We start from the raw sequence: 113017 nt of genomic DNA on the forward strand, positions 1-113017 counted from the left end.
ATGCGCTCGCGGTACTGGTCGGGGGTGATGTCGCCCTTGACCATGGCCGCGCGGTCCCTGCGAATGGACGGGGTCTGCGGATACGAACCGATGGTGGTGGTCGGCAGCAGCGGGAGATCGAGGCGATCGCGTTGCAGGGCACGGCGTTCCGCGGCATCGGTGCGGCGGGCGGCCTCCGGGCCGAGCGTGGCCAAGCGGGCGCGGACCGTGTCATTGCGCAGGCGGGGATCCCGGCCGCGGGTGGCCAGAGCGTCCCGGGCGGCGGACAGTTCGGCAGCCACGGCGTCGGGGCCCTCGTGCAGGGCGGTCGCCAGCACGCGCACCTCGACCACTTTCTCCGCGCCGAAGGCCAGCCAGGAGCGCAGGGCGGCATCGGCGGCGGATTCGGAATCCAGCGAATACGGCACGTGCAGCAGGGAACTGGAGGTGGAGACCACCAGTGCGCCGGTGCTGCCGAGCAGGGTGCCGAGGGTGGTCAGGGCGCGATCGAGGTCGGTGCGCCACACATTGCGGCCGTGACCACGCCCGCCACCACGAGCTTGCCGGTCAGCGCCGGAACCGCCGCCACGTCCTCGACCGTGGTCGCCGAATCCGGGGTGGTGCCGGAGGTGAAATCCAGTGCGATGCCTTCGATTCCGGTGGCGGCGAGCGCGGGCAGCGCCGCACCGGGATGCCCGAAGTAGGTGGCCACCAGGAGGGCGGGCCGGTCGTCGGTGGCGGACAGGTCCTGATAGACCCGCTCGACCAAGGCCAGTTCATCGCCGGTGAGGTCGGTGACCAGGATCGGTTCGTCGATCTGCACCCAGCGCGCGCCCGCATCGGCCAAGCGGCGCAACAACTCCCGATACAGCGGCAGCAGGGCATCGATGCGGGCCAGCGGATCGCCCTCGGCGTCCTTGGCCAGCTTCAGGAAGGTCAGCGGGCCGATCACCACCGGCCGGGCCGGTACGCCCAGCGCCATGGCCTCGCGCAGCTCGTCCAGCAGCTTGTCCGGGTGCAGCGCGAATTCGGTGTGCGCACCCAGCTCCGGCACCAGGTAGTGGTAGTTGGTGTCGAACCATTTGGTCATTTCCAGGGGCTCGACGGTGTCGGTGCCGCGCGCGGCGGCGAAATACCGGTCCAGCGGATCGGCGATACCGGCCACGCGCGGCGGCAGCGCCCCGAACATGACGGCGGTATCGAGCATCTGGTCGTAGTGGGAGAAGGTGCCCACCGGCACCGAATCCAGTCCCGCCGCGGTCACCGCCAGCAGCTGCTCGGTGCGCAGCGTACGGCCGATCGAACGCAGCTCCTCCGCGCCGATCCGCCCCGCCCAATAGGACTCGATCGCGCGCTTCAACTCCCGGTTCGGGCCGATACGAGGCAGGCCGAGAACCGTCGCGGTGAAAGGCGAAGTGTTGGTCACAGGTGTCGTCTCCAGTGTTCCGAAACCACGGGCCACCGCCATAGGCGTGCACGAACCCGGGTACCCCGAAGACACCGGTTCACACCGGCACGAGGAAACGACCGGTCCGTCCACCCAATCCACGAGGCGGAGACCGCCGGATACGGCGTATCCGGCACATTCGGCAGGTATTCGGACTCGCGGGCACCGGCCTCGAATGGCCGACCTACTGGCCGTCGCTTCCCAGGTGGGCTCACCCAGTGCGTATGACGGCGGTCGTTCCTGCATACCGCTGCGGGACAGTTCCGGATTCACACCGGATTCCCTCTAACCGATCCGAACCGCTTGGCGGGGAACCGGTTTCGACGCCGGGCGCGCCGGGCGGAGGCTTCCGCGGCCGCGCCGGGCGAACCGACTGCGCTCACAAGCATAGAGCCATTCGCAACCCGATCGCGCCACGCACCCGGCTCGTGCGCGGCGCGGCGGGCCTCACTTGCCTTCGATCACCTCGTGAATCTCATCGGCCACCAGGCCGTGCGATTCGCGATGCACCAGGGCGGCCGTCTCGGCGTCGGGGGCCTCGACCAGGCAGAAGATCCGGGTGCCGGCCGGATCCAGCCAGTAGCGCTGATAGTCCACCCCGTGCGCGCCCTGCACGGCCAGATCGGCCGCGTGCGCCTCGGCCGCGGCGGCCGGATCGACCGGCTCGGGGAGGTGGTGAATATCCATGAAGAGGGGCATGGCGGTCCTTTCCGTTTGTGCCACCATCAGTGTTGTGAGCAGCGCAGATTCGAGCCATGATCCGGGCACCGCAATGGTTGACCGGGACGCCACGAACGGCTCGGTGGACGCGGTGCTGGCGCGGCTGCGGCTGGCGGGGGCGATCTTCCTGCGGGCCGAGTACCGGGAGCCGTGGGCCTACGAATCGATGGACTGCGTCAGCACCGCGCGGGCGCTGCGCGCCGGATCGGATCGGGTGATCCTCTTTCACGTGGTGGCGACCGGCGCGTGCTGGATCCAGGTCGGCGACGGCGAGAAGCTGTGGGCGCGAGCGGGAGACGTGATCGTGCTGCCGTACGGGGATCAGCACCGCATGGGCGGGACGGACGAGGCGGACGTGGTGCCGCTGTCGGTATTCCTGATCCCGCCGCCCTGGCAGACCATGCCGGTGCTGCGGCACGGGCGCGACGGGGCGCGCACCGATGTGGTGTGCGGGTACCTCTCCAGCGCCGATCCGCTCTTCGACGCCGGATTGCGGGCGCTGCCACCGGTTTTCGTGGTGCGGCCGGACGCGACCGCGGCCGCATGGGTGCGGGCCAGCATCGAATACTCGCTGAACCAGGTGGCCGGGGTGCACGGCGGCGCGGCCGCGAGCCGGCTGCCCGAGCTGATGCTGGTGGAGGTGCTGCGGCTGTATCTGACCTCGCATCCGCTGCCCGCGCACGGCTGGTTCGCGGCGCTGCACGATCCGATCCTGGGTCCGGCACTCGGTCAGCTACATCGGTGTCCGGAGCGGAAATGGACGGTGGCGGAGCTCGCGGACGCGGTGGCGGTCTCGCGGTCGCTGCTGGACTTGCGGTTTCGCACGGTGCTCGGGCGGCCGCCGATCCGGTATCTCACCGAATGGCGGATGCGGGTGGCGGGCGAACTACTCGGGGATACCGACTTGTCGGTCGCCGCGGTGGCGCGGCGGGTGGGCTATGACGCCGAAGAAGCGTTCAGCCGGGCATTCAAACGTGAAACCGGCACGTCACCCTCGGCGTGGCGGAATGCGCGCCGGGTCTCGTGAATCCCACGGTCGCGCAGCTGTTCCGGGCCGGACCGCTGATCCGCGCGGCTTAGCAGGGTGGCGAATGTGCGGCTGTCAGGAGCACAGTGCTCACCGGCAGGCATGTGTCCGGGTGATTAACACAAATTCGCAAACCACCCCGGTGTGACTGTGAAGATTGCTGCGAACGGGACTTCGATGCCCGAACGAGATGCGGGGGCAGGTACCTTAGGCGAATGTTCTCCAAAGTCCTGGTCGCCAACCGCAGTGAAATCGCCATTCGCGCATTTCGTGCAGCCTACGAACTCGGCATCGGAACGGTGGCGGTCTTCCCGTACGAGGATCGCAACTCCGTGCATCGGCTCAAGGCCGACGAGGCATATCAGATCGGAACGCCCGGGCACCCCGTCCGGGCGTATCTGTCCATCGAGGAGATCATCAACGCGGCCAAGTCGGCCGGCGCCGATGCCGTCTACCCCGGTTACGGTTTTCTTTCCGAGAACCCGGACCTGGCCGCGGCCTGTGCGCGCGAAGGCATCACCTTCATCGGGCCGTCCGCCCAGGTGCTGGAGCTGACCGGTAACAAGGCGCGCGCCATCGCCGCCGCCAAGGCCGCCGGACTGCCGGTGCTGAACTCCAGCGAACCGTCCGCGAATGTGGACGAGCTGATGGCGGCCTCGGAGCAGATGGAGTTCCCGGTCTTCGTGAAGGCCGTCGCGGGCGGCGGCGGGCGCGGTATGCGCCGGGTCGCGGACCGGGCGCAGCTGCGCGAGGCCATCGAAGCCGCGGCGCGCGAAGCCGAATCGGCGTTCGGCGACGCCACCGTGTTCCTGGAGCAGGCGGTGGTCAACCCCCGCCACATCGAGGTGCAGATCCTCGCCGACCAGCAGGGCAATGTCATCCACCTGTACGAGCGCGACTGCTCGCTGCAGCGGCGGCACCAGAAGGTGATCGAGCTCGCGCCCGCGCCGAACCTGGATCCCGCACTGCGCGACCGCATCTGCGCCGACGCGGTGGCCTTCGCCAAGCAGATCGGGTACTCGTGCGCGGGCACCGTGGAGTTCCTGCTCGACGAGCGCGGCAATCACGTGTTCATCGAGATGAACCCGCGCATCCAGGTCGAGCACACGGTGACCGAGGAGATCACCGATGTGGACCTGGTGCAGTCGCAGATGCGCATCGCGGGCGGTGAAACCCTGGAAGACCTGGGCCTGAGCCAGGATTCGATCCACATCCGGGGCGCGGCGCTGCAGTGCCGCATCACCACCGAGGATCCGGCCAACGGCTTCCGGCCCGACACCGGCCGCATCACCGGCTACCGCTCGCCCGGCGGCGCGGGCGTGCGCCTGGACGGCGGCGCGAACGTCGGCGCGGAGGTCGGGGCCTACTTCGACTCCATGCTGGTCAAGCTCACCTGCCGCGGGCGCGACTTCGCCACCGCCATCGCGCGCGCTCGCCGGGCCGTCGCCGAATTCCGTATTCGTGGCGTGACGACCAATATTCCGTTCCTACTGGCGGTGCTGGACGATCCGGACTTCCGGGCCGGGCGGGTCACCACCTCGTTCATCGACGAGCGGCCGCAGCTGCTCACGCTGAAGAGCTCCGCCGACCGCGGCACCAAGATCCTGCAGTATCTGGCCGACGTGACGGTCAACAAGCCGCACGGCACCCGGCCCACCAAGGTGTACCCGCACGACAAGCTGCCTGCGCTCGATATGACCCAGCCGCCGCCGGCCGGATCGCGGCAGACGCTGCTGGAGCTCGGCCCGGAAGGGTTCGCGCGCTGGCTGCGCGACCGCAAGGGCGTGGCCGTCACCGACACCACCTTCCGCGACGCGCACCAGTCGCTGCTCGCCACCCGGGTGCGCACCAACGGCCTGCTGGACGTGGCCGGGCATGTGGCGCGGATGACGCCGGAATTGCTGTCCATCGAATGCTGGGGCGGCGCAACCTATGACGTGGCGCTGCGGTTCCTGTTCGAGGACCCGTGGGAGCGGCTGGCCGCGCTGCGCGAAGCGGTGCCGAACATCAACCTGCAGATGCTGCTGCGCGGACGGAACACCGTCGGTTACACGCCGTACCCCGAAAAGGTCACGCGCGCTTTCGTTTCCGAGGCCACCGCGACCGGTATCGACATCTTCCGGATCTTCGACGCGCTGAACAATGTCGATCAGATGCGGCCCGCCATCGACGCCGTGCGCGAAACCGGCACGGCCGTAGCGGAAGTCGCCATGAGCTACACCGGCGATCTGTCGAATCCGAACGAGAACCTCTACACCCTCGACTACTACCTCAAGCTGGCCGAGCAGATCGTCGAGGCCGGGGCGCACGTCATCGGCATCAAGGACATGGCGGGCCTGCTGCGCGCGCCCGCCGCGCACACGCTGGTCACGGCGCTGCGCAGCGAATTCGATCTGCCGGTGCACGTGCACACCCACGACACTCCCGGCGGGCAGCTGGCCACCTACCTCGCCGCCTGGCAGGCCGGTGCGGATGCGGTGGACGGGGCGTCGGCGCCCATGGCTGGCACCACTTCTCAGCCCGCGCTCTCGGCAATCGTTGCGGCGGCGGCCAATTCGCCGCACGACACCGGACTGAACCTGCAGAACGTGTGCGATCTGGAGCCGTACTGGGAGGCGCTGCGAAAGGTATACGGCCCCTTCGAATCCGGGCTGCCCGGCCCGACCGGGCGCGTCTACCACCACGAGATCCCCGGCGGTCAGCTCTCGAACCTGCGCCAGCAGGCCATCGCACTGGGCCTGGGTGACCAGTTCGAAGAGGTCGAGTCGAAATACGCTGCGGCGGACCGGCTCCTGGGCCGCCTGGTCAAGGTCACCCCGTCCTCCAAGGTCGTCGGCGATCTGGCCCTGGCCCTGGTCGGCACCGGCGTCGACGTCGAGGACTTCGCCTCCGATCCCGGCCGCTACGACATCCCGGATTCGGTGATCGGTTTCCTGCGCGGTGAACTCGGCACCCCCGCCGGCGGCTGGCCCGAGCCCTTCCGCAGCCGCGCCCTCGCCGGTCGCGGTCCCGCCAAGCCGGAAACCCAGCTCACCGCCGAGGACGAGAAGGGCCTGGGCGGCAGCTCGGCCGAGCGCCGCGCCACCCTCAACCGCCTGCTCTTCCCCGGCCCGACCGCGGAATTCCTGGCCCACCGCGAGAAGTACGGCGACACCACCGGCCTGTCCGCCAACCAGTTCTTCTACGGCCTGCGCCACGACGAAGAGCACCGCGTCCAGCTGGAGAAGGGCGTCACCCTGCTCATCGGGCTGGAGGCCATCTCCGAACCGGACGAACGCGGTATGCGCACGGTGATGTGCATTCTCAACGGCCAGCTGCGCCCGATCACGGTGCGCGACCGCTCCATCGCCAGCGAGATCCCCGCCGCCGAGAAGGCCGACAAGACCAATGCCGGCCATATCGCGGCCCCCTTCGCCGGCGTGGTCACCCTCGCCGTCTCCGAGGGCGATGCGGTGTCGGCGGGCGACACCATCGGCACCATCGAGGCCATGAAGATGGAAGCCGCCATCACCGCACCCCGCGCCGGCACCGTCCGCCGCGTCGCCATCGGCAAGGTGCAGCAGGTCGAAGGCGGCGACCTGCTGGTAGAGGTCAGCCTCACCGAGGCCGCCGCCGAATGACCCGCACCGCACGGCATCCCAGCGTGGCCCGGCAGCAGCCGGGCCACGCCCGGGCGGTCATCCGATGACCCGCATCGTCGCGGGCACGGCGGGCGGCCGCCGCCTGCGCGTCCCGCCCGCCGGCACCCGCCCCACCTCCGACCGCGTCCGCGAGGCCCTCTTCAGCCTCATCCACGCCCGCATGGATTTCGACGACCTCCGCGTCCTCGACCTCTACGCCGGCTCCGGCGCCCTGGCCCTGGAAGCCCTCTCCCGCGGCGCCTCCCACGCCCTGATGATCGAATCCGACCGCAAGGCCGCCGCTGTCATCAAAGGCAACATCGCCGACCTGTCCCTCCCCGGCGCCGAACTCCGCATGAGCCCGGTCGCCTCCACCCTGTCCGCCAAACCCGCCGGCGAACCCTACGACCTCGTCTTCTCCGACCCCCCGTACGCCCTCGAACCCGAGGCCGTCCACACCGACCTGCAAGCCCTCGTCGACAACGGCTGGCTGCACGACGAAGCCCTCGTCATCGTCGAACGCTCCACCCGCTCACCCGACACCGACTGGCCCAAGGGCTTCACCCCCCTCAAGTCCCGCGACTACGGCGAGACCCGAATCGACCTGGCCGAGTTCGAGGTTCAGAGCTGACGATCGCGAACCCGCATTCAACTACGCGATGGCCACGATGTCGCCGTCGTCGAAGTAGATCGATTGGTGCAGTCGGCCGCCCAGTGCAACGGCGTACCGTGCGATGACGTCTTGTCCAGCGGCCGAGCCTTGTTCGATCTGGGACACCCGCCCCTTGGTCACGCCCATTCGCTCGGCGACCTGCTGTTGAGTCAGTCCACGGCTGCGCCGGACCTCCGCGAGACGGTGGCCGCGCACCTCGGCGAGAAGCTCCTGCTTTCCCGCCGCTACGGCCTCCTCGCCACCGGCGCGCTCGACGAGTTCAGCGCGGATGTTTTCCCAGCGCACGTGCCCACCCATCACAGGCCCTCCTCTTCTTCCTTGCCCCGCTCGCGCAGATAGATCTCATATCGCTGTTCGGCCAGCGGTATCGCGGTTCGATACCACGCAGTCCACTGGCCTGCCTTGTTTCCTGCTACCAGCAATACCGTGGATCGCCAAGGATCGAACACGAAAAGTATGCGGACGGTTCCGGGGCGGAGTTCCTTGAGGTTCGGAATGTTCGATCCGGCGATGGTGTCGACCAGTGGACGACCGAGGCCCGGTCCGCCCTCTGCGAGAGCGTCGATGGCTTGCACCACACGCTGGAGGTTCGCCTCGTCGAGTTGCTCGATCCATTCACGCACCTCGTTGACAACGTAGATGTCCCACTCCTGGTCGGCCACGGTGGCGAAGTATAGGAATCACTATACCTTGCGGGTTGTTTATCGCGGTAACAGGTCGCGTTTGCCGCGTTTCCGTGCTCGAATCGCACGGTTGGGTGAGCTGATTCCGTGTTGAGGTGGGTGCGGTAGCGTTCGGCCATGGCTGGAGCACTGTGCCCGGGGTCGTTCGACCCGGTGACCAATGGACATCTCGATGTGATTGCGCGGGCGGCCGCGCAGTTCGATGAGGTTGTGGTGACGGTGGTGGTCAATCCGAACAAGCAGGGGATGTTCACGATTGACGAGCGGATGGAGATGATCCGGGAGGTTACGGCTCATCTTCCCAATGTGCGGGTGGAGTCCTGGCGGGGGTTGCTGGTGGACTTCGCCAAGCAGGAGGGGATCACGGCGATCGTGAAGGGGCTGCGGGACGCTACCGACTTCGGGTACGAGCTGCAGATGGCGCAGATGAATCGGAAGCTGACGGGGGTGGACACGTTCTTCATCGCCACGAATCCGCTGTTCGGGTTCGTGTCGAGTTCGTTGGTGAAGGAGGTGGCGGCGTACGGCGGGGATATCGCCGATCTGCTGCCGCCGGCCGTGCACAAGCGACTGGTGGAGCGGATCGCGGAACGGCGTAAATGACGTGAGGTGAGATGACGGTGGGCGTGCCGGAGGGGCGCGCCCACCGTCGTTTTCACAAGGGGCGGACGGGAATTCGGCGGGGTGGCGGCGCGGCCGCGGGGATGATGCGGCCCTCGGGGCGGCGGCGGTGGCCGCGGGCCAGGGCGGCGGACAGGCGGGCGCCGGCGGTATTGGCGAGCAGGTCCTTCCAGGTCCAGCGGACCACGTCGAAACCCAGTGCGCGCAGGTAGGTTTCGCGGACCTGCTCGCGGTGGGCGAGTTCGGCGGGGTCCATGCCGGGGCGCAGCAGCCGGCCGTACTTGGCGGCGCCGTCGAATTCGCAGAGCACGCCGGCGTTTTCGTAGTAGAAGTCGACCTGGGCCACGAAGCGGCCGTCGGGGGTGTGCACATTGCCCTGCGTGCGCGGTGCCGGTAGGCCGAGACGGTGAATCATGAGGCGGCTCAGGGATTCTCCCAGGCTCTGGCTGCGGCCGTCGAGCAGTTCGGTGACCCGCCGGGCCTGGGCGATACCGTGCCGGCAGCGGGCGCGGTCGACCTCCTCGGCAAGGGATTCCGGGGTCAGGCCGAACATGCCCGCCAGGGCGTCACCGGCCACCACGGCGGCCTCGAACGGCAGCGACAGCGCCAGATCCACGACGGTGCGGGCGGGGGTGGTGACCAGCAGCCCGTCCACCTCGGCGGCCGAATCGACCGGGGAGCCATGGACTTTGGTGAAGGGACGCACCCGGCCGCCGCCACGGCGATTGCGGGTCAGGCAGACTCGTTCCAGCGGGGCGCGCCAGAGGGCGGTGCCGTAGACCACGGCCGCCGATTGATGGCTGACGATGGACTGGCCCGGCATTTCCGGTAGCACCGCGTCGATCAGCAGCCGATGGTGCTCGCGCCGGCTGTGCACCGCGGGGGTGTGACAGCCGTCGGTGAGCTTGCGGGCCAGGATCTTCGACGAACAACCGGTCATTCGGCCGCCTTGTCCGGGCGGCCGGGCCGCCTGCCGGTCCGGGCCGCCGTCGCGCACCCGCGGGCCGGGCGTGGTGGTCTGGGACCGGACGTATCCCGCCGTCCCCCAAGGCATCCGCGTCCTCGCAGCATAAGGAAACTCCTCTCCTGGATCGGATCCGTTACGTGCTTGGACGCGGCGCTGCCGCGAACGGTTCCGATGAATCGGGAGAGGAGTTCCGGGGGGTTGTATCAGGAAGGAATCAGAAGACCCACAGCCGCAGGGTCAGGAAGCGCAAGGTGCCGACCGCCGCCGTCACCGCGAGCACCGCCGCGGCCTGCGCCATATCGGTCAGGCCCGGCGCGGTGCTCTCCAGCACGGCCAGCGCCCCCGCGGTGATGGCCAGTCCGGCCAGCGCCAGCCCGCCGCCCTCGAGCTGCGCGGTGAACCACCGCACCCGCCCGGCCGCGTGGAAGGTGAGCCGCCGGTGCAGTTCATTGGCGACCGCGGTGGAGACGATGGACCCGGCCAGGTTGGCCAGCTGCGGCCCGCCGCCGTAGAAAGCGAAGAAGAGCAGCAGGTAGCCGATGTTCGACAGGCCGCCGACCAGGGCGAAACGAATGAGCTGAGCGAACGCGGCCTCGCCGCGCAGCCAGGCGCCGAGCTGTCCGGACCAGCGCGACCCGGCGGTGCGGGCGGCCTCGATGCCGTACACGTAGGTGTGCGCCAGGGTGGGGACCGGCATTACGGCCCGCTGCGGGATGTCCAGGACAGCCATCGTCATTTCCCATCGAACACGTCGGGCGGTAGCCCGGCAGAGCGTTCCACTTCCTTCTGTTTGTTCAGTATTGACTGAACAAATCGAACTGTCAACCGCGGGAGGCTTCGCTGCCTCGGTCCAGCACTTTCTTGCTCATAAGAATTTAACACTAACTGGAGGGGTTTCCTCCAGTTGTTTTTGTGGTCTGTGAAACAGCTCTCCGACACGCCGAATGGGACCGGGCGTCATCGGCCGAAGCGGGGCAGACTGGCAGCCAGGCGAGCGGCTCGCCGCACAGCACTGGCGGAAGAGTCGTAGTACCGGCAGGAGAGTGGGGAAGCAGCATGTACCGGGTATTCGAAGCACTCGACGAACTCGTGGCCATCATCGAAGAGGCGCGGGGCATTCCGCCCACCCGTAATTGCATCGTGCCGCGCGGTGAGGTGCTCGAACTGCTCGACGACGTCCGCGAGGCGCTACCCGGCGAGCTGGACGATGCCCAGGACGTGCTCGACCATCGCGACAAGATCGTCACCGACGCCCGCACCGCCGCCGATTCGACCATCGGCAGCGCCAATGCGCAGGCGCACGACACCGTGACGGGCGCCCGCGACGAGGCCGACCGCATCCTGGCCGACGCCAAGGCCCATGCCGATCGCATGGTCGCCGAGGCCCGCGCGCACGCCGAACACCTGGTCAGCTCTGCCGAGGCCGAGGCCGAACGCGTGGTCGCCGACGGCAACAAGGAATACGAGGACGTCACCGGCCGCGCCCGCATCGAGGCCGATCGCATGGTCGCCTCCGGACAGGCCAGTTACGACCGGTCGGTCGCCGACGGTAAGGCGGAACAGGAACGCCTGGTCTCGCAGACCGAGGTGGTCCGCGCCGCGCACGTCGAATCTGCCCGGCTCATCGACACCGCCCAGGCCGACTCCGATCGCCTGCGCGCCGAATGCGACGACTACGTGGACGGCAAGCTGGCCGACTTCGAGGAGACCCTGCAGAGCACCCTGCGCATCATCGGCCGCGGCCGGCACCAGGTGCGATCCGGTACGAGCGTGCCGGATTACGCCGCCGAGTTCCGCCGCTAGCGCCACCGAACCCATTGCCCCGCAGCCCGGCTCACGCCGGGCTGCGGGCGGTTTGGGGGAGACCGGACCGTTTCGGTATCCTGGATCGGTTGCCCATTCCACCCTTACCCCGAGGTGATTACCTAGATGCCCGCTGATTCCGGTTCCGGTTCGCGTCGTCGTCATGTACCGACCGACGCGGATTTCGTGCTGGATGTGCGCAGTCTGGGACGTGCCCCGGGTTCGATGAAGGATCTGCGCCGCACCGTCACCACCAAGGAGAAGATCGGCCTGGATCTGGTCGCGATTCCCGTTGGTGCGCAGGTCGAGCTGGATCTGACATTGCAGTCGGTATCCGAGGGTGTACTCGTCACCGGCACCGTGACCGCGCCCATCGAGGGCGAGTGCACGCGCTGCCTGGAGCCTTTCACCGACGAGATCGAGCTGCAGCTCACCGAGCTTTTCGCCTACCCGGACAGTGCTACCGAGCAGACCACCGAGGAAGACGAGATCCCACGCCTGATCGAGGACACCATCGATCTGGAACCGGTGATCATCGACTCCGTCGGCATGGAACTGCCCTTGCAGCCGCTGTGCGAAGAGGATTGCGCGGGACTGTGCCCGGAATGCGGCATACGGATGGCGATTGCGGAATCCGGCCACTCCCATGAGATACTTGACCCTCGCTGGGCCGGGCTCGCGAATTTCGCGGTCGAATCCCCTGGCAGTGGTGCCAATGGCACTCTGCCGAAACAGTCAGCCGAAACAGATTCAGAGGAGAACTAGTCGTGGCCGTTCCGAAGCGCCGGATGTCTCGTGCCAACACCCACGCACGGCGTAGCCAGTGGAAGGCCGCCGCGCCGACCCTGATCACCTGCCCGAACCGGGCCTGCGGCCAGCAGACCCTCCCGCACATCGCGTGCCCGTCCTGCGGCACCTACAAGGGCCGTCAGGTCACCGCGGCGGTCTGATCCGCCCGATTCTCACCGACGTGACCGCCAGCAAGGACGCTGCCGACATCCCCGCCGTGGGTGACGCAGCAGACCACGCCAGCCTGCTCGAGGCGCTCGGCGTAGACGTACGACCGGATCTGTTGCGCCTGGCGCTGACACACCGGTCGTACGCCTATGAGAACGGTGGCCTGCCCACCAACGAGCGCCTGGAGTTCCTGGGCGATTCGGTGCTCGGCCTGAGCATCACCGAACGTCTCTACCTGGAGCATCCGGACAAATCCGAGGGTGAGCTGGCGAAGCTGCGCGCGAGCGTGGTGAACATGCACGCGCTCGCCGAAGTCGCGCGCGGGCTGGGCGAGGGCGGTCTCGGCCGTCACCTGCTGCTCGGCAAGGGCGAAGAGCTCACCGGCGGCCGGGACAAGCCGAGCATTCTCGCCGACGGCATGGAATCGCTGCTGGGCGCCGTGCATCTGCAGCACGGCATCGAAGTCGCCCGCAGCGTGGTGCTGCGGCTGTTCGCCGCACTGCTCGAGCGCGGTCCCCGCATGGGCGCCGGGCTCGATTGGAAGACCAGTCTCCAGGAGCTGACCGCCGAGCGTGGCATCGGCGTGTCGGCCTACGAGATCACCTCCACCGGACCCGACCACGACAAGGAGTTCACCGCCACCGCGGTGATCGGCGGGAAGGGTTACGGCCAGGGGGTGGGCCGCTCCAAGAAGGAAGCGGAACAGAAAGCCGCGGGCGCTGCGTATCAGGCGTTGAACGCCGAGAACGCGTCCGAGGGTGCGGATTCGGCCAAGAGCTAGGGCCGGATGCCGGAACTCCCCGAAGTCGAAGTCGTGCGACGCGGGCTCGCCGAACATGTGGTGGGCCGCGTCGTCGATTCGGTCGCCGTCAGGCACGAACGTTCGGTGCGGCGGCACATTCTCGGCGGCGACGACCTCGCCGCCCGCCTGACCGGCCTGCGTGTCGAATCCGCGAACCGGCGGGGCAAATTCCTGTGGCTCACCTTCGATGAGCCCGACACTTCACTCGTCGTGCACCTGGGCATGAGCGGGCAGATGCTGGTGCAGCCGGCCGGCGCTCCGCTGGAGAAGCACGCGCACATCATCGCCCGGCTCGACGACGGCAGCGAACTGCGTTTCGTGGATCAGCGCACCTTCGGCGGCTGGATGCTGTCGGATCTGGTGGAGATCGACGGGACCTGGGTGCCGGAGGCCGCGGCGCATATCGCGCGCGACCCGATCGATCCCCGGTTCGATGCCGATCGCGTGGTGAAGACCTTGCGCGGCAAGCAATCCGAGATCAAGCGGCTGCTGCTGGACCAGACCGTCGTCTCCGGCGTGGGAAATATCTACGCCGACGAGGCGCTGTGGCGGGCCGGGATCCACGGCGAGCGCGTAGCCGCCAAGCTCACCGGCACCGCGCTGCGCAACCTGCTAGCCGAGACGCGGAACGTAATGGCGGAGGCGCTGCTGGCCGGCGGCACCTCGTTCGACGCCCTGTACGTCAATGTCAACGGTCAGTCCGGCTACTTCGAGCGCTCGCTCAACGCCTACGGCCGCGAACACGAACCGTGCCGGCGCTGCGGGGCTCCCATGGTGCGGGAGAAGTTCATGAACCGCTCCTCGTTCTCCTGCCCGAGGTGCCAGCCGCGTCCGCGCGGCTGATCCGGTCACCGGTACGTCCGACCGGAGCCTCCCTACTGAAGGGCTTGACGCGCTACCGTTTTCACAGCGGCATCGGGTGATGCCGGCCGGAGGAACTGATGCGCAAACTGACCTACTACGTCGCGGCGACGATCGACGGGTTCATTGCTACCGACGAAGGTTCGGTGGATTTCTTCCCCGTCGGGGGTGATCACGGTCCGGCGATCATCGCCCAGTATCCCGAGACGCTGCCGACCAAGGTGCGCGAAGCGCTCGGGGTGGACAAGCCCAGCCACAATTTCGACACCGTGATCATGGGCCGCAAGACGCACGATTTCGGGGTGCGGACGGGAACCTCGAGCCCCTATTCGCATCTGCGGCAGTTCGTGGTCTCCACCACGCTGCCCGAGGCCCCCGCGTCGGATGTGGAGCTCATTTCGAGCGATCCGCTGGCGCGGGTGCGAGAGCTCAAGCGGGAGAAGGGGCTCGGCATCTGGCTGTGCGGCGGCGGGGAGCTGGCGCAGGAGCTGCTGCCGGAGATCGACCAGGTCTTCCTGAAGCTCTACCCGATCGTGCTGGGCAAGGGGCGGCCGCTGTTCGGCGAATGCGCCCGCCTGCCCGACGCCGCCCGCTTCCGCGTGCTGACCAGCCGCGTGTTCGAGGACGGCGTGGCGTTCATCAAGTACAGCCGGATCCGCTGAATCCGGCTGGAAAGAAACAGCGGCCCGCTCCCTTTCGGGAGCGGGCCGAGCGCTCGTTTCAGAGAATGGCGACCGCGACGACGAGTCCCAGGGCGAAGTGCGCGGCGGCGACGACCAGAGCCTCGGTGGTGAACTGCGGCTTGTGCAGCACGGCGCCGATATCGATGCCGAAGACGAGTTCGAGCACCCGCACCGAGACCACCTGCGCCACAATGCCGACCAGGCCGTACACGGCGGCGGCGATCAGGCCCTCGCCGAGCTTGCCCGCCGAGGAGTAGATGGCCAGCACCACGATGAACGCCATCGACAGCATGCCCGCCGCGCTCACCACGACCGCGTTGGGCAGTCCCTGCGCGACCAGGCTGCGCAGGCTGCCGGGCGTGGTGAGGTCGACGGCGAAGAAGCCGACGAGCATGAGCACCAGGCCCACCAGCGCGTAGAGGAGGATCGCGCCTACGCCACGGCCGAGCGAACTCCAGTACCCCGCTTCGAGCGCGAGAGTGGTGGTCATTCTTGGTCCTCCAGGGTGGTGGGTCGAACTGGTAGTAGGTGGGGGTCGCGGGGTCAGGACTGCGGGATGCGGTGCGGGACGAAGGCCGCCCCGTCATCGGTGATGAGCCCGGCGGTTTCGCGGATGCCGAGCCCGGCGGAGGTGTCGCCGACGATCCAGGCGCCGAGCACCGGCCGCATGCCGTCGAATTCCGGTAGCGGGTCCAGCAATTGGTAGACGTAGCCCTCGGCGCCGTACACGCCGCCGGTGGCGGTTTCCAGGCCCGCGCCCACAATGGTCATGTTCGCGCCCTCGCGGCCCAGCTTCGGCTTGCGAATGTACTCGGTCAGCTCGTGCGGATCGTCGAGGTAGGTGGGCAGCAGGTTGGGGTGTCCCGGATACATCTCCCACATGACCGCGAGCAGGGCCTTGTTGGAGAGCAGGGTCTTCCACAGCGGTTCCAGCCACATGGACTGCGGCAGCGAGCCGACCACGCGCTTGCCGAAGTCGTCGTCGAGGACCCATTCCCACGGGTAGAGCTTGAAGATGGAGTCGATGGGCGCTTCGGCCAGATCCACGAAACGTTCCAGCTCCGTGTCGAATCCGATCTCCTCGATGGGCAGCGCGACGGTGTCGAACCCGGCTTCGGCGGCGGTCTCCTGCATGTACGCGGTGGTGACATTGTCCTCGCCGCTGGCGTCCGCGCCGGACCAGGTGAAGTGCAGTTCGGCGGTCGGCAGCAGGTCGCGTATCTCGCCCCAGCGTTCGACCAGCTTCTCGTGCAACGAATTCCACTGATCGTCGTCCGGGTGCGTGTCGGTCAGCCAGTGCCACTGCACGATCGCCGCCTCCAGCAGGGAGGTGGGCGTATCGGCGTTGTACTCCAGCAGTTTCGCCGGTCCGCGGCCGTCGTAGCGCAGGTCGAAACGGCCGTACACGTGCGGGTCGGAGCGCTTCCAGGAATTGGCGATGGGTTCCCAACTCCATTGCGGCAGACCGAAATCGGCGAAGCGCTCGGTGACCACGATCTGTTCGACGGCGTGCAGGCACATCGAGTGCAGTACCTCGACCTGGGCTTCCAGGGCCAGGATCTCGGCCATGTCGAACTCGTAGTGCACCGATTCGTCCCAGTACGGGCGCGGCTGCCCGGAGGCGTCGCGGCCGGGCGAACCGTACACCAGCCCTTGGCTTTCGATGATCTGCTGCCAGCCCGGCCGGGGAGTGCTGCGGACGCGTCGCATTACGACCCGCTGCCGCTCGACTTGGAGCCGAGCCCGCCGCGCTGGATGGTGGTGCCGCTCTTGGTGGTGATGCTCGCGCCCTTCGGTTTCACCGTCGTGCCGCCGCTGGGCGCCTTGCCGACGGTGTTGCTGCCGCCGCCGTAGTAGTACCGGTACTGGCCGCCGTTGAAGATGTAGATGCCGCCGCCGTGATACGTGCCGGAAGTGCCCGAGGCCGTGGCCTTCTGGCAGTTGTCGTCCGGCACGATGATCTCCTGATCGTCGTGGTCGGCGGTGATGGTCTGGCCGTTGCCGAGGCTGACCACCTGCCCCTTCTGGGCGATGATGGTGCAGTAGGCGGTGACCTCGGGCGCGGTGAGCGCGCTGTAGGCGAGGTAGCCGCCGCCGACCAGCCCGGCCACGCCGACCACCGCGATGCCGCCGATCAGCAGCTTCTTGCGTTTCTTCTTCTTGGCCTGGGCCGCTTCGGCTTCCGCGCGTTCCTGCTCCTCGGCGCGCTTGCGGGCCTTGTCCCGGGCGCGCGCCTCGGCCACCGTGGGCGGGCGCGGCTGGGTGATCCCGGCTTCCTGACGCGACATGCTGCCGCGCCGGGATGCGGGCGGGGGCACAGGAGTCGGCAGGCCGGGCAGCGGCGCGGTCGGTACTCCGGGCATGCCCGGGATCGGCGCGGTCGGGGTAGCGAAGCCCGGGGCGCCGGGGGTGGCGACGCCCGGAGTGGTGGGTGCGCCGGCCGGCGGCGTGTCGGGCGCGGCCGGTGCCGGAGCGCTCGGCGTCGCCTCTTCGGGCGGCTTGTGCTCGGTTTCGGTGGGCCCGGTGTCCGCGGCGCTGATCCGCGAATCGTCCTCGGCGGGACCGTTTTCGGAGGGGCGGTTCGGATCGTCCGGTTTACCGCCGAAGCGTTCAACGGCCAACGATCGACTCCTTGAACTCTCCGCGCACTAACGCTCCTCGAATCCGCTCATTCCGCCCTGTGGGGTGCCCCAGTCTTCCACAACCAGGTCCACCCGCCCCGGAGTATTCCCGGAACGTAGCAGGGTGAGCAAGGATTCGCAGTCCGCCCGCGCGCCTTCGGCGATCACGTGCACCCGTCCGTCGCGATGGTTGCGCGCGTACCCGGTGAGCCCGAGTTCGAGGGCTCGCGACCGCGTCCACCAGCGGAAACCAACCCCTTGGACGGTTCCGTGCACCCAGGCGCTGAGCCGCACCGGGCCGCCCGTCATTCGTCGATCTTGAAGGTCAGATTGACGGTGGTGCCGGCCTTCAGCGTCCGCCCCACGGTGCACACCCGGTCGATGGACCGCTGCGCCGCGACCATCAGCCGCTCCCGGGTCGCCTCGTCCAGCTCGCTGAGATCCAGCTCCAGGACTTCGTTCAGCTCCGGGTACACCTCGTTCTCGCGATCGGCGTCGCCGGAAACCCGCACGGTGGCATCGAAGCTGTCGCCCAGCTTGCGCGACAGCGTGAAGTCGGCGCTGAGCCCGGTGCACCCCGCGAGCGCGATCTTCAGCAGCTCACCCGGGGTGAACGCGCCCGGCACGCCCTGCGAGGCGATGAGCACCTCGCCACCGCGATTGTTGCGGCCGGTGTAGGCGCGAGTCCCGGTGCGCTCGGCCCACAATTCCACCGGTTCGGCGGATACGGCGGGTGCGGCGGTCTGCGGTGCGGCGGTCTGCTCGGACATAGCCACGATCCTCCCATTTGCTCGATGCGACCGGCACGAGGGTCATCCGTACATAGCGGACAACCCGATCGAGCCGGCCCCGGCGGAGCGTTCGGTCGCGCCGCAGGTGTGCCAACGTTCCTGCGGCCGGTCGAATTCCAGCGCGGTAGGCCAGGTCACAGCGGCCCCACCGCCTCGTCGATCCGGCTCGCGCCCGCCGGAATCTCACTGTCGCGGTGAGATCCAGGCCGAAAGCACGCCCGGATGACGAAGACGCACTCGGGATGACAGGGTGCGGTGGCCGGGATCGCGGGGCGGCCCGCGCCGCGGGCGGCAAGGGCCGCGCGACAGGGTTCAGGGGATCAGGCCGGCGACGAGTTCGGGGGTGAGGGATTTCAGTCCGCCGTCGGCGACCTCCGCGGCGAGCGCGAGGGCGTCGGCAGCGGGTGGGTAGCGCGGATGCGGGACGGCGATGACGGTCATGCCGGCCGCGGCGGCGGAGCGCAGGCCGTTGCTGGAGTCTTCGATCGCTACGCAGGCGGAGGGGTCGATGCCGAGGCCGGCCGCGGCGGCGAGGTAACCGTCCGGAGCGGGCTTGCCGCGTTCGACCTCTTCGGTGGAGACGGTGGTGCGGAACAGGTTTCGCACGCCCATGTGGTCGAGGACGACGTCGATGAGGCGGCGCGGGGAGGAGCTGGCGAGGGCGAGGGGGTAGGTCGCGCCGAGCCGGCGGACGGTGTCGGCGGCATCGGGCATGAGGGGGAGATGGTCGGCGTAGCGCGCGGCCATGCGGGTGATGACGTCGTCGGCCACCTGGTCGGGGGTGCGCTTGCCGTCGAGCAGATCGGCGCTGAGGTACTCGGCCCATTCGGCGGTGCTCATGCCCATCAGGCGGTCCTGGGTGTCGGACAGCCAGCGGCCGCCGAGCTCGTCGATATAGCCGCGCCGCACCTCCTCCCAGATCGGTTCGGTGTCGATGAGTACGCCGTCCATATCGAAGACGATGGCTGCTACGGGCATAGGTCCCATCGTCGCCGATGGCCCGGACGCGGAACCCGGCGACCCGCTGAGGGGCCGAGACCCCCGGTCGTCGGCCGCCGTTGACGCAGCTGCGAGGGTGCCGATCACTCAGCCACTAGGGTGCCGATGACGCCACCCCTCCGGGCGTCATCGGCGCCCGCCCCGAGCCGGATGCCTATGTCGCGCAACTGGCGCTGCGCCCGCGGGGCGAACTGCACCCCGAAACGACTCCGGGAGGCCGCGCGCGGTCTGGTCGCCGAGAATCCGGGACCGGTGTGGGCGTGCGTCGGGCCGCGAAGGCACTGGGCACGTGCGCGATTCAGGGCGGAGGGGTTCCGGAACCGGCCGGGGCGGGTTGCAGGCGGGCGGCCATGATCTCGACGCCGGGTCCGCGCACTTGCGCGAATCCGGCTGGGCGGCAGGTGGTCAGGAGGAGAAGCGACAGCATCGGGCCGCGGATTTCCGCGCCGCTGCCGTGGCTCCACTCGGTGTCGGTGGCGACCAGGTGCAGGCCGTCGAGCCGGTGGCGTTTCCAGAGTGGGAGTCCCACTTCGACGGCACGGTCGGTGCCGGCGGCTGCGGCCTCGGGGGTGACGGGCAGGGTGCGGCCGAGGGGGATGGCGATGTCCTGCCCGTGCACGATGGTGTCCATCACGATATTGCGATAGTTGGTGAGCTTCGGCAGTTTTCGCGATGCCGCGTGCTCGCGCAGCAGCGCCGCCGGGTCGAACCCGGGTTGTTCGGCGAAATGCCGGGTCAGGATGTCGACCAGGCGGTTGTAGTTGCCGCGCGCCCGGAGCATGAACGGCACCAGCGCGATCAGTGGCGGCGCGATGGGCGTTCCGGCGACGTGGGCCGCCACCGTGCGCACCGTCCAGCCCCCGCACAGCGACGGCGTCTCCCACTCCTCGGGCGTGAGGGTGTCGAGCAGGTCGGCGATGGCGAGCCGCTGCTGTTCGATTACCTGCCAGCTGGTTTCGCGGTCCATGACGGTTACCTCCGGGGAAGTCAATGGAAGTCGAGCACCGGACGCCGAGTTCGCTTGAGCTCGAAGAAGTCCGGATAGGCGGACAGGGTGCGCACGGAGTCGAACAGCGCTTGCGCGGCGGCTCCGCGCGGCACCGAGGCGAGCACCGGCCCGAAGCAGGCGTGCCCGTCGATGCACAGCACGGGCGTGCCCACATCGGTCCCGACCGCGGCGATGGCCGCGTCGTGGCTGGCGTGCAGTCCCGGGTCGTAGCGATCGGTGCGGCTCGCGGCGGTGAGGGCGGCGGGCAGACCGGCTTCGAAAAGCCCGGCGGCGATGGCCTTGTCGAGCAGTTCCGACCACGGTCTCGGGTCGGCGCGCCCGCGCAGCACCACATCGGTGTGCTCGGGGGTGAACAGGAATCCCGCGGTGGCGCTGTAGAAGTCGCGCAAAGACTCCGCGCCGTAGAGCTGATCGACCGCGGCGGCGATGCGGGTGACGTCGGTGGCCCGGCGGATCTGCCGGTGCTGGTCACGGGGTAGTTCACGGCCTCGGTTCAAGCGCGCCAGGCTCATCAGCCGCAGCCGGAGTTCGAGGGGCCGCTGCCGGGCGACTTCACCGAGCCAGCGATAGGCGATCCAGGTGTAGGGGCAGGCCGGGTCGACGAAGAGTTCGACGGCGCATTTCGTGGGTGCCGACATCGGGTGCCTCCCGTAGGATTAGTCAGCGTGTCTGACTAATATAGTCAGAGAGTCTGACTATCGTCAAGGAGTGGAATGGCCGCCGAAGAGATGAACGTGGGCCTGCTGATGATGATCGCCCACCGGTCCATGGAGACCAGGATCTTCGATGCCCTGGTCGAATCCGGGCACGGCGACATCACCCTCGCGCAGGGCCGGCTGGCCGCGCAGATCGATCCGGACGGCACCCGGCTGACCGAGCTCGCCGAGCGCGCGCGCATCACCAAGCAGACCGCGGGCTTCCTGGTCGATCAGATGGAACGGGCCGGCTATGTGGAGCGCGTGCCCGACCCCACCGACGGCCGTGCCCGCCTGGTCAAGCTCAGCGCGCGCGGCCAGGCCATGGCCGATTTCTCGAACCGCATCGCCACCTCGATCCAGGACGAATGGGCCGCGCACCTGGGCCCGAAACGCATGGGGCAGTTGCGTGAAGCCCTGACCCGGCTGCGGGAGATCTCCGACCCGTACCTATGACGCTGTCCGCCATGTCTACTCACTGACGCGGTGTCCATTCACTGAGACGGTTCGCCCGAACCCCCGCGCGAACCACGGCCGGTCTCTAGCGTCGGATTCGGCAGACGAACACGCGCAAGTGAATACCGAGGTGGGCCGTGAGCACGGTCAAGGACATCTACGATCCGCAGCTGTATGTCGACGGTCCGATCCACGAGATCTTCACCGAACTGCGGAGCACCCAGCCGGTGTACTGGCAGGACATGCCCGGCGAACCCGGCTACTGGGCGATCCTCAAACACGCCGATGTGGCGCACGTGGCACGCAATCCGGTGCTGTTCTCCGCCGAGCGCGAGGGCGTCATCCTGGAGAACCAGCCCCCGGAACGGCTGGAACAGACCCGCAACATGCTGCTCATGATGGACCCGCCCCGCCACACCGACTATCGCAAGCCGCTGGCCGAGCACTTCAAGGCCCGCGTGGTCGGCGAGATGGCCGACCGCATCCGCGAACTCACCCGGGCGCTGCTCGAAACCGCCGACGGCGACGTCGAATTCGTGCACGATATCGCCGGCGTACTGCCCAGCCAGGTGGTCGGCGGCCTGTTCGGCATTCCGGCCGCGGACTGGCCCAGCCTGCGGCAGTGGGCGGAACAGTCGGTGAGCCAGCAGGATCCGGACCTGGTCGGCGATTTCGACGCCACCGCCGAGGTCACCAAGATGGCCATCTACGCCATCCAGTTCGCCATGCGCCGCCGCACCGAACCGCCCGCCGCCGACCTCACCTCGCTCATCCTGGCCGGCAATTTCGGCGGAAACCCCATGTCGGACTTGGAGTTCGGCAGCTTCTTCACCCAGCTGGTGACGGCCGGCAACGACACCACCAAGACCATGCTCTCCTCCGGCCTGGAACTGCTGCTCCAGCATCCGGACCAGCTGCGGGCGCTGCGCGAGAACCCGGCTCTCATCCCCGGCGCGGTGGAGGAGATCCTGCGCTACGCCAACCCGCTGCACTACTTCCGGCGCACCGCCACCGCCGACACCGAAATCAACGGCGTCCCCATCAAATCCGGCGACAAGGTGGCCATGTGGTACACCTCCGCCAATCGCGACGAGGACGTCTTCGCCGACTCGCAGACCTTCGACATCCGGCGAAATCCCAACCCGCACCTGTCCTTCGGCCTGGCCCAGCACTTCTGCCTGGGCGTGCACCTGGCCCGCCTGGAAGGCCGCATCTTCTTCGAGGAACTGCTGAACCTGTTCCCGGACATCGAGCAGACCGGCGAATCCCGCCGCATCCGCTCGAACCTCAACAACGGCCTGAAGTCCCTGCCGATCCGCCTGTCCCGCTGAGAGTTTCAGGCATGGAAGCGATAACCCATACCCGCCTCGGTGAGCAGGTGCTTCGGGTTCGAGGGATCGTCCTCGAGCTTGCGGCGGAGCTGGGCGAGGTAGACGCGCAGGTAGTGGGTTTCGGTGGCGTAGGCCGGGCCCCATACCTCGCGGAGCAGTTCGCGGCGGCCGACCAGTTTGCCGCGGTTGCGAACCAGCATTTCGAGCATGCCCCATTCGGTGGGGGTGAGGTGGACGGTCTTGCCGTGGCGGGTTACCTGTTTGGCGGCGAGATCCACTGTGAAGGAAGGGGTTTCGACCACCGGCTCGGCGGTTTCGGTGGTGGTGGCGGAGCGGCGGACGGCGGCGCGCAGGCGGGCCAGCAACTCGTCCATGCCGAAGGGTTTGGTGACGTAATCGTCGGCGCCCGCGTCCAGGGCCTCGACCTTGTCGGAGGAGTCGGTGCGGGCGGACAGCACGATCACGGGGGTGGTGGTCCAGCCGCGCAGGCCCGCCAGCACCTCGATGCCGTCCATATCGGGCAGGCCGAGATCGAGCACCACCACGTCCGGGTGTTTCTCCGCGGCGGCGCGCAGGGCGGCCGCGCCATTGGCGGCGGTGGTCACCTCGTAGCCGCGGACCGACAGATTGATCCGCAGGGCGCGCAGGATCTGTGGTTCGTCATCGACGACCAGGACTTTGATCGGCGCTGCCGCCGGATTGCTCACTCGGACTCCTGTTCGTTGCCGGCCGGTAGGTCGATGACCATTGTCAGGCCACCGCCGGGGGTGGGTTCGGCGTGCACGGTGCCGCCCATGGCATCGACGAAACCGCGGACCACCGACAGCCCGAGACCGACGCCGGTGGAATTGTCGCGATCGCCGAGCCGCTGGAACGGTTCGAAGAGCTGGTCCTCCAGGCCGGTCGGCACGCCCGGACCGGTGTCGACCACGGTGACGGCGACGCGCTCGCCGGTGTTCTCGGCCGCCACCCGGACGGTGGATTCGCTGGGGGAGTAGCGAATCGCATTGTCGATGAGGTTGGCCAGCACCCGCTCCAGCAGGCCCGGATCGGCGGTCACCGAGACCGCGTCCACATCGACCTTCACCCGGTCCATGGCGCTGCGCCGCAATCCGCGAGTGCCCATGCTCATCAGCGCGTGATGCACCACCTCGTCCAGGTAGACCCGCCGCATCTGCGGCTGGATGACGCCCACCGCCAACCGGGAGGAATCGAGCAGGTTGCCGACCAGCGCGGTCAGCTGATCCACCGATTCCTCGATGGTCTCCAGCAGTTCGGCGGTGTCCTCGGGGGAGAACTCGACATCGTCGCTGCGCAGGCTGGACACGGCGGCCTTGGCGGCGGCCAGGGGCGTGCGCAGGTCGTGGCTGACCGCCGACAGCAGGGCGCGGCGCAGCTTGTCGGCCTCCAGGACCGCCTGTGCCGCACTGGCTTCCGCGCGCAGGCGCTGCTGATGCACCATGCCCGCGGCCTGATTCGCCACCGCGCCGAGCACCAGCCGGTCGGCGGCGGTGAGGGGATGGCCGCACAGCAGCAGCCAGTGCATGTCGTCACCGGCTTCCAGCGCGGTCTCGGCATCGCACACCTGGGTCGCCGGCCGATCGCCGACGGAGGCGATCACCTCGTCGTCGGTGATCAGGCTGACCGAGGTCTGGTTGTAGGTCTCGCGCGCCCGCTCCAGCAGCGCGGGCAGGTCCGCGCCGTGCAGGACCGCGCCCGCGAACAGGGTGAGCAGTTCGGCCTGCCGGGATGCCTTGCGCGCCTCGCGGGTTCGCTTGGCGGCCACGTCCACCAGCGCCGCCACCGCGACGGCCACCACCAGCAGCACCACGATGGTCATGAAGTTGTCGAGTTCGGCGATGGTGAGGCTGTGCCGCGGCGCGGTGAAGAACCAGTTCAGCAGGATGCCGGAGAGCAGCGCGGACAGTGCGGCCGGCGCCACGCCGCCGAGCAGCGAGACGCAGATGACGCCGATGAAGAACACCGCGCTCTCGCCGCCCAGGTCCAGCCAGCGATCCAGCCACAGCAGCACCCCGCAGATCGCGGACGGCACCACCAGGGCGGCGAGCCAGGAGCCGAGCAGGCGTTCGCGCGGGGCGAGGGAGGACCAGCGGAAGCCGGGATTGGACTCCTCGTGGGTGACCATGTGCACGTCGATCTTCCCCGACTCCTGCACCACCGCCGCGCCGATGCCCTCGTCGAGCACGCGCGCCCAGCGGGAGCGCCGCGAGGTGCCGAGCACCAGCTGGGTGGCGTTCACCTGGCGCGCGAAATCCAGTAGCGCCGTGGGCACGTCGTCACCGGTGACGGTGTGCAGGCTGGCGTCCAGGCCGGTGGCCAGATCGCGCAGCCGGGCCAGCCGCTGCGCCGACACCCCGGCCAGCCCGTCCCCGCGCACCACGTGCACCACGATGAGTTCCGCGCTGGACTTGGCCGCGATCCGGCTGGCCCGCCGCACGATGGTCTCCGATTCCGGCCCGCCGGTCACGGCCACCACGACCCGTTCCCGGGCCTCCCAGGTATCGGTGATCTTGTGGTCGGCACGGTATTTGGCGAGCGCGGCATCGACCTGATCGGCCAGCCACAACAGCGCCAGCTCGCGCAGCGCGGTCAGATTCCCGGGCCGGAAGTAATTGCGCAGCGCCGCGTCCGCCCGGTCGGCGGCATACACGTTCCCGTGGGAAAGCCGGCGCCGCAACGCTTCCGGCGTGATGTCCACCAGCTCGACCTGATCGGCTTCGCGAACCACCCAGTCCGGCACGGTTTCCCGCTGCACCACACCCGTGATCTGCTGCACCACATCGTTCAAGCTCTCCAGATGCTGCACGTTGACCGTGGAGATCACGTCGATCCCCGCGTCCAGGATGTCGTGCACGTCCTGCCAGCGCTTCTCGTGCTCGCCCCCGGGCGCATTGGTGTGCGCCAGCTCATCCACCAGCACCACCGCCGGCCGCCGCCGCAGCACCGCGTCCACATCCAGTTCGGGCATGGTGGTCCCGCGATACTCCACCAGCTTCGGCGGAATCCGCTCGATCCCGCCCAGCATTTCCGCGGTCTTGGCCCGCCCGTGCGTCTCGACCACGGCCGCGACCACATCGCGTCCGCGTTCGAGCCGCCGGTGTGCCTCCGAGAGCATCGAGAACGTCTTGCCCACACCGGGGGCAGCGCCCAGATAGATGCGTAGTTGCCCGCGTTTCACTCGTCCATCATCGCGGGTAGCGCGCGGAAGCCGGGCTCGGCCGCGCGGGCACGGTCACGATTCGCCTCGGCGGCCGACAGCGCGCGCAGCAACAGCGCAGCAGCCACGAAGCCGACAATCACCATCAATGTGACCGCTAAGTCGGGCACGGTCTTCTCCTTGTTCGCACCGGTAGTGGGGGCCCGGGCGGCGAGTCGGTGCGCGCGTCCGGGCCTGTTCTGTCTACCGCCGTAAAGACGGGAGCGCCTGGTCCTGACGGTTTCTTTACGGATAGCCGGGCGTCCTTGACGAGATCGCAGCGACGCTCCGGGAAATCTCGTAAGCGGAGTGTCAAGGCGGTCGTGCGCAACGCTAAGAAGCCGTAAAGAACCTCGGAATCGGCCCGATCGGGCGCTTGACTCGCTCCGGCGCATCTTGCGATGCGGCACCGAAGTAGAGAGGTTTCGAAATGTCCGTCGTGGTGTTCACGGTGCTGACGGTGGCGCTCTTCGCCCTGCTCGGCTTGATCCAGCGCGGGGTGGAGCGGTTGTGACGCAGAACGTTATCGGTCTGGTGCTGGCCGTTGGCGTCGCCGTCTATCTGATTGTGGCGCTGTTGTTCCCGGAGAGGTTCTGAGTGAGCACGACTACAGCGGGGATCGTCTTCGCGGCGGCCCTGATCATCGCGCTGGCCGTGGTGCATGTGCCGCTCGGCGATTACATGTACCGCGTCTACAGCAGCGAGAAGCATTCGCGCGCCGAGCGCGTCATCTATCGCGTGATCGGCGTGAAGCCGGGCGTGGAGATGACCTGGGCGGTGTACGCCCGCAGCGTGCTGGCCTTCTCGGCGGTCAGCATCCTGTTCCTTTTCTTCTTCCAGCTGATTCAGGGCAAACTGCCGCTGCATCTGAACGATCCGGCGACCGAGATGACCCCGGCGCTGGCCTGGAACACCGCGGTCAGCTTCGTGACGAACACGAACTGGCAGAACTACTCCGGTGAATCGACCCAGGGCCACCTGGTGCAGATGGCCGGGCTCGCGGTGCAGAACTTCGTGTCCGCGGCGGTGGGCATCGCGGTGGCGGTGGCCCTGGTGCGCGGGTTCGCGCGCCGGCACACCGGTGATCTGGGCAATTTCTGGGTGGATCTGGTGAGGGGATCCATCCGCATCCTGCTGCCGATCGCCTTCGTCTCGGCCATCGTGCTGGTCGCCGGCGGCGCCATCCAGAACTTCCAGTTGCACAGCCAGGTCGCCGAGACGGCCGCCGGTGCGCAACAGACCATTCCGGGCGGGCCGGTGGCCAGCCAGGAGGTCATCAAGGAACTCGGCACCAATGGCGGCGGCTTCTACAACGCCAACTCCGCGCACCCGTTCGAGAACCCGACCACCTGGACCAACTGGATCGAGATCTTCCTGCTACTGGTGATCTCGTTCTCGCTGCCGCGCACCTTCGGCCGCATGGTCGGCTCGAAGAAGCAGGGCTACGCCATCGTGTCGGTCATGGGCGTGCTGGCGATTCTGAGCCTGATGCTGACCAACCTGTTCCAGTTGCAGCACCACGGCACCGTGCCGACCGCCATCGGCGCGTCCATGGAGGGCGTGGAAACCCGCTTCGGCGTATCGAATTCGGCGACCTTCGCGACCGCGACCACGCTGACCTCGACCGGTGCGGTGGACTCCTTCCACGACTCGTACACCAGCCTCGGCGGCATGATGACCATGTTCAATATGCAGCTGGGCGAGGTCGCGCCGGGCGGCACCGGTTCCGGGCTCTACGGCATGCTGATCCTCGCGGTCATCACCGTCTTCGTGGCGGGCCTGATGGTCGGCCGCACGCCGGAGTACCTGGGCAAGAAGATCACTCCGCGCGAGATCAAGCTCGCGGCGTCCTACTTCCTGATCTCGCCGCTGGTGGTGCTGATCGGCACCGCGACCGCCATGGCCATGCCGGGGCAGCGCGCGGGCATGCTGAACAGCGGGCCCCACGGTTTGTCGGAAGTGTTGTACGCCTTCACTTCCGCCGCCAACAACAACGGTTCGGCCTTCGCCGGCCTGACCGGCAATACCGAGTGGTACAACACCGCGCTCGGCCTGGCCATGCTGTTCGGCCGCTTCCTGCCGATCATCTTCGTTCTCGCACTGGCCGGTTCGTTCGCCCAGCAGGGCAGCACGCCGGAATCGATCGGCACGCTCCCGACCCATCGCCCGCAGTTCGTCGGCATGGTCGTCGGCGTGACCGTCATCCTGGTCGCCCTGACCTTCCTGCCCGCGCTGGCGCTCGGGCCGCTCGCCGAAGGAATCCACTGAAATGTCTGCTCCCACCATGGAAAACGCGGCGCCGGAAGCGCCGGCGCAGGGGCGGGTATCGAGCGGCCTGTTCGACCCGCAGCTGCTGCTGAAATCGCTGCCGGACGCCTTCGAGAAGCTGGACCCGCGCTCGCTGTGGCGCAACCCGGTCATGCTGATCGTGGAACTCGGCGCGGTCTGGTCGACCATCCTGGCCGTCGCCGACCCGAGCTTCTTCGGCTGGGCGATCGTCGTATGGCTGTGGGCCACCGTGCTTTTCGCCAATCTCGCCGAAGCCGTGGCCGAGGGCCGGGGCAAGGCGCAGGCCGACACCCTGCGCAAGGCCAAGACCGATACCGTGGCCCGCAAACTGGTGGACTGGTCGCCGGGCGCACGGGTGGTCGAGCAGAGCGTGGCCGCGCCGGATCTGCAGCGCGGCGACTACGTCGTGGTCGAGGCCGGGCAGGTCATTCCCGGTGACGGCGATGTCGTGGAAGGCATCGCGTCCGTGGACGAATCGGCCATCACCGGTGAATCCGCGCCGGTGATCCGCGAATCCGGCGGCGACCGTTCCGCGGTCACCGGCGGCACCACCGTGCTGTCGGACCGGATCGTGGTGCGGATCACCCAGGAACCGGGCGGCTCGTTCATCGACAAGATGATCGCGCTCGTCGAGGGTGCCTCGCGGCAGAAGACGCCGAACGAGATCGCGCTCAACATCCTGCTGGCCGCGCTGACCATCATCTTCGTGTTCGCGGTGGTCACCCTGCAGCCGCTCGCCATCTACTCCAAGGTGAGCCTGCCCGGTGTGCCGGACAGCATTTCGCTCACCGACGACGGCATCAGCGGCATCGTGATGGTGTCCCTGCTGGTCTGCCTGATCCCGACCACCATCGGCGCGCTGCTGTCGGCCATCGGCATCGCCGGGATGGATCGCCTGGTGCAGCGCAACGTACTCGCCATGTCGGGTCGTGCGGTCGAGGCCGCCGGTGACGTCAATACGTTGCTGCTGGACAAGACCGGCACCATCACCCTGGGCAATCGCCAGGCCGCGGATTTCGTGCCGATGCCGGGCGTGAGCGCCGACGAATTGGCCGACGCCGCACAGCTTTCCAGCCTCGCGGACGAGACCCCCGAGGGCCGCTCCATCGTGGTGTACGCCAAGCAGGCGTACGGCAAGCGCGAGCGCACCCCCGGCGAGCTGACCGGCGCGACCTGGGTGGAATTCACCGCCCAGACCCGCATGTCGGGCGTGGACCTGGCCGGCAAGCATCAGCTGCGCAAGGGTGCGGCCAGCGCCGTCACCGAATGGGTGCGCTCGCAGGGCGGTTCGGTGCCGGTCGAGGTCGGCGCGGCCGTGGACGGCATCTCCGCGTCCGGCGGCACCCCGCTGGTGGTCGCGGAGGTCAAGGACGGCACTGCCCGGCTGCTCGGGGTCATCCATCTCAAGGATGTGGTGAAGCAGGGCATGCGGGAGCGCTTCGACGAGATGCGCCGCATGGGCATCCGCACCGTCATGATCACCGGCGACAATCCCTTGACCGCCAAGGCGATCGCCGACGAGGCCGGTGTGGACGACTTCCTCGCGGAGGCGACGCCCGAGGACAAGCTGGCGCTGATCAAGAAGGAACAGGCCGGCGGCCGCCTGGTCGCCATGACCGGCGACGGCACCAATGACGCGCCCGCGCTGGCGCAGGCCGATGTCGGCGTGGCCATGAACACCGGCACGTCCGCCGCCAAGGAGGCGGGCAATATGGTCGATCTGGATTCGGATCCGACCAAGCTCATCGAGATCGTCGAGATCGGCAAGCAGTTGCTGATCACCCGCGGCGCGTTGACCACGTTCTCCATCGCCAACGACATCGCCAAGTACTTCGCCATCATTCCGGCGCTGTTCGTGGCCCTGTACCCCGGCCTGGATCTGCTCAACATCATGCGGCTGCACAGCCCGCAGTCGGCGATCCTGTCCGCGGTCATCTTCAACGCGCTGGTCATCGTGGCTTTGATTCCGCTGGCGCTGCGCGGTGTGGCCTACAAGCCGGCGGCGGCGTCGAAGCTGTTGAGCCGCAACCTGTCCGTGTACGGCGTGGGCGGCATCATCGCCCCGTTCATCGGCATCAAGCTGATCGACCTCGTCGTCCAATTCCTCCCCGGGATGTCCTGAAATGCGCATGTCAACTTGGATCAGGCAACACGTGGCCGCCCTGCGCGCGCTGCTGGTGCTCACGGTGATCACCGGAATCGTCTATCCGCTGGCGGTTTTCGCGGTGGCGCAGCTGCCGGGACTGAAGGACAAGGCGGACGGTTCGCTCATCGAGCGGGACGGCAAGGTCGTCGGGTCCAGCCTGATCGGGCAGTCGTTCACCGACGCCGACGGCCAGGCACTGACGCGGTACTTCCAGAGCCGGCCGTCGGCGGCGGGCAGCAGCGGCTACGACCCGACGGCTTCCGGCGCGAGCAATCTCGGCCCGGAGTCCTTGGTGGACAGCGCACCCGGCAAGACCGCGCTGCTGACCACCGTGTGCGCCCGCAGCAAGGCCATCGGCGAACTCGAGGGCGTGGACGGCAGCCGGCCGTTCTGCACCCCCGGCGGAGTGGGCGCGGTGCTGTCGGTCATCGGGCCGCGCGAGGCCAATGGCGAGGTCGAGCATCCGACCAAGGTGGTGAGCGTCAACGAGTTCTGCTCGGTGACCACGACTCCGTTCATTCCCGAGTACAAGGGCGTGAAGGTGGAGTGCGCGGCGGAGGGTGAGGACTACTCGCTGGGCCGTATCGTGCCGATCCGCGGTGACGCGCCGGCCGTCTCGGCCGTGCCCGCCGACGCGGTGACCGCCAGCGGCAGCGGCCTGGATCCCAACATCTCCCCGGAGTACGCGGACATCCAGATCGCCCGCGTCGCCAAGGCGCGCCATATCTCCGTCGACCAGGTGCGCGCGCTGGTCGACGCGCATAGCTACGGCCGCGATCTCGGCTTCTTCGGACAGCCCCGGGTCAATGTGGTGGAACTGAACCTCGATTTGGACGGCAAGTTCCCGGTCCAGGGCTGAGCTACCTGCCGGGCGTACACGAGGTCGGGTCGGACAGCTCGCCGCACGGGGTGTTCCCGTACGAGCGCAGCACGTCCTTCCCGGCCTTGTCCGTGAGGTAGCGCAGGAAGGCCGCCGCCAGCGAATCGGCGGGGAGTTCGCCGTAGCTGTAGGCGTATTCGACGCTCCAGAACGGGTAGGCGCGGGCCAGCACTTCTTCCCGGGTCGCGCCATGCCCACCGAGGGTGATCGTCTTGACGCCGGAAGCCTTTGCCGCATCCGAATATTCGCTGTACCCGATGGCTCCCGGCAGCTCCGCGACCGCCTTGAGCATGTCCTTCGTGACGGCCGCCTCGCAGAAGGCCGGGCCGGGCGGATTCTGCTGCGCGATATGGCGGCACAGGTCGGTGGGCAGCGCAGGGGGCTGCTCATCGCCGAAGATGCGCGCGCGGAAGGCATCCCGGCTGCCGGAGCCGAGCGATCGATGCACCACGCGCACCGCCTGATCCGGTCCGCCGAGCTGGGACCAGTTCGCCACCCGGCCCGCGTACAGGTCACGCAGCTGCTGGACGCTCAGGTCGGGCAGGGTGATGCCGGGGTGCACGATCATGGTGAAGGCGGACAGGGCCAGGGTGCGGGGTTTCAGGTTCGGGAAGCCCGACCCTTTGGAGCCGTCGGTGACGGCCAGCAGACCCGGATCGCCCTTGCCGTCGGCGTCCACCCGGGCGAGACCGCGTTCGCTGCCGTCGAATTCGAAGGTGAAGTTCGCCTGCTCGCAGTGCTTGCGATAGGAGTTCGCGGCCTCGCGGACGGCGGGCTCGAAGGCGGTGGAGCCGACCAGGGTGAGAGTGCCTGCCACGCAATCGGTCTCGGCCCGGGTGGTATCGGTGTTCAGGGCCATGACGAACTGCACCGTCACCACCGCGGCGAGGAAGCAGATCAGCGCCAGCACCCGGCGCGAAAGCCCGGTATTGCTGGTGGTTTCGGCGACCCGCCCGCCCTTGATCTTGACCCGGACCGCCGGTGCGGGCGCGTCCCCGGTACCGCCGGTGCGCTGCAGAATGGCCAGGATCTTGTAGTGGTCCTTGCGATTCAACGGCACCTTGGGCAGATCGATGATGCCGACCCGGTGCGGCCCGTCCTCCCGCGCCCCGATGCCGCTGCCCGGCCGCAGGCTGTCGCCGAGCGCGTCGTCGCTGAGCTCGTTGACCGCCATGCCGATGACCCGCCGGTCCGGGAAATGAATGTGCAGCCCGACCGGATCATGGTCGGGCGCGGCGTAATCCGAGGCGTCGATATTCGACCGGCCGCTGTTCTCGATGCGCACCAGCACCACCGACAGGTCGTGCAGATCCGGTGCGGCCGCCCCGCCGTCGGGCCGCAATTGCGGCAGTACGCCCGGGAACACCGATTCGATCTCACCGGTCACGGGCGTGTCCATCTGCACCCGATAGCCGAGCCGCTTGCGCCCCACCAGCAGGAATTCCCAGAAGAACGCCATCAGCGACACCGCGATAGCCGTGATCCCCAGCACGTTATCGAGTGGAAAGTCTTCCACCGAACCCCCGAATTCTATTGTGTCGGTTCCCTATCGGATGCCTACCACCAGCCCAGGATCGGCTGTAGCCGCCGTCCCAGTTCCGGGGCGAGCGACCGCGAATAGCTCGCGGTCAGGTGGTGTTCATCGTGATACACGAGAATATTGCCCTCGACCACCGCGCAGACGTCCGGCTCGCAAACGGCATCGTTCAAATCGATGACGTGCACGTGCGGGAACGAAGACGCCGGGGCCAGTGCGGGATTCACCGCGGACAGCGCTTCGGGGCGCTTCAGGCCGCAGCTGACGCGATCGCCGCCCGAAGCCAGGCAGTCGATGGCGCGGTAGCGAATGCCGTTGCGGCGCAACCACGGCGTGTCCCGGATGGCGATCACGTTCAGGCCCTCGCTCGAAAGCTCCTGCCAGACATCGAGATAGTCCTGCGGGGTCTCGTCGCCGCCGCTGTCGGCGGGACGGGTGCCGGTGGTGAAGACCCAGTCGGGGCGCTCGGTGCCGAGCCGGTCGATGACCTCGCGCGACCAGTCCTTGCAGTCCGGATTCTGCTGTCCCTTGTACATGGGGTCCTCGGCCACGGTCAGCGGGCAGCCCATCTTGAGATAGACGACGATCTTGAACCGGTACTGCTCGCCGAGGATCTGCAGCGCCGGAATCCAGTGCTCGGCATGGGAATTGCCGACCACCGCCAGGGTGCGGTGCGCGTTCTTGTCACCGTATTCGCAGGTGATCACCGAGCGGGTGTCGAAATCGGCGATACAGCCGTCCCGGGTCGGGTAGGCGATATCGGCGGGCGCCTCCTCGATGGTGGGGCGCATGACCGCGCGCGGCACCAGCGCGCCCTCGGTGAGCGCCTCCGCACCAGGGTATTTGGCCGGATCCAGTTCGCCGACGGCATGCGCCTTGGCGCTGTTGCTCCACTGCCAGGCGATGGCCGAACCGAGCACCAGCACGCCCACCGTCGATACCGCCACACCGGTCAGCAGCCGGGCGCGGGCGGGCGCGGCAGGCCGCGAGCGCAGCCGCAGCGGCTCTTCCACGAAGCGATAGGTGAGGTAGGCCAGCGCCAGCGACACCACGATGATGAGCAGCCCGCCCAGCGCCCCGGCCTCGCGTTCGTGCCGTTCGCCCAGATAGAAGATGAGAATCGGCCAGTGCCACAGGTAGAGCGCGTAGGCGAAGCCGCCCAGCGACACCACCGGGGCGGCGGCCAGCAGCCGGTTCACGGCGGGCTGGGCGGTGGTGGTCAGGCCGGCGCCGGACGCGATCAGCGCCGCGGTCGCGCCGACCGGGAGGAGCGCGGCCGGGCCGGGGAAGACCATCGCGCCGTGCACCAGCCAGCCGCAGGCCACGATGGCGGCGATGCCGATCGAGGCCAGCGCTTCGCGGGCGAGCTTCGGCAGCCGCAGATGCGGGACCGCCAGCGCCAGCAGCGCACCGGTGAGCGGCTCCCAGGCGCGGGCGAAGGTGTCGTAGTAGTTCCAGCCCTGCTGGGTCGAAACTCCTTCGGCCGCATACCAGAACGAGGTGAGCGCGAGCACGCCGAACAGCACGGTCAGGCACCAGCGGATCATGCCGAGGGTGCCGGTGTGCCGCCAGACCCGGTACACCGGGGCGATGCGCCAGGCGCCGGCGCGTCCGGCGCGGCGGCCCAGCCAGGTGACGCCCGCGATGATCAGCAGCAGGGCCAGGTACATCTGGCCCTGCACCGACATCGACCAGAGGTGTTGCAGCGGGCTGACGGACGGGTCGGCGGCCAGGTAGTCCGACCAGGACAGGGCCAGATACCAGTTCTGGTAGTAGAACAGCGAGGCCACGGTCTGGCCGGCGATATCGGACCAGCGGGTGTGGGGGAGCAGTACGACGGTGGCGACGACCACGGCGGCCAGCACCACCACCATCGCGGGCAGCAGGCGGCGCAGGGTGCGGCGCACGGTCGCCGACACACCGACCGGGCCGTGCTCGGCGCGGCGCAGCAACATTCCGGTGAAGAAGAAACCGGACAGCACCAGGAACACGTCGACGCCGCCGGAGACCCGGCCGAACCAGATGTGGAACGCCACCACCAGCGCGATGGCGACCCCGCGCAAACCGTCCAGATCCAGCCGATAGGTGGCCGAGCGGCCCGATTCGGACGCCGGGGCGTCGGCGGGGACGCGCTCCGGAGTCGGCGGCGAGGGCTGCGCGGTGCTGGATATGAACATGGCGGCGACCATTCTCGTATCGGTTGCTCGAAATTACCCAATCCGCGCGGAGATCTTGACCGTAATGTGGCCTATGTCGCGGTCAGCGCGGGTTTTCGGACTGGTCAGGCCAGTACGAAATAGCGTAGCCAGAGGTATGGCGCGGCCACCGCGACGGTCACCGCGGTCACGATCGCGCCCTTGCGGGTGAACTCCCAGAACGAGATGGGATGGTCCGACCGCCGGGCGATCCCCAGCATCACCACATTCGCGCTGGCGCCGACGGCGGTCAGATTGCCGCCGAAGTCCGCGCCGATCGCCAGCGCCCACCACAGCGCGTCGCCCTGCGCCGGATCGTCGATGGTGGTGACCAGATCGGCAACCAGCGGGCTCATGGTCGCCACGTACGGAATATTGTCGATCACCCCGGACAGGACGGCCGACACCACCAGGATCAGCATGGTGGCGATCAGGGCGTCGCCGCCGGTGAGTTCGGTGGCCGCGCGCGCGAGCCGTTCGATCACACCGGTTTTCACCAGCGCGCCGATCATGACGAACAGGCCCGCGAAGAACAGCAGCGTCTCCCATTCCACCGACGACAGGTAATCCCGTTGCGGCAGACCGGAGATCAGCACCAGTACGCCCGCGCCCAGCAGGGCCACCACCGCCGGTTCCAACCCGAACACGCCGTGGCCGAAGAATCCGGCGAAGACGGCGGCCAGCACCACCCCGCATTTGATGAGCAGACGCGGATCGCGGATGGCCTCGCGCTCGTCGAGCAGCATGATGTCGGCCGCGCGCGCCGGGTCCACGTCGAACGCGCCCCGGAACAGGCGCGGCAGCAGCAGCGTGAACACCAGCAGCGCGATCAGCACGATCGGCGACATGTTCAGCACGAAATCGTTGAACGACAGGCCGGCCCGGCTGCCGATGATGATGTTGGGCGGATCGCCGATCAGGGTGGACGCGCCGCCGATATTGGAGGCCAGCACCTCGGCGATGAGGAACGGCGCGGGCGGCACCTCCAGCCGTTCGCACACCAGCATGGTGACCGGCGCGATGAGCAGCACGGTGGTGACATTGTCGAGGAAGCCCGACGCGGTGGCGGTGATCAGCACCAGCAGGATCATCACGCGCAGCGCGGAACCCTTGGCGCGCTTGGCCGCCCAGATAGCCACGTATTCGAAGACGCCGGTCTGGCGCAGCACGCCGACGATGATCATCATGCCGAGCAGCAGGAAGATGACGTCCCAGTCGACGCCGGTGTCCTGCGAATAGAAGGCGTCGTCGGCGCTCTCGATGCCGAGCAGCAGGATGATGCCGGCGCCGCACAGCGCGGCGGTGGTCTTGTGGACGCGTTCGGTGGCGATCAGCACGTAGGACGCGGCGAAGACGAGCACCGCGATCGCGGTGGCGGTCATGCCGGGCGCCCCGGCGGGGTCAGTTGTTCAGCGCCACTTCCAGCAGGCGCGAGGAGGTGATCACGCCGAGCAGCCGTTTGCCGTCCTGCACCGCGACCAGCGGCGACTTGTACTTGGCCATGAGCGCGGCCACCTCGACGATATTGTCGTCGGCCTGCGCGGCCGGGATCTCGCTCAGCCGCTCCGGAATGACATCGCGGACCTTCTTGCCCTGCAAGCGTTTCGCCACCTGGCCGCACATGGTCTCGTTCAGCACCCCGGCCAAGGAGGGATCGTCCTGCACGTACTTCGGCACGATGAACAGCACCACCTGCGAGGCGGGCAGCACGGCCTGCGGGGAACCGTCCGCCGCGGTGACCAGAATGCCCGGTAGCCGATGCTCGGCCAGCAGTCGCGCGGCGTCCATCGCATCGCAATCCATATCGATCACCGGGTATTCCTCGGCCATCTGTGCTGCACGCATACGTGCAGGATACGGCGGCGCGCCGGGGTATCACGCGAAGAGAATACGTCAAGATCGAATAGCGGCGCGGCATCGGAACTCCCAGGTCGGACCCTACGATTCGAGGTTTCGAATCGGCCGACCAGACTTCCCGGCACACCGCAAGACAGAATTGCGTCAAAAATGATAGTCCGGGCCGCGCGGGCGGGTCAGCGGGGCAGTTCGTACACCCGGTAGGGCGCGCCGATCACGGTGTGCGAAACATTGCGCACCGCAACGCCTCCGGGGGTGCGGCCGAACTCGGCGCCATTGTGCGCGTGACCGTGCACGGCCAGTTCCGCCCCGCCCGCGTCGATGGCCGTGGCGAGTTCCTGGCAACCCAGCCCCGCGTAGATCTTGGGCGGTTCGCCCCGCAGCGTGTCCACCACGGGCGCGAAATGCGTTAGCGCGATCCGCATGTCGCAGTCGAGGGTGTCCAGCGCGGCGTGCAGGCGGAGCGCGTCCACGGGGCCGCGGCGGTGACGTTCCCGATGCTCGGGGCTGCCTTCGCCGGGAGTGCCGGGGTAGCAGGGGAATCCGCCGCCGCCGCCCATCACCCCGGCGATGCCCAGGCGGAATCCCTTGTGCTCCAGGGTGGTCGCGTCGCCGTCGAGCATGGTCACGCCGATCTCGCTCAGCAGCACCGCGATTCGGTACCCGAGCCGCCGGTCATGGTCGTGATTGCCCAGCACGCCCACCACCGGCACCGGCAGCCCGCGCACCTCGTCGCACAGCAGTTGCGCCTCCCGGAGTGTGCCGCTGTTGGTGAGATCGCCCGCCAGCAGCAGCACCTCCGCATGCTCGGCCAGCTCCAGGAACGCGTCCCGGAACCGTCCGCGCACGGCATCCCGCATGTGCAGATCCCCGACCGCCGCCACCCGCATACCCGTCAGCCAGCCACAGCGCGGCCGGGCTGTCAACGCCATTGCCGGGGCGGCGGCGCGGAAATCAGTGCGGCAGCGGTTCCATCCGCAGCGGCACACCCAGCCGGTTCCACATATTGATCTGCGCGGTGATCGCCACCAGCCCGCCCCGCTGCCCCTCGTCGAAATGCTTCTCCACCGCGGCCCACGCCTCGTCGCTCACCCCGTGCGCCCCCAACTCCGTGGCCTGCTCGGCATATTCGAGCGCCGCCCGCTCCGCCTCGCTGAACAGCGCCGACTCCCGCCAGGCATTGAGGTGGTAGATCCGCTGCTCGGTCTCGCCTTCCTTCCGCGCCTCGGTCGTATGCATATCGATGCAGAACAAGCACCCGTTGACCTGCGAAACCCGGATCTTCACCAGCTCCCGCACCGTGGCATCCAGCGGCCCCCGCCGAATAGCCACCTCCGCGGCCAGCCAACCCTTGTACACCTCGGGCGCGACCTCGGCCAGATTCATGCGTGCCATGAGCTTCGTCCTTCCGCTCTCGTTGTGCTGATACCCCTTGGACGAGACAGCCCATCCTCCCGTAACGGCCCCGGCGCTGTGCGCTCGGTCACAGCCCCGGCGTCGCGGCGTTTCATGTCGTCCTACGATCGAAAGATGTCCACCGCCCAATTGGGTGCCCGGCTGCTCCGCACCCGCTGGTTCGTGCGCGCCCCCATCGGACTCTTCCGCGCTCGCCTCGGGTTCCTCTTCGCCGGCCGTCTGCTCCTACTGGAACACCTGGGCCGCAAATCCGGGCGGCCGCGCTACGTGGTCCTCGAAACCGTCGCTCGCCCGGCCCCCGAAACCGTCATCATCGCTTCCGGTTTCGGCCCGGCCGCCCAGTGGTACCGCAACCTGCGCGCCCATCCGGCCTGCCGCGTGAGCATCGGCTTCCGCAATCATGTCCCCGCCACCGCGCGGACCCTCACGGCCGAGGAATCGAAATCCGTGCTGGCCGAATACCGCCGTGCCCACCCCGCCGCCTATCGCGAACTCAGTGGTGTGATCGAACAGGCGACCGGCGTCGGCATCGACGAAGTGCCTTTGATCGAACTCACCCTCGCCCGCTGACGTGTCTTGGCCGGGTCTGTCTGAGCTCGCCCGCGTGCGCGTGCGCCGGGTGATTGCCGCAATTGTGCGAAAGCGGGCGTAGGGGACGATAATCCGGGCGTGGGAGCTGTGGTTTTGATTGCGCTGGGTGTGCTGTTCTTCGTGATGGGGCCGGCGTTGGTGCTGGTTCTGGTGTTGGCGGTGCGGCAGGCGGCGCGGGCGAGTGAGGTCGGGCGGGTAGTTGCACGGGGGAGTGCTGGGCGGGTGCCGGTGGCCAGTGGGGGACGGCATCATCGGCGGTGACGCGAACGGCCGTGTGCCGCTGGATCGGTGAGATCCCGCGGCACACGGCCGGTTTACCGCCCCTGGTCCGATACGGGGGCTACGGGCGGGTGAGGGCCGCGTAGCGGGTGAGGTGCTGGTCGGTGGTGCCGAACTCGTATTGGACGGCGGTCAGGCGTTTGAAGAAGTGGCCGATGGCGAGTTCTTCGGTCATGCCCATGGCGCCGTGCAGCTGGACCGATTCCTGGCCGATCTTGCGCGCCGCGCGGCCGATGGTGGCCTTGGCGGCGGAAGCGGCGCGGGCGCGGTCGGCGGGGGCGGCATCCAGTTTGAGGGTGATCAGATAGGTTGCGGCGACGGCCTGTTCGAGTTCCAGGAGCATGTCGACCATGCGGTGCTGCAGGGCCTGGAAGCTGGCGATGGGGACGCCGAACTGCTGGCGCTGCTTGGTGTATTCGACGGTGTCGGCCAGGACCTTGCGCATGCCGCCGACGGCTTCGGCGCACACCGCGGCGATGGCCTCGTCCAGGGTGGCGGCGATGGCCTCGTCGGCCTGTTCCAGCAGCAGCGCGTCGGCGGGGACGCGGACCCCGGCGAAGGTGAGGTCGGCGGCCGGGCGTTCGTCGATGGTGCGGAACGGGTTCGCGGTCAGGCCGGCCGGCGGGGCGGCGGCATCGAGGTCGACGACGAAAAGGGCGGTGCCGCCGGAGTTCTCGATACGGGCGGTGACCAGCAGCTGGGTGGCGATCGGGGCCGAGGTGACCACCGTCTTGACGCCGTCCAGGATCCAGTCGTCGCCGTCGCGGCGGGCGGTGGTCTCGACATTGCGGAAGTCGTAGCCGGACTGGGCTTCCAGGGCGGCGAAGGCGGTGACGACCTCACCGGCGGCGATACCGGACAGCAGGTCCTCGGCGCGTTTGCCGCTCGCGCGGCGCAGCAGTCCGCCACCGACCACGACGGTGTCCACGTACGGTTCGACCACGAGCGCGCCGCCCAGCGCCTCGGCGATGATCATCGTCTCGACCGGTCCGCCCCCGATGCCGCCCGCCGATTCCGGCAGGGCCGCACCGAGAATGCCGACCTCGTCGGCCAGGGCGCGCCAGAATTCCGGCTGCCAGCCCGCGCCCACCCGGGCCGCGCGGCGGCTGGCTTCCAGGTCGTAGCGGGCGGCCAGGAACTCGGTGACGGTATCGCGGAGGAGTTCTTGTTCGGCGGTGAAAGTGAAGTCCATGGCTACAGTCCCAGGGTGGCTTTGGCGATGATGTTGCGCTGAATTTCATTGCTGCCGGCGTAGATCGAACCGGCGCGGTCGTTGAAGTACCGCAGCGGCGCGACCGCCTGCCATTCCGCGCCGGAGACGAAACCGTCTGCGGGGACCGTGAAGTCGGCGATCGGGCCGCCGGGCATGGTGGCGTGCGGCTGGTAGGCGCGGCCGCGCGGACCGGCGGCTTCCAGGGCCAGTTCGGTGAGCGCCTGGCTCAGTTCGGTACCCAGGATCTTGATGGTGGAGGCCGCGGGGCCCGGGTCCTTGCCGCTGGAAACCAGTGCGAGGGTGCGGTATTCGAGAATTTCCAGCACATCCGCGCGCACCCGGGCATCGGCCAGTTTGGCGGCGAAGGCCGGATCGTCGATCAGCGCGCCGCTGTTCGGCCCCGGCTGGGTCCGCGCGACCTGCGCCAGCTCCTCGGCCATCACCTGCAGCGCCGGGGCCGCCGCGCCGCCGCCGCGCTCGAAGTTGAGCAGGTACTTGGCGACCGTCCAGCCGTCGTCGATCTGCCCCAGCACATTGGCCTTGGGCACCCGTACCTGGTCGAAGAACACCTGGTTCTGCACCTGCTCGCCGGAGGTCATGACCAGCGGCCGGATCTCGATGCCCGGGGTGCGCATATCGATGAGCAGGAAGGTGATGCCCTGCTGCTTCTTGGCCTGCTTGGAGGTGCGCACCAGCGCGAAGATCCAATTGGCTTCGGCGGCATGGGTGGTCCAGATCTTGGAGCCGGTGACGATGAGATCCTCACCGTCGGAGACCGCGGCCATGGCCAGCGACGCCAGATCCGAGCCCGCCTCGGGCTCCGAATAGCCCTGGCAGAAGAACACTTCGCCGGTCAGGATGCCCGGCAGGAAGAAGTTCTTCTGCTCTTCCGTGCCGAACGCCATGATGGCGTGCGAGACCATCCGGATGCCCATGGGCGACAGATTCGGCGCGCCGGCCAGGGTGCACTCGCGGCTGAAGATGTAGTGCTGGGTCAGGCTCCACTTGCACCCGCCGTACTTCACCGGCCAGGCCGGTGCGGCCCAGCCGCGCTCGTGCAGGATGTGCTGCCATTCCATGCTGGCTTCGTGGTCCGGGTAGACGCTCGTCGCCAGCTGCCCGGCCCGGCGTAGACCCGGGGTTAACTTTTCGTCGAGAAAAGCGCGTACCTCATCCCGAAACGCCAGATCGTCGGGCGACCAGTCCAGATCCACGAAGACTCCTTGTACGAGAACCGACCCTAACCATCTCACCGTATCGCCCCTGCTGGCAAATGTGCTGGCACCCGCCTTCACTTGCTCGACCCGGTCCCGCCCTTGACATTCCACAGTGGAAGTAAGACACTGAATTCACACGTTCCACAATGGAATATCTCCGAGGAGGAGATCGACATGGACATCGCCACCGGCACCCGCGCCTCCGACGCCGAACGCGCCCAGGTCGCCGACCTGCTCGGCCGCCACCTGACCGACGGCCGCCTGGACCTCACCGAATACAACGAACGGGTCGCCCAGGTCTACAACACCCCCACCCGCGAAGACCTGACCCTGGTCCTGAAAGACCTGCCCAAACTCTCGAAATCCCCCGCCACCCAAGGCAAACCGCCCCGATTCCCCATCTGGCAGCAAATCGAAGGCTCCGCCTGGTTCGGCGTCGGCCTCCTCACCCTCTTCATCTGGGCCGCCATCTCCATCGCCGCAGGCGAATTCACCTACCCCTGGCCCCTCTGGGTAATCGGACCCTGGGGTGCCGTCCTGGTCTTCCGCGTCGTCATGGGCTGGGAATCAAGCGCCTGCAAGCGATACCGCACCCGCTGACCTGCCGCGCGCGCTCGAATTCCGTTATCGGGAATTAATTTTCGTGTGATATGGTGAAGGCAAGCGCGAATTCTTTTGTCTAACATCGATTTTCCTGACCGTTTTTCGGAGGAGAATTCGATGGATCAGCAGCCCAGCCGGACCGCGATGATGGCGGCCGCCGGACGCGCCGCGCACCTGATCGTGGACCGTGAGCCATACCTGTTCGAGGACACCGTGGCGGCGCGGCTGCTGGGGGACCGGGCCGAGGAACTCATCGGATATCACCGGCAATACGGCGAACACCTCATCCTGCGCGGCACCCGTGCGCAGGTCAATGCGCGCAGCCGCTATACCGAAGGCCGCTTGCGGGAAGGCTTTTCGCAATACGTGATCCTCGGCGCGGGCCTGGACACCTTCGGCTACCGGTCATCCGGACTCGGCCGGCCGGTCGTGTACGAGGTCGACCATCCCGCGACCCAGGAATGGAAACGGGAATTGCTGGCATCCGCGGGAATTCCCACGGACCACGTCGAATTCGTGGGCGTGGATTTCGAAACCGGCGACCTCGCACAGGAATTGGTGGCGCACGGCCTCGATCCCGAGCAACCGGCTCTGATCAGCTGGCTCGGCGTGAGCATGTACCTGACCGAAGCCGCCGTCGGCCGCACCCTGGCCGGCCTCTTCCATCTCCCCGCCGGCAGCGAACTCGTCATGGAATACGCCCTGCCGCCCGCCCTGCGTGACGCATCCGGGACCGCCTACGCCGACGTCGCACTGGCCGCCACCGCCGAACAGGGCGAACCATGGCTGAGCTTCTTCACCCCCGACACCCTCACCGCGCTGCTGCACCGGCACGGATTCGACGTGGTCGAACACGTCTCCCAGCGCGATGCCGTCGACCCGGCGCTCTGGCGGCGCACCGACGGACTGGCGCCCGTCGACCTGTGCCGGCTGATCCGGGCCGTCGCCGTGCGGTGAGCGGCGAATCGCCGTGGAGTGCTGGCCTTTTCCCGATGTGATTGAACTTGCGTCCAGGGCTGCCGAGACTGAATTCTCGACGTTTGCTGGAGGCGGTGGCGATGGGCTGGCGGGGAGTGCTCGGACTGGTCGGTGCGGCGGTGCTGGGTGTGGGGACCACGGTCGGTGCGTCGGATGCGGGGGCGTACGAGGCGCATAGCGAGGAGTTCGCCAATCCGGTGCTGGCGGCGGGGGCTGATCCGAGCATCGCCTATTACCAGGGGCGGTTTCATCTGGTGCAGGGGGATTTCTACAACGACGACAATATTGTGGTCCGGAGTTCGGCGACCTTGGGCGGGCTGGGGGAGAGCGAACCGAAGGTGGTGTGGGAGCACGCCGCCTGCCCGGCTCCGGCCTGCACCAAGATCTGGGCTCCGGAATTGCAGCGCATCGGGGAACGGTGGTGGATCTACTTCGCGGGGCAGGAGGACGATCGCAACGAGAGCCATCGGATGTACGCGTTGCGGTCCACCGGGGACGATCCCGCGGGGCCGTACGAATATCTCGGGCGGATGGAATTGCCGGGCGGGTGGGCCATCGACGGGGTGCATATGCAATACGCGGGGGAGGAGTACTACCTCTGGTCCTGCTTGAAAGATCCGAACGACACACGGGTGCAGGACATTTGCGTGGTGAAGATGTCGGATCCGATGACGCCGGTGGGCGAGGCGGTGCATATCGCGACACCGACCGCGGCTTGGGAGACGGTGCCCAATGACGCCGATCTGCTGATCAATGAAGGACCCGAACCGCTGATCGCGCCGGACGGGCGCCTGTTCGTCAGCTTCTCGGCCAATGCGAGCTTCGACGACACCTATCGGCTGGGCATGCTGGAACTGGCGCGAGGCGGGGATCCGCTGGATCCGGGGGCGTGGACCAAATCGGGCGGGCCGGTACTGCCGGGCGGGCCGGGCGCGATCGCACCGGGACACAACGGGTTCCTGACAGTGGACGGTCAGCCCTGGATCACCTATCACGCCCGGCTCGAACCGAATACCGGGTGGGCGGGCCGCAGCGTACGGGCGCAACCCATGTATTTCGGCGCCGACGGACGCCCGCAGCTGGGCCTGGCGTTCGGTCCGGACGCCCCGATCGTCATCGGCGACGCCAACGGCGGGGGACGCGAACCCCGGCATACCTTCGGCAATCCGGGCTGACCGGGTAACCTGGCCGACTGTGCACCTGAAGAGTCTGACGCTGAAGGGGTTCAAGTCCTTCGCGTCCGCGACGACCCTGCGGCTCGAGCCGGGCATCACCTGTGTGGTCGGTCCCAATGGGTCGGGCAAGTCGAACGTCGTCGACGCGCTCACCTGGGTGATGGGCGAGCAGGGCGCGAAAGCGTTGCGGGGCGGCAAGATGGAGGACGTCATCTTCGCCGGCACCGCCGGTCGTGCCGCGCTGGGCCGCGCCGAGGTGACGCTGACCATCGACAACTCCGACGGGGCGCTGCCCATCGACTACGCCGAGGTGTCCATCACCCGGCGCATGTTCCGCGACGGCGCGGGCGAATACGAGATCAACGGCAACTCCTGCCGCCTGATGGACGTGCAGGAGCTGCTGAGCGACTCCGGCATCGGCCGTGAGATGCACGTCATCGTCGGCCAGGGCCGGCTCTCGGCCATTCTCGAATCGCGGCCCGAGGACCGGCGCGCGTTCATCGAAGAGGCTGCGGGCGTGCTCAAACATCGGCGGCGCAAGGAGAAGGCCGTCCGCAAGCTGGACGCCATGCAGTCCAATCTGGCCCGCCTCACCGACCTCACCACCGAATTGCGCAGGCAGCTCAAACCGCTCGGCCGCCAAGCCGAAGTGGCGCGGCGCGCGGCCACCGTGCAATCGGAATTGCGGGACGCGCGGCTGCGGCTGGCCGCCGACGATCTGGTGTCGCGGCGCAACGATCTGCAGAGCCAGCAGAGCAAAGAGGCGTACGCGCGCGAACAGCAGGTCAATGTGCAGGCCGAACTCGACGCCGCGAATGCCGCGCTGGCCCAGCAGGAATTCGAACTGGCGCGGTTGACGCCCAGCGCGGAAGCGGCGGCCCAGACCTGGTTCCAGCTGTCCGCGCTCACCGAACGCGTCAATGCCACCATCCGGATCGCGCGCGACCGCGCCCGGAACTTGACCATCGAGCAGCCCGCGGGCATGGGCCGCGATCCGGAACAGCTGGAACGCGAAGCCGACCGGGTCGAGGCCGAGGAGGAAGAACTCCTGGCCGCGGTGGAGATCGCCGCCGAGACCCTGGAATCGGCACGCGAGGCGCTGCACGAACGCGAACAGGCCGCCAAGGCCGCCGAGCAGGCGCATCTGGCCGCCGTGCGCGCCATCGCCGATCGCCGGGAAGGGCTGGCCCGGCTCTCCGGCCAGGTCGACAGCCTGCGCATTCGCGCGCAGTCCGTGGACGGCGAGATCGCCCGCATCACCGCCTCCATCGCCGAATCGCGGGCGCGCGGTGCGGCCGCCGACGAGGAATTCGAGTCCGTCCAGGGCGAATTGGGCGAATTGGACGCGGGCGAGGAAGGGCTCGACCATCAGTACGAGCACGCCGCTCAAGCCCTCGAACTCGCCGACCAGCGCGTCACCGAACTCCGCGAGAAGGACCGCGAGGCCGGCAAGCGCGTCGCCTCGCTGACCGCCCGCATCGAAGCTCTCTCCATGAACCTGGCCCGCAAGGACGGCGCGGCCTGGCTCCTCGAACACCGCACCGACGGCCTGCTCGGCCCGCTCTCCGGATTGATCCGCGTACACGGCGGTTTCGAAGCCGCCGTCGCCGCGGCCCTGGGCCCCCTCGCCGACGCCGTCGCCGCCGACACCGGCCCCTCCGCCCACGCCGCCGTGCGCGCGCTGAAGGAAGCCGACGGCGGCCGCGTCGCGCTGGTCTACGGCGGCGCACGCCACCCGCATGGCGGCGCGGCGGGTTCGTCCGGCTTCGCGGCCGGATCCTCGAATGGCTCGCCGGATTCGCTGGGCGCGAACGGTTTCGACGCGCAGGCCAAGCCGCTCGGAAACCCGGGCGCTGATTCGTCCGGGGCCGCGGGTGGAACGCCGGATTCGGTGAGCGCGAACGGTTTCGGCGGGCAGGCGGATCAGCTTCGCGCGGGCGGGCCGTTGCCGGGCGGCGCGCGGTGGCTGGCGGATGTCGTCGACAGTCCGGAACATCTGCGCGGCGCGATCGCGGCCCTCACCGCGGGCATCGCCGTCGCCGACGACCTAGCCGCGGCCGCCGCGGTCATCGCCGCGCGCCCCGAGCTACGCGTGGTCACCCGCGAAGGCGACGTCACCGGCAGCGGCTGGGTGCTCGGCGGTTCCGATCTCGCGCCCAGCCAGCTCGAGGTGCAGGCCGAGATCGATGCCGCCAAGGACGAATTGACATCCTGGCAGCGCACCGCCGACGAGGTCGAAGCGGCGCTGGCGGGTGCGCTGGCCGAGCAGACCGATCGCAAGGAAGCGGTCGATCACGCGCTGCTGGCGCTGCACGAATCCGATCAGGCGCTGGTCGCCATCTACGACCGGCTGGGCCGGCTCGGGCAGGCGGCGCGCAATGCGCAGCGCGAATGCGATCGGTTGATCGCGCAGCGCGACCAGACCGAGGCGGGCCGCGAGGAGACACTCGGGAAACTCCGCGAGCTCGAGGAGCGGCTGCGGAACGCGGAACTCGAACAGGCCGGCGGGGATTCGGAATCCGCCGGCACCGAAGCCGCCGCCCTCATGCGCGAGGACGCCGCCGCCGCGCTGGCCGAAGCGCGCACCATGGAGGTCGAGGCCCGGCTCGCGGTGCGCACCGCCGAGGAACGCGCGGAATCGGTACGCGGCAAAGCCGATTCGCTGCGCCGCGCCGCCCGCGCCGAACGCGAGACCCGGGCCCGCGCCGAACGCGCCCTGGTCGCCCGCAAGCAGGCTTCCGAAGTCGCCGCGGTGGTCGCGAAATCCGCCGAGAAGGTCGCCGATCAGCTGGAGCAGGTGGTCGCCCAGGCCGCCGCCCGGCGCGACGAATTGGTGCGCCGCCGTACCGAATTCGCGGCCCAGGTGGATCAGACCAAGGAACGCGCCCGGCTGCTCACCGCCCAGCTCACCCAGTTCACCGAGGCCGTGCACCGCGACGAGGTGGCTCGCGCCCAGGCGGCGCTGCGCATCGAGCAGTTGGAGACCACCATCGCCGAAACCTTCGGCGTCGCACTGGAAGACCTCATCGCCGAATACGGCCCCGACGTCCCCATGCCGCCCACCGCGCTGGAGATGATGGAGTACGAGCAGGCCCGCGAACGCGGCGAGGACGTCCGCGAACCGCAGCCCATGCCCTACGACCGCACCACCCAGGAGCGCCGCGCCAAACGCGCCGAGAAGGACCTCACCACGCTCGGCAAGGTGAATCCGCTCGCGCTGGAAGAGTTCGCGGCCCTGGAGGAGCGCTACAACTTCCTGGCCACCCAGCTCGAGGACGTCAAGAAGGCCCGCCAGGACCTGCTGGACGTGGTCGCCGAGGTCGACGCCCGCATCCTGCAGGTGTTCACCGAAGCCTACGAGGACGTGGAACGCGAATTCGTCGGCGTCTTCGGCAAGCTCTTCCCCGGCGGCGAAGGCCGGCTGCTGCTCACCAATCCGGCCGATATGCTCACCACCGGTGTGGAGGTCGAGGCGCGCCCGCCGGGCAAGAAGGTCAAGCGGCTCTCGCTGCTGTCCGGCGGCGAGAAGTCGCTGACCGCGGTCGCCCTGCTGGTCAGCATCTTCCGCGCCCGGCCTTCGCCGTTCTATGTGATGGACGAGGTCGAGGCGGCGCTGGACGACACCAATCTGCGCCGGCTCATCGGCCTGTTCGAGCAGCTGCGCGAGAAGAGCCAGCTGATCGTCATCACCCACCAGAAGCCGACCATGGAGATCGCCGACGCGCTGTACGGCGTGAGCATGCGCGGCGACGGCATCACCCAGGTCATCTCACAACGCCTGCGCGGCGAGAATCTGGTGGGGGCGTCCGCCTAGGGCAAACCGGTTCCCGCTCAACGGGAATAATTTGAAACATGATCACGTAAGAGGTAAGCGGCGGCTAGCGTCCCGGAGTCATGAGACGCTCTATCGCAGGTGTTGCCCTCGGAATCACCGTCGCCCTGGCCGCGCCGGCCACCGCCCTCGCCGACACCGGGTCCTCCTCGCTGTCCGGCGGCACCGGATCCGCTTCCGGCTCGGGCGGTTCCGGCTCCTCGTCGCTGTCCGGCGGCGGCAGCAAGCCGTCCTACAGCCAGTGGATCGCCGACGTCACCACCGTGATCAACGAGGCCAAGACCTACCTGGCCACCCGCCTGCCCGCCAGCGGCAAGCCGGCCATCGTGCTGGATATCGACAACACCTCGCTCGAGACCAGCTACAACCCGGCCCCCATCACGCCCGCCATCGCGCCGGTGCTGGCGCTCACCCAGTGGGCCAAGAGCCAGGGCGCGGCAATCATTTTCGTCACCGGGCGGCCGTCGCTCATGAACGTCTACACCCAGATCAATCTGACCTCGGTCGGGTACAGCGTCGACAAGCTGTACGGCGGCGGGCTCACCACCGGGTCGGCGGGCGCGACCGCGCTGGAGACGTACAAGACCGGTGCGCGCACCGAGATCGAAAGCTTGGGCTACACCATCGTCGCCAATATCGGCAACAGTGCATCGGATCTCGCGGGCGGGCATGCCGAGCGCACCTTCAAGCTGCCGGACTACGACGGCGCACTGAACTGACGCGACCCCATCGTTGTCTCGAAAATCGAGCTTTCGAGACAACGGTTCGCCGTCTCATTCGTTCGGTTCGGTGAGATGGCGATACAGCGTGGCGCGGGAGACGCCCAGTTCGGCGGCGATCTCGGCCATGGTGTACTCGCCCGAATCCCGCATGCGGCGGGCGGATTCGGCCATGGTGGCGGTGACGGCGGCGGGGCGGCCGCGAACGGGCGGGGTGATCTGGGGGTTCGTCGCGGGGGAGCGATGGTGTGACCGCTCCGGTGCGGCGCTGCCCAATATGCGCTGCACACCGTCCAGCACCGCCGCGCGCAGCTGTGCGGGCGGGTGGTCGGCGAAGATGGTGATCGGGTCGCTGAGCGCGGCATAGACCTGGGCGGCGCGGACACGGGCGGTGAAATCGGCTCCGGGACCGGCGATCAGGTCCTGCGCGGCCAGAGCGAAATCGCGTAGTCGCAGATAGGTGGCGCTGTCCTCGGACAGCGCCTGATCGTGCATGTGCATACGAAGCAATTTCCCGTGAGCGAGCCAGACGTCGAGCAGGCCGGTCGCCAGTCCCCAGCGGCGGGAATCCGCATCGGGTAGATCGCGCACTGTCTCGAGCAGCGCTTCCGAATCGGCGAGCAGCGGCTCCACCAGCGCCGCGACGATATCGGTCTTGCTCGGAAAGTGGTATAGCACCGCCGTTTTCGTCAATCCCACCTGCGTCGCGATCTCGCGCACGGAGACGGCGTGGAAGCCGCGCTCGGCGAACAGGGCCAGAGCGGTCGCCAGGATGCGGGCGCGCGAATCGTCGGTCACGTGTCCGATCCTAGCCTCTTGACTGACCGGTGGTCAGTGACCTACGTTTTCACTGCTGACCAATGGTCAGAAATTATGAGACACGGGGAGTGGTCATGAAGAACGAACGGATTCTCGTCGCCGGAGCCGGTATCGCCGGACTGACCCTGGCCTACTGGCTGGCCCGCCACGGATTCCGGCCCACCGTCGTCGAACGCGCGGCGAGCCTGCGCGTCGGCGGGCAAGGCGTGGATATCCGGGACGAAGCCGTCGACATCGTGGAGCGGATGGGGTTGCTGAGCGAGATCCGCACGGCCGCAACCGATGTCACGGGCATGCGATTCGTCGACGCCACGGACGCCGAACTCGCCCGCATCGAGATGCAAGCCGTGCGCGACAAGAACGGCAGCGCCGAAGTCGAGATCATGCGCGGTGATCTGGTGCGGCTTCTTCATGAAGCCGCTTCCGCCGCAGTCGAATTCCGTTTCGGTGACTCGATCACCGCCCTCGGGCAGGATGCCGACGGTGTCACCGTGACGTTCGAGAACAGCCCGCCCGAGCGGTTCGACCTCGTCGTCGGAGCCGAAGGACTGCACTCGTCGGTCCGGCGGCTCGCCTTCGGCCCGGAGAACGAATTCGTCCACTTCCTGGGGCACTACTTCGCCTTCGGCAATGCGGACGCGGCACTCGGACCCGACCGCTGGGTGACCATGCACAATCCCCAGCCGGGCAGTATGGCGGGGATCTACCGCTCCGGCGCGCACCCGCAAGCCAAGGCGTACTTCATGTTCCGCAGTCCCGAGCGCGAGTACGACCACCGTGATCGCGAATCGGCGCGCCAGCTGCTGCAAGAGCATTTCGGAGCGGAAAGCGGTTGGCAGGTACAGGAATTGCTCGCCGGTGCACTCGACGACCGCGAACTGTACTTCGACGCTCTCGCCCAGGTGCGTATGCACGCCTGGTCGAAGAGTCGCATCGCCCTGGTCGGCGACGCCGCCTACTGCGCCTCGCCCGTCTCCGGCGCCGGCGCTGAGCTGGCGATCGTCGGCGCCTACCGCCTGGCTGCCGAATTGGCGGCAGCCGCAGGCGATTTCGCCACTGCCTTCCCCCGCTACGAGCAGTCGCACCGCCCTCTGGTCGCTCGCAAACATCAGATCGGCCCCAATTTGCGCCTCATGGTGCCGAGGACCCGCCTGGGAATGTCGGTGCGCAACATCATCGCCCGCCTCCCGATATTGGAGCGCCTGGCGGCCGGGTGATCAGAGTTTTGCTCCACTTTCGACCCCCTTTCGTCGGAAAACCGATTGAAGGAGCCGAAAGTGGAGCAAAACTCCACTGCTCGCTACGCCTCGAGGATCGCCTTGATTCGCGCGGCCCCCGTCTCCGCCAGCCAATCGTCGAGCGTGCGCAAACTCGGGAGAATTTCGCGCACTTCCGCGATATTCGCGTGCCACCCCTCCCCGGCGCGAGTCAGCCGCCAAATGGTGCCGATCTGCCCACCCAATGCTTCCGCCTCCGCTTCGGTCGCTTCCCGGTAGCGGATGTCGTGGCCGGTGACCGCGCTGATCGCCGCCGCGGCGTCGGCAGGAGTCCGGTCGTCGCCGGCCAATTCCAAAGTGCGGCCGTGGAATCGAGCCGGATCGTCGAACGCCAGCACCGCGATGGCGGCGATATCTTCGATGGCGATCACCTGCAACGGGCGGTCCGCCGGGAAGATGTGGAAGTGCACGCCGCCCGCGCGGATACCGTCCACCGGTGAACCGTCCAGCAGATAGTTCTCCATGAACCGGACCGGTCGCAGAATCGTCCACTGCAATCCGCTGGCCCGGACCGCTTCCTCGATGCGGCGCTTGCCCTGCGAACCCCATTCGCCCTGTTGCTCGAACGAGGCAACGCCGGTGAAGACGATCTGCCGCACACCCGCCGCCCGCGCGACGGCGACCGTGCGTTCGCCGCGCTCGGCTTCGGTATCGGTATTCCAGCCGGCGGCGCGGTATTCGACGGGCGGCACCAGGAACAGCGCGCCCACACCGGTGAGCGCGGCCTCCAGCGACGCCGCGTCGTCGAAGTCCCCGACGGCCAATTCCGCACCGGCCGCGCGGAGCTCCTGCGCGGCAGCGGATTCCGGATCGCGCACCAGCGCCCGCACCGGCCGCCCCACAGCCAGCAACTGCCGGGCAGTCGCGCCACCCTGCTTGCCGGTAGCTCCGGTCACCAGTACCAGATCACTCTGAGCAGACATGCTCGCTCCGTCTCTTCGGTAGTATTCGGGTCGGTCGACCCGTATCCGGACGCTATGCCGCCCACCATCCGGGTCGCCACCACCGGAAACGAACGCCGTAACGAAACGAGCTCGCGCGCAATGCGATCCACCCCACCCACCCCGGGCGATGCCGCGGCCGCGCTGCCCTCGAGCCGCGCACTCGGAACCGGCCGCCCGTCACGTCGTGCACCCGAGCCCGTCACGGACGCCTCGCCCGAGCAGTCCGAGACCGACCTGCCGACGGCGCCGGTGCCGCCTCCCACCACCGGACTACCAGCTGCGATGCCGGCGCCAGCCGCCACCGAACGCCGGGTGTCGACCGCGTCGCGGGCTGCCGTTGAAGGCCGGGCGTCGGCTGGCGTTGAAGGCCGGGCGTCGGCTGGCGTTGAAGGCCGGGCGTCGGCTGGCGTTGAAGGCCGGGCGTCGGCTGGCGTTGAAGGCCGGGCGTCGGCTGGCGTTGAAGGCCGGATGCCGGCTGGCGTTGAAGGCCGAGTGCCGGTTGCCGCTGAACGCCGGGCGTCGGCTGGCGTTGAAGGCCGAGTGCCGGTTGCCGCTGAACGCCGGGCGTCGGTTGCCGCTGAAGGCCGAGTGTCGGCTGCCGCTGAACGCCGGGTGCCAGCTGGCGTTGAACGCCGGGTGTCGGCTGCGTCGCGTGCTGTAAGCAGAATGCCGGAGAACGCATCCGCCGAGGTTCGAAAGTCCAAGGCCACGTACGATTCTGGTGCTGGTGCTGGTGCTGGTGCTGGTGCTGGTGCTGGTGCTGGTGCTGGTGCGGCGGGGCGGGCCGGTTCGGCGGAGCGGGTGGATGCGCGGCGGAATCGGGCGCTGGTGCTGGCGGCGGCGCAGCGGGCGCTGGCGGAGGAGGGGACGGGGGTTTCGCTGGCGGAGATCGCGCGGCGAGCTGGCGTCGGTGCGGGGACGGTGCATCGGCATTTCCCGAGTAAGACGGCGCTTTTGGAAGCGGTGATGCAGCAGCGGCTGGATCGGCTGACCGCGCTGGCGGTCGGGTTCGCGGGTGCGCCGGACGCGGGAGTGGCGTTCTTCGCGTTCTGCACGGAGGTGGTGATGTCGACGCCGCGTAATCAAGGGCTGTGCGACATCCTCGAAAAAGACGGCTGGCCACGGGAATTGATGCGCGAAGCGGGGGAGCGGTTCCACCGGGCCTTGACGGCGTTGCTGGTGGCGGCGCAGGACCAGGGGGCCGTGCGCGCGGATATCGACGTCGCCGATGTGCTGGAGCTGTTCACCGGATGCGTTGTGATTCAACGGCTGCAGCCGAACGCCGCGGGGCTGGCGCGCGGGGCGCAGTTGGTGCTGGACGCACTGCGCGCCGAGCCGGCCGGGACGCGCGTGACGAAAGACGGAAGTTCCGTCGCGACGCGTAACGAAAGTGCGGGCGGTTCCGTTACGTCCAATGCCCATTGCCCGGTGTGCGCGACGCCGCTCCGCCCCGGCGGCACCGGGCGTCCGGCCCGCTATTGTTCGCCCGCCTGCCGTCAGAAAGCCCACCGCCGCCGCCACTCTCCCCTGGCCGTGATCGAAAACTGCTGATAGGGAAATGAATTCGTGACCTGCGATGGGTGACGGAATTCCAGGGGTGCGGCGTTAGGCTCCCACCGTGGTGTGGGTTTCTGCGGTGGCTTTCGGTGTTGCTTGGTGGCTCGGGTTGTATCTGCTGGCGCGAGATACGCGGAAACCGGTGCTGTGCAGGGCCGGAGCCGGTTTGCTCGCTTATGCGGTGGCGGTGATCGCCGATGCGCTGGCCGCGGATGCGGAATGGTTCGACGGATTGCGGATCGTGCTGGTCTGTGTGCCCGCACTGGCCTGGAGCGGCGTGCTCTTGCGATTGCTGCCCGAGCGCTGGTCCGACCGGCTGGATCGACTGTGGCGGCTGGTGCTCGTCCCGGTGTTCGTGGCGCTGGCCATGCCGGCCGCGGCGGGGCTCATGCCGGTCGCGTATCTGCTGGGCACGCTGATGATTCTGGTGCTGCTCGGCTCGCTGCTCGCCATTCTCGGCCAGCATTCAGAATGGGCCGACGACGCCCGGCGCTCGGTAGCCGGACTGCTCACCGTCGGCGCGCTCATGTTCGGGCTGAGCGCGGCGCTCATCCTGGTCGGCTTCAATGTGCTGCCGCGCACCGCCATGCTGTCCGGCGTCGCGGTCGACCTGGTGCTGCTCGGCATCGGCATCGCGGTGCTGGACGCGTTCGACGAAGGCGAAGCGCTGCAAGCCGATATGACGCGCTCGCTGCTGGTGTCGGCGGCCACCGCGGCGGTGTTCGGCGGGCAGGCGGCGGTCGCCATCGTGCTGACGGGGGAGCGGACCGCACTGGTGGCCTTGCTGTTCGGGGCCATCGGGGCGGCGATCGCATTACAAGTGCTGAACGCGCCGCTCCAGGCCGGCGCGGACCGGCTGGCCTTCGCCTCGGCGCCGGAACTGCGCGACGCCCGCACCGAACTGCGGGAGGCGGCGGACGCGCTGCCGCGCAAGGACATCGACAGCGGGCTGGCGGCGCTCGGCGAGGACGAATTCGCCCGGCTCACCCGGCGCGCGCTCAGCCATTACGCGGACTTGGGGAAGCTGGTGTCCAGTCCGCTGGTCGATCTGCCCGCCATCGACAGCCGGTTGCGGAACCGCGCCCCGGTCGGCCCGCTGGACCGCGCCACCGAACTCAAGGCGCTGCTGAGCGAGAGCATCGCCGCCCTGAAACCGCGCACCGGAGCGGATTTCGGCACCAGCGAGGAATGGCGGCACTACAACTCGGTCTACTTCTACTACGTGGCCGGTATCCGCCCCTACAGCGTTCGCACCAAACGCACCGACCTGGATCCGGTGGCGCGCAAGGCGCTGTCCTGGTTCGTCGATCAGGTGCCCGAACGGACCCTGCACAATTGGCAGAACGCGGCAGCGAAGCTCATTGCCGCGCAACTGCGTTCGAGCCTCGACAGCGTGCGTTCCTGACCCGGGAAAACGCTGTGACCAGCGGTTGGCAGTAATCGGCAGGACTTGGCGTGGTGTCGGCAGCGCCGCCCGGGCCACCTTCGGAGCAGCACGAATCACCGAAGGAAGGAACCGATTCCGATGACCGCCACCACCGCTTCCACCGCCCGCACCATCGCCGGTATGACCCCGCTGCGCCTGGCCTACGAGGCCGACGGCATCGCGACCCTGCTGTCCGGCGTGGCCATCACCGCCCTGGCCGCGGTGCTGGACGAACCGCTCGGACTGTCCTTCGAGGTGCTGCTCGCCACCGGCGTGTTCTTCATCGCCTACGCAGTCGGCGTGCTGGTGGTCGCCACCCGCCGGGTGATTCCGCGCCGCCCGGCCGCGATCATCGTGGGGCTCAATATCTTCTGGACCGTCGACAGCCTGGTGACCCTCGCCGCGGGCTGGCTGCACCCGACCGCGCTCGGCACCGCGGGCATCCTGTTCATCGCCGCCTTCACCGCCGCGATGGCCGCCGCGCAGATCTGGACCCTGCGCACCGAGCGCTGATCAGCTCGGCAAACGCCGCCCGGCGAAGCTGCTGGGCGGCGTTTTCGTGTCGAATGGAGTACGAACTACTCGCGCCCGGTGGCGGCCGAGCCTTGTGGCCGCAGGCCGTCCAGTACGAGGCTCACCACCCGATCCACGGCCTGTTCGTAGGTCTCCGCCTTGCGGACGAAGATCTGCAGGGTCATCAGCGCCTCCACATCCGGGACGCCGAAGTCGGTGCGCAGATCGCCGTCGGCTTGCGCCTGCGCGATCATCCGGCCGACCAGTTCCAGCAGCTGCCCGCGCTGCTCGATCACCACGGGATCGGCTTGCACCATCAGATGGGTGGCGGGTTCCAGGGCCGTCGCCTGCGCGCCGAGCCGGAGCCGCGCGCCTTCCCGCAGGATGCGGCCGAGCGCGGCCCACGCGGTGGGTTCGGTTCGCCAGGCGGCGGCGACCAGTTCGGCCACCATCTCCAGATGCGCGAGCGAGGTCGCGATGATCAGCGATTCGCGGTCGGGGAAGCGGCGATACAGCGTGCCGACCCCCACCCCCGCGCGATCGGCGATGTCCTTCATGGGCACCTGGGTGCCGCGTTCGCAGAACACCTCCAGGGCGGCGCGCAGGATCTGATCCCGATTGCCGCGGGCGTCGGCGCGGAGCTGCTCGGCCGTGTTCCTCACCTCCGGAACCTCCGAAAAGAATAAGTGGACGAAATTCTTCCGCTTAGCGTAGCATCGGCCTAAGCGGACGAAATTCGTCCACTTAGACCACGAGGTGATGGACATGAACGCATCGATACTGATTTCGGGAGCCGGTATCGGGGGCTCGACACTGGCGTACTGGCTGGGGCGCAACGGTTTCGACGTGACCGTGGTGGAACGCGCCGCCGGGCAGCGCTCCAGCGGGAACCCGATCGACGTGCGCGGCGCGGCGCTGCCGGTCGTCGAGGTGATGGGCATCATGCCCGAATTGCGCGCGGCGGCAACCCATGTGGACCGGCTGACCTTCGTCGATGCGGCCGGACGGCGCAAAGCCTCGATGCGCACCACGGGCGGGCGCGCCGGGGAGAGCGGCGAAGTCGAGCTGGCGCGCGCCGAACTGGCGGCCATCCTGCTCGAGTCCGCCAAGGGGCGGGCCCGGATGTACTGGGGCGACAGCATTTCCGGCATCGCCCAGGATGAAGCCGGCGTGGACGTCACCTTCGAGCATGCCCCGCCGGAGCGCTTCGACTACGTGATCGGCGCGGACGGCCTGCATTCGGCGGTGCGCCGCCTGGTCTTCGGCGACGAGCGGGACTTCGTGCGGCACATGGGTATGTACGTGGCCACGCTGCCGGTGGACCGGACTTTCGGCGGCGACCGCGAGGTGGTCATGTACAACGAGCCCGGCCGGTCGGTCTCGGTCCATCCGGCGGGCGGAAAACCCCTCGCCGCCTTCATGTTCCGCTCACCCGCCGTACCGGACTACAACTATCGCGACACCGCCCAGCACAAGTCCCTGGTCCTCGACGCTTTCGACGGCCGCACCGGAATATTCGGCGAACTACTGGACCAGGTCCGCGCCGCCGAAGACCTCTACTTCGACGCCGTCAGCCGAGTCTCGTTGCCGCGCTGGACGAAAGGTCGCGTCACCCTGCTCGGCGACGCCGGCTCCAGCCTGTCCCTGTTCGGCGACGGCTCCAGCCTCGCGATAACGGGCGCACACACCCTCGCCGAGGAACTCACGCGCACACCCGGCGACTCGACCGGCGCGCTCAGCCGCTACGAACAGCGGCAACGGGCGCTGGCGAAGCCCGCCCTGCGCGGTTTCCGCACCGCCAGCATGCTCATCGTCCCCGGCTCCCGCCTCGCGATCACCCTGCGCGACACCGCGATCCGCGTCGTATCGCGGTGGTGACAGCGTCTGGTGGGCGGCGGCTCCAGCTTCGCGGTCGTGGGCGCACACTCCCTGGCTGGGGAACTCACGCGCTCAACTGCGGACCGCGACGAAGTACTCAGCGGCGACGAGTAGCGGTCGCGCGTATGCGCCGAACCACCTCTGCGTGGTTTCCGTGCCGCGGGCGTGCTCATCGTCGCCGGCTTCCGCCTCGCGATCACCCTGCGCGACACCGCGATCCGCGTCCTGGCGCGCCCGTGGCCGGCTTGGGGGAGTTCGCGACGGTGCCGGCCTCGTCGGAACGCCCTCGTCGAGCGATCCACCCGGTCGGCGCACCTTCCGCAGCCCGGCGACGCGCCTCCGCCGACCGGCTCGGGCGGAAACCGCTGGCTCGCATCGCGGTCCGCGTGCACGGCGTTTCCGCGCACGCTGACGCCCGATTCGTGAGCACTACCGGTGCTTCGCATCCCCTGCGATCGCGTGCGATGCCCCACCGCATCGGTTGCCCGCGATCCGTGTTCGCCGGGTGGCGGGTGCCTACAGCAGGTCGCTGACGTCGTCCGGGACGTCGACCGCGTACTTGCGCAGGGTTTCCATGGGCACCACTTCGAGGGCGTTCTCGTGGGTGGCGGCCAGGACGACGGGTGCGGCCACGCCGTCCTCGTGAGCGTGCAGCCAGCGCACGGCCACCACGCACCAGCGGTCGCCGGGTTGTAAGCCGGGGAAGTTGTTCTCCGGGCGCGGGGTGATCAGGTCATTGCCGATCGACTTCTGATGCTCCAGGAATTCCGCCGTGACGACGGTGCACACGGTGTGGCTGCCAAGATCTTCGGGGCCGGTGCTGCAGCATCCGTCCCGGTAGAAGCCGGTGAGAGGATCGGTGCCACACTCCTCCAGCGGTCCCCCAAGCACATTTCGATCGGTCACGTCGCCGATCCTATTGTCTCGGTGTCGCATTCGCCGCTCCTTCCGCACTGTGGTGCGATGTTGAGCAAACCGGTCGGTCGTTGTCCCGAATGAGTCGGCTTGCTCCGGCGTGTCCATAGCCGATGCGTACCCGATGTGTGTTAGACGACACTGCTCCGAAACCCGTCGGTAGGTGTGTGAATCCGGCAACTCGGAGGGTTCTGAAAGGATGGGGCACGTGACTGCACAAGCTTGGATCCTCATCGCCGCGATCGCCGCGGTGCTGCTCGTGGCGTTCGTATCCGGATTCGTCCTGTACAAGCGCCGCCGAATCTCGCTCACCCCGGCCGCTCCCGAGCAGCCGGAACTCACCGACCGGTCGGGCGGATATACGGCGGGTGGGGGATTCAGCTTCAGCGAGGGCGGCCGCGCCGCCACGCTGCCCAAACCCGAGCCGAAGCCCGAGCCGGTGCCCATCGAGCGCACCGACGACGAGGGCCAGCCGCACGTCGGCGACGACGCGGCCATCCCGCGCGACTCCGGCAAGCGCAGCATTCACGACGTCCGTCTGCCCGAACCGGAACTCGGGCCCGAGCGCCCGCCGGTCGAGGAGGACGCGGCCGCAGTCACAGGCGAAGCCGCGCCGGCCCCCGTGGTCGAGGAAGTCACGGTCGAGGAAGTCGTCGTCGAGACCCCGGCCGGGGAGGTCGTGGCCGAAGCGGTCGTGATCGAGGAAGTCGTCGCGCCGGAAGCCCCGGTCGCGCCCGTCGAATCCGCGCCCGCCGAAACCGCGCCCTCCGCGGAGGAATCCGCCGCCGCGGCCACCATCGCGCCCGCCGAGGCCGCTCCGGCTCCGGCCGAGACCGCGGCGCCGGCCGAGGTCGCCCCCGCCCCGGTGGTCCCCGAGATCGACCCCACCACCGGCCGTCTGACCCGCCTGCGCGGCCGCCTGTCCCGTTCCCAGAACGCCGTCGGCAAGTCCCTGCTGGGCCTGCTCGGCGGTGGCGATCTGGACGAGGACTCGTGGGAGGAGATCGAGGACACCCTCGTCATGGCCGATCTCGGCACCGCCTCCACCGCCGCCGTGGTCGAGCGCCTGCGCGAGGAGATGGCCGCCCGCAGCGTCCGTACCTCCGCGGAGGCGCGAGAAGTGCTGCGCGATGTGCTGATCGAGGCTCTGCGCCCCGAACTGGACCGCTCCATTCGCGTGCTCCCGCATCAGGACCGCCCGTCGGTGACCCTGGTGGTCGGCGTGAACGGCACCGGAAAGACCACCACCACCGGCAAATTGGCGCGCGTGCTGGTCGCCGACGGCCGCCGCGTGCTGCTCGGCGCCGCCGACACCTTCCGTGCCGCCGCCGCCGATCAGCTGCAGACCTGGGGCGAGCGGGTCGGCGCGGAGACCGTGCGCGGCAAGGAAGGCGCGGATCCGGCCGCCGTCGCGTTCGACGCGGTGAGCGCCGGCATCGATCGCGGCGTGGACGTGGTGCTGGTGGACACCGCCGGCCGCCTGCACACCAAGACCGGCCTGATGGACGAGCTCGGCAAGGTGAAGCGCGTGGTGGAGAAGAAGGCTCCGGTCGACGAGGTCATCCTGGTGCTGGACGCCACGGTTGGACAGAACGGCCTGATGCAGGCCAAGGTATTCGCGGACGTCGTCGATATCACCGGTGTTGCTCTGACGAAGCTGGACGGTACTGCCAAGGGCGGCATCGTGTTTCAGGTCCAGGAGCAGCTCGGCGTTCCCGTAAAACTGGTCGGTTTGGGCGAGGGCGCGGATGATCTAGCTCCGTTCGAGCCCGGCGCGTTTGTCGACGCCCTCCTCGGATAATCGCCTCTCACCTGCTTGAATACGGGTGAACAAGATCTGCCTCACAACATGGACGAAACATCGGTGCGGGTTCGGAAACGTGACTGCAACAGTGCAATCTCATCCGTTCACCTAGGTGAAACGCCGCAGGCTCACGGATGAAACACCGACTGAGGAACCTCATTGCAGGCTCGTTATCGCCGGTAAGGCGGAGCCCGAGATGAGGAGGAAATTGAGGTGGCGTTCCCCGTAATCGGCGCACCCGACGCCGGAGACACCGCATGGATGCTGGCCAGTTCAGCACTCGTGCTTCTGATGACACCGGGTTTGGCATTCTTCTACGGCGGCATGGTCCGCTCGAAGAACGTGCTGAACATGATCATGATGAGCATTGCCTCCATGGGCGTGGTCACGGTCATCTGGGTGCTGTACGGCTTCTCCATGGCGTTCGGCGACGACAAGTCGAACCTGTTCGGTGATCCCGCGCAGTACTTCGGACTGAAGGACCTGTTCGGCGGTACCTACCTGACCAGCGCAGCCGACGCTTCGGTCAAGGTCGGAATCCCGCTGGCCGGAACCATTCCCGCCACGGTCTTCGTGGCCTTCCAGCTCATGTTCGCGATCATCACGGTCGCCCTCATCTCGGGTGCGGTCGCCGACCGCCTGAAGTTCGGCTCCTGGCTGCTCTTCGCGGCCGTGTGGGTCACCGTGGTCTACTTCCCGGTCGCGCACTGGGTCTTCGCCTTCGACGGCGTCACCGGCGAGCACGGCGGCTGGATCGCCAACAAGCTCAAGGCCATCGACTTCGCGGGTGGTACCGCGGTCCACATCAACGCCGGTATCGCCGGCCTGGTCCTGGCCATCGTGCTCGGCAAGCGCAAGGGCTGGCCGACCACCCCCATGCGCCCGCACAACCTGCCGTTCGTGATGCTCGGCGCCGGTCTGCTGTGGTTCGGCTGGTACGGCTTCAACGCCGGTTCCGCGGTCGGCTCCAACGGCATCGCGGGCGCCACCTTCATCACCACCACCATCGCCACCGGCGCCGCCATGCTGGCCTGGCTGCTGGTCGAGAAGATCCGCGACGGACACGCCACCTCCCTCGGCGCGGCCTCGGGCATCGTGGCCGGTCTGGTCGCCATCACCCCGTCCTGCTCCTCGGTGAACGTGGTCGGCGCGCTGGCCATCGGCGTGGTCGCGGGTGTGCTGTGCGCCCTGGCGGTCGGCCTCAAGTTCAAGTTCGGCTTCGACGACTCGCTCGACGTGGTCGGCGTGCACCTCGTCGGCGGTATCGCGGGCACCCTGATGGTCGGCCTGGTCGCCGCGCCGGAGGCCCCGGCGGCGGTCAAGGGCCTGTTCTACGGCGGCGGTTTCGATCAGCTGGTCAAGCAGGCGGTGGGAGCCGGTGCGGTACTTGCCTTCTCGGGCATCGCGACCCTGATCATCGCCCTCGCCATCAAGTTCACCATCGGGCTGCGCGCGGACGAAGAAGCCGAGTTCGTGGGGATGGACGAGTCCGAGCACGCGGAATCGGCATACGATTTCGCTGCTGTGGGTGGTGCGGCGCGCACCGCCGCCGTCAAGGAGGCATGACGCATGAAACTGGTTACTGCAATCGTCAAACCGTTCACGCTCGAGGACGTCAAGTCCGGGCTGGAGCAGGCGGGCGTGCTCGGCATGACCGTCAGCGAGGTCCAGGGTTACGGACGCCAGAAGGGCCACACCGAGGTCTACCGCGGCGCCGAGTACTCGGTCGACTTCGTCCCGAAGGTCCGGGTCGAGGTGGTCGTGGACGACGCCTCCGTCGAGAAGGTCGTCGAGGTGATCGTCGAGGCCGCGCGCACCGGCAAGATCGGCGACGGCAAGGTCTGGGTCACCCCGGTCGAAGCCGTCATCCGGGTTCGCACCGGTGAACGTGGGTCCGACGCCCTCTAAAGAGGATCGATCGAGCGGCGGCCCCGCTCCCGCCGGACACGCAAAACCGGATGGGGCGGGGCCGTTCTCGCGCTCAGCACGGCTCCGGATTCCGACCGCAGCGGAATCCGGAGCGGCCCGGGGCTTCCCGGCCCGGGGCCGAACGAACTGAATGAAGAGGTGGGTTGTGGGTTTCCAGCAAGAACGCGACGACAAAGTCGCCAACGGCGCGAAAGTCTCCAACGGAGCTTCGGATCTGATCCGGGCCCGCAACCAGCTGCTCGAGGAAGCGGGCGGGATCGGCGGCAACGGCCGCGGCGCCCGGCTCGACACCGAGGCGCTACGCCAGGCCATGGTGGATCTCTACGAATTGTGGCTCACCACCAAGGGACACGAGGTCGGCATCACCGCCGACAGCGGCCTGGCCATCGTGGCGGTCGGCGGTCTGGGCCGCCGGGAGATGCTGCCCTACTCCGATCTGGATCTGGTGCTGCTCTACGACGACGTCGATCCGAAACGGGTCGCCGAGGTCGCCGATCAGCTCTGGTATCCGCTGTGGGACGCCCACATCAAGCTCGACCACAGCGTGCGCACGGTGCCCCAGGCGCTGCGCGTCGCCGCGGACGATCTGACCGCCGCGCTGGGCATGCTCGAGGCCCGGCACATCGTCGGCGACGAGGGATTGAGCAATCTCCTCGTCTCCGGGGTGCGGCGGGACTGGCGGACCGGGATCCGCTCCCGGTTCGACGCGCTCATCGCGCAGACCGAAACCCGGTGGCGGCGTAGCGGAGACGTCGCCCACCGCGCCGAGCCCGATCTCAAGAACGGGCGCGGCGGACTGCGCGACATCCAGTTGCTGGATGCCCTTGCCATCGCACAACTGACCGACGCCATGCCGGGGCTCGGTCCGGATGTGCCCGGCGGCGGGCTGAAGCTGGCGCATCGCCGCCTGCTGGACGTGCGCACCGAATTGCATCGGGTCGCGGGCCGGGCTCGTGACCAGTTGCGTGCGCAGGACGCCGACGAGATCGGGGCGGCCCTGCGCCTGGGAGATCGGTTCGACCTGGCCCGCACGCTCAGCGATGCGGCGCGCACGGTCAGCTACTCCACCGACGTCGGTCTGCGGACCGCCGCCAACGCGCTGCCGCGGCGCGGGCTCGCGCGCTTGCGCCGCATGCCGGTACGGCGACCACTCGATGAGGGGGTGGTCGAACATGCCGGTGAGGTGGTGCTCGCGAGGGATGCCCGCCCGCAGCGCGACCCGGGGCTGATCCTGCGGGTGGCCGCGGCCTCGGCGCAGACCGGATTGCCCATGTCGGCAACGACTTTGAACCGGCTCTCGGAGGACGCGCCGGAACTACGCGAGCCGTGGCCCAAGGACGCCCTCAACGACCTGCTGGTCCTGCTGGGCGCGGGCCGCGGCACCATCGACGCCATCGAAGCCCTGGATCGCACCGGGCTGTGGGGGCGGCTGTTCCCGGAATGGGGTGTGGTGCGCGATCTTCCGCCGCGCGACGCCATGCACACCTGGACCGTGGACCGCCATCTCATGGAGACCGTGGCGCAGGCCAGCGCGCTGTCCACCCGGGTCGCCCGCCCGGATCTGCTGCTGCTGGGCGCGCTGCTGCACGATATCGGCAAGGGGCGCACCGAGGATCACAGCGTGGTGGGCGCGGAACTCGCGGTGTCCATCGGGCGCCGGCTCGGGCTGTGGCCCTCGGACGTGCAGACCCTGTCCACGATGGTGCGGCAGCATCTGCTGCTGCCCGATACCGCCACTCGCCGCGACATCACCGATAACGACACTGTGAAAATGGTGGTCGAGGCCCTCGACGGCGACGCGCAATTACTGGATCTGCTGCACGCGCTCGCCGAAGCCGATTCCCTGGCCACCGGGCCCGGCGTCTGGAACGACTGGAAAGCCTCGCTCATCGGAGATCTGGTGCGGCGCTGCCGGATCACCATGGCCGGTGACGAATTGCCCGAACCCGAACCGATTCCGGACGAATTACGCGCGCGGGCGGAAAACGGCGGCGTGCACGTGGAGCTGAAACCGGGGGAGGGGCGCTACAACCACGTGGTCACCATTGTCGCGCCGGACAATCCGGGCCTGCTTTCCGATGCGGCCGGTGTGCTCGCGCTGCATTCGCTGCGCGTGCTTTCCGCGGATCTGGCGAGTGTGGGCGACTCGGCCATCGATACCTTCGTGGTCGCGCCGCGCTTCGGAAATCCGCCCGATCCGGGGTTGCTGCGGCAGGAATTGATCCGGGCCATCAATGGCGATCTGGATCTGGTCTCGGTGCTGGCGCGCAAGGAACGCGAACAGGGCGGCGCCCAGCCCAGCCCGTACGCGCGGGCGCAGCCGCGGGTGCTCTGGTCCGAGACCAGCGAACCCGGCCGGGTGCTGCTGGAATTGCGCGCCGAGGACCGGATCGGATTGCTGTCCCGGCTGGCCGCGGCGCTCGCCGAATCCGGCGCGAATGTGTGCTGGGCGAAAGTCGTCACCTTGGGAACGGCCGTCATGGACACTTTCTGCCTCGATCTCGGGGCCGCCGACACGCCGGAAAGGCGAGCCGAAATCGCGGCGGCGGTGCTCGCGGTGGTGCCTCCGCAACAACCGAAGAAAACGCCCGAATCGGACACTGAAATCGGTTAGACCACGGTTTTCTGACCGGTCGCCATGAAGCTGGATTAACTGGCAAACCACGTGTTTGCCAGTTAATCCGATCGTTGCGAGCAATTTGCTGAAATACCGGTCAAGTGATTGGCATCACACCCTAGTATTCGCGATTGGGCCTGCACGGCCCGAAAAATAAGAGTGGTCGCGAGCATGAGGGGAGCAGTCGGTGGCAATCGAAGTCGTATCCGCGTCCATGATGACGAGCGATCTGACTCAGCACATCGCCCGCTGCGTCGGCGGCGACCGGTGGGTGGTGTCCTGGCTACCGGGCCGCACCCTGTCGGGTCAGCAGGCGGTGACCGCCATGACCATCGCCTCGACCGTCGCGGGCGCACCGCCGACCGATGTCGAATGGGCCGTATTGGACGGTCTCGCCCTCGAACTCGGGCTCACCGCACGCGAAGCCGTCTGGATGGTGCAGACCGAGCAGCACGATCTGCGCCGGCCCGCCGCCCGGCCCGGTCCCCGCCTGGAATGAACCGCTCGGCCGCAGGTGACGGTGGTCGGCGTGCCATCGACTCGCGCGGCCCACTACCCTGGTATCTCGAGTGACGTCCCTCGAGATGTAGGAGCATCGGTGTTCGAATCCCTTTCCGACCGGTTGGCCGGTGCCCTCAAGGATCTGCGCGGGAAGGGACGCCTGTCACCGGCGGATATCGATGCCACCGCCCGTGAGATCCGGCTCGCCCTGCTCGAAGCCGACGTGGCGCTGCCCGTGGTGCGCAGCTTCATCGCCCGCGTCAAGGACCGCGCCAAGGGTGCGGAGGTCTCCCAGGCGCTGAATCCGGCGCAGCAGGTCGTCAAGATCGTCAACGACGAGCTGGTCACGATTCTCGGTGGCGAGACGCGGCGGCTGCAGTACGCCAAGAACCCGCCGACCGTCATCATGCTGGCCGGTCTGCAGGGCGCCGGTAAGACCACGCTCGCGGGCAAGCTCGCGAAATGGCTGAAGGGGCAAGGGCATACGCCGCTGCTCGTCGCGTGTGACCTGCAGCGTCCCGGCGCGGTCACCCAGCTGCAGGTGGTCGGTGAGCGTGCGGGCGTGCCCGTTTTCGCCCCGCACCCCGGCACTTCCATCGGCGGCGGCGACAATCCGCTCGGCATCTCCGCGTCCGATCCGGTCGATGTGGCGCGCGCCGGTATCGAAGAGGCCAAGCAGAAGCAGTACGACGTGGTCATCGTCGATACCGCCGGCCGCTTGGGCATCGACGCCGAACTGATGGCGCAGGCCGCGGGCATCCGCGATGCCGTCAACCCCGACGAGACCCTGTTCGTCCTCGACGCCATGATCGGCCAGGATGCGGTCTCCACCGCCGAGGCGTTCCGCGACGGCGTCGGCTTCACCGGCGTCGTGCTCACCAAGCTCGACGGCGACGCCCGCGGTGGTGCGGCGCTGTCGGTGCGTGAGATCACCGGCCAGCCCATCCTTTTCGCGTCCACCGGCGAGAAGCTGGAAGACTTCGACGTCTTCCACCCCGACCGCATGGCCTCGCGCATTCTCGGCATGGGCGATCTGCTCACCCTGATCGAGCAGGCCGAGCAGGTCTACGACGCCAAGCAGGCCGAGGAAGCCGCCCGCAAGATCGGCTCCGGCGAGCTCACCCTCGAGGACTTCCTCGAGCAGATGCTGGCCATTCGCAAGATGGGTCCCATCGGCAACCTGCTCGGCATGCTGCCGGGCGCGGGCCAGATGAAGGACGTGCTGGCCCAGGTCGACGACAAGCAGCTGGACCGGGTGCAGGCCATCATTCGCGGTATGACGCCCGCCGAGCGCGATAACCCCAAGATCATCAACGCTTCCCGCCGCCTGCGCATCGCCAATGGCTCCGGCGTCAGCGTCACCGACGTCAATCAGCTCGTCGACCGCTTCTTCGAAGCCAAGAAGATGATGGGCATGATGAGCCGCCAGTTCGGCATGCCCGGCGCGCGCGCCAACAAGGGCAAGGGCAAAGGCAAGAAGGGCAAGAAGGGCGGACGCGGGCCGACCCCGCCGAAGATGCGCGGCGGTTTCCCGGGGATGCCCGGGCTCCCCGGCGGTATGCCGGCCGGTATGCCCGATATCTCGAATCTGCCCGCGGGCCTCAACGAACTCCCGCCGGGGCTGGAAGGTTTCGACCTGTCGAAACTGAAGTTCCCCAAGCAGTAGGCGATTCGAACCGGGGCGGTCCGTACGACGGGCCGCCCCGTTAGCTTCGGCAGCGCTCTGCCCGGCTTCGGCGGTGAACGTGGCTCAGCACCGGCGCGGAGTGCAATCATGAACTATGGATGCCGAGCGGTCGGAAGATCACGACGGGGGACCCCGAGGCCGGTTCGCGCGCCGGATCGACGACCTGGGGCGGCGTGAGACGGCGCTGGCGCTGCGCGAGGCCGCGGCCGACGAACGGGAAGTACGGTTCGAGCTGCGGGCGACCGATGCCGCCGCCCGCGAGGAACTGGCCGATCTGCGCGAGGTCGAGGCCGACACGCGTGAGCAGATCGCCGACAGCCGCGATATCGCCGCCAGCACCCGGGAACGGGCGGCCGATCGCCGCGAGGCCGACGCCGACGACCGCGAGCTGCATCTGAACGACCGCGAACAGCGACTGGATCGCCGTGCCCGGGTGGCCGGCGTCGCCGTTCCGACGACCGAGCAGCGCTCACAGGAAGCGATCGCCCGCGCGCGCGAGGCCCTGGTCGCCAGCGCCGCCCGCCTCGATCGCAGCGAGGCCGCGCTGGTGCGGACCGAAGCGCGGAAGCGGCGGCAGCAGAACGAGATCGACCGGGCCGGCGCGGCCACCCTGCGCCTCGTCCGCCGCACCGAGCCGCCCGCCGCACCGGAATCCCATCCGGGCGCCTGAGCGCCGCTTCACCCGCGCGGTTTCCGCGTCGTCGCCGAGAGGTCGCCGGCGTCGTCCTGGAACAGGTTCGGGGTCAATCGGATTCGGTGGATCAGCGGTTCGGAGCGGATCACCCACCGCCGGGTGGTGACGGCCGCGTGCGCCGACGCCGGATTCACGCCGCGCCTAACCGGCCGGTCGGTGGATTTCATCGGTGTGGCCGCCGTGGTCGCGCACGGGTTCGGGGGCAGCTTGATCTCCCGGCTGGCTTATCTCCCAGCGGATTTCGCGGTGGTGCGGGTGCCGTTGCACGGGGACCACGTGCCGGTGCGCCGCCATCTGACCGTGGTGCGGCGCGGGTCGGGCGGCCATCCGGTGATCGCCGCGGGGCTGCGCGCCATTCGCGAAGTGTGCCGCGAACGCGCCGATATCACCGTGCTGGGTGAGTGATCCGGCCTATTCGGTGACCGGATGGGCTGTCGGGGAAGGGGTTTCGGGGCGTCGGCGCCGTCTGCCTTTGGCGATGGCCTCCGGATCGAGATCGCCGGTGGACCAGGTTTCGGCGAGGGCGATGCTCATTTCGCGTCCGGCGACGACGTGATCCAGGGCGCTGGCCGCGGCGTCCTCGGATCGGCCGGAGGCGATGAGGTCGTACATGGCCTCGTGCTCGGAGCGCTGTTCGTCGGCGTCACGGGCGGCGGTCAGGTGGAAGAGCCATTCGGTGAGGGCGTCCAGGGGACGCATCTGCGCGGTGAGCAACGGATTGTCGGCGAGCTCGACGATGGCGGTGTGGAACGCGGCATTGGCGACGGCGATGCGCTGCCGGTCGCCGGAAGCGGTGGCGGCCCGGGCGGTTTCCAGGCTGGTGCGCAACAGAGGGAGGGTCTCGGCGCTGGCCTTGGCGGCGGCCAGGCGGGCGGCGAGCGGTTCCAGGGCCTCGCGGACGTCGAAGAGATCGCGGACGTCGGCGGGGGTGAACGGGGCGACCAGTGCGCCCTTGCCCGGCACCAGCAGCACCAGCCGCTCGGCGGCCAGCATCCGCAGCGCCTCGCGCAGCGGAATACGGGAAACCTCCAGCTCGGCGGCCAGATCCCGCTCCACCAGACGCTGGCCGGGACGTAGCTCGACACCGACGATGCGCTGCTTGATGGTCTCGTAGGCGCGGTTGCGCAGGGATCCGGGGGCGGTCACGGGAATCCACAGTATCGGGCCGCGCCAGGGGTTTTCCGGACCGAAACATAGCCGGAACCTGTCCGCCACGGACCCGGCCGACAGTTAGCGGTATACCACTAACTGGAGGTTGGTTGTGGAGACAGCTCTCGAGCTGACCGGAGTCGGCAAGAGTTTCGGTGCGGTACGGGCACTTTCGGAGATCGAACTGACCGTGCGGCGCGGCGAAGTGCATTGCGTGCTCGGCGAGAACGGCGCCGGGAAATCCACGCTGTGCAATATCGTCTACGGCGGCGTGGGTTTCGACACCGGCGCGATGCGCCTGTTCGGTGCGTCATACCGCCCGCGCCGTCCCGCCGACGCCCTGCGCCGCGGAATCGCCATGGTGCACCAGCACTTCAGCCTGGTGCCGACCCTGACGGTCGCCGACAACCTGCTCCTCGCCGAGGGCGTACGCCTGCGCCCGGCCCGCAGCGCACTCACCACCCGGGTAGCCGCCATCGCCGACGAATTCGGCCTCCGCATCCACCTCGACGCCCTGGCCGGAAACCTCTCGGTAGGCGAGCGCCAAACGGTCGAGATCGTGAAATGCCTTCTCCGCCAACCGAAGCTGATGCTCCTGGACGAACCCACCGCCGTCCTCGGCCCCGCCGAGATCGACGCCCTCCTGCGTACCTGCCGCCGCATCGCCGACTCCGGCTGCGCCGTCGTACTCGTCACCCACAAACTCGGCGAAATCGAACGCGCCGGTGACACCGCGACCGTCCTGCGCGGCGGCCGCGTAGCCGGCTCAGGTGCCCTGCGCGGTTCCACCGGAGCGGGCCGCCCGGGTGCCGGGTCCGCCGAAGAGGGCGGCCGGGGTGCGAGGGTCATCGAAGAGAGTGGCTGGGGCACCGAGGTCGCCGAAAAGTGCGACCCGGATGCCGGGGCTGCCGAAGACGGCGGTCGGGGTGCGGGGGTTGCCGAGGAGAGTGGCTGGGGCACCGAGGTCGCCGAAAAGTGCGACCCGGATGCCGGGGCTGCCGAAGACGGCGGTCGGGGTGCGGGGGTTGCCGAGGAGAGCTGCCGGGGTGCCGGGGCTGCCGAAGAGGGCGGCCGGGGTGTGGGGGGCGCCGACGAGATTGGCTGGGGTACCAGCGGCGTCGGAGAGGGTGACCCGGATGCCGAGGTCGCCGAAGAACGGTGCCGGAGTGCAGGGGCCGCTGAACAGAGCGGCCGGGGTTCCGGTGTCGCCGAAGTGAGTGGCCGGGGCGCTGGGATCGCCGGAGAAGCTGACGCGGGTGCGGGGAGCTCTTCCGGTTCGCGCGTGCTGAGTCGTGACGAATTGGTCGAGCTCATGGTGGGCCGCGGACTCGCGGAGCTGGATTCGGCTCTGGTGACCGGGGATTCGGTGGCGCGGACCGCACGCGACTTCACGGCTGTTGCACCGATCGCGCGGGTTTCCGGTTTGCGGTTTGTCCGTGGCGACGGCGTCCCCGCACTCGACGGCATCGATCTGACGCTGCGGCCAGGGGAGATCACCGGCATCGCGGGTGTGGAAGGCAATGGGCAGAGCGAACTAATCGCCGCTCTCAGTGGTGCGTTGCGTCCTGCCTCTGGGACCTTCCAGCTCGGCGACGCCGACCTGACGCACGCCACTCCGGCCGTCCGGACCGCACACGGGCTCGGCGTCATCCCGGAGGACCGCCATCACGAAGGCTGCATTCCGGCCATGAGCGTCGCCGACAACCTCTGCTTGGCCCGTCTCCCGGACTTCCGCCGGCGCGGCCTCCTCGACCGTCGTGCCGTCACCTCGACCGCTGCCGCCATGATCGCCCAGCACGGCATCAAGACCTCGTCGCCGCACGCTCTCATGAGCACCTTGTCCGGTGGCAATCAGCAAAAGGTCGTCATTGCCCGTGAATTGGCGCTCGACCCCCTGCGCTGCCTGCTCGCTGCGCAGCCCACCCGTGGCCTGGACTTGGGTGCGGTGGATGTCGTTCTCACCCGCCTGCGCGAGGCCGCGGCATCCGGCGCCGCGGTCCTGGTCGTCTCCCACGAACTCCCCGAACTCCTCACCCTCTGCGACCGGATCCTCGTCGCCTACCGCGGCCGCCTGCTCGGCCCCGTCGATCCCACCGATCCTCGCGCCCGCGAGCGCATCGCCCACCTCATGCTCGGAACCAGCTCATGAACCTCCTCGAAAACCATTCCCGCACAACAAGTTCGCGAGCCGAGTGCTTGCCTGTCGGTCCGCGTCGTAACGCGCTGCCGTGTCATGTGCAATCGCCTGTCGTGACCCGCCGTGGCGGAAATTGTTGTCGCGCAGCCGTGCCGGAACTCCGCACCGGGTCTGTCGACACGATGCGTCGTTCCCGGGGCCTGTCGCATACCGCTGGAGTAATTCGCGCGCGAGGGGTGACCCCGTGAAGACGCGGCTCGTGGTGGGGCTCGGTGACCGCACGGGCGCGGCGGGACCAGCCGAGTGTGTTACTGCCGGACAGGAGCGTGCCGAGGCTGCTGCTGGACAGGAGCGTGCCGAGGCTGCTGCTGGACGGGAGCGTGCCGAGGCTGCTGCTGGACGGGAGCGTGCCGAGGTCGGTTCAGGAGGGAAACGTGCTGGGGCTGGCGGGCTGCTGCGCGGCGCGCTCGGTGGAGTGACGGTTCGGTTCGCGACCGGGGGCGTGCGGGAGGTCGCGGTGTACGGCGGTGCGATCGGGGCTGCTGCGGTGATCGGGCTGCTGTTGGTGCTCGGCGGCGGGGCGTCACCGGCCGCGGCGGCGAAAGCGTTGTGGGACGGCATGTTCGGCACGCCGTACGCCTTCGGGACCGCGTTGAACGCGACGGCCGTGCTGGCGCTCATCGCGACCGGGTTCACCATCGCGCATCGGGCCGGGCTCGTGAATGTGGGGGCGGAGGGGCAGCTCGCGTTAGGGGGGATCGCGGCTACGGCGGTGGGGGTGAGTCTGCCCGCCGGAATGCCTGTGGGGCTGGGGGTTTCGCTGATTCTGGTGGCGGGGCTCGCGGCCGGGGCGGTGTGGGCGGGTATCGCCGCTTGGCTGCGGGTGCGGCGCGGCACCAGCGAGGTCATCACCACGTTGCTGCTGAACTTCGTCGGGTTGGGATTGGTGACGCTGGTGGTTCATGAGGCCGGGTTGCTGCGGCAGCCGGTGACCTCGATCGAGACGCTGCCGCAGTCCGAACCGCTGGCGGCGAGTGCGCGGCTGCCGCTGCTGGGCCTGACCGGATCGCCCGCCACCATCGCGATCGGGGTGGCGCTGGTCGCCGTGGTAGTCACCGCGATCGTCCTGCGGCGCACCGTGATCGGCGTCCGGCTGCGTGCGGTCGGGCTGTCCGAAGCGGCCGCGGCGCGGCTCGGCGTGCGCGTGGATCGCCTGCGCTTCGGCGCGCTCGCCGTGGCGGGCGGGCTGGCCGGGGTCGCGGGCGCGGCCCTGGTCGCCACCGCCCCTTACATCCTGACCGAGGGCTTCACCTCCGGCTACGGATTCGCCGGGCTGGTGGTCGGCCTGCTGGCGCGCGGCTCGCTCACGGCGGTCGCCGGTATCGCCCTGGCTTTCGGCCTGCTGGCCTCGGCGGGCATCAATCTGCAACTGGCGGCGGCGGTTCCGGCGTCGTCGGTGCAGGTGGTGCAGAGCGTGCTGATCATTCTCGTCGCCGGCGCGGCGATCCTGCGGAAGGGAGCCCGGCGATGAGCGCGGCGAGCGAATTGGTCGACGGCGGTGTGCGGCTGGCGATTCCGCTGCTGCTGGCCTCGGCGGGCGAGCTGGTGAGCGAACGCGCCGGGGTGCTGAATCTCAGCGTCGAAGCCATGATGCTGACCGGCGCTTTCGCCGGCGCGGTGGGGGCGCGGGAGAGCGGTTCCCCGCTCGCGGGCGTGGTGTGCGCGTTGGTGGCGGGCCTGCTGGTCGCGCTGCTGCAAGCCGTCCTGAGCGTGACCCTGCGCGCCGATCAGATCGTGACCGGCATCGCCGCCAACGCCCTCGCGCTCGGCGCGACGACCTATGCGGCGCGCCTGTACTTCACCGACGGCCGCACCGTCCCCGGCTTCGACCGCATCGAAATCCCACTGCTGCACCGGATCCCGATCATCGGCCGCGCGTTCTTCGATCTCACCGCACTCGGCTACCTGGGCATCGCGGCGGCCGCCCTGCTCGCCTTCCTCTTCTCCCACCGCAGCGGTCTCGGCATCGCCGTCACCGCGATCGGCGAGGACGCCGCGACCGCCGACCGATCCGGCTTGCCGGTCAACGCTTTCCGCTACACCGCCATCCTGATCACCGGCGTCACCAGCGGCCTGGCCGGCGCCCACCTGGCCCTCGCCGACGTGCACGCCTACACCGACAACCTCACCGCCGGAGCCGGATACCTCGCCGTGGTCGCCGTCATCGCCGGTCGCTGGCGCGCCTGGCCCACCATGCTGGCCTGCCTGTTCTTCGGCCTGGCCCAAGCCCTGCAATTCGCCGCCCCCGCCCTGGGCCTGCACCTGCCCACCGCCGTGCTCGTCATGTCGCCCTACCTGCTGGCGGTGCTCGCGGTCAGCGGCCTGGTCGGCGCGAGCCGCGCCCCCACCGCCCTCACCCGGCCATTCCAGCGCGAAGCCAGAACCTGATGCGGCCGAACGTCTTCCACCTCGCTGATTCTTCCGGCGCATCGAGCGTCATCCCTCCCGATCCCGATCCGAAAGGCCGGTGTCCGTTGACCCTCATCCTGACCCGCTCCGATGTGCTGAGCATGATCACGCTGCCGGAGGTGACCGCGGCGGTGCGGACCGCGCACGCCGACCTGGCGCGGGGCGCCGCGGTAGCACCGACACCGCCGGTCATGCGGCTGCCGGGATCGGATTCGGCGTTCCTGGCGATGGCGGCGGCATCGGGCCCGGCCGGGCTGGCGGCGGTGAAGCTGCTGGCGGATGTGCCGGGGAACCGGGAGCGCGGTCTGCCGGTGCAGCGTTCGGCGATCCTCACCGTCGCGACCGCGGACGGATCGTGCGAAGCGCTCCTGGACGGCGGCGCGGTGACCCGGTTCCGGACGGCCGCCGCGACGGCGGTGGCGACGGCGGCACTGGCGCGGCCGGAGAGCCGGGTCCTGGGGTTGATCGGCGCGGGCGCACTCGCGCGGGCGCACGTGGCGGCGCTGCGGCCGGTGCTGCCGTTCGAACGGATCGTGGTCTGGAGCCGTACCGACGCCACCGCCAAGGCATTCGCCGCCGACATCGACGCCGAGATCGCTTCCACCCCTGAGGAAGTCGTGCGCATCGCGGACGTACTGTGCACCCTCACCCCGTCCCGCGACCCGGTGGTGCGCGGCGAGTGGTTCCGTCCGGGCCTGCACGTGAACGCCGTCGGCGCCCCGCCCCGCCCCGACCATCGCGAGATCGACAGCGAGGGTATGCGCCGCGCCCGCGTGATCGTGGACAGCCGCCTGTCCACCCTGCACGAATCCGGCGATGCGCTGATTCCCTTGCGCGAGGGCGTCTTCGGCCTCGAACACGTCAGCGACGAACTCGGTGAGGTGCTGATCGGCGCGAAATCCGGTCGCACGGAACCCGATCAGATCACCCTCTACAACTCCCTCGGCATCGGCCTGCAGGATCTGGCCGCCGCCCGCCTGCTGATCGACACCGCGCGCCGCCGTGGCATCGGCACCGAAATCGACCTCACCGCTTGACCTTTCGCCCCACCCCGTTGAAGGAAAGAAAATGAAGAAGATCGCCCTCGCCCTGCTGACCCTGGCGGTCGGCGCCACCGCCGCCTGTAGCGCCGGAAACGACGACGCCGGAACGAAATTGAAGGTCGGCGTGCTCTTCCCGGGCTCGCTGTCGGACGACGGATTCATGCAATCCGGGTACGAGGGCTACCAGCGCATCGAGAAATCGCTCGCCGACAAGGTGGCGCTGACCAAGGTCGAACAGGTGGCGGCCGCCGACTACCAGCAGGTACTGACCCGCCTGGCCTCCACTTCGACCCTGGTGGTGTCCTTCGGTGGCCAGACCGATTCCGCCGTCAAACAGGTCGCGCAAGCCTTCCCGAACGTGAAGTTCGTGGAGGTCGGCGGCCCGGCCGACGCGGTCCCGCCCGCCAATCTCGCCTACTACGACCCGGTCCAGGCCGACGGCGGTTTCCTGGCGGGTGCGTACGCGGCGCTCACCTCCAAGTCCGGCAAGATCGGCTTCGTCGGCGGTATGGAACTGCCCGCCATCGTCAAGACCGCGCGGGCGTTCGAGCAGGGCGCCAAGCACATTCGCGCCGACATCTCCGTGCTCGCGCCCGTCTACGTCGGCGATTTCAACGATGTCGCCAAGGCCAAGCAGGCCGCGCAGGCCGATGTCGGCGCGGGCGCGGACGTCTTCGGCCAGCAGCTCAACCTGGGCCGGCAGGGACTCGCGCAGGCCGCGAAGGAGGGCGGGGCGGCGCTGGTCGGCGGCCCGCTGGTGAAGGCGTGCGGCTCCGAGGCCGGATTCACCGGATACGTCAAGAGCGATACCGGCGCGGAACTCGAGTACGCCGTGAACGCGGTGCTGGACAACACCTTCAAGGCCGAGCAGGTGCGTTTCGGCATCGCCTCCAGCACAGGTGCTACCGATATCGTGCTCTGCGGCGCGGACGCGCAGGTCACCGCCGCCATGGCCAAGGTGAAGCAGGATCTGGCCGCCGGAACTATCAAGATCAGCTGATCACGTGGGTATCGGTGCGGGCGTCCGGCTCGCACCGATTCCGCATCCACATGACCGATCTTGTGGCGGGCGGCGCAGTAGCTTTGTAGGGAACGAGGCGACGGCGTACGTGGCGAGGAGGCCGGTCATGCGTCTGCATTTCCGCGGGGTGGTGCTGCCCGGGGACGAGGTGCGGGATCTGTGGGTGCGCGACGGGGTGATCTCCTTCGAACCCGTCGCGAATGCGGAGACCGTGCACGCCTCGGGATGGATCGTGCCGGGATTGGTGGACGCGCACTGCCACGTCGGCATCAAATACGGTGGGGGACACGAGGATCTGGACGGCGCGATCGCCCAGGCCGAGACGGAGCGGGACGCGGGCGCACTGCTGCTGCGTGACGCCGGATCGCCCATCGACACGCGGTTCATCGACGAGCGCGACGATCTGCCGGAGATCATTCGCGCGGGCCGGCACATCGCGCGGCCGCGCCGCTACATCCGGGAACTCGGCATCGAACTCGACGATGAGCGCGACCTGCCGGAGATCGTGGCGGAGCAGGCGCGACGCGGCGACGGCTGGGTCAAGATCGTCGGCGATTGGATCGACCGGTCGGCCGGCGACCTGGCCCCGCTGTGGTCCGACGCGGTGCTGAAGGAGGCCATCGACGCGGCGCATCGCGAAGGCGCCCGGGTGACCGCCCACGTCTTCGGCGAGGACGCCCTCTACGGCCTGCTCGGCGCGGGCATCGACTGCATCGAGCACGGGACCGGGCTCACCGACGACACCATCGAACTGATGGCCCGCACCGGCGCCGCCCTGGTGCCGACCCTGATCAATATCGACACCTTCCCCGGAATCGCCGACGGCGCAGGCAAATTCCCCGTCTACGCCGCCCATATGCGCGACCTGCACCGCCGCTCCCGCGAGACCGTCGCGAAGGCGCACGCCGCCGGAATTCCCGTCTACACCGGCACCGACGCCGGCGGCTCCATCCCGCACGGCCGCATCGCCGACGAGATCGCCGCCCTGGCCGGAGCCGGCCTGTCGGCCCACGACGCTCTCGGCGCCTCGGCCTGGAATGCCCGCTCCTGGCTCGGCCGTCCCGGCATCGAACCCGGCGCCCGCGCGGATTTCGTGGTCTACCGGCAGGATCCGCGCCTGGACCTGGCCACCCTCGCCGCCCCCGCCTGGGTGGTGCTGCGCGGCCGCGTCTACGACCGCCGGGACCCGGTGACCGGCCACCGATGAATCGTGAGCCCGCGGGCAGTCCCTTCAGGAGAGGCCGAAATCTCTTCTGAAAGGGGCGACCATGCGAGATCTCGTAGTCACCCAGAACATCACCCTCGACGGCGTGATCGACGCGAGCGCGGGCTGGTTCGTCGTCGGCGACGACGCCGACTATTCGGATGTGCTCGCGGAATTGCTCGAGCACACCGAACGCTGTGACGCCGTGCTGTACGGCCGCGTCACCTTCGAGCAGATGCGCGGCTACTGGCCCGTGCAGACCGACGACCGGACCGGCATCACCGCGGAATTGAATCGGATGAAGAAGTACGCGGTGTCGCGCACCATGGACGATCCGGCGTGGGAGAACTCGCAGGTGCTGCGGAACCTGGACGAGGTGGCCGCGCTGAAGGAACTGCCGGGGCGGGACATCGTGACCACGGGCAGCATCCAATTGGTCCACGAGCTCATCGCTGCCGGTCTGGTCGACGAATATCGCCTGTTCGTCTACCCGGTCGTGCTCGGCTCCGGCGCGCGCCTGTTCGAGGAGGGCAGCAAGGTCCCGCCGCTGCGTCAGGTCGAGGCCAAGGCGTTCCGTTCGGGCGTGGTGCTGCTGCGCTATCGCACCGACTAGACCGGTCTGGCGATTTCACCGCGCGAGTCGAGTGAATCGGTCATGCTTCACATGTTTGTTTTTCGTTGACCTGATGAGGAGACCGTTGTGGGTTCCGTCGAGACGTTGCTCGTGTCCGTGCTGGCCGGGCTGATCGTGAAGTTCCTGACTTCCGGCAGCGGGCACTGAGCCACGGCTGACCCGGCCCACCGGATATGGTCTGCACATCCGGTGGGCCGTTCCATGTCATGGGCCGATTTCCGGCCCCGGGCACCCGTCTGGCAAAATGAACGACCGTCCTCGTCGAGGACAGTGTCAGCCCGTCTCCGGTTACGTACCGCGCGGCGGTCACAGCACTTGACGCAAAACCGGGCCCACCTGGTGTGGGTCGCTGAATTGCGACGTGACCAACCTTCGAAAGGAAGCAGTCTCATGGCTGTTCGTATCAAGCTGACCCGCATGGGCAAGATCCGCAACCCGCAGTACCGCGTCGTCGTCGCCGACGCCCGTACCCGTCGTGACGGCCGCGCGATCGAGTCCATCGGCAAGTACCACCCGAAGGAAGAGCCCTCCCTCATCGAGATCGACTCGGAGCGCGCCCAGTACTGGCTGTCCGTCGGCGCCCAGCCGACCGAGCCGGTGCAGCGTCTGCTGGAGATCACCGGTGACTGGCAGAAGTTCAAGGGTCTGCCGGGCGCCGAGGGCACCCTGAAGGTCAAGGCTCCGAAGCCGTCCAAGCTGGACCTCTTCAACGCCGCGCTGGCCGCCGCCGACAACGAGCCCGTTGCCGAGGCCGTCACCCCGAAGAAGAAGGCCGCCAAGAAGGACGAGGCCGCCGAGGCCGAGGCCACCACCGAAGCCGCCGAGTAATGACCGCCGTGGTTGCCGATGCCGTCGAGCACCTGGTGCGCGGCATCGTCGCCAATCCCGACGACGTCCACGTCGAGCTGATCACCAGCCGTCGTGGCCGGACCGTCGAGGTGCACGTGCACCCGGACGATCTGGGCAAGGTGATCGGGCGCGGCGGTCGTACCGCGACCGCACTGCGCACCCTGGTCGCCGGGATCGGCGGTAAGGGCATTCGCGTCGACGTGGTCGACACGGATCAGTAGATGGAACTGGTCGTCGGGCGGGTCGCCAAATCGCACGGGGTGCGTGGCGAACTCGTCGTAGAAGTCCGCACCGACGAGCCGGAACTGCGTTTCGCGCCCGGCAGCAGCCTCACGGGGCGGCTGCCGAAGGCGAAGCAGACGCAGCAGTACGTAGTGGAGTCGGCCCGGGAGCACTCGGGCCGGCTCCTGCTGCGTCTGGACGGCATCGGGGACCGGACCGCCGCGGATGCGTTGCGCGGCTTGCTCTTTCTCGTCGACACGAAGGATCTGCCGCCTTCGGAGGATCCGGACGAGTACTACGATCACGAGCTCGAGGGCCTGACCGTCCAGCTCGGTGACGGCACGGTCGTCGGCACGGTGCGGGAAGTCCTGCATTCCGCTGCGGGAGAACTGCTCTCGATCAAGGCGTCCGAGGCGTTCCCGCCCGCCGGCCGGGAGATCCTGGTGCCCTTCGTGAATGCGATCGTGCCCACGGTGTCGGTCGCCGACGGCCTGATCGTCATCGATCCGCCCGAAGGTCTGCTGGACCCGGAGTGAGCGCGATGCGTATCGACGTCGTCACCATTTTCCCCGAATACCTGGAGCCGATGCGAACGGCCTTGCTGGGCAAGGCCATCGACAAGGGGATTCTCGAGGTCGGGGTGCACGATCTGCGCCGCTGGACGCACGACGTGCACAAGGCCGTGGACGATTCGCCCTACGGCGGCGGTCCGGGCATGGTCATGAAACCCGTCGTCTGGGGCGATGCCCTGGACGAGGTGCTGCCCGATGACGCGCTCCTGGTCGTGCCCACTCCGGCGGGCGTGCCCTTCACCCAGCGCACCGCCGAAAGATGGTCCGCCGAAAAGCATCTCGTCTTCGCGTGCGGCCGCTACGAGGGCATCGATCAGCGCGTGTTCGACGATGCCGCCCGTCGCGTGCGCGTCGAAGAGGTCAGCATCGGCGACTATGTGCTGATCGGCGGCGAGGCGGCGGTGCTCGTCATGACCGAGGCCGTGGTGCGCTTGATTCCCGGAGTCCTGGGCAATCAGCAATCGCACGAACAGGATTCGTTCTCCGACGGTCTCCTGGAGGGCCCCTCCTACACCCGCCCGGTGTCCTGGCGCGGCCTGGAAGTCCCCGAAGTGCTGCTTTCGGGCAATCACGCCAAGATCGACGCTTGGCGCCGTGAGCAGTCGATTCAGCGCACGAGAGAACGCCGCCCCGAACTACTTCCCCCCGAGTAATCCTCCCGCTATCGTTCTCGCTCAGCCGCACCCGCGGTCTGCTCGAGTTCGATTCGGACGAGGAAAGGCAGGCGTGGAAGTGTTTCGGAAGTTCTTTGTCGCATTCGCCGTAAGTGTCGTGATCGCCGGTTCCGGTGAGGCTGTCGCGCAAGCGTTCACACCGCAGGATGAACTCCGTTTCCTGCTCATGGACGACTTGCATCAGAGCGACCAGTTCAAGTCCTACTCGGTCTCCCTCGGTCATAAGACCTGCGCCGATATCGACCGTAATGGCCCGGCGCGCAAGGCATCCCTGATCGCGTTCGATCGCCGTAATCCGGGCACGAATGTGGGCGTGAACGGCATGACCGCCACCGAGATCGACATCCTCGCCTACTGCCCGCAACACCTCGCCTCGTAATGCGCGGTGCGCCTATGTGTCGAGCCGTCGGGGCACGCCGGTAGTGTCTGCGGGCGTGACGACAGCCTCCGAAACCGTCAGCGCAGAAACCACCGGTGCCGAAAGCACCGTCCGCCTCGCCAGCGTCGGCCGGCGTATCGCCGACGAACTGGGGGTGGGGGAGAACCAGGTGCGTGCCGCCGTCGAACTCCTGGACGCCGGTTCGACCGTGCCGTTCATCGCCCGCTACCGCAAGGAAGTGACCGGCGGCCTCGACGACGCTCAGCTACGCACCCTCGACGAGCGCCTGCACTACCTGCGGGAGATGGACGAGCGGCGGGCATCGATCATCGAATCGATTCGCGGCCAGGGCAAGCTGGATCCCGAACTGCACGCGCAGATCATGCTCGCCGACACGAAAGCCCGCCTGGAAGACATCTACCTGCCGTACAAGCCGAAGCGGCGCACGAAGGCGCAGATCGCGCGCGAGGCCGGGCACGAGCCGGTGGCCGACGCACTGCTCGGCGACCCGAACACCGATCCGGCGCAGTACGACGCCGAACAGCTGGACGGCGCCCGGGCGATCCTGGTCGAGCGCTTCGCCGAGGACGCCGATCTCGTCGGTGAACTCCGCGAGCTGATGTGGAACCGCGGGCAGATCACCTCCACGGTGCGCGCGGGCAAGGAAGAGGTAGGCGCGAAGTTCGCCGACTACTTCGAGTTCTCCGAGCCGTTCACGAAGCTGCCGTCCCATCGGATTCTCGCGCTGCTGCGCGGCGAGAAGGAAGAGGTGCTGTCCCTGCACCTCGAAGCCGACACCGAGGAGCCGGAGGAGGGCGAGCGGACCGTCTACGAGGGCCGTATCGCGCACAAGTTCGGCATCGCCGCCCAGGGCCGCCCCGCCGACACCTGGCTGCTCGACACCGTCCGCTGGGCCTGGCGCACGAAGCTCCAGGTCAGCCTCGGCATCGACACCCGCATGCGGCTGCGCCAGTCCGCCGAACGCGACGCCGTGGACGTGTTCGCCGCGAACCTGCGCGACCTGCTCCTCGCCGCACCCGCCGGCACCCGCACGACGATGGGCCTGGACCCCGGCTACCGCACCGGCGTGAAGGTCGCGGTCGTCGATTCGACCGGTAAGGCCGTCGCGACCGAGGTGATCTACCCGCACAAGCCGCAGGGGCAGACCGAGAAGTCCCTGGCCGTGCTCGGTGCGCTCGTGGCGCGGTTCAATGTCGAGCTCATCGCCATCGGTAACGGCACCGCTTCTCGCGAGACCGACGCCCTTGCCGCCGAACTGATCTCCCGCATTCCGGACAAGAAGCCGACGAAGATCGTGGTCTCGGAAGCGGGCGCGTCGGTGTATTCCGCCTCGGCCTACGCCTCCGCCGAACTCCCCGACATGGACGTCTCCCTCCGCGGCGCGGTCTCCATCGCCCGCCGTCTCCAGGACCCTCTCGCGGAACTGGTGAAGATCGACCCGAAGTCCATCGGCGTCGGCCAGTACCAGCACGACATCTCCGAAACCCTGCTCGCCCGCTCCCTCGGCGCGGTCGTCGAGGACGCCGTGAACGCGGTCGGCGTGGACGTGAACACCGCCTCGGTGCCGCTTCTGTCCCGGGTCTCCGGCGTCTCGAACTCGATCGCGGAGAGCATCGTCGCGCACCGCGACGCGAACGGCCCCTTCCGCAGCCGCACCGGTCTGAAGGACGTCCCCCGCCTGGGCCCGAAGGCTTTCGAGCAGTGCGCCGGCTTCCTCCGTATCCGCGAGGGCGACGATCCCCTGGACAGTTCCGCCGTGCACCCCGAGGCCTACCCGGTCGTCCGCCGGATCCTCGACGCCTCCGGTCGCGGCGTCGCCGAGCTGATCGGAAATACGACCGCCCTCCGCGCCCTGAAGCCGGCCGATTTCACCGACGAGAAGTTCGGTGTCCCGACGGTCACGGATATCATCGCCGAGCTCGAGAAGCCCGGCCGTGACCCCCGCCCCGAATTCAAGACCGCCGAATTCGCCGCCGGCATCGAGAAGGTCGCTGATCTGCAGCCCGGCATGGTCCTCGAAGGCGTCGTCACGAATGTCGCCGCCTTCGGCGCCTTCGTCGACATCGGCGTCCATCAGGACGGCCTCGTCCACGTCTCGGCGATGTCGCATAACTTCGTGAAGGATCCGCGCGAAGTCGTGAAATCCGGTGACGTGGTGAAGGTGAAGGTCCTCGAGGTGGACGTCCAGCGCCAGCGGATCGGCCTGTCCCTCCGCCTCGACGACGAGCCCGGTAATGCGAAACCCGAACGCGGCCAGGGCGGTTCACGCGGCGGCCAGCAGCGCGGCGGCGGCGCCCCGCGCCAGGGCCAGGGCGGCGGCGGCCAGCAGCGCGGCCAGGGCGGCGGACGCCAGGGCGGCCAGGGCGGCCAGGGCAATCGCCAGCAGGACCGCCGAAACCAGTCGGCCCCCAGCGGTTCCATGGCGGACGCCCTCCGCCGCGCCGGCTTCGGCAAGTAACCCCCACCGCGATTCGCCAACGGGCGGGCTCCAGTCACCCTGAAGCCCGCCCGTCACGCTATCCACCCACCCCCAACTTGACCTTGGTACCTCACCGGGCATTTCGTCCCATTTCCCCACGCCCAAGTACCAAGGTCATCATCCCTCCAAGATCGACGGCACATGACCGTGGCGACTCGCCGAGGAACCCCCGCACTGATGTGCCACTGACCCCCGGGTCTGTTTCAACCCAGGGCATCTCGCCATCGAAAGCCCGAATCGAAGTTCGAAAGGCGACAACGGCCGGAACAACGCCGGAAGGTGACGTGACGGCTTCCATCAGGGGGACCACAGCCGGGGACGGCAGGCGAAGCGACCCCACTATCTAGTTGCCGCTCTACGGCCCCCGGCTACGAGGCTCTCGAAAGCCTCCACAGCGAAGTGATCTCAGCACTACGAGCGGCGAACAACGGATCGTCCACGTCCTGAGCCCGAGCATGCCGCGGCCGGGTATCGAGCCGATCGACAACCCGAAGCCCCGAGGTATCGAAGGCCGACAACAATTCTCGGCGAGTCCGCAGGCCGAGACGTTCGGCCAGATCGGAGAGGATCAGCCAGCCCTCACCATCAACGGTGAGATGCCTGCCGAGCCGATCGAGGAAGGCGCGCAGCATCCGACTGCCCGGATCGTAGATCGCGAAATCCAATGGCGTGCGCGGCTTTCCCGGTATCCAGGGTGGATTGCAGACCACGAGCGGTGCGCGCCCCGGCGGGTATAGGTCGGTACGCATCAGCTCGACCTGTTCGCCGTATCCGAGCCGATCCAGATTGTCACGAGCACAACCCAGCGCCCGCGTACTCGTATCGGTCGCCACGATCGACCGGACGCCCCGCCGCGCCAGCACCGCCGCGAGAACCCCGGTGCCGGTTCCGATATCGAACGCCAGCTCCCGCGATGGCAGCGGGGCGCGCGCGACCAGATCCACGTATTCGCCCCGTCCGGGAGCGAAGACTCCGTAGTGCGGATGAATCCGCGCATCCAGCGCCGGGACGTACACGCCCCGCCGCCGCCATTCGGAAGCACTTGCCACACCCCGCAGTTCGGAAAGCGATACCAGCGTCGATTCCGTACCCGGGCCGTATGCCTCGTGGCACGCCGCCGAGAAATCGGGCGCGCGTCGCAGGGCAAGCCGATGGCCGGGATCGAGTTCCACCAGCAACATCCCGAGGACGAGCGCCCGCCGGGTCCGTGCGTTCCGATACTTCCGATAGGCGAGCGCCATCGCCGCGCTGGAACTGGACGCCGGTGTCCCGGAGCTGGGTGTCGCTGTGCTGGAACTGGCCGCCGCTGTGCTCGAACTGGGCGTTGCTGTGCTGGAACTGGGCGTTGCTGTGCTCGAACTTGCCGCCGCTGTGCTGGAACTGGGCGTTGCTGTGCTCGAACTTGCCGCCGCTGCGCTGGAATCGGCCGTCGCTGTGCTGGAACTGGGCGTCGCTGTGCTGGAACTGGCCGCCGCTGAGCCGACATCGTCCGCCGCTGCGGGCGTTGCCGTTCGCGCCTCGGAGTCGGCGGCGAAAGTCACTCCGCCGAGCAGATGCATCGGCGGCTGGGGGCCGGAATCACGGGTGTCGTTCGGTTGAATGTGCTGTGCGGCACGACGATCTGTCGCGTCGGTGGGGAGGATCGGACCGCGCGCGTGACGCCGATCGTCGGCATTCCGGTCCAGTCTGGCGCGTAAGGCGTTCAGTAATTGGATCGCCTGGTGGAAGTCGCCGCGCCACAGCATCGCGGTGCCGTTTTGCGCGAGGCGCAGCGCCGCGTCCGCGCTGAGCCGATCGTCCACCACCGCGATACGGGCGGGCGGCGGCGAACCGTTCTCCGAACGCCAGCGCGCGTGACGCTGCCGCCCGTTCTCGATCCACCGGATCATGTCTGGGTTGTTCAAGTGAAGCTCGTTCCTCGAAGGTCCGGGAACGTGCGGATCGGCCATGGGCGCGTGGTGACAGCGCGCGAAATTCCGCCGGGAATCACGGCATTACCGGCCGATGCCGGGCACGACAGGACTGCGGTTCGGATACGGCCGCGGGGGAGCGGCCGGAACTACGTCAGTCCTGTTGTCAGAGAACGACTGCTGCGTGCGCCGGTGTTGTCACGTGACCGACGGTAGCGGCCGTCCGGTCCGTACCGCAATGTCACGGCTCCGACACCGGGGCGCACAATGGCGCTGGGTGCGGGTTCAACCGGTGTTGGCCGCACGCCGGTAGCGTGGCGGGGACGGTTGATCGCGGAGCTGATCGGGAGATGGCAAGCGCATGGAACTTCGCCGGTGGTGGCACGACGCGATCATCGAGAACGGTCGCTTGCCGCTGGCGTGCCTGCTCCTGGGGTTCATCGTCGGGTTCCTGCTGATCCGAATCAGCGTGCGGCTCATTCGCAAACAGGTGCGCTGGTGGCCCGGCAATCTTCGCGCCGGAGACGTGCACATTCACCACATGGTGTTCGGCGTGATCCTGGTGCTCAGTTCCGGCGTCGGCTTGATCACCCTGTACCAGAGCAGTGTCGGTGTGATCAGCGCGCTGGCCGCGTCGTTCGGTCTGGGCGCCGCTCTCGTGCTCGACGAATTCGCGCTCATCTACTACCTGCGCGATGTGTATTGGGAGGAGCAGGGCCGGACTTCGGTGGACGCGGTATTCGTCGCCATCGCCGTAACCGGGCTTTTGCTGCTCGGTTTCCACCCGCTCTGGCTGTTGGATATCAACGACTTCCGCAGTGACCCGAACGCGTACGAACGCGCGGTCGTGGTGATCTTCGCCTTCGTGAACCTGGTGCTGGCGGCCATCGTCATCGCCAAGGGAAAGATCTGGACCGGCCTGTTCGGCATGTTCTTCCTGCCGCTGCTGGTGGTCGGCGCGCTGCGCCTGTCCCGCCCCGGCGCACCCTGGGCACGCTGGCGCTACGGCACCCGGCGCGGGCTCATGCGCCGGGCGATCGTGCGCGAACGCCGCTACCGCCGCCCGGTGATCCGGGCCAAGATCTTCGTCCAGGACCTGCTCGCCGGAAAACCGGACGTGGTGCATGTCCGCCGCGCCGCCGAAGAGGAATTGGTGCGCACCGTGGTGCCCGCCCCGCCCGCGCCACTCCCGACACCCGGATCTGTAGCTGATCGGTTGCTGACTCATGGCCGGGGTGACAAGGTAGGTCCATGAGCTATGTCGTCGGCGATTATCTGCTCGATCGGCTCCACGAACTCGGCGTCACCGAAATATTCGGGGTGCCAGGCGATTTCAATCTGCAATTCCTCGACCATATCGTCGCGCACCCGAATATCGAATGGGTCGGCAGCGCGAACGAATTGAACGCCGGCTACGCGGCCGACGGCTACGCGCGCTTACGTGGCATCGGCGCGGTCGTCACCACCTACGGCGTCGGCGAACTCAGTGCGGTGAACGCCATCGCCGGGAGTTACGCCGAGCATGTGCCGGTGGTGCACATCGTCGGCGTCCCGGCGAAAGACATCCAGGCCAATCACCGCGTCATTCATCACACGCTCGGCGACGGCGATTTCCATCACTTCCGCCGGATCGCCGCCGAGGTCACCTGCGCGCAGGCCGATCTCGGCGCGGCGGATGCCTGCCAGGAGATCGACCGCGTGCTGAATTCGGTTCGGGTGCACCGGCGTCCGGGGTACCTCATGCTCGCCACCGACACCGCGCGCCTGGAAGTCGAGCCACCCGCCGCCCCGCTCGCCCCGCCCGCCGACTTCAGCAGCGCCGGGGCTCGCGTGGCCTTCGCGCAGGCGGCGCGGGAATTCCTGGCCGGGCGGCAGGTGGCGGTGCTCGCCGACGTCTTCGTGAACCGGGTCGGCGCGACCGACGAACTGCGCGCCCTCATCGCCGCCCGCGCCCTCCCGCACGCCACGCTGGCCTGGGGCAAGACGGTCGTGGACGAATCGGCCCCGAACTTCGTCGGCGTCTACACCGGCGCGGCCTCACCGGAGAGCGTGCGCGCTGCCGTCGAGGATTCCGAGCGGCTGGTGACGGTCGGTGTGCAGTACACGGACAGCATCACCGCCGGCTTCAGCCATCGCATCGATGCGCGGCGGACCATCGACATCGGCCCCGAACGCACGGTCATCGGCGGCGTCGACGCCTTCGCGCCGCTCTCGCTCACCGCCGCGCTGGAAATCCTCACCGCCCTCGCGGGCGAGTTCGCCGACCCCGTGCAGGCCCCGCACGAGGATGTCGAAGCGCGCCCGCTGACCACGCCGCCGGACACCCCGCTCAGCCAAGCCGCGCTCTGGCCCGCGGTTGCCGCCGCCCTCGGCAACAACAATCTCGTTGTCGCCGACCAGGGTTCGGCCTTCTTCGGCCTGGCCACCCTGCGCATGCCCGCCGGCATCACCTTTCTCGGCCAGCCGCTGTGGGGTTCCATCGGCTACGCCCTGCCCGCCGCGCTCGGTGCGGGCCTGGCCTGCCCGGACCGCCGCACGGTGCTGGTCATCGGCGATGGCGCGGCGCAGCTCACCATTCAAGAACTCGGCACCTGGATTCAGCGGCGGCTGACCGGCGTCATCATCCTGGTCGACAACGCCGGCTACGCCATCGAGCGGGCGATCCACGGACCGGAAGCCCAGTACAACGACATCGCCCCCTGGCGCTGGATCTTCCTCCCGCACGCTTTCGGCGGCGACGACAAAACCGTCCTGACCCTGCGGGCGACGACCGTGGGCGAACTGCAAGACTGCCTGAAGGCCGCCACCGCCGAGCAGAACCGACTGGTCTTCCTCCAAGTGGTGACCGGCAAAACCGACTACCCGCCCTTAGTCTCCGATATAGCCGCCGCCCTGACCCGCGCCAACACCAGGTCGTAGCCCCCGATTACCAGCGGCGTTCGGTGCTCTGGCACAATATCTGGGTTGCCCTGGGTGAACCATGCCCGGGCACCGCCCAATTATCCGGAGCACGAACCGGTCGAGCGCCTCACGGCCAGCCGCCAGGTTCCTCTGTTCGCGCGAAAACACATAAGGACGGAAATGAACACCCTCGACTTCGTCGATGAAAAGTCGCTGCGCAGCGACGTCCCGGACTTCCGCCCGGGTGACACCGTGAACGTTCACGTGAAGGTTATCGAAGGCAACAAGGAGCGCGTCCAGGTCTTCAAGGGCGTCGTCATCCGTCGCCAGAACGGCGGCATCCGCGAGACCTTCACCGTGCGCAAGGTGTCGTTCGGTGTCGGCGTGGAGCGCACCTTCCCGGTGCACAGCCCCAACCTCGACAAGATCGAGGTCGTGACCCGCGGTGACGTGCGTCGCGCCAAGCTGTACTACCTGCGCGATCTGCGCGGCAAGGCCGCCAAGATCAAGGAAAAGCGCTGAGCTAGCCCAGCATCCAGGATCGCCGAGTAGCCCGGCACCGCATGATTGTTCGCGGTGCCGGGCTACTCTGTTCCGGTGGCAGACGAGAGCGAGGCGGTGGCGGTGTCGGGATCCGACGACGACGGACGTGCACCGGCCCCCAAGCCGAAGAAGAAGCAGCGTCCGTTCTGGCAGGAGCTGCCCATGCTGGTCGGTTTCGCGGCGATCATCGTGGCGCTGCTGGTGACATTCATCGGCCGGCCGTACGTGATTCCCTCGCAATCGATGGAACCCACCCTGCACGGCTGCGCGGGCTGCACCGGCGACCGCATCTACGTGCAGAAGCTGAGCTACTACTTCGGTGATCCGAAGCCCGGCGACGTGGTGGTGTTCGTCGGCCCGACCGACGACTGGAACAAGCACTACAAGTCGATCCGCTCCTCGAACACCCTGGTGCGCGGCCTGCAGAACGGCCTGTCCTTCTTCGGCCTGGTGCCGCCGGACGAGAACGACCTCGTCAAGCGCGTCATCGCCACCGGCGGGCAGAAGGTCGAATGCTGTGACGCCCAGGGCCGAATCCTGGTGGACGGCAAGCCACTCGACGAGCCGTACGTGGTGCACAACAATCCGTTCGATCCCGCGCGGCCGGATGTGCCGTTCAATGCGGGCGGGCGCGCGTTCGGTCCGGTCACGGTGCCGGACGGCAATCTGTGGGTGATGGGTGACAATCGCGCCGAATCGGCCGACTCCCGCTACCACATGAAAGACGAACTGCAGGGCACGGTTCCGGTGGACGATGTCCGCGGCAAGGCCGTCTTCAAGATCTGGCCGCCGGGGCGGATCGGTCCGGTGCGGTCTCAGGACCCGCAGACGAACTGAGTTCCTACGGGATAATCGACCGGTGGGGAAGATGGCGAAGAGCACCCCGAAACAGCGGGGCGGCAAGAAGATCGAGCCGATTCAGCGCGGTGACTGGCCCCCGCGCGTCGTCATGCGGCGCGCGAGCGGGCTACGGACGCTCGAGGCCGCGCTGATCCGCAGCGGCCTGGGGCCGGTGGCGGGCGTGGACGAGGCCGGTCGCGGTCCGTCGGCCGGGCCGCTGGTGGTCGCCGCCTGTTTGCTGGCGCCCAAGGCGTACACCTCGCTGGCCGGTCTCGACGATTCCAAGAAGCTCACCGAATCGACCCGCGAAGAGCTGTTCCCGGTCATCAAACGGCTGGCCCTGGCCTGGTCGGTGATCGTCGTCCCGGCCTGGGAGATCGACGCCATCGGCATCCACGTGGCCAATATCGAAGGCATGCGGCGGGCCGTCGCGAGCCTGGATCCGGTACCCGGTTACGTCCTCACCGACGGCTTCCGGGTGCCGGGGGTTCCGGTGCCATCACTGCCGGTCATCGGGGGTGACGCGGCCGCCGCGTGCATCGCCGCGGCGAGCGTGCTGGCGAAAGTCACCCGCGACCGGATGATGGTGGATCTGGACCGGCAGTACCCCGGGTACGGATTCGCCGCCCACAAGGGCTACAACACCCCAGAGCACACCGAGGCCATACAGCGACTGGGCATCACCCCCGAGCACCGTCGGTCCTGGCGAAACGTCCGGGAGACCGGCCGAGTGGCTACCGCGTCGGTGCATGCGGGATGATGTCTCTACTACACCCAGTGTGGCGATAAGGAGGACGTTCCACCCGATGAGCGCCGAGGACCTCGAGAAATACGAAACCGAGATGGAGCTATCCCTGTACCGCGAGTACAAGGACATCGTCGGCCAGTTCTCGTACGTGGTGGAGACCGAGCGCCGCTTCTACCTCGCCAATTCCGTCGAACTGCGACCGCAGAACGCCGATGGCGAGGTGTATTTCGAGGTGCGTATGTCCGATGCATGGGTTTGGGACATGTACCGGCCGGCGCGCTTCGTGAAGCACGTTCGCGTCATCACCTTCAAGGACGTGAATATCGAAGAACTGGAGAAGCCTGACCTGCGGCTTCCGGAGTAATCCACAGCTTTCCGGTATCCACAGGTTTTCTGTTTTCCCAGGTCGGCATGGCCGGGTCCGTTCGCGGGCCCGGCCATGCTGGCTTTCATGGCACACAATCTCGCGCTCGGAGCGCACGGGGAGGACCTGGCGGCCGCGTATCTGCGCGACGCCGGGATGGAGATCGTGGCCCGCAACTGGCGCTGCCGGTACGGGGAACTCGACCTGATCGCACGGGCGCCGGACGGGCTGACCGTGTTCGTGGAGGTGAAGACGCGCAGCGGCCTGGGCTTCGGCCAGCCCGCCGAAGCGGTCACCTTCCTCAAACAGCAGCGCATCCGCCGGCTGGCCGTGGTGTGGCTGAACGAACAGCACGGGCCGTGGCTGCGGGTCCGGTTCGACGTGGTGTCGGTGCTGCTGCGGCCGGTCGGCGAACCCGAGATCAAACACCTCGAGGGGGTGTTCTGAGCATGCCGCTGGGCAGGGCGTTCTCGGTGGCGGTCAATGGTGTGGACGGGCAGCTGGTGGAGATCGAAGCCGATATCGGCCAGGGCTTGCCGTCGGTGCATCTGGTCGGGCGGCCGGACACCACCTTGCAGGAGTCGCGAGACCGGGTGCGGGCGGCGGTGACGAACACCGGTGAGAAGTGGCCGGACGGCCGGGTCATCCTGGCATTGTCCCCGGCCACGCTGCCCAAGGTCGGCAGCGTCTACGACCTGGCTTTGGCCGCGGCGGTATTGGACGCGGCGGGTGTGATTCCGGGTAAGCGACTGGCCGATACGGTCCTGCTCGGTGAGCTCGCCCTGGACGGCCGGGTGCGCCGCGTGCGCGGCATCCTGCCCGCCGTTCTCGCCGCCCGCACCGCTGGTCGCGGCACCGTCGTGGTCCCTACCGCCGCTTTGACCGAAGCCGGTCTGGTCGACGGTGTTCGTGTTCTCGGCGCATCCACCCTCGGCGAGTTGGTCGACTGGCTGCGCGGCGGTGCCGAGTTGCAGCCACCCGAACCCATGGAGGTCCCCGCTCTCCCGTCCATCGGCGATCTGAGTGAAGTGGTCGGCCAGGACCAGGCTCGCTGGGCCCTCGAAGTAGCGGCGGCCGGTGGTCACCACCTGCTCCTCACCGGCCCGCCCGGCATCGGTAAAACCATGCTGGCCCAGCGTCTCCCGAGCCTCCTCCCACCTTTGCGGGAACGAGAATCCCTGGAGGTCACCGCGATCCATTCGGTAGCCGGCACCCTCTCCGACGATCATCCCCTCATCACCGCGCCGCCTTTCGTTGCTCCGCACCACTCGTCCTCGGTGGCCGCCATGATCGGCGGCGGCTCGGGTTCGGCCCGCCCCGGCGCCGCCAGCTGTGCTCACCGCGGTGTCCTGTTCCTCGATGAATGCGCGGAGATATCGACCAAAGTCCTTGAAGCCCTGCGAACTCCACTCGAGGAAGGCGAGGTACGCATAGCCCGCCGCGATGGAGTGGCGCGCTATCCGGCCAGGTTCCAGCTCGTTCTCGCCGCGAATCCTTGCCCGTGTGCGCCCGCACGCGACATCGACTGTATCTGCGCGCCTTTGGCCAGGCGTCGCTATCTCGGAAAGTTGTCCGGTCCGCTGATGGACCGCATCGACCTCGCGGTCCAGATGCATGCCCAAGCGGCCGGGGCGTTCAGCGGCGACGAAGTCGAATCCAGCGAAGCGGTCCGCACCCGGGTCACGGCAGCCCGCGAAGCCGCCGCGAAACGCTGGGCCGCACTACAACTCGTCACCAATGCCGAAGTCCCCGGCCACGTCCTCCGCCAGCGCTTCCGCCTCCCCCGGGAAGCCTTGGCCCCCGTCGAACACGCCCTCCGCCACGGCCGCATGTCCGCCCGCGGCGCGGACCGCGCAATCCGAGTCGCCTGGACGGTCTGCGACCTCCGCGGCGGCGACCTCCCCACAGCCCAAGACGTCCTGCAAGCCATCAACTTCCGTCAGCGAGGAGTGTCATGACCCGCCAGCAGCCCAATGCCCTCGACCGCAGCACCGCCTCCAACCCCGCCGACGTTTTGCGCACGTCACCAGAAACCTGCCGCGAACCCTACGGCTGCGGTGGCTACGACGAAGACGGAAAGCCGTGCCCTTGCGGCGACGACGGCGGATGCGCGGACAGCGGCGAATGCTGCGCCTGCCTCGCACCCGGCAGCAATCCGACCACCAACGACATCCCACCCCACCTGCTGCCACTCGTCCCGCGCCCCGAGGACACTCCGGAACCGCCGAACGCTATGAAATGCGGCTGGATTCGCAACGGCCGCTATCGAAATCACTGCATGGGCAGGCGAGCCCTCTCGAACGGCGGCCGACATGAATAAAGAGCCGAACGAGTTCGAGTCGAGTAACCCCACCTCGAAACACACCGAGCCAGAGGAACTTCCAGGCGTTCCAGCCCCCATCGGTGCCCGGAACGAAGTCCCGGGCACCGATGCGCCTGTAGCCGTGCGAGGAGAACGTGCCGGCGATGAGTCTCGTATCGGCGCGAGGGGGGAATTCGCGGGCGGTCAGGCGTCTGTCGAGGCGGGAAAGGAGTTCGCGGGTGGTCAGATGTCGGTCGGGGTTGCGGGCGAATTCGGGTCCGATGAAAGGCGTTTGGCGTGGGTGTATTTGTCGCGGGTGGTGCAGGGGCCGTGTGCGGCGTTGTCGTCGTTGATCGAGTCGGTGGGGGTGGTGGAGGCGGCGCGGGCGGTTCGGGAGTGTGCGCTGCCGGAGGCGTTGCGGGGGCCTACCGAGTTGCGGCGTGGAATCGATGTGGCGGAGCGGGATTTGGCCACTATCGAACGGTTCGGGGGGCGGGTGGTGACGCCGGAGGATGCGGAGTGGCCTGCTTGGCGGATGCTCGGGTTGCGGCAGCTCGATCCGGAGCGGGACGAGGCCGGGGCCGCGCCGTTGGTGTTGTGGGTGCGGGGGTCTCGGTCGCTGGCGGAGTGCACCGAGCAGGCGGTTGCGGTGGTGGGGTCGCGATGCAGCACCGGGTACGGGAATCACGCGACGGGCGAGATCGCGGGCGAGTTGGCGGCGCGCGGATGGACGGTGGTTTCCGGGGCGGCGTTCGGGATCGACGGTATGGCGCACCGGGCTGCACTTGCCGTCGGCGGGACGACTGTCGCGGTGCTCGCCTGCGGTGCGGATCGGCCCTATCCGGTGCAGCATGATCGGTTGCTGGCAGAGATCGCGGACACCGGGCTGGTGGTGAGCGAGTATCCGCCGGGAACGACGGCGCGGAAGCATCATTTCCTGGCCCGGAATCGGCTGATAGCCGCTCTGGCAGACGGGGTCGTGGTGGTCGAGGCCGGATTGCGGAGCGGGGCCCGCAACACCGTCAAATGGTCGCGGCGGCTGGGCCGTCCGGCCATGGCGGTGCCCGGGCCGATCACCTCGGCGGCGTCGGCGGGATGCCATCGGATGATCCGAGACGGGGAGGCATTCATCGTGACCAGTGCCGAACAAGTGCTGGACGAAGCGGGACCCTTGCGCCTGTCGCTCCCGGGCGCGGTCCCCGCGAATCCCGAGGACAACCTCGCCGACGACGAAGCACTGCTGTACGCGGCCCTGCCCACGGCGGGTTCATGCTCGCCCCGCGCTCTCGTCACCACCACCGGCCTTTCGCTCCCCGCAGTCCGAGCCACCCTGTCCGCACTCGAGCTGGCCGGCCTCATCGGTTGCGACGGCGACGGGTGGTACCGCCTCGCCCCGTCGAATCGCTCAGCCACGGAGGAGGTTTCAGCCACCCACGACCGCCACCGTTGACCGCCGCCCACCCCCACCGCCGCCAGCCGCTGGCCAACTGTGGCCGCTGGTCGCGCGTGGCCGCTGGTCGAGCGTGGCCGGCTGACCATGGTCGGTGGTTGAGCACGGTCGCTGGTCGAGCTCACGCGGCCGTCTCAGGGTGAAGCTGGGTGAGTGGCACACCAGCGTGGAGTTTTGCCCGTGTTGGCGACGTTGGTGTGCCACTCGGCGGGCTGGTTTTCGGCGAGGGTGCTTGCGGTGGGGGCGGATCGGGGTCAGCGTGGGGGGATGGGTGGATTGCCGGAGGATTTGGAAGCGTTGCTGGTGGAGTACGGGCGGCATTTGCGGTTGGGGCGGAATCGGTCGGCGCATACGGAGCGGGCGTATGTGGGGGATGCGCGGTCGTTGCTGGAGCATTTGCTGGCGCGGTCGGCGGATTCGGGGGTGGGGGAGCTGGATTTGGCGTTGCTGCGGTCGTGGCTGGCGGAGCAGGCGGCCGGTGGGGCGGCGCGGACGACCATGGCGCGGCGGTCGTCGTCGGCGCGGACTTTCACCGGGTGGCTGGCGCATACGGGGCGGTTGAAGGTGGATCCGGGGCCGCGGCTGGGGTCGCCGCGTGCGCATCGGGTGTTGCCCGCGGTACTCGGGAAGGAGCAGGCGAAGGCGGCCATGGCGGCGGCGGAATCGGGTGCGGCGCAGCATGATCCGATGGCCTTGCGGGATCGGCTGATCGTGGAGATGCTGTACGCCACCGGGATTCGCGTGAGTGAGCTGTGTGGTTTGGATATCGAGGACGTGGATCGGGAGCGCCGGTTGGTGCGGGTGCTGGGTAAGGGGAACAAGGAGCGTTCGGTGCCGTTCGGGGCGCCGGCCGATCGGGCACTGGAGCTGTGGTTGCAGTACGGGCGATCATCGTTCGCCACCCCGGAATCGGGGCGGGCACTGCTGCTCGGGCGACGCGGCAAGCGCATCGATCAGCGGCAGGCCAGAACGGTGGTGCACGAGGTGGTTTCCGCGATTCCGGGCGCACCCGATATGGGCCCGCACGGTTTCCGCCACACCGCCGCCACCCATCTACTCGAAGGTGGCGCCGACCTGCGCGTGGTCCAGGAGATCCTCGGCCACACCAGCCTGGCCACCACCCAGCTCTACACCCACGTCTCCATCGAACGCCTGAAGAAGGTCCACGACCAGGCGCACCCCCGTGCCTGATTCCTTCGAACGCATTGCGGGCCACCCCGATTCACCGGTCATCCTGCACGTACCCCACTCGTCACGCGTCATCCCGTCGGAGGTCCGCACCGGCATCCTGCTCGATGACGCCGCCCTGGAACTCGAACTCGATCACATCACCGACGCGCACACTGAACACCTGGCGGCCGCGGCCGCCGACCACATGCGAATCCGCCCCTGGCAGTTCGTGAACCGCCGCTCCCGCCTGGTCGTGGATCCGGAACGTTTCCCCGACGATCGCGAGGAAATGCTCACCGTCGGCATGGCCGCCGTCTACACCCGAACCACCCACCGCACTCCGCTCCGTCCTGGCGAGTTCGACCCGAACCCCTTGCTCGACACCTACTTCCACCCGTACGCCCGAGCCATGACCGACCTGGTCGCCGACCGCTTGGCCGCCACTGGCAGCGCCGTCATCCTCGACGTGCACTCCTATCCCTCCCGGCCGCTCCCGTACGAACTGCACGCGGACGGCCCCCGCCCGCCGATCTGCCTGGGCACCGACGACTTCCACACCCCACCCGCCCTGCTGGACCGGGCTCGCACCTGTCTCGGAGCGATCGGCGCGACCGCCACCGACACGCCGTTCGCGGGAACCTATGTGCCCCTGGACTATTACGTCACCGACCCCCGTGTCACCGCCCTCATGATCGAGATCCGCCGCGATGTCTATATGACGGAGCCCGGCGGCCCGCCCACCTCCGGATTTGCCGACCTCAGCAGGGCGCTCGCCGCCTTCGCGGACGAACTCGCCTGATCGCCGCCCGCCGCCCGCCGCCGCGCCGTACGGAGTTCGATCCAGCTGACAGCCTCGCGATCAATCAGCTGACCGGTCTCGAATTGTCACTACTGCCGACTGTCCTTGTCACTACTGCCGACTGTCCTTGTCAGTGGTGCCGACTGTCCTTGTAAGTGGTGCAAGCTCATGTTCGGCAAGACCCTCGCAGGTAACGGCCAGCGCTGCTCCGCACTGGTGAGAGCGCGGAATCATTCCGGGCGCGACGCCGTTGACCTGACAGGTCGAACATCTCCGTCCGACGCGGCGCACACGCCGGCACTCACGATGGGTTCCCGTACCTCGACCGCAGCACAGCGCTCGGACGAGTTGCACGGTGCCAACCGAGTCCGTTCGGACCCGGTATACCTCCGCCATATCGCGAACGTATCGACGAGCTATCGGAGATCGTGCTACGGTTACTTAGGTAATCCTAATTCATGGAGGTACTGGTTGTGGCTCGCCCACGTACGACCCTCGTAGTGCAGAACACCGTCCGGCTCACCGATCACCTGATCCGCGTGCGCCTGGGCGGCCCCGGGTTCGCGGCCTTCCAGCCGAACGCCTTCACCGACGCCTACGTCAAGCTCGTCTTCCCGGGCGCCGACGGCGAAACCGTCCGGACCTACACCGTGCGCGAGGTGGACGCCGCCGCGCAGGAGATCGTCATCGACTTCGTCTACCACGGTGACGAGGGCGTGGCCGGACCGTGGGCGGCCACCGCGGAACCCGGCGACAGCATCGAATTGATGGGCCCCGGTGGCGCTTACGCCCCGCGCGCGGACGCCGACTGGCATCTGCTCGCCGGTGACGAGAGCGCCCTGCCCGCCATCGCCGCCGCCTGCGCCGCCCTGCCCGCCGATGCCGTCGGCTCGGTATTCCTGGAGGTCGGCGGTCCCGCCGACGAATTGTTCTTCCCCTATCCCGAAGGCGTGGAGCGCATCTGGGTTCACCGTGGCGACGCCGAACCCGGCGAACGCCTCGCCGCGGCGGTCAAGGCCGCACCGTGGCGCGACGGCCAGGTCCAGGTGTTCATCCACGGTGAGGCGCAGGCGGTCATGCACGAGCTGCGCCCCTACATCCGCAAGGAGCGCGGGATCACCGCCGAATGGGCGTCCTCGATCTCCGGGTACTGGCGGCGCGGCCGCACCGAAGAGGGTTTCCGCCGCTGGAAGTCCGAACTGGCGGAGCAGGAGAAGGCCGCCACCGCGGGCGTCTGAAGCCTTGCGTCCCAGTCGATGTGGTGGTTTCGCGGCCACCGCATCGGCTGGTAGCCCGGAATATGCTCGACGCGCGTGGATTCGGTCCGTAGCGTCCATTTCATGACCGCCGACCGATCCACCGAGACCCCGTCCCTGCGTGACCGCCTGCGCGCGGCCGTGCCCGTGGCCATGAAGGCCCGCGATCGCACGGCGACAGCCGCACTCCGCTCGGCCCTGGCCGCGATCGACAATGCGGAAGCGGTCGACGGATCGGATGTACAGGCGGGCGCGATCGAATCCAGTGCCGTCGGCCTCGGCGCAGCGGAACGCGAGCGCCGCATTCTCACCGAAGCCGATATCGAAGCCATCGTCCGGGCCGAAATCGCCGACCGCCGCACCGCCGCAAGCGAATACGACGGGCTGAGCGGAGGGGCCGAGCGCGCCGCATCCCTGCGCGCCGAGGCGGCTGCCCTCACTGCGCAACTCGACTCCTGATACCGCCGGTTCAGTGCTGGGGTACGAGGGCGGCGATGTAGCGCCCGGCGAACCAACGCTGAATAAGTCGCACCACCGGTGCGCCCAGCCGCACGTACCAGGTTCCCGGTCGCGAAAATGCCGCCACCACGCCGTAAACCGATTCATCGGCCGGATCGAACTCGACGGCGAACAACTCCTCACCGATCTCGGGATGCCGGGGCAAGGTGCCATAGGCGAATCCGCGTCGATCGGGCTCGTTCACCACGTAAACGACCCGGCAGCGCGCGGTGATGCCGATGGGCCCCGGCCCCAGCCGGATCGTCATCTCGGTGCCCGGCTCCGCGGTCGGCGTGCTCGCGTCGTGAAAGACGTTCGTACCCCGCTGCATTCGATACGCCAGGATCTGCTCGCCCGCGCTCTCGAACAACGCCCGCCCCGAACCGATCCGCCGCCGCAACCGGAAATGGTCGTATCCGGCCGGGAACTCACCCGCCGTGGCACCGACCTCCGGATAGCTGAACGGCACCGCCGCTGACTCCTGCGTCATGACCCCATCCTGAACCCGCGTCCGGAGTCTCGACAGGGCAATCAGCCGTGAGTCGCGTCTCGCCGGTCGCCACGAGCGGTTTCAATCGAATCGGGATCGCGCGCAGCAGACCGAGCGGATCCAGATAGTCGCCGTCGCGGCGCAAGCCCCAATGCAGGCAGGCCGCGACCGGGCATCCTTCGTGCCCGCCCGCCAGCACCCCGATCGCCTCACCGTGAATCACCCTGCGCCCCACCGTGACCGAGGCGGTGACCGGCTCGTATGTGGTGCGCAGCCCACCGGCGTGATCGACGGAGACCACCGGTTTGCCCGCCACGGTCCCCGCGAACACCACGATCCCGTCACCCGCCGCGAGCACCGGATCTCCCGTAATCCCGGCCAGATCCACTCCCCGATGCCCGGGCAGCCAGTTCTGCGCGGGTTTGTCGAACGCCCGCACCACCGTCGGCCGCGGTCGTAGCGGCCACTCGAACCGCTCACCGGGCGCCGCCACGCACACCGGCGCGGCGACCAGCACGATCGGCAACCACCCGAACACGATCCACATCAGGCGCATGCCCTCAGCCTCCGCGCACGCCCACCCGCCCGGAACCCCGTGATCGGCGAGTGTGGATAACACGCACGCCTGTGAAAATTGGCAGGGCGCGCTTCCTCCGCCCCCGATACACCCCGCCGCAACCTCGCTACCAGCACTCGAGCCCGCCGAATCAGCCTGCTCGAGGGGGCGATTTCTCCTCCCGGTAACCCCTGCGTAGACTGGTCCAGCGGTTTGCGTTGCGTGCAGACCGACTTCGCGCGCCTACATCGAAGGCCGTCGGCTGGTCCCCTGAAATCTTTCGGAGGGTTCCGGTGGCTGTGGGCGCCAGGGCAGGGATCGCCGATTCCTGTGTCAACCAGCAACAAAGGAGTAACGAGAGCCATGGCTGTCGTAACTATGAAGCAGCTGCTCGACAGCGGCGCGCACTTCGGTCACCAGACCCGTCGGTGGAACCCGAAGATGAAGCGGTTCATCTTCACCGACCGCAACGGCATCTACATCATCGACCTGCAGCAGACGCTGACCTACATCGACAAGGCCTACGAGTTCGTCAAGGAGACCGTTGCCCACGGCGGCACCGTCCTCTTCGTCGGCACCAAGAAGCAGGCCCAGGAGTCGATCGCGGCCGAGGCGACTCGCGTCGGGATGCCCTACGTGAACCAGCGCTGGCTGGGCGGCATGCTCACCAACTTCTCGACCGTCCACAAGCGCCTGCAGCGCCTGAAGGAGCTCGAGGCCATGGAGCAGACCGGTGGCTTCGAAGGTCGCACCAAGAAGGAAATCCTCATGCTGACGCGTGAGAAGACCAAGCTGGAGCGCACCCTCGGCGGCATCCGGGACATGGCCAAGGTGCCTTCGGCCATCTGGGTGGTCGACACCAACAAGGAGCACATCGCCGTCGGTGAGGCTCGCAAGCTGAACATCCCGGTCATCGCGATCCTGGACACCAACTGCGATCCCGACCTGGTCGACTACCCGATCCCGGGTAACGACGACGCGATCCGTTCCGCCGCGCTGCTGACCAAGGTCGTGGCTTCCGCGGTCGCCGAGGGTGTGCAGGCCCGTGCCTCGCGCGCCGGTGGCGATTCGAAGCCTGAGGCCGGCGCCGGCGAGCCGCTCGCCGAGTGGGAGCAGGAGCTGCTGGCTCAGGCCGCCCCCGCCGCCGAGACCGTCGAGACCGCTGCCGAGGCGGAGCTGAAGGAAGAGCCGGCGGGCAAGACCCCGGCCGACTTCTGATCCACGCCCACCAGGCATCTGTTCACCTTGCCGACCGTTCTAGTTCGCTAGCGGTCGGCAAGGTGTGACCCCCACAGACTTTCACTCACAAAGGGAGGCTCGCCCGAGATGGCGAACTACACCGCCGCCGATGTGAAGCGGCTCCGCGAGCTCACCGGCTCCGGCATGATGGACTGCAAGAAGGCGCTCGAGGAGAACGGCGGCGACTTCGACAAGGCCGTCGAGTTCCTGCGCATCAAGGGCGCCAAGGACGTTGGCAAGCGTGCCGAGCGCGCCACCGCCGAGGGCCTGGTCGCCGCGCAGGACGGCGTCCTGGTGGAGATCAACTCCGAGACCGACTTCGTGGCCAAGAACGCGGAGTTCCAGGAGCTGGCCAACGCCATCGTCGCGGCTGCCGCCAAGGCTCGCCCGGCCGATCTGGACGCCCTGAAGGCCGTCGAGCTGGACAACGGCAAGACCGCCGACGCCGCCCTGCAGGAGCTGGCCGCCAAGATCGGCGAGAAGCTCGAGCTGCGCCGCGTCGCCGCCTTCGACGGCAACACCACCGTCTACCTGCACAAGCGCGCCACCGACCTGCCGCCCGCCGTCGGCGTCCTGGTCGAGTACACCGGTGAAGGCGATGCCGCCGCCGAGGTCGCCCGCGCCGCCGCCATGCAGGTCGCCGCGCTCAAGGCCAAGTACGTCACCCGCGATGAGGTTCCGGCCGACCTGGTCGAGAAGGAGCGCTCCATCGCCGAGGCGACCGCCCGCGAAGAGGGCAAGCCCGAAGCCGCCCTGGCGAAGATCACCGAGGGTCGCGTCAACGGCTTCTACAAGGACGTCGTCCTGCTGGAGCAGGCGTCCGTCACCGATTCCAAGAAGACCGTCAAGGCGCTTCTGGACGAGGCCGGCGTGACCATCACCCGCTTCGCTCGCTTCGAGGTCGGCCAGGCGTAATCGCCTGACAAAGCCCGAAAAGGCCCTCCGCGCATCGTCTTCCGATGCCCGGAGGGCCTTTTCGTCGTTCGGCCTAGCCGGGGGACGGGGTGCCGACGCAGGCGTTCGATCCGACCGCGCAGCCGATGTCGAAGATCTTCGCGAGAATCTGCATGAAGGGGTAGGCCGCGTTCCATGCGATCTGGGCGCTCAGCGAGCTGCTGCCGGTCGAGGGAGGGGTGCTGTCCGCTGCCGCCGGACCGGCGGTGGCGACCAGCGCGGCGCTGACCGCGACAGCGGCGACGCCGAGCCTGAGGGCGCGAGATGGGGGGTTCATGCCGCTCAAGATATCTGAAGTGATTGTATTTCATAGTGTTTCGGCGCCCCCGGAAATCGGGACGCCGAACCCGCGTCGCTCGTTCAGCCGACCGGACGATTCTGCAAGGCCGTCAACTGGTGGATGTCGTGCTTCAAACGCAGCTCCCCGATCAACTCGGGTGTGGCCTCGCCCGAGATCAGCAGTTCGCTCAGCTCGGCCAGGTACTTCTCGTGGCCGGACGGCGTCACCATGAACAACATCTTGGCCATGCTGGTGCCGGGGTTGTAGAAGGCGTGCGGGCAACCGGCCGGCACGTACATGAAAGCGCCTGGGCCGCCGCGGAATACGGTGGTGCCGTCCTCGGCTTCCCAGGTGGTCCAGTCGCCGACCGCTTCGGCGGCGGGGTGGAAGGCCAGTAGTTCGAGTTCGCCCTCGACCACGTAGAAGATCTCTTCGGCGTGGCCGTGCCAGTGCGCGCCGACGTCGAAACCCGGTGGGACCTCGGCCTCGAAAGCGGACCAGGCATCGGAGCTTTCCGCGCCGACCTTGAGGGTCATGGTGGGCTGAACCTTGTCGCCCGCGCCGGGCGGCAGCAAGAGGCCGTTACTGGCCAGCAATCCATCGGTCACGGTGGGCTCCTCAGAGTTTCCAGTCGGTGGCGGCGATCCACGCTTCGAGGGTCCGCAGTTCGGGGAGGGCTGCGCGCAAAGGCGCCACGTCGATCGATTCGGGATGTTCGTTGAAGTAGGCGAACATCTTTCCCACCTGCGGGTCGAAGGCGCTGATCGCGGCGATCGGCACCTGCACCACCCGGGCGGGCAATCCGGCCGCGCGCCCGAAGGTCTCGGCGATCTGCCGGGGCGTCAGCACATCACCGGCAAGCCCGACGGCCCGGCCGATGTACTCCTCCGGCCACTCGAACGCCAGCGCCGCGTACCGCCCGATATCGTCGATGGCGATGAGCGGCATGGGCGTATCGGGTGCGACCGCCAGCGACAGCACCAGTTCGTCCCCGTCCCGCACGGGCTTGCTGAAGGTCGCGAAATTGTCCATGAACGACACCGGCCGCAGCATGGTCGCGGGCAGTCCGAGCGCCCGGATGTGCTCCTCGATGTGCTGCTTCGCGTCGTAATACTCGATCCCCGAACCGGAATCGACGCCATTGAGCGAGCTGTACACGAAATGCGTGACCCCGGCCTTTGCCGCCAGCTCCGCGACCACCTTCCCGTGCCGCTCCTCGTCCGCGACCGCCTCCAGGCTGATGTTGTGCCCGCGCATCATGGTCAGCATCAGGAAGATGCCGTAGGCCCCGTCGATGGCCGCCCGCAGCGAATCCTCGTCGTCGAGATCGCCCCGGAACAGCTCCGCGCCCGCCGCCGCCAGCGCTCGCGCCGCATCCGAATCCGGATTCCGCACGAATGCCCGTACCGCCCAGCCTTTTTCGAGCAGCGCCCGCGCCGCCGCTCCGCCTTGCCGTCCGGTCGCCCCGATGACCAGTACCGGTCCCTTGTCGTTCGTCATGCCCTGCTCCCGCCGTTTCCGATCTGCTGATCACGGTAGGAACCCGCGCGCGAACCTGTCCTGGTGGCGATACTGCTACCCAAGCGATCTGTACAGGGGAAAGTCGAAATGATAAGCGGCAACGGCAATCCCGCCGGCGGTGAACGGCACGGCGAGCTCGGCCGGTTCCTGCGCGCCCAGCGCGAGCGCCTGCAACCCGCCGACGTCGGCATCAATCCATACGGCGATCCGGCCCGCCGTCGCACGCCCGGCCTGCGGCGTGAGGAGGTCGCCGAACTCTCCGGCGTCGGCCTGACCTGGTACACCTGGCTGGAACAGGGCCGCGAGGTGGACGCCAGCCGCCAGGTCATCGATGCCCTGGCCCGCACCCTGCGCCTGGACCCGGATCAGCATCGCCATCTGCGCCTGCTGGCCGGGCTGGCCGCCCCGTACGAGGAGTATTCGGCCGCCGATCGCGCCCGCCTGCAGTGGCTGGTGGATTCGATGCTGCCCAGCATCAGCGCCGTCTACGATCCGGCCTTCGATTTCCTGGTCTGGAATCGCGCCTACGCGCTGGCCCGCCGCGACCCGATGCACATGCCCGCCGAGCGCCGCAATCTGCTCTGGATGATGTTCACCGACACCGTGAATCGCGCCATGATGCCGCATTGGGAGAACGCCGCCCGCGCCGTCATCGCCCAGTTGCGCGAGGCGCTCGGCCGCCGCCCGGAGGATCCGCGTCTGGCCGCCCTGGTCGCCGGTCTGAGCGAGGCCAGCCCCGAGTTCCGGGAATGGTGGTCGGACTATCGCGTCCGGGGATTCCGCCCGGCCGGTATCCGAATCGAGCACCCCGTCGCCGGGGCAATCGAACTGGAGGTATTTCAACTACGCCCGGTGGAAGACCCGAACCTGCTGCTGGTGACCCAGATCCCCGCCACGCCCGAGGCCCAGCGTCGCATCGCCGCCCTCCTCGACGGCTCCGAAACCGGACAATGAACCCGCGAATTCCCGCCGGGAACGAGGGTCGCCTCACCAACGCGACCACTCGTGAGGCAGGATAGACAAAGCTTGTTGCCGTCCCGTGCGATTCGCTTGCGCCGGGATGGTCTTTTCATGTGCGTGCACCACGCGCGTCTGCCGAGGATAAGGAGACCGATGACGGACCCGGATACGGCGCCCGACCGCAAGGGCTATCGCCGAGTGCTCCTCAAACTGGGTGGCGAGATGTTCGGCGGTGGCGGGGTCGGCCTCGATCCCGATGTGGTTCAGACGGTCGCCGAACAGATCGCGGAAGTAGTCGAGGACGGCGTGCAGGTCGCGGTCGTGATCGGCGGCGGCAATTTCTTCCGCGGCGCCGAACTCGAGGAGCGCGGCATGGAACGCGCCCGCTCGGACTACATGGGCATGCTCGGTACGGTCATGAATTCCCTTGCGCTGCAGGACTTCCTGCAGAAGCAGGGCATCGACACCCGAGTGCAGACCGCCATCACCATGGGCCAGGTCGCCGAACCGTACCTGCCGTTGCGCGCCAAGCGGCACCTGGAGAAGGGCCGCGTGGTCATCTTCGGCGCCGGGATGGGCATGCCGTACTTCTCGACCGACACCACCGCCGCCCAGCGCGCGCTGGAAATCGGCGCGGAAGTCGTCTTGATGGCCAAGGCCGTCGACGGCGTCTTCACCGCGGACCCCCGCGAGGACCCGGACGCCACCATGTTCACCGAGGTCACGCACAAGGAAGTCCTGGAACGGGGCCTGAAGGTGGCCGACGCCACCGCGTTCAGCCTGTGCATGGACAACCAGATGCCGATGCTGGTGTTCAATCTTCTGACCAAGGGAAATATCGCCCGTGCGGTCGCCGGTGAGAAAATCGGCACGCTGGTCCGTTCGTGACCGCCAAAGACACGATGACGCTGTGGAGGAATCGCCGTGATTGAAGAAGCGCTCTTCGACGCCGAGGAAAAGATGGAAAAGGCCGTCTCGGTGGCGAAGGACGATCTGGGTTCCATTCGGACCGGCCGGGCGAATCCGGGCATGTTCGCCCGCGTCGTCGTCGACTACTACGGGACGCCGACCCCGATCACCCAGATGTCGTCCATCTCCTCGCCCGAGCCGCGCATGCTCGTCATCAAGCCCTACGAGGCCGGACAGCTGCGTGATATCGAGACCGCCATCCGCAATTCGGATCTGGGCGTCAACCCGACCAACGACGGCCACATCATTCGCGTGCTGGTGCCGCAGCTGACCGAGGAACGCCGCCGGGAGATGGTCAAGCAGGCCAAGTCCAAGGGCGAGGACGCCAAGATCGCGATCCGCAATGTGCGCCGCAAGACCATGGACGAGCTCGGCCGCATCCAGAAGGACGGCGAAGCGGGCGAGGACGAGGTCGGCCGCGCCGAGAAGGATCTCGACAAGACCACGCAGAAGTACGTCGCGAGCATCGACGAACTGGTGAAGCACAAGGAAGCCGAACTGCTCGAGGTCTAGACGGCCGGATCATCCGGCCGGGGGTAGGGACGAACGGACGACAAGTGAGCGACGGGACAATCGTGGCCGAAGATACTGCCGCCACCGACGCGGCGACCCCGCCGGACGAGGGGGGTGCGGGGGCGACCCCGGCGCCCGCGCCCAAGTCCAAGGCCGGACGTAATCTGCCGGCGGCGCTGGCGGTCGGGTTCGGGCTGGGGTTGTCCCTCATCGCGATCCTGCTGTGGGCGCCCAAGGTGCTCGTCGGCGTGATCGCGGTGGCGATGGCGGTGGCGACCTGGGAGGTCGCCAAACGGCTGCGCGAAGCCGATGTGCTGGTGCCGCGGGTGCCGCTGCTGGTGGGCGGGCAGGCCATCATCTGGCTGGCCTGGCCGGCCGGGCCGCAGGGGGTGGTGGGCGCGTTCGGCGCCACCGCATTGACGGTGATGGTGTGGCGGCTGTTCGACCACGGGCTGACCGCGACCCCGCGAAACTATCTGCGCGACACCGCGATCAGTATTTTCGTGCTGGCCTGGGTGCCTTTGCTGGCGTCCTTCGCGGTGCTGCTGCTCGATCAGGAGGGCGGCAACCTGCGGGTGCTGACCTTCATGATCCTGGTGGTGTGCTCGGACGTCGGCGGGTACGTGGCGGGCGTGCTGTTCGGCAAGCATCCGATGGTGCCGCACATCAGCCCCAAGAAGTCCTGGGAGGGTTTCGCCGGGTCGCTGGTGTTCAGCGTGATCGGCGGCCTGCTGACGGTAACCCTGCTGCTGCAGGCCAATTCGATGATCGGCGTGCTGCTGGGCGTGGGCCTGGTACTGGTGGCGACCAGTGGCGACCTGATCGAATCGCAGGTCAAGCGGGAGCTGGGGATCAAGGACATGGGCACGCTGCTGCCCGGGCACGGCGGGATCATGGATCGCCTGGATTCGATGCTGCCGTCGGCGTTCGTGTCGTGGCTGGTGCTGACCGCGCTGCTCTGAAGTGAACTTCCGAAAGGGGTCCGGCGGGTTGAATCCGCCGGACCCCTTTGTCGATCCGCTGCTATTTGGTGGCCTTCTTCGCCGCGCGGCGCAGCTGCAGAATGCGGTAGCCGCCGACCAGCGCGGTGCCGAGCGCGCCGACGATGACGGCCAGCAGCACCAGGATGCCGATCGGCAGATTCCAGGTCCAGACGAAGAACTCGACCTTGGACTGCTCCAGGTTCTGCAGGATGAAAACCAGCACCAGGATGCCCAGAACCGCGGCGAACACCAGCCCGACCCAGGCATAACCCGCCCGGGTCTTCAGTACACCCTGTCCCTTTTGCTTGGAAGATCCCTGGCTCGGCGTCGGGTCGGCCCCCGAGGCGGGAATATCGGCGGTGGTCATGCGTCGATCATTGCCGATCGCTATGACCGGTGCACGCATATCGCCCCTTATCTCCGGTATGTCGCCTCAGCTGGGTGTTTGCCGCGAATGTGACGAGCGGCTCGCACCCCGCCGCCCCGGAATCGGATTCCGGATGGAACACTGGAAGGGTTATGACTGCCACCCCCTTGCCCCTCGTTTTCGATGCCCCGCGCCGTGGTCTCCCGCCCCGGCATCTAGCCGACCTCGATTCGGCCGAACGACGCAAGGTGGTCGAGGAGCTGGGCCTGCCCAAGTTCCGCGCCGACCAGATCGCCCGGCAGTACTACGGCCGCCTGGTCGCCGACCCCGAGCAGATGACCGACCTCCCCGAAGCCATGCGCTCGAAGGTCGCCGACGCTTTGTTCCCGAAGCTGCTCACCGAAGTCCGGCACGTGGTCTGTGACGACGGCACCACCCGCAAGACCCTGTGGCGCGCGGGCGACGGCACGTTGCTGGAAAGCGTTCTCATGCGCTACACCGACCGCAACACCCTCTGCATCTCCAGCCAGGCCGGCTGCGGCATGGCCTGCCCCTTCTGCGCCACCGGCCAAGCGGGCCTGAACCGCAACCTGTCCACCGCCGAAATCGTCGACCAGGTCCGCGCGGCAGCCGCGTCCCTGCGCGACGGCGAAGTCTCCGGCGGCCCCGGGCGCCTGTCCAACATCGTCTTCATGGGCATGGGCGAGCCCCTCGCCAACTACAAGCGCGTGGTGAACGCGGTCCGCCGCATCACCTCCCCGGCCCCCGACGGCCTGGGCATCTCCCAGCGCAACGTGGTGGTGTCGACGGTCGGCCTGGCCCCCGCCATCCGCAAACTCGCCGACGAAGACCTCTCGGTAACCCTCGCCGTCTCCCTCCACACCCCCGACGACGAACTCCGAGACACCTTGGTGCCGGTCAACAATCGCTGGCCCGTCGCCGAAGTCCTCGACGCCGCCCGCTATTACGCCGACAAATCCGGCCGCCGCGTCTCCATCGAATACGCGTTGATCCGCGACATCAACGACCAGCCCTGGCGTGCCGACATGCTCGGCAAGAAACTCCACAAGGCCCTCGGTTCCCGAGTCCACGTGAATCTCATCCCGCTGAACCCCACCCCGGGCAGCAAGTGGGACGCCTCCCCGAAACCCGTGGAACGCGAATTCGTTCGCCGCGTGGAGGCCCAGGGCGTGCCCTGCACCGTCCGCGACACCCGCGGCCAGGAAATCGCCGCCGCCTGCGGTCAGCTGGCCGCCGAGGGGTGAGTTTCGCGCTGGGCCCCGGGCTATTCGGGTCCACCGAGAACTGGCCGGCCAATCGGGTATCGAACGATGAGCTGGCGTGTCGGCTCGCGTTAGTTCCGGTGGACGAAATAGTCGACTACGTTGTCCACCCGAACAATCCCTGGCACCACCGCTTCTCGTGCGCTCGTGCTCTTCATGCTCGAACCCCTTTCGATCGAGCGGACTCGCTGCTGAGTGTGGTCCGGAACGACGCTGACGAGGAAATGGTCCGTCTCCAGGTGATCCGTTTGCTCTGCTCGTTCCAGGGACCGCACAGTCGCGCCTTGCTGGACTGGTTGCGGGAGCCTTCGGGGTTCGAGAATTCGGTTCGCGCACAGACCGAATTCCTCACTGCCCGCGCCGCATTGGGTGATGTCGATGCCGCTCGCCCGCTCCTCGCCGCGGTCGGCGATTCGTATATCGGCATGGACGAGGAGAAGGCAATAATCGCACTGATCGTCCGCTATGGACTGCCTGGGGTCCTCGATGTCGACTCGCCTCGAACGCTCATGCTCACGGGAGGCACCAGCGCCGCACGCAGGCTAGGCGTGCGGCTGTGCGAGCAGACCGGAATCGATATCACGCCGGCATTGGCGGATCCTTCCGTGATCGTGGCGCGCGATGCCTACGACCTCGCGGTCGCGCACGGACCACATCGAGATTTCGATCGACTGCCGGAGGTTATCGCGCTGGCCGCGCAACCAGGCCCCGGCCGGTTCTGGGCATTGGCGGTGGCGGCCGCGCGCGGACGCATAGAGCTGGTCCGCGCGGTTTGGGAGGAACTGGGTTCTCCCCGCGTCGAACTGCCGCGGGTTCCGGCGGATGTGCGCGCCGCAATCCTGCGTCACTACGTGCCGGCTGGCTCGCGCACCGACCCGCGCTGGTTGATCGAAGCAGCTCTGCTCGCACCCGTCGCGGCACCGGACGAAGGCGACCTGGTGAACCGTGCCGTCGCCGCGCTGGCTGCCGCCGGATTGCGCCCAGGACAACCGATTTCGGCGGCCGAAGAGTGGCGGCAAGGAGCCGGAACCTACTACGGCATCGAGACCTCGGCCGGGCGTGTCACGGTCAGCACCCTCGGGCCGTTCGTCCGGGTGTTCGGCGATGTCGGCGAGGTACAGGCTGCGCTGCCGGAATTCCGCCATATCGACGAAGAGCTGGCCCGTACCGTATTTACCGGCCTGGCGGCTTCCGACTTCGGTGGTCCCGGACCGCAACCGATCGGACAACTGCTTTTCAACTGGCACGATTGATCCGCATCTCCACTCGGCCACAAGAACAAATCAGGTAGTCGACTACTCATCTGGTGTGCGGCCGTGACTGCCACAATTCGGATGTGGAGCAGCTGGTTATCCTCCACCCGCCGGAATTGGCGGGCAAGGTACTGCGACTGAATTCGGGGCGGCAGGTCATAGGTCGCGGAGCGCGTGCCGATCTGCGAATCGACGATCAACATGTCAGTTCGGCGCATGCTGTCGTTTGCGGTCAAGGCGGCCGGTTCACGGTGGAGGATCTCGGTTCCTCGAACGGGACCTGGATCGGCGGCGAATCATTCGGGGGCCCAGCGAACTTCACGACGGGGACGTCGTTTCGTTCGGCAGCATCGAAGCGCGCTTCGAGCAATCGTCGGGTCCGTCGACCATCCGCCTGGATCAGGAAGCGCTGCGCCGGCGATCGACCAATCGGGTGCGCTATGACATCGGCCAGCAATCCGGCCATCAGATCAACAATGTCGGGCGCGACCAATACAACAGCTATATCCAGCAACGCGAAAGTTTTCTGCGTGAAGCGGCGGCCTCCCGCACCAAAGCCCGCTTCGTCTTCTGGATCGGCCTGTTCCTCACGATCGGCGGCATCGGCGGCTACGCCTATTTCCTCCTGAAGGCCATCGGCCAAGCCGGCACCGACTTCCAAAACGCCACCGAATCAACGTCTTTCCCCATCTTCGGCCCCGACACCAGCCTCGGCGTCCCCGCCGGCATCCTCTGCTTCGGCGTAGCCCTGATCGGCAACATCCTCTTCTTCGTCGGCCTGATCATGTGGATAGTCGCCGTCGCCCGCGCCCGCAAAGTCGACACCGACCCCCGCCACGCCTGGAACACACCCCGCTACTAAGGAACCCCAGTGACCTTCAACATCGGCTCCCAGCAAGGGAACATCAACAACGTCGGCCGCGACCAAACCATCTACGGCGGTCAGCACGGCACCTTCACCCAAATCCAGGACTCCGCAACCGAACTCGCGGAAACCCTCCGCCGCCTGGGCCTGGCCCAACCCGCCGCCGAGGCGGAAGCGGTCCGCCGAGAACTGGCCCAACCCCAACCCAACCGCGAAAGCATCGCCAACCGTCTCACCCGAATCGCCCAGTCGATGACCGCAATGGCAGGCGCGGCCGCCGCCGTCCAAGCCCCACTGGTGGCCCTCGCACATTGGCTAGGCGGCCTCGGTGGCCCGATCCTGCTGGCCCTAGGCCTTTAGCCGGATCGACTGCCCCGCCTGGATTTTCGTGTCGGACCGGCTTCTTATGCGCTGCCTGTGTCACATATCTTGCATCGGGTACAACGGCCTACCCGATGAGATCGCAGAGTTGGCCGACGGTATGAACGGGGAGACCGACCTCCCGTACGCCGAATGGAACGGGTGGGGTCAGCTCGACAAGGAGTACTGCGCGAGAAAGCTGGCCGAGTGGGAGGCCATTGTCGCAGGGCCGATGATCGCGGGGGTTATGCCGGACCTATTGCCGACCGGTTCCGGGCATCGAAGGAAGCCGGTAAGGATCTCATCAGGTTCTGGGCGGGATAGTCGGTTCAGCCGGCGGTGCGGGGCGATTGCGTGCGGCGGGCTCGCGCCAGCACCTCCTCCTCCGTGAGGGCGTCGGCATGGCGGCTCAGACAGAGCGGGGTGGCGATTCTGCTGAAGCCGACACCGTCGGTGGCCGCGTAGAACTGCCCGGCTGGCATTCGCGAAATATCGTCGAGCTGGCTGCCTTTCGCACGCGCCACCTCCTGCGCAGCGTGCATGTGAGCGGGGGCGTTCAGGCGGCCGATAAATTGGGTGGCGGCATTGCCGGTGACCATGGGGTGCAATGCTTTCGGCGCCTGGGTGGCGAAGACCAATCCCAGGCCGTATTTGCGGGCTTGGGTGGCAAGGGTGAGGGTGCTGGCCGTGGAGGGCGTGACTCCGCGTGAAGGAGCGAAGGTTTGCGCTTCGTCGAGCACCAGCAACCCGCCGAGTGGGCGGTCGCCCGCCGGATTGCGTTTGACCCAGGCGAAGAGTGCCAGTTCCAGTTGGCTGACGAAGGTTTGACGCTGCGGTTCCGTGGCCAATCCGATGCAGCTGATCACCGAGACCCGGGCACGCTTGCCGCTGCTCGGAGTCAGCAGGGCGCCCGGGTCCAAGCGTGCGCCCGCACCACCGAAAACCGGATCGGTGATCATGGCGGCACGCAGTTGATCGGCCATCTCCGCGGCCAGTTTGGCCGCACTCCGCACGATGCTGATCCCTTCCGGCAGGTTCTCCAGCATGGTGACGAATTCGGCGAGATCGTTGCCGCCGCCACGGACGAAATCGGTGAGTGCTTCGGTGAGAACGGCCGTACCGGTGGAGACTTTGCGTCCGGTCAGTCCACTGCGAGGGAACAGACTCGCGACCGATGCGTCGATGGCGATCCGGAATTCGTCGGGATCATCGAGTACGCCGCTGAAGTCGGGAAGCGGATTCAATGCCAGCGGCCGGCCGGTCTCGCGACGAGGGGTCCAGATGACCACCTCGGTATCGGCGAAGAAGCGCTCGCTGCGTGTGTCATCCGCCGAATTCCAGCCCGGTGGTGGTGACTGCCATCGGTCACCCAGCTGGGCGAGATCATTGTTGGTATCGACGACGATCGACGAAACGCCTTGGAGGGCAACGGTTTCTATCAGACGCTTGAGAAACACGGTCTTTCCCGACCCGCTGCTGGCATAGAGGGCGGTGTGCTTGCGTAACTGTGCCAGCGAGATTCGGAAGGGCGAGCCGCCGCTTACTCCGCTGCCCAGTGAAATCGACTGCTCGGAATCTTCGGCCGGGGGATCGGACACCATGCTGTCGATCTGTGCGGAGCTGTCCGGTCCCGAACCGTCGGAGCGGCTGCCGAATTCTGCGTCGTAATCGCTTGGCTTCGCCGAGTTTTCGGGAGTGGCGCCGATCAGTTTGCCGAGCAGCTCGGATCGCCCGGCAGGCCGCCGGACTTCGAGCCAGTTGCCGAACTTGGGTGCCGTGTGCGCGTCGCTCAACATCGCCGCCAGCGCCGTGAAGGTGCGTAAGTCGTTCGCGGACAGTGGTATCGCTATGCCTTGTGCCGCCTCGAGTTCTGCCAGCGTGGTCTTGGTGACCGGGCCGTTCGAGAACGCGACATTGCGAAGTATGACCAAGCGCCGCTTGGTGCTTCCCGGCTCGATCTCGGCCTCCAGCCACGCCGAGCGAATCCGGGTGAGCACCGCGCGCGCGTTGCTGTGATTGATGGCGCGGAAGCTCCAGTGCTCCTCGTCCTCGGTGTCCTCGTCGAGGGTCCGGCGTAGCCGTCCATGTAGCGCCGTCGGCAGCTTGCTCGGCTGATCCACGGTGAGCACGGGCCCGCTGCCACTCTGTTCGAGGGCGAAGCATTGGAGCGCGGCGCCCAGCAAAACCGGCATGCGCTCGTCTTCCTGACCCGCGTCGAGCGGGCCGACCACATCGGCATCCGCGCGCAGCCGCTCGAATTCGGCGTCCCACGCGGCCAATTCCGCCGCGGACACGGTGGCGGTCGCCGGGCTCCGGTCCCGGAGCCGGTGCTCGAAGTGCTCGAGTTCGGTGGCGGTGTTCCGGGCCAGGCAGTCCCGGATGTGGCCCTCCACGAGCTGGAGCAGACGGCGCGGGGTGAAGTGCCCGACGTCCGGATCGTCGAAGGCGGTGGTCCGCACCGGCCAGGTCGGATACGGCGGTTCGAATCCCGCCTCCCCGTAGAGGCTGCCGAGGTGGCGCTCCACGATCGCGATGGCCACATTGGCGGACGGCAAGGCCGTGGAAAGTTCGAGTCTGGTGAATCGATCCACCGCCGAATTGACCGCGCGGGTGGCGATGAGATCCCACGACTTGGGGATGCAGGCGGCAACGATCAGGGTGCGGACGGTTTCCTCGCGCATTCGCATCAAACCGTCGGCCAAGCGATTCGCCAGATCGCCCTCGTCGCGCAGCCCGGATCGTGCTATGACGCTGTCGATCTGATCGACGGCCAGCACGATGGGCCCAGCCAGCGCGAACAACCTCGACAGGTCATTGAAGATCAACTGCGGATTCCGGTGGCGGACACGGAATCCCCACTCGGCGCGGTCGCCGGGCTCGATCCCGTCCTCGAACGTGAGGAAGCTATGCCCGATCTCGCGCTGATCGCGGCTGTTGGCCTGGAACAGGATCAGCGCACGCAGCGCATCCTGGCATTCGAACACGGTGTGCTCGTCGACGGTCATGACACGTTCCAGGAACTCGTCCAGGTCGGGTCGTCGCAATGGGATATTGCCGCGTAGTCGCATACGCAGTTCCGGGCCGCACCCGGCGCGCTCGATGAGCACATCGAGCATGCGGCCCAGCTGGCCGCCTTCGGAATCCAGCAGACGGGATACGATGCCGTGCACCGCACCCGTCCAGAACGACTGGCTGTCCAGGAGTTTCGGCATGAAGAAGAAGCCGCCTTCACCCTGGACGTAGTGCCGTAACCAGCCGAGCATATGCGTCTTGCCGACCCCTGCATCGCCGCTGAGCACCACGCCGGTGGGGGTGTTGCCCGGCCGGTTCTTGGCGCCCT

General features: G+C 68.1%; 112 protein-coding genes, 3 pseudogenes and 1 riboswitch (2 of these 116 cut by a window edge). Of the genes and pseudogenes, 76 read left to right on the plus strand and 39 right to left on the minus strand.

Annotated elements, in window-relative coordinates; all coding sequences use genetic code 11:
* Together metE and LTV02_RS01090 are read right to left on the minus strand one after the other, a co-directional pair.
* Window positions 1-1447, minus strand: a pseudogene (gene metE / locus LTV02_RS01085) (5-methyltetrahydropteroyltriglutamate--homocysteine S-methyltransferase); it reaches 874 nt to the left of the window's first position.
* Between the two features lie 103 nt (window positions 1448-1550).
* Window positions 1551-1760, minus strand: a riboswitch (cobalamin riboswitch).
* Window positions 1761-1873: 113 nt separating this feature from the next.
* Window positions 1874-2125 carry a nickel-binding protein gene (locus LTV02_RS01090; protein WP_067711218.1) on the minus strand — a complete coding sequence of 84 codons (252 nt, stop codon included), beginning with the start codon at window positions 2123-2125 and terminating at the stop codon, window positions 1874-1876.
* 34 nt (window positions 2126-2159) lie between these two features.
* On the opposite strand from LTV02_RS01090, the gene LTV02_RS01095 reads away from it, so the two are divergent.
* The 3 genes from LTV02_RS01095 to rsmD all read left to right on the plus strand — a co-directional run bounded on the left by LTV02_RS01095 (window position 2160) and on the right by rsmD (window position 7424).
* On the plus strand, window positions 2160-3173 hold the full coding sequence (locus LTV02_RS01095; RefSeq protein ID WP_233037147.1) for an AraC family transcriptional regulator: 1014 nt from the start codon (window positions 2160-2162) through the stop codon (window positions 3171-3173).
* A 215-nt stretch (window positions 3174-3388) separates the two neighbouring features.
* Entirely contained in the window at window positions 3389-6793 is a 3405-nt protein-coding gene (locus LTV02_RS01100; RefSeq protein WP_233037149.1) for a pyruvate carboxylase, read from the plus strand.
* 64 nt (window positions 6794-6857) lie between these two features.
* Window positions 6858-7424 carry a 16S rRNA (guanine(966)-N(2))-methyltransferase RsmD gene (gene rsmD, locus LTV02_RS01105; protein WP_233037151.1) on the plus strand — a complete coding sequence of 189 codons (567 nt, stop codon included), beginning with the start codon at window positions 6858-6860 and terminating at the stop codon, window positions 7422-7424.
* 21 nt (window positions 7425-7445) lie between these two features.
* Here the strand turns inward: rsmD and LTV02_RS01110 are convergent, their stop codons facing one another.
* Window positions 7446-7763, minus strand: coding sequence for a helix-turn-helix domain-containing protein (locus LTV02_RS01110; RefSeq protein WP_233037153.1), 318 nt, complete (start codon window positions 7761-7763; stop codon window positions 7446-7448).
* Window positions 7763-8128, minus strand: a complete 366-nt coding sequence (locus LTV02_RS01115) for a type II toxin-antitoxin system RelE/ParE family toxin (RefSeq protein ID WP_233037155.1) — start codon at window positions 8126-8128, stop codon at window positions 7763-7765. Before LTV02_RS01115 ends, LTV02_RS01110 begins: the two co-directional genes overlap by 1 nt.
* 138 nt (window positions 8129-8266) lie before the next feature.
* Here LTV02_RS01115 and coaD point away from each other — a divergent pair, with 138 nt between their 5' ends.
* The gene (gene coaD / locus LTV02_RS01120) at window positions 8267-8752 is read left to right on the plus strand and encodes a pantetheine-phosphate adenylyltransferase (RefSeq protein ID WP_067711224.1); all 486 of its coding nucleotides are present in this window, start codon (window positions 8267-8269) and stop codon (window positions 8750-8752) included.
* A gap of 52 nt (window positions 8753-8804) precedes the next feature.
* Here coaD and LTV02_RS01125 read toward each other — a convergent pair whose 3' ends face one another.
* Both LTV02_RS01125 and LTV02_RS01130 read right to left on the minus strand, forming a co-directional pair.
* Entirely contained in the window at window positions 8805-9824 is a 1020-nt protein-coding gene (locus LTV02_RS01125) for a PDDEXK family nuclease (protein ID WP_233037157.1), read from the minus strand.
* Window positions 9825-9951: 127 nt separating this feature from the next.
* Window positions 9952-10467, minus strand: a complete 516-nt coding sequence (locus LTV02_RS01130) for a GtrA family protein (protein ID WP_084534880.1) — start codon at window positions 10465-10467, stop codon at window positions 9952-9954.
* Between the two features lie 326 nt (window positions 10468-10793).
* On the opposite strand from LTV02_RS01130, the gene LTV02_RS01135 reads away from it, so the two are divergent.
* The 6 genes from LTV02_RS01135 (at window position 10794) to LTV02_RS01160 (ending at window position 14822) form a co-directional block, all read left to right on the plus strand.
* Window positions 10794-11540, plus strand: a complete 747-nt coding sequence (locus LTV02_RS01135; protein WP_067711228.1) for a DivIVA domain-containing protein — start codon at window positions 10794-10796, stop codon at window positions 11538-11540.
* A 126-nt stretch (window positions 11541-11666) separates the two neighbouring features.
* Window positions 11667-12305: a YceD family protein gene (locus LTV02_RS01140; protein WP_233037159.1), complete on the plus strand. Its 639-nt coding sequence runs from the start codon at window positions 11667-11669 to the stop codon at window positions 12303-12305.
* Between the two features lie 2 nt (window positions 12306-12307).
* Complete coding sequence (gene rpmF / locus LTV02_RS01145) at window positions 12308-12490, plus strand: 50S ribosomal protein L32 (protein WP_067711232.1); 183 nt, start codon at window positions 12308-12310, stop codon at window positions 12488-12490.
* Window positions 12491-12510: 20 nt separating this feature from the next.
* The gene (rnc, locus tag LTV02_RS01150) at window positions 12511-13278 is read left to right on the plus strand and encodes a ribonuclease III (RefSeq protein WP_233037161.1); all 768 of its coding nucleotides are present in this window, start codon (window positions 12511-12513) and stop codon (window positions 13276-13278) included.
* A 6-nt stretch (window positions 13279-13284) separates the two neighbouring features.
* The gene (gene mutM, locus LTV02_RS01155; protein ID WP_233037163.1) at window positions 13285-14142 is read left to right on the plus strand and encodes a bifunctional DNA-formamidopyrimidine glycosylase/DNA-(apurinic or apyrimidinic site) lyase; all 858 of its coding nucleotides are present in this window, start codon (window positions 13285-13287) and stop codon (window positions 14140-14142) included.
* 98 nt (window positions 14143-14240) lie between these two features.
* Entirely contained in the window at window positions 14241-14822 is a 582-nt protein-coding gene (locus LTV02_RS01160) for a dihydrofolate reductase family protein (RefSeq protein WP_067711238.1), read from the plus strand.
* Between the two features lie 58 nt (window positions 14823-14880).
* Here LTV02_RS01160 and LTV02_RS01165 read toward each other — a convergent pair whose 3' ends face one another.
* The 8 genes from LTV02_RS01165 to LTV02_RS01200 all read right to left on the minus strand — a co-directional run bounded on the left by LTV02_RS01165 (window position 14881) and on the right by LTV02_RS01200 (window position 20901).
* Window positions 14881-15333, minus strand: coding sequence for a DUF350 domain-containing protein (locus tag LTV02_RS01165; RefSeq protein ID WP_067711240.1), 453 nt, complete (start codon window positions 15331-15333; stop codon window positions 14881-14883).
* A 53-nt stretch (window positions 15334-15386) separates the two neighbouring features.
* Window positions 15387-16553 (minus strand): glutathionylspermidine synthase family protein, encoded by a 1167-nt coding sequence (locus LTV02_RS01170; RefSeq protein ID WP_233037165.1) that lies wholly within the window; start codon window positions 16551-16553, stop codon window positions 15387-15389.
* Entirely contained in the window at window positions 16553-17464 is a 912-nt protein-coding gene (locus LTV02_RS01175; RefSeq protein ID WP_233037167.1) for a hypothetical protein, read from the minus strand. The genes LTV02_RS01170 and LTV02_RS01175 overlap by 1 nt, the downstream gene beginning before the upstream one ends.
* 27 nt (window positions 17465-17491) lie before the next feature.
* Window positions 17492-17773: an acylphosphatase gene (locus tag LTV02_RS01180; RefSeq protein ID WP_067711244.1), complete on the minus strand. Its 282-nt coding sequence runs from the start codon at window positions 17771-17773 to the stop codon at window positions 17492-17494.
* Window positions 17770-18234: an OsmC family protein gene (locus tag LTV02_RS01185; RefSeq protein WP_067711245.1), complete on the minus strand. Its 465-nt coding sequence runs from the start codon at window positions 18232-18234 to the stop codon at window positions 17770-17772. The genes LTV02_RS01180 and LTV02_RS01185 overlap by 4 nt, the downstream gene beginning before the upstream one ends.
* A gap of 333 nt (window positions 18235-18567) precedes the next feature.
* On the minus strand, window positions 18568-19233 hold the full coding sequence (locus tag LTV02_RS01190; RefSeq protein WP_233037169.1) for an HAD family hydrolase: 666 nt from the start codon (window positions 19231-19233) through the stop codon (window positions 18568-18570).
* Between the two features lie 319 nt (window positions 19234-19552).
* Window positions 19553-20221: a maleylpyruvate isomerase family mycothiol-dependent enzyme gene (locus LTV02_RS01195; RefSeq protein WP_233037171.1), complete on the minus strand. Its 669-nt coding sequence runs from the start codon at window positions 20219-20221 to the stop codon at window positions 19553-19555.
* 20 nt (window positions 20222-20241) lie between these two features.
* A complete protein-coding gene (locus tag LTV02_RS01200) occupies window positions 20242-20901 on the minus strand; it encodes a mycothiol-dependent nitroreductase Rv2466c family protein (protein ID WP_233037173.1) in 660 nt (219 codons plus the stop codon).
* Window positions 20902-20976: 75 nt separating this feature from the next.
* Between LTV02_RS01200 and LTV02_RS01205 the strand changes: the two genes are divergently transcribed.
* Window positions 20977-21414: a MarR family winged helix-turn-helix transcriptional regulator gene (locus tag LTV02_RS01205; RefSeq protein WP_233037175.1), complete on the plus strand. Its 438-nt coding sequence runs from the start codon at window positions 20977-20979 to the stop codon at window positions 21412-21414.
* A 137-nt stretch (window positions 21415-21551) separates the two neighbouring features.
* Window positions 21552-22745 carry a cytochrome P450 gene (locus tag LTV02_RS01210; RefSeq protein ID WP_233037177.1) on the plus strand — a complete coding sequence of 398 codons (1194 nt, stop codon included), beginning with the start codon at window positions 21552-21554 and terminating at the stop codon, window positions 22743-22745.
* A 5-nt stretch (window positions 22746-22750) separates the two neighbouring features.
* On the opposite strand, the gene LTV02_RS01215 is transcribed toward LTV02_RS01210, so the two are convergent.
* The 3 genes from LTV02_RS01215 to LTV02_RS01225 are packed head-to-tail and all read right to left on the minus strand — an operon-like array spanning window position 22751 to window position 26093.
* Window positions 22751-23452 carry a response regulator gene (locus tag LTV02_RS01215; RefSeq protein WP_269821600.1) on the minus strand — a complete coding sequence of 234 codons (702 nt, stop codon included), beginning with the start codon at window positions 23450-23452 and terminating at the stop codon, window positions 22751-22753.
* Window positions 23449-25944, minus strand: coding sequence for a sensor histidine kinase (locus LTV02_RS01220; protein WP_233037180.1), 2496 nt, complete (start codon window positions 25942-25944; stop codon window positions 23449-23451). Before LTV02_RS01220 ends, LTV02_RS01215 begins: the two co-directional genes overlap by 4 nt.
* On the minus strand, window positions 25941-26093 hold the full coding sequence (locus tag LTV02_RS01225) for a hypothetical protein (protein WP_157762165.1): 153 nt from the start codon (window positions 26091-26093) through the stop codon (window positions 25941-25943). The genes LTV02_RS01220 and LTV02_RS01225 overlap by 4 nt, the downstream gene beginning before the upstream one ends.
* Window positions 26094-26496: 403 nt before the next feature.
* Between LTV02_RS01225 and kdpF the strand changes: the two genes are divergently transcribed.
* Genes kdpF through LTV02_RS01245 form a run of 4 tightly spaced genes read left to right on the plus strand, consistent with a single transcriptional unit; the run spans window position 26497 to window position 31256 of the window.
* Window positions 26497-26559, plus strand: coding sequence for a K(+)-transporting ATPase subunit F (gene kdpF, locus LTV02_RS01230; protein WP_233041429.1), 63 nt, complete (start codon window positions 26497-26499; stop codon window positions 26557-26559).
* On the plus strand, window positions 26560-28230 hold the full coding sequence (gene kdpA / locus LTV02_RS01235) for a potassium-transporting ATPase subunit KdpA (RefSeq protein WP_233037182.1): 1671 nt from the start codon (window positions 26560-26562) through the stop codon (window positions 28228-28230).
* Window positions 28231-28246: 16 nt separating this feature from the next.
* Window positions 28247-30373, plus strand: coding sequence for a potassium-transporting ATPase subunit KdpB (gene kdpB, locus LTV02_RS01240; protein WP_408639380.1), 2127 nt, complete (start codon window positions 28247-28249; stop codon window positions 30371-30373).
* Window position 30374: 1 nt separating this feature from the next.
* Window positions 30375-31256, plus strand: a complete 882-nt coding sequence (locus tag LTV02_RS01245; protein ID WP_233037193.1) for a potassium-transporting ATPase subunit C — start codon at window positions 30375-30377, stop codon at window positions 31254-31256.
* Between the two features lies 1 nt (window position 31257).
* On the opposite strand, the gene LTV02_RS01250 is transcribed toward LTV02_RS01245, so the two are convergent.
* The 6 genes from LTV02_RS01250 to LTV02_RS01275 form a co-directional block, all read right to left on the minus strand.
* The gene (locus tag LTV02_RS01250) at window positions 31258-32769 is read right to left on the minus strand and encodes a substrate-binding domain-containing protein (RefSeq protein WP_233037202.1); all 1512 of its coding nucleotides are present in this window, start codon (window positions 32767-32769) and stop codon (window positions 31258-31260) included.
* A 65-nt stretch (window positions 32770-32834) separates the two neighbouring features.
* Window positions 32835-34991, minus strand: a complete 2157-nt coding sequence (locus LTV02_RS01255; RefSeq protein ID WP_233037204.1) for an acyltransferase family protein — start codon at window positions 34989-34991, stop codon at window positions 32835-32837.
* Between the two features lie 104 nt (window positions 34992-35095).
* On the minus strand, window positions 35096-36391 hold the full coding sequence (locus LTV02_RS01260) for an ArsB/NhaD family transporter (protein ID WP_233037206.1): 1296 nt from the start codon (window positions 36389-36391) through the stop codon (window positions 35096-35098).
* A gap of 19 nt (window positions 36392-36410) precedes the next feature.
* Complete coding sequence (locus tag LTV02_RS01265; protein WP_233037215.1) at window positions 36411-36854, minus strand: CBS domain-containing protein; 444 nt, start codon at window positions 36852-36854, stop codon at window positions 36411-36413.
* A 188-nt stretch (window positions 36855-37042) separates the two neighbouring features.
* Window positions 37043-37798: a metallophosphoesterase family protein gene (locus LTV02_RS01270; RefSeq protein WP_233037216.1), complete on the minus strand. Its 756-nt coding sequence runs from the start codon at window positions 37796-37798 to the stop codon at window positions 37043-37045.
* A 22-nt stretch (window positions 37799-37820) separates the two neighbouring features.
* The gene (locus tag LTV02_RS01275) at window positions 37821-38261 is read right to left on the minus strand and encodes a carboxymuconolactone decarboxylase family protein (protein ID WP_233037217.1); all 441 of its coding nucleotides are present in this window, start codon (window positions 38259-38261) and stop codon (window positions 37821-37823) included.
* A gap of 135 nt (window positions 38262-38396) precedes the next feature.
* Between LTV02_RS01275 and LTV02_RS01280 the strand changes: the two genes are divergently transcribed.
* Together LTV02_RS01280 and LTV02_RS01285 are read left to right on the plus strand one after the other, a co-directional pair.
* Complete coding sequence (locus LTV02_RS01280; protein WP_233037218.1) at window positions 38397-38852, plus strand: nitroreductase family deazaflavin-dependent oxidoreductase; 456 nt, start codon at window positions 38397-38399, stop codon at window positions 38850-38852.
* Window positions 38853-38951: 99 nt separating this feature from the next.
* Complete coding sequence (locus LTV02_RS01285) at window positions 38952-39134, plus strand: hypothetical protein (RefSeq protein WP_233037219.1); 183 nt, start codon at window positions 38952-38954, stop codon at window positions 39132-39134.
* 79 nt (window positions 39135-39213) lie between these two features.
* Here LTV02_RS01285 and LTV02_RS01290 read toward each other — a convergent pair whose 3' ends face one another.
* Together LTV02_RS01290 and LTV02_RS01295 are read right to left on the minus strand one after the other, a co-directional pair.
* Window positions 39214-40344: an acyl-CoA dehydrogenase family protein gene (locus LTV02_RS01290; protein WP_233037220.1), complete on the minus strand. Its 1131-nt coding sequence runs from the start codon at window positions 40342-40344 to the stop codon at window positions 39214-39216.
* 2 nt (window positions 40345-40346) lie between these two features.
* The gene (locus tag LTV02_RS01295) at window positions 40347-41579 is read right to left on the minus strand and encodes an acyl-CoA dehydrogenase family protein (RefSeq protein WP_233037227.1); all 1233 of its coding nucleotides are present in this window, start codon (window positions 41577-41579) and stop codon (window positions 40347-40349) included.
* Between the two features lie 177 nt (window positions 41580-41756).
* Between LTV02_RS01295 and LTV02_RS01300 the strand changes: the two genes are divergently transcribed.
* The 5 genes from LTV02_RS01300 to LTV02_RS01320 all read left to right on the plus strand — a co-directional run bounded on the left by LTV02_RS01300 (window position 41757) and on the right by LTV02_RS01320 (window position 48889).
* Window positions 41757-42182, plus strand: a complete 426-nt coding sequence (locus LTV02_RS01300) for a DUF1707 SHOCT-like domain-containing protein (RefSeq protein ID WP_233037229.1) — start codon at window positions 41757-41759, stop codon at window positions 42180-42182.
* A 120-nt stretch (window positions 42183-42302) separates the two neighbouring features.
* Window positions 42303-43142, plus strand: a complete 840-nt coding sequence (locus LTV02_RS01305) for a class I SAM-dependent methyltransferase (protein WP_233037231.1) — start codon at window positions 42303-42305, stop codon at window positions 43140-43142.
* 101 nt (window positions 43143-43243) lie between these two features.
* On the plus strand, window positions 43244-44338 hold the full coding sequence (locus LTV02_RS01310; protein ID WP_233037233.1) for a glycoside hydrolase family 43 protein: 1095 nt from the start codon (window positions 43244-43246) through the stop codon (window positions 44336-44338).
* Between the two features lie 19 nt (window positions 44339-44357).
* Entirely contained in the window at window positions 44358-48152 is a 3795-nt protein-coding gene (locus LTV02_RS01315) for an AAA family ATPase (RefSeq protein WP_233037235.1), read from the plus strand.
* Between the two features lie 80 nt (window positions 48153-48232).
* The gene (locus LTV02_RS01320) at window positions 48233-48889 is read left to right on the plus strand and encodes an HAD family acid phosphatase (RefSeq protein WP_233037237.1); all 657 of its coding nucleotides are present in this window, start codon (window positions 48233-48235) and stop codon (window positions 48887-48889) included.
* 54 nt (window positions 48890-48943) lie between these two features.
* Here the strand turns inward: LTV02_RS01320 and LTV02_RS01325 are convergent, their stop codons facing one another.
* Entirely contained in the window at window positions 48944-49687 is a 744-nt protein-coding gene (locus LTV02_RS01325) for a TetR family transcriptional regulator (protein ID WP_233037239.1), read from the minus strand.
* Between the two features lie 95 nt (window positions 49688-49782).
* Here LTV02_RS01325 and LTV02_RS01330 point away from each other — a divergent pair, with 95 nt between their 5' ends.
* A complete protein-coding gene (locus tag LTV02_RS01330; RefSeq protein ID WP_233037241.1) occupies window positions 49783-50925 on the plus strand; it encodes an FAD-dependent monooxygenase in 1143 nt (380 codons plus the stop codon).
* An 83-nt stretch (window positions 50926-51008) separates the two neighbouring features.
* On the opposite strand, the gene LTV02_RS01335 is transcribed toward LTV02_RS01330, so the two are convergent.
* Window positions 51009-51908: an NmrA family NAD(P)-binding protein gene (locus LTV02_RS01335; RefSeq protein WP_233037243.1), complete on the minus strand. Its 900-nt coding sequence runs from the start codon at window positions 51906-51908 to the stop codon at window positions 51009-51011.
* Between the two features lie 358 nt (window positions 51909-52266).
* On the opposite strand from LTV02_RS01335, the gene LTV02_RS01340 reads away from it, so the two are divergent.
* The 4 genes from LTV02_RS01340 (at window position 52267) to LTV02_RS01355 (ending at window position 55425) form a co-directional block, all read left to right on the plus strand.
* The gene (locus LTV02_RS01340; protein ID WP_233037245.1) at window positions 52267-52590 is read left to right on the plus strand and encodes a hypothetical protein; all 324 of its coding nucleotides are present in this window, start codon (window positions 52267-52269) and stop codon (window positions 52588-52590) included.
* A 5-nt stretch (window positions 52591-52595) separates the two neighbouring features.
* Window positions 52596-53480, plus strand: coding sequence for a TetR/AcrR family transcriptional regulator (locus LTV02_RS01345; protein ID WP_233037247.1), 885 nt, complete (start codon window positions 52596-52598; stop codon window positions 53478-53480).
* A 67-nt stretch (window positions 53481-53547) separates the two neighbouring features.
* Complete coding sequence (locus LTV02_RS01350; protein ID WP_233037248.1) at window positions 53548-54891, plus strand: hypothetical protein; 1344 nt, start codon at window positions 53548-53550, stop codon at window positions 54889-54891.
* A 120-nt stretch (window positions 54892-55011) separates the two neighbouring features.
* Window positions 55012-55425, plus strand: a complete 414-nt coding sequence (locus LTV02_RS01355) for a hypothetical protein (RefSeq protein ID WP_067711295.1) — start codon at window positions 55012-55014, stop codon at window positions 55423-55425.
* A 65-nt stretch (window positions 55426-55490) separates the two neighbouring features.
* Here the strand turns inward: LTV02_RS01355 and LTV02_RS01360 are convergent, their stop codons facing one another.
* A complete protein-coding gene (locus tag LTV02_RS01360) occupies window positions 55491-56087 on the minus strand; it encodes a TetR/AcrR family transcriptional regulator (RefSeq protein WP_233037250.1) in 597 nt (198 codons plus the stop codon).
* A gap of 103 nt (window positions 56088-56190) precedes the next feature.
* On the opposite strand from LTV02_RS01360, the gene LTV02_RS01365 reads away from it, so the two are divergent.
* Window positions 56191-57303: an FAD-dependent monooxygenase gene (locus LTV02_RS01365; RefSeq protein ID WP_233037252.1), complete on the plus strand. Its 1113-nt coding sequence runs from the start codon at window positions 56191-56193 to the stop codon at window positions 57301-57303.
* 516 nt (window positions 57304-57819) lie between these two features.
* Here the strand turns inward: LTV02_RS01365 and LTV02_RS01370 are convergent.
* Window positions 57820-58209: a DUF2237 family protein gene (locus LTV02_RS01370; protein ID WP_067711299.1), complete on the minus strand. Its 390-nt coding sequence runs from the start codon at window positions 58207-58209 to the stop codon at window positions 57820-57822.
* Between the two features lie 208 nt (window positions 58210-58417).
* Between LTV02_RS01370 and ftsY the strand changes: the two genes are divergently transcribed.
* The 7 genes from ftsY (at window position 58418) to LTV02_RS01405 (ending at window position 67426) form a co-directional block, all read left to right on the plus strand.
* Entirely contained in the window at window positions 58418-60019 is a 1602-nt protein-coding gene (gene ftsY, locus LTV02_RS01375; RefSeq protein WP_408639322.1) for a signal recognition particle-docking protein FtsY, read from the plus strand.
* Window positions 60020-60283: 264 nt separating this feature from the next.
* Window positions 60284-61588 carry an ammonium transporter gene (locus tag LTV02_RS01380; RefSeq protein WP_408639381.1) on the plus strand — a complete coding sequence of 435 codons (1305 nt, stop codon included), beginning with the start codon at window positions 60284-60286 and terminating at the stop codon, window positions 61586-61588.
* A gap of 3 nt (window positions 61589-61591) precedes the next feature.
* Window positions 61592-61930: a P-II family nitrogen regulator gene (locus LTV02_RS01385; RefSeq protein WP_067711303.1), complete on the plus strand. Its 339-nt coding sequence runs from the start codon at window positions 61592-61594 to the stop codon at window positions 61928-61930.
* 151 nt (window positions 61931-62081) lie between these two features.
* On the plus strand, window positions 62082-64565 hold the full coding sequence (locus tag LTV02_RS01390; protein WP_233037270.1) for a [protein-PII] uridylyltransferase: 2484 nt from the start codon (window positions 62082-62084) through the stop codon (window positions 64563-64565).
* A 190-nt stretch (window positions 64566-64755) separates the two neighbouring features.
* Window positions 64756-65067 (plus strand): hypothetical protein, encoded by a 312-nt coding sequence (locus LTV02_RS01395; RefSeq protein ID WP_233037272.1) that lies wholly within the window; start codon window positions 64756-64758, stop codon window positions 65065-65067.
* 99 nt (window positions 65068-65166) lie between these two features.
* Entirely contained in the window at window positions 65167-66735 is a 1569-nt protein-coding gene (gene ffh, locus LTV02_RS01400) for a signal recognition particle protein (RefSeq protein ID WP_067711307.1), read from the plus strand.
* Between the two features lie 115 nt (window positions 66736-66850).
* Window positions 66851-67426 carry a hypothetical protein gene (locus LTV02_RS01405; protein WP_233037274.1) on the plus strand — a complete coding sequence of 192 codons (576 nt, stop codon included), beginning with the start codon at window positions 66851-66853 and terminating at the stop codon, window positions 67424-67426.
* 8 nt (window positions 67427-67434) lie between these two features.
* Here the strand turns inward: LTV02_RS01405 and LTV02_RS01410 are convergent, their stop codons facing one another.
* On the minus strand, window positions 67435-67584 hold the full coding sequence (locus tag LTV02_RS01410; RefSeq protein ID WP_233041932.1) for a hypothetical protein: 150 nt from the start codon (window positions 67582-67584) through the stop codon (window positions 67435-67437).
* Between LTV02_RS01410 and LTV02_RS01415 the strand changes: the two genes are divergently transcribed.
* Window positions 67553-67855: a type 2 periplasmic-binding domain-containing protein gene (locus LTV02_RS01415; RefSeq protein ID WP_233041430.1), complete on the plus strand. Its 303-nt coding sequence runs from the start codon at window positions 67553-67555 to the stop codon at window positions 67853-67855. The genes LTV02_RS01410 and LTV02_RS01415 overlap by 32 nt on opposite strands.
* Before the next feature lie 6 nt (window positions 67856-67861).
* Here the strand turns inward: LTV02_RS01415 and LTV02_RS01420 are convergent, their stop codons facing one another.
* Window positions 67862-68596: a GntR family transcriptional regulator gene (locus LTV02_RS01420; RefSeq protein WP_233037276.1), complete on the minus strand. Its 735-nt coding sequence runs from the start codon at window positions 68594-68596 to the stop codon at window positions 67862-67864.
* Window positions 68597-68711: 115 nt separating this feature from the next.
* Between LTV02_RS01420 and LTV02_RS01425 the strand changes: the two genes are divergently transcribed.
* The 13 genes from LTV02_RS01425 (at window position 68712) to LTV02_RS01485 (ending at window position 82282) form a co-directional block, all read left to right on the plus strand.
* On the plus strand, window positions 68712-70748 hold the full coding sequence (locus tag LTV02_RS01425) for an ATP-binding cassette domain-containing protein (protein ID WP_233037278.1): 2037 nt from the start codon (window positions 68712-68714) through the stop codon (window positions 70746-70748).
* Window positions 70749-71211: 463 nt separating this feature from the next.
* The gene (locus tag LTV02_RS01430) at window positions 71212-72267 is read left to right on the plus strand and encodes an ABC transporter permease (RefSeq protein WP_233037280.1); all 1056 of its coding nucleotides are present in this window, start codon (window positions 71212-71214) and stop codon (window positions 72265-72267) included.
* Window positions 72264-73184 (plus strand): ABC transporter permease, encoded by a 921-nt coding sequence (locus tag LTV02_RS01435; RefSeq protein WP_233037283.1) that lies wholly within the window; start codon window positions 72264-72266, stop codon window positions 73182-73184. The genes LTV02_RS01430 and LTV02_RS01435 overlap by 4 nt, the downstream gene beginning before the upstream one ends.
* An 86-nt stretch (window positions 73185-73270) precedes the next feature.
* Window positions 73271-74242 (plus strand): ornithine cyclodeaminase family protein, encoded by a 972-nt coding sequence (locus tag LTV02_RS01440; RefSeq protein ID WP_233037285.1) that lies wholly within the window; start codon window positions 73271-73273, stop codon window positions 74240-74242.
* 31 nt (window positions 74243-74273) lie between these two features.
* Window positions 74274-75248, plus strand: a complete 975-nt coding sequence (locus LTV02_RS01445) for a BMP family ABC transporter substrate-binding protein (RefSeq protein ID WP_067711322.1) — start codon at window positions 74274-74276, stop codon at window positions 75246-75248.
* A gap of 127 nt (window positions 75249-75375) precedes the next feature.
* On the plus strand, window positions 75376-76476 hold the full coding sequence (locus LTV02_RS01450) for an amidohydrolase family protein (protein WP_233037294.1): 1101 nt from the start codon (window positions 75376-75378) through the stop codon (window positions 76474-76476).
* A 61-nt stretch (window positions 76477-76537) separates the two neighbouring features.
* A complete protein-coding gene (locus LTV02_RS01455) occupies window positions 76538-77086 on the plus strand; it encodes a dihydrofolate reductase family protein (protein WP_233037297.1) in 549 nt (182 codons plus the stop codon).
* A gap of 411 nt (window positions 77087-77497) precedes the next feature.
* A complete protein-coding gene (gene rpsP / locus LTV02_RS01460; RefSeq protein WP_067711328.1) occupies window positions 77498-77935 on the plus strand; it encodes a 30S ribosomal protein S16 in 438 nt (145 codons plus the stop codon).
* Complete coding sequence (locus LTV02_RS01465; protein ID WP_067574801.1) at window positions 77935-78177, plus strand: RNA-binding protein; 243 nt, start codon at window positions 77935-77937, stop codon at window positions 78175-78177. Before rpsP ends, LTV02_RS01465 begins: the two co-directional genes overlap by 1 nt.
* Window positions 78178-78714, plus strand: a complete 537-nt coding sequence (gene rimM / locus LTV02_RS01470) for a ribosome maturation factor RimM (protein ID WP_067711330.1) — start codon at window positions 78178-78180, stop codon at window positions 78712-78714. It abuts the gene before it with no gap.
* A gap of 5 nt (window positions 78715-78719) precedes the next feature.
* Window positions 78720-79403 carry a tRNA (guanosine(37)-N1)-methyltransferase TrmD gene (gene trmD / locus LTV02_RS01475; RefSeq protein ID WP_067711332.1) on the plus strand — a complete coding sequence of 228 codons (684 nt, stop codon included), beginning with the start codon at window positions 78720-78722 and terminating at the stop codon, window positions 79401-79403.
* Window positions 79404-79476: 73 nt separating this feature from the next.
* On the plus strand, window positions 79477-79803 hold the full coding sequence (locus LTV02_RS01480; protein WP_233037300.1) for a hypothetical protein: 327 nt from the start codon (window positions 79477-79479) through the stop codon (window positions 79801-79803).
* A gap of 55 nt (window positions 79804-79858) precedes the next feature.
* The gene (locus tag LTV02_RS01485; RefSeq protein ID WP_269821601.1) at window positions 79859-82282 is read left to right on the plus strand and encodes a Tex family protein; all 2424 of its coding nucleotides are present in this window, start codon (window positions 79859-79861) and stop codon (window positions 82280-82282) included.
* Window positions 82283-82671: 389 nt separating this feature from the next.
* Here LTV02_RS01485 and LTV02_RS01490 read toward each other — a convergent pair whose 3' ends face one another.
* Window positions 82672-83475, minus strand: coding sequence for a methyltransferase (locus LTV02_RS01490; RefSeq protein WP_233037302.1), 804 nt, complete (start codon window positions 83473-83475; stop codon window positions 82672-82674).
* Window positions 83476-83590: 115 nt separating this feature from the next.
* Here LTV02_RS01490 and LTV02_RS01495 point away from each other — a divergent pair, with 115 nt between their 5' ends.
* From LTV02_RS01495 to LTV02_RS01565, 15 genes are all read left to right on the plus strand, one after another.
* Complete coding sequence (locus LTV02_RS01495) at window positions 83591-83902, plus strand: hypothetical protein (protein WP_233037311.1); 312 nt, start codon at window positions 83591-83593, stop codon at window positions 83900-83902.
* A 672-nt stretch (window positions 83903-84574) separates the two neighbouring features.
* Window positions 84575-85468, plus strand: a complete 894-nt coding sequence (locus tag LTV02_RS01500) for a hypothetical protein (protein WP_233037313.1) — start codon at window positions 84575-84577, stop codon at window positions 85466-85468.
* The gene (locus LTV02_RS01505) at window positions 85465-87132 is read left to right on the plus strand and encodes an alpha-keto acid decarboxylase family protein (protein WP_233037315.1); all 1668 of its coding nucleotides are present in this window, start codon (window positions 85465-85467) and stop codon (window positions 87130-87132) included. Before LTV02_RS01500 ends, LTV02_RS01505 begins: the two co-directional genes overlap by 4 nt.
* Before the next feature lie 162 nt (window positions 87133-87294).
* Window positions 87295-87636 carry a 50S ribosomal protein L19 gene (rplS, locus tag LTV02_RS01510; RefSeq protein ID WP_067699026.1) on the plus strand — a complete coding sequence of 114 codons (342 nt, stop codon included), beginning with the start codon at window positions 87295-87297 and terminating at the stop codon, window positions 87634-87636.
* Window positions 87637-87711: 75 nt separating this feature from the next.
* Window positions 87712-88494, plus strand: coding sequence for a signal peptidase I (lepB, locus tag LTV02_RS01515; protein WP_408639323.1), 783 nt, complete (start codon window positions 87712-87714; stop codon window positions 88492-88494).
* 112 nt (window positions 88495-88606) lie between these two features.
* Window positions 88607-89257 carry a ribonuclease HII gene (locus LTV02_RS01520; RefSeq protein ID WP_067711592.1) on the plus strand — a complete coding sequence of 217 codons (651 nt, stop codon included), beginning with the start codon at window positions 88607-88609 and terminating at the stop codon, window positions 89255-89257.
* 46 nt (window positions 89258-89303) lie between these two features.
* Complete coding sequence (locus tag LTV02_RS01525) at window positions 89304-89609, plus strand: DUF2469 domain-containing protein (protein ID WP_011210678.1); 306 nt, start codon at window positions 89304-89306, stop codon at window positions 89607-89609.
* A gap of 87 nt (window positions 89610-89696) precedes the next feature.
* Window positions 89697-90056 carry a YraN family protein gene (locus LTV02_RS01530; protein ID WP_233037324.1) on the plus strand — a complete coding sequence of 120 codons (360 nt, stop codon included), beginning with the start codon at window positions 89697-89699 and terminating at the stop codon, window positions 90054-90056.
* Window positions 90057-90058: 2 nt separating this feature from the next.
* Window positions 90059-91567, plus strand: coding sequence for a YifB family Mg chelatase-like AAA ATPase (locus LTV02_RS01535; RefSeq protein WP_067711342.1), 1509 nt, complete (start codon window positions 90059-90061; stop codon window positions 91565-91567).
* Complete coding sequence (locus LTV02_RS01540) at window positions 91564-91929, plus strand: hypothetical protein (protein WP_233037326.1); 366 nt, start codon at window positions 91564-91566, stop codon at window positions 91927-91929. Before LTV02_RS01535 ends, LTV02_RS01540 begins: the two co-directional genes overlap by 4 nt.
* A 229-nt stretch (window positions 91930-92158) precedes the next feature.
* Window positions 92159-93361, plus strand: coding sequence for a DNA-processing protein DprA (dprA, locus tag LTV02_RS01545; RefSeq protein WP_233037328.1), 1203 nt, complete (start codon window positions 92159-92161; stop codon window positions 93359-93361).
* 267 nt (window positions 93362-93628) lie between these two features.
* A complete protein-coding gene (locus tag LTV02_RS01550) occupies window positions 93629-94552 on the plus strand; it encodes a tyrosine recombinase XerC (RefSeq protein ID WP_233037330.1) in 924 nt (307 codons plus the stop codon).
* Window positions 94545-95330 (plus strand): N-formylglutamate amidohydrolase, encoded by a 786-nt coding sequence (locus LTV02_RS01555; RefSeq protein ID WP_233037332.1) that lies wholly within the window; start codon window positions 94545-94547, stop codon window positions 95328-95330. The genes LTV02_RS01550 and LTV02_RS01555 overlap by 8 nt, the downstream gene beginning before the upstream one ends.
* 458 nt (window positions 95331-95788) lie before the next feature.
* A complete protein-coding gene (locus tag LTV02_RS01560; protein WP_233037334.1) occupies window positions 95789-96568 on the plus strand; it encodes a siderophore-interacting protein in 780 nt (259 codons plus the stop codon).
* A 102-nt stretch (window positions 96569-96670) separates the two neighbouring features.
* Complete coding sequence (locus LTV02_RS01565; protein ID WP_233037336.1) at window positions 96671-97045, plus strand: GatB/YqeY domain-containing protein; 375 nt, start codon at window positions 96671-96673, stop codon at window positions 97043-97045.
* A 10-nt stretch (window positions 97046-97055) separates the two neighbouring features.
* On the opposite strand, the gene LTV02_RS01570 is transcribed toward LTV02_RS01565, so the two are convergent.
* Together LTV02_RS01570 and LTV02_RS01575 are read right to left on the minus strand one after the other, a co-directional pair.
* Window positions 97056-97574: a DUF1990 family protein gene (locus LTV02_RS01570; RefSeq protein ID WP_233037338.1), complete on the minus strand. Its 519-nt coding sequence runs from the start codon at window positions 97572-97574 to the stop codon at window positions 97056-97058.
* A gap of 73 nt (window positions 97575-97647) precedes the next feature.
* Window positions 97648-98121: pseudogene (locus LTV02_RS01575) on the minus strand (M23 family metallopeptidase); the annotation flags it as partial.
* A gap of 372 nt (window positions 98122-98493) precedes the next feature.
* On the opposite strand from LTV02_RS01575, the gene rpsB reads away from it, so the two are divergent.
* Window positions 98494-99348, plus strand: coding sequence for a 30S ribosomal protein S2 (gene rpsB, locus LTV02_RS01580; RefSeq protein WP_067711357.1), 855 nt, complete (start codon window positions 98494-98496; stop codon window positions 99346-99348).
* A 108-nt stretch (window positions 99349-99456) separates the two neighbouring features.
* Entirely contained in the window at window positions 99457-100284 is an 828-nt protein-coding gene (gene tsf / locus LTV02_RS01585) for a translation elongation factor Ts (protein ID WP_233037349.1), read from the plus strand.
* Between the two features lie 73 nt (window positions 100285-100357).
* Here tsf and LTV02_RS01590 read toward each other — a convergent pair whose 3' ends face one another.
* The 3 genes from LTV02_RS01590 to LTV02_RS01600 all read right to left on the minus strand — a co-directional run bounded on the left by LTV02_RS01590 (window position 100358) and on the right by LTV02_RS01600 (window position 102103).
* On the minus strand, window positions 100358-100600 hold the full coding sequence (locus LTV02_RS01590) for a hypothetical protein (RefSeq protein WP_233037351.1): 243 nt from the start codon (window positions 100598-100600) through the stop codon (window positions 100358-100360).
* A gap of 83 nt (window positions 100601-100683) precedes the next feature.
* Window positions 100684-101211: a cupin domain-containing protein gene (locus LTV02_RS01595; protein WP_233037353.1), complete on the minus strand. Its 528-nt coding sequence runs from the start codon at window positions 101209-101211 to the stop codon at window positions 100684-100686.
* A 10-nt stretch (window positions 101212-101221) separates the two neighbouring features.
* Window positions 101222-102103, minus strand: coding sequence for an NmrA/HSCARG family protein (locus LTV02_RS01600; protein WP_233037355.1), 882 nt, complete (start codon window positions 102101-102103; stop codon window positions 101222-101224).
* Between the two features lie 108 nt (window positions 102104-102211).
* Here LTV02_RS01600 and LTV02_RS01605 point away from each other — a divergent pair, with 108 nt between their 5' ends.
* The 4 genes from LTV02_RS01605 (at window position 102212) to LTV02_RS01620 (ending at window position 105528) form a co-directional block, all read left to right on the plus strand.
* Window positions 102212-103078, plus strand: coding sequence for a helix-turn-helix transcriptional regulator (locus LTV02_RS01605; RefSeq protein WP_233037364.1), 867 nt, complete (start codon window positions 102212-102214; stop codon window positions 103076-103078).
* 159 nt (window positions 103079-103237) lie between these two features.
* Window positions 103238-103972 (plus strand): UMP kinase, encoded by a 735-nt coding sequence (gene pyrH / locus LTV02_RS01610; protein WP_067711369.1) that lies wholly within the window; start codon window positions 103238-103240, stop codon window positions 103970-103972.
* A gap of 36 nt (window positions 103973-104008) precedes the next feature.
* Entirely contained in the window at window positions 104009-104566 is a 558-nt protein-coding gene (gene frr, locus LTV02_RS01615) for a ribosome recycling factor (protein WP_067711371.1), read from the plus strand.
* Between the two features lie 44 nt (window positions 104567-104610).
* Complete coding sequence (locus tag LTV02_RS01620) at window positions 104611-105528, plus strand: phosphatidate cytidylyltransferase (protein WP_408639324.1); 918 nt, start codon at window positions 104611-104613, stop codon at window positions 105526-105528.
* A gap of 61 nt (window positions 105529-105589) precedes the next feature.
* On the opposite strand, the gene LTV02_RS01625 is transcribed toward LTV02_RS01620, so the two are convergent.
* Window positions 105590-105916 carry a LapA family protein gene (locus LTV02_RS01625; protein WP_084534910.1) on the minus strand — a complete coding sequence of 109 codons (327 nt, stop codon included), beginning with the start codon at window positions 105914-105916 and terminating at the stop codon, window positions 105590-105592.
* Between the two features lie 152 nt (window positions 105917-106068).
* Between LTV02_RS01625 and rlmN the strand changes: the two genes are divergently transcribed.
* The 5 genes and pseudogenes from rlmN (at window position 106069) to LTV02_RS01645 (ending at window position 109677) form a co-directional block, all read left to right on the plus strand.
* The gene (gene rlmN / locus LTV02_RS01630) at window positions 106069-107181 is read left to right on the plus strand and encodes a 23S rRNA (adenine(2503)-C(2))-methyltransferase RlmN (protein WP_067711374.1); all 1113 of its coding nucleotides are present in this window, start codon (window positions 106069-106071) and stop codon (window positions 107179-107181) included.
* On the plus strand, window positions 107178-108452 hold the full coding sequence (locus LTV02_RS01635; protein WP_233037366.1) for a hypothetical protein: 1275 nt from the start codon (window positions 107178-107180) through the stop codon (window positions 108450-108452). The genes rlmN and LTV02_RS01635 overlap by 4 nt, the downstream gene beginning before the upstream one ends.
* 83 nt (window positions 108453-108535) lie before the next feature.
* Window positions 108536-108721: pseudogene (locus LTV02_RS39555) on the plus strand (FHA domain-containing protein); the annotation flags it as partial.
* A 164-nt stretch (window positions 108722-108885) separates the two neighbouring features.
* The gene (locus LTV02_RS01640) at window positions 108886-109314 is read left to right on the plus strand and encodes a hypothetical protein (RefSeq protein ID WP_233037368.1); all 429 of its coding nucleotides are present in this window, start codon (window positions 108886-108888) and stop codon (window positions 109312-109314) included.
* Between the two features lie 9 nt (window positions 109315-109323).
* Complete coding sequence (locus tag LTV02_RS01645) at window positions 109324-109677, plus strand: hypothetical protein (protein WP_233037370.1); 354 nt, start codon at window positions 109324-109326, stop codon at window positions 109675-109677.
* Window positions 109678-110006: 329 nt separating this feature from the next.
* On the opposite strand, the gene LTV02_RS01650 is transcribed toward LTV02_RS01645, so the two are convergent.
* Window positions 110007-113017 carry the 3' portion of a helicase HerA domain-containing protein gene (locus LTV02_RS01650; RefSeq protein ID WP_233037372.1) on the minus strand. The gene runs 139 nt beyond the window's last position, so the window shows 3011 of its 3150 coding nt (coding positions 140-3150); the start codon falls outside the window, past its right edge; the stop codon is at window positions 110007-110009.

The organism is Nocardia yamanashiensis (genome assembly GCF_021183565.1).
Taxonomy (GTDB): domain Bacteria; phylum Actinomycetota; class Actinomycetes; order Mycobacteriales; family Mycobacteriaceae; genus Nocardia; species Nocardia yamanashiensis.

What these genes read in the sequence shown, in the direction of transcription:
- LTV02_RS01560 (WP_233037334.1), top strand. Translation starts at nt 95,789, where the DNA reads ATGGAGGTACTGGTTGTGGCTCGCCCACGTACGACCCTCGTAGTGCAG.
- LTV02_RS01090 (WP_067711218.1), bottom strand. Translation starts at nt 2,125, where the DNA reads ATGCCCCTCTTCATGGATATTCACCACCTCCCCGAGCCGGTCGATCCG.
- dprA (WP_233037328.1), top strand. Translation starts at nt 92,159, where the DNA reads ATGTCGGTCGGGGTTGCGGGCGAATTCGGGTCCGATGAAAGGCGTTTG.
- LTV02_RS01190 (WP_233037169.1), bottom strand. Translation starts at nt 19,233, where the DNA reads ATGCCCGTAGCAGCCATCGTCTTCGATATGGACGGCGTACTCATCGAC.
- LTV02_RS01540 (WP_233037326.1), top strand. Translation starts at nt 91,564, where the DNA reads ATGACCCGCCAGCAGCCCAATGCCCTCGACCGCAGCACCGCCTCCAAC.
- rplS (WP_067699026.1), top strand. Translation starts at nt 87,295, where the DNA reads ATGAACACCCTCGACTTCGTCGATGAAAAGTCGCTGCGCAGCGACGTC.
- LTV02_RS01280 (WP_233037218.1), top strand. Translation starts at nt 38,397, where the DNA reads ATGTCCACCGCCCAATTGGGTGCCCGGCTGCTCCGCACCCGCTGGTTC.
- LTV02_RS01405 (WP_233037274.1), top strand. Translation starts at nt 66,851, where the DNA reads ATGGATGCCGAGCGGTCGGAAGATCACGACGGGGGACCCCGAGGCCGG.
- rpsB (WP_067711357.1), top strand. Translation starts at nt 98,494, where the DNA reads ATGGCTGTCGTAACTATGAAGCAGCTGCTCGACAGCGGCGCGCACTTC.
- LTV02_RS01170 (WP_233037165.1), bottom strand. Translation starts at nt 16,553, where the DNA reads ATGCGACGCGTCCGCAGCACTCCCCGGCCGGGCTGGCAGCAGATCATC.
- LTV02_RS01185 (WP_067711245.1), bottom strand. Translation starts at nt 18,234, where the DNA reads ATGTCCGAGCAGACCGCCGCACCGCAGACCGCCGCACCCGCCGTATCC.
- LTV02_RS01245 (WP_233037193.1), top strand. Translation starts at nt 30,375, where the DNA reads ATGCGCATGTCAACTTGGATCAGGCAACACGTGGCCGCCCTGCGCGCG.
- LTV02_RS01625 (WP_084534910.1), bottom strand. Translation starts at nt 105,916, where the DNA reads ATGACCACCGCCGATATTCCCGCCTCGGGGGCCGACCCGACGCCGAGC.
- LTV02_RS01590 (WP_233037351.1), bottom strand. Translation starts at nt 100,600, where the DNA reads ATGAACCCCCCATCTCGCGCCCTCAGGCTCGGCGTCGCCGCTGTCGCG.
- LTV02_RS01125 (WP_233037157.1), bottom strand. Translation starts at nt 9,824, where the DNA reads ATGCCTTGGGGGACGGCGGGATACGTCCGGTCCCAGACCACCACGCCC.
- pyrH (WP_067711369.1), top strand. Translation starts at nt 103,238, where the DNA reads ATGACGGACCCGGATACGGCGCCCGACCGCAAGGGCTATCGCCGAGTG.
- rimM (WP_067711330.1), top strand. Translation starts at nt 78,178, where the DNA reads ATGGAACTGGTCGTCGGGCGGGTCGCCAAATCGCACGGGGTGCGTGGC.
- LTV02_RS01165 (WP_067711240.1), bottom strand. Translation starts at nt 15,333, where the DNA reads ATGACCACCACTCTCGCGCTCGAAGCGGGGTACTGGAGTTCGCTCGGC.
- LTV02_RS01275 (WP_233037217.1), bottom strand. Translation starts at nt 38,261, where the DNA reads ATGGCACGCATGAATCTGGCCGAGGTCGCGCCCGAGGTGTACAAGGGT.
- rlmN (WP_067711374.1), top strand. Translation starts at nt 106,069, where the DNA reads ATGACTGCCACCCCCTTGCCCCTCGTTTTCGATGCCCCGCGCCGTGGT.
- trmD (WP_067711332.1), top strand. Translation starts at nt 78,720, where the DNA reads ATGCGTATCGACGTCGTCACCATTTTCCCCGAATACCTGGAGCCGATG.
- LTV02_RS01130 (WP_084534880.1), bottom strand. Translation starts at nt 10,467, where the DNA reads ATGGCTGTCCTGGACATCCCGCAGCGGGCCGTAATGCCGGTCCCCACC.
- LTV02_RS01290 (WP_233037220.1), bottom strand. Translation starts at nt 40,344, where the DNA reads ATGGACTTCACTTTCACCGCCGAACAAGAACTCCTCCGCGATACCGTC.
- LTV02_RS01525 (WP_011210678.1), top strand. Translation starts at nt 89,304, where the DNA reads ATGAGCGCCGAGGACCTCGAGAAATACGAAACCGAGATGGAGCTATCC.
- LTV02_RS01110 (WP_233037153.1), bottom strand. Translation starts at nt 7,763, where the DNA reads ATGGGTGGGCACGTGCGCTGGGAAAACATCCGCGCTGAACTCGTCGAG.
- LTV02_RS01345 (WP_233037247.1), top strand. Translation starts at nt 52,596, where the DNA reads ATGCCGGAGAACGCATCCGCCGAGGTTCGAAAGTCCAAGGCCACGTAC.
- ftsY (WP_408639322.1), top strand. Translation starts at nt 58,418, where the DNA reads ATGGGGCACGTGACTGCACAAGCTTGGATCCTCATCGCCGCGATCGCC.
- LTV02_RS01435 (WP_233037283.1), top strand. Translation starts at nt 72,264, where the DNA reads ATGAGCGCGGCGAGCGAATTGGTCGACGGCGGTGTGCGGCTGGCGATT.
- LTV02_RS01330 (WP_233037241.1), top strand. Translation starts at nt 49,783, where the DNA reads ATGAAGAACGAACGGATTCTCGTCGCCGGAGCCGGTATCGCCGGACTG.
- LTV02_RS01520 (WP_067711592.1), top strand. Translation starts at nt 88,607, where the DNA reads ATGCGGCGCGCGAGCGGGCTACGGACGCTCGAGGCCGCGCTGATCCGC.
- LTV02_RS01380 (WP_408639381.1), top strand. Translation starts at nt 60,284, where the DNA reads ATGCTGGCCAGTTCAGCACTCGTGCTTCTGATGACACCGGGTTTGGCA.
- LTV02_RS01300 (WP_233037229.1), top strand. Translation starts at nt 41,757, where the DNA reads ATGGACATCGCCACCGGCACCCGCGCCTCCGACGCCGAACGCGCCCAG.
- LTV02_RS01385 (WP_067711303.1), top strand. Translation starts at nt 61,592, where the DNA reads ATGAAACTGGTTACTGCAATCGTCAAACCGTTCACGCTCGAGGACGTC.
- LTV02_RS01465 (WP_067574801.1), top strand. Translation starts at nt 77,935, where the DNA reads ATGACCGCCGTGGTTGCCGATGCCGTCGAGCACCTGGTGCGCGGCATC.
- coaD (WP_067711224.1), top strand. Translation starts at nt 8,267, where the DNA reads ATGGCTGGAGCACTGTGCCCGGGGTCGTTCGACCCGGTGACCAATGGA.
- LTV02_RS01140 (WP_233037159.1), top strand. Translation starts at nt 11,667, where the DNA reads ATGCCCGCTGATTCCGGTTCCGGTTCGCGTCGTCGTCATGTACCGACC.
- LTV02_RS01530 (WP_233037324.1), top strand. Translation starts at nt 89,697, where the DNA reads ATGGCACACAATCTCGCGCTCGGAGCGCACGGGGAGGACCTGGCGGCC.
- LTV02_RS01255 (WP_233037204.1), bottom strand. Translation starts at nt 34,991, where the DNA reads ATGTTCATATCCAGCACCGCGCAGCCCTCGCCGCCGACTCCGGAGCGC.
- LTV02_RS01605 (WP_233037364.1), top strand. Translation starts at nt 102,212, where the DNA reads ATGATAAGCGGCAACGGCAATCCCGCCGGCGGTGAACGGCACGGCGAG.
- LTV02_RS01135 (WP_067711228.1), top strand. Translation starts at nt 10,794, where the DNA reads ATGTACCGGGTATTCGAAGCACTCGACGAACTCGTGGCCATCATCGAA.
- LTV02_RS01550 (WP_233037330.1), top strand. Translation starts at nt 93,629, where the DNA reads ATGGGTGGATTGCCGGAGGATTTGGAAGCGTTGCTGGTGGAGTACGGG.
- LTV02_RS01180 (WP_067711244.1), bottom strand. Translation starts at nt 17,773, where the DNA reads ATGACGGGCGGCCCGGTGCGGCTCAGCGCCTGGGTGCACGGAACCGTC.
- LTV02_RS01265 (WP_233037215.1), bottom strand. Translation starts at nt 36,854, where the DNA reads ATGCGTGCAGCACAGATGGCCGAGGAATACCCGGTGATCGATATGGAT.
- LTV02_RS01355 (WP_067711295.1), top strand. Translation starts at nt 55,012, where the DNA reads ATGACCGCCACCACCGCTTCCACCGCCCGCACCATCGCCGGTATGACC.
- LTV02_RS01390 (WP_233037270.1), top strand. Translation starts at nt 62,082, where the DNA reads ATGAAGAGGTGGGTTGTGGGTTTCCAGCAAGAACGCGACGACAAAGTC.
- LTV02_RS01455 (WP_233037297.1), top strand. Translation starts at nt 76,538, where the DNA reads ATGCGAGATCTCGTAGTCACCCAGAACATCACCCTCGACGGCGTGATC.
- LTV02_RS01335 (WP_233037243.1), bottom strand. Translation starts at nt 51,908, where the DNA reads ATGTCTGCTCAGAGTGATCTGGTACTGGTGACCGGAGCTACCGGCAAG.
- LTV02_RS01310 (WP_233037233.1), top strand. Translation starts at nt 43,244, where the DNA reads ATGGGCTGGCGGGGAGTGCTCGGACTGGTCGGTGCGGCGGTGCTGGGT.
- LTV02_RS01195 (WP_233037171.1), bottom strand. Translation starts at nt 20,221, where the DNA reads ATGGACCGCGAAACCAGCTGGCAGGTAATCGAACAGCAGCGGCTCGCC.
- LTV02_RS01570 (WP_233037338.1), bottom strand. Translation starts at nt 97,574, where the DNA reads ATGACGCAGGAGTCAGCGGCGGTGCCGTTCAGCTATCCGGAGGTCGGT.
- LTV02_RS01600 (WP_233037355.1), bottom strand. Translation starts at nt 102,103, where the DNA reads ATGACGAACGACAAGGGACCGGTACTGGTCATCGGGGCGACCGGACGG.
- LTV02_RS01450 (WP_233037294.1), top strand. Translation starts at nt 75,376, where the DNA reads ATGCGTCTGCATTTCCGCGGGGTGGTGCTGCCCGGGGACGAGGTGCGG.
- LTV02_RS01445 (WP_067711322.1), top strand. Translation starts at nt 74,274, where the DNA reads ATGAAGAAGATCGCCCTCGCCCTGCTGACCCTGGCGGTCGGCGCCACC.
- LTV02_RS01365 (WP_233037252.1), top strand. Translation starts at nt 56,191, where the DNA reads ATGAACGCATCGATACTGATTTCGGGAGCCGGTATCGGGGGCTCGACA.
- LTV02_RS01305 (WP_233037231.1), top strand. Translation starts at nt 42,303, where the DNA reads ATGGATCAGCAGCCCAGCCGGACCGCGATGATGGCGGCCGCCGGACGC.
- rsmD (WP_233037151.1), top strand. Translation starts at nt 6,858, where the DNA reads ATGACCCGCATCGTCGCGGGCACGGCGGGCGGCCGCCGCCTGCGCGTC.
- LTV02_RS01200 (WP_233037173.1), bottom strand. Translation starts at nt 20,901, where the DNA reads ATGTCGGCACCCACGAAATGCGCCGTCGAACTCTTCGTCGACCCGGCC.
- LTV02_RS01160 (WP_067711238.1), top strand. Translation starts at nt 14,241, where the DNA reads ATGCGCAAACTGACCTACTACGTCGCGGCGACGATCGACGGGTTCATT.
- LTV02_RS01320 (WP_233037237.1), top strand. Translation starts at nt 48,233, where the DNA reads ATGAGACGCTCTATCGCAGGTGTTGCCCTCGGAATCACCGTCGCCCTG.
- LTV02_RS01500 (WP_233037313.1), top strand. Translation starts at nt 84,575, where the DNA reads ATGGAACTTCGCCGGTGGTGGCACGACGCGATCATCGAGAACGGTCGC.
- kdpB (WP_408639380.1), top strand. Translation starts at nt 28,247, where the DNA reads ATGGAAAACGCGGCGCCGGAAGCGCCGGCGCAGGGGCGGGTATCGAGC.
- LTV02_RS01260 (WP_233037206.1), bottom strand. Translation starts at nt 36,391, where the DNA reads ATGACCGCCACCGCGATCGCGGTGCTCGTCTTCGCCGCGTCCTACGTG.
- LTV02_RS01205 (WP_233037175.1), top strand. Translation starts at nt 20,977, where the DNA reads ATGGCCGCCGAAGAGATGAACGTGGGCCTGCTGATGATGATCGCCCAC.
- LTV02_RS01565 (WP_233037336.1), top strand. Translation starts at nt 96,671, where the DNA reads ATGACCGCCGACCGATCCACCGAGACCCCGTCCCTGCGTGACCGCCTG.
- LTV02_RS01100 (WP_233037149.1), top strand. Translation starts at nt 3,389, where the DNA reads ATGTTCTCCAAAGTCCTGGTCGCCAACCGCAGTGAAATCGCCATTCGC.
- tsf (WP_233037349.1), top strand. Translation starts at nt 99,457, where the DNA reads ATGGCGAACTACACCGCCGCCGATGTGAAGCGGCTCCGCGAGCTCACC.
- mutM (WP_233037163.1), top strand. Translation starts at nt 13,285, where the DNA reads ATGCCGGAACTCCCCGAAGTCGAAGTCGTGCGACGCGGGCTCGCCGAA.
- LTV02_RS01270 (WP_233037216.1), bottom strand. Translation starts at nt 37,798, where the DNA reads ATGGCGTTGACAGCCCGGCCGCGCTGTGGCTGGCTGACGGGTATGCGG.
- LTV02_RS01535 (WP_067711342.1), top strand. Translation starts at nt 90,059, where the DNA reads ATGCCGCTGGGCAGGGCGTTCTCGGTGGCGGTCAATGGTGTGGACGGG.
- LTV02_RS01505 (WP_233037315.1), top strand. Translation starts at nt 85,465, where the DNA reads ATGAGCTATGTCGTCGGCGATTATCTGCTCGATCGGCTCCACGAACTC.
- rpsP (WP_067711328.1), top strand. Translation starts at nt 77,498, where the DNA reads ATGGCTGTTCGTATCAAGCTGACCCGCATGGGCAAGATCCGCAACCCG.